92 protein-coding genes and 1 tRNA gene (2 of these 93 running past the window's edge) are annotated in these 115,343 nt (G+C 65.0%); 72 read left to right on the forward strand and 21 right to left on the reverse strand.

The features are described 5' to 3' along the window. The 8 genes from lpxK to ggt all read left to right on the forward strand — a co-directional run. Positions 1-225, forward strand: partial view of a tetraacyldisaccharide 4'-kinase gene (lpxK, locus tag OU994_RS09245; protein WP_281610517.1) — the 3' portion only. 801 nt of this gene lie to the left of the window's left edge; only the last 225 of its 1,026 coding nucleotides appear in the window; the start codon falls outside the window, past its left edge; its stop codon occupies positions 223-225. Further along, positions 206-382: a Trm112 family protein gene (locus tag OU994_RS09250; RefSeq protein WP_131147150.1), complete on the forward strand. Its 177-nt coding sequence runs from the start codon at positions 206-208 to the stop codon at positions 380-382. Before lpxK ends, OU994_RS09250 begins: the two co-directional genes overlap by 20 nt. Before the next feature lie 85 nt (positions 383-467). Then, positions 468-1,220: a 3-deoxy-manno-octulosonate cytidylyltransferase gene (gene kdsB / locus OU994_RS09255; RefSeq protein WP_281610518.1), complete on the forward strand. Its 753-nt coding sequence runs from the start codon at positions 468-470 to the stop codon at positions 1,218-1,220. A gap of 123 nt (positions 1,221-1,343) precedes the next feature. Next, a complete protein-coding gene (gene adk, locus OU994_RS09260; protein WP_281610519.1) occupies positions 1,344-2,000 on the forward strand; it encodes an adenylate kinase in 657 nt (218 codons plus the stop codon). Positions 2,001-2,229: 229 nt separating this feature from the next. Further along, positions 2,230-4,383 (forward strand): sodium-translocating pyrophosphatase, encoded by a 2,154-nt coding sequence (locus tag OU994_RS09265; RefSeq protein ID WP_281610520.1) that lies wholly within the window; start codon positions 2,230-2,232, stop codon positions 4,381-4,383. A gap of 82 nt (positions 4,384-4,465) precedes the next feature. Then, positions 4,466-5,026 carry a hypothetical protein gene (locus OU994_RS09270; RefSeq protein WP_281610521.1) on the forward strand — a complete coding sequence of 187 codons (561 nt, stop codon included), beginning with the start codon at positions 4,466-4,468 and terminating at the stop codon, positions 5,024-5,026. A gap of 108 nt (positions 5,027-5,134) precedes the next feature. After that, positions 5,135-5,893 carry a 3-hydroxyacyl-CoA dehydrogenase gene (locus OU994_RS09275; protein WP_131147145.1) on the forward strand — a complete coding sequence of 253 codons (759 nt, stop codon included), beginning with the start codon at positions 5,135-5,137 and terminating at the stop codon, positions 5,891-5,893. A gap of 69 nt (positions 5,894-5,962) precedes the next feature. Then, entirely contained in the window at positions 5,963-7,804 is a 1,842-nt protein-coding gene (gene ggt, locus OU994_RS09280; RefSeq protein ID WP_281610522.1) for a gamma-glutamyltransferase, read from the forward strand. An 85-nt stretch (positions 7,805-7,889) separates the two neighbouring features. On the opposite strand, the gene OU994_RS09285 is transcribed toward ggt, so the two are convergent. Together OU994_RS09285 and OU994_RS09290 are read right to left on the reverse strand one after the other, a co-directional pair. Continuing rightward, positions 7,890-9,170 (reverse strand): acyltransferase, encoded by a 1,281-nt coding sequence (locus tag OU994_RS09285; protein WP_281610523.1) that lies wholly within the window; start codon positions 9,168-9,170, stop codon positions 7,890-7,892. Between the two features lie 844 nt (positions 9,171-10,014). After that, positions 10,015-12,219 carry an ATP-binding protein gene (locus tag OU994_RS09290; protein WP_281610524.1) on the reverse strand — a complete coding sequence of 735 codons (2,205 nt, stop codon included), beginning with the start codon at positions 12,217-12,219 and terminating at the stop codon, positions 10,015-10,017. Between the two features lie 374 nt (positions 12,220-12,593). Here OU994_RS09290 and OU994_RS09295 point away from each other — a divergent pair, with 374 nt between their 5' ends. The 9 genes from OU994_RS09295 to OU994_RS09335 all read left to right on the forward strand — a co-directional run bounded on the left by OU994_RS09295 (position 12,594) and on the right by OU994_RS09335 (position 25,833). Continuing rightward, complete coding sequence (locus tag OU994_RS09295; RefSeq protein ID WP_281610525.1) at positions 12,594-13,763, forward strand: patatin-like phospholipase family protein; 1,170 nt, start codon at positions 12,594-12,596, stop codon at positions 13,761-13,763. A gap of 9 nt (positions 13,764-13,772) precedes the next feature. Continuing rightward, positions 13,773-17,993: a two-component regulator propeller domain-containing protein gene (locus OU994_RS09300; protein WP_281610526.1), complete on the forward strand. Its 4,221-nt coding sequence runs from the start codon at positions 13,773-13,775 to the stop codon at positions 17,991-17,993. Between the two features lie 98 nt (positions 17,994-18,091). Beyond that, on the forward strand, positions 18,092-18,781 hold the full coding sequence (locus OU994_RS09305) for a response regulator (RefSeq protein WP_281610527.1): 690 nt from the start codon (positions 18,092-18,094) through the stop codon (positions 18,779-18,781). A gap of 146 nt (positions 18,782-18,927) precedes the next feature. After that, positions 18,928-20,541 carry a benzoate-CoA ligase family protein gene (locus OU994_RS09310; protein WP_281610528.1) on the forward strand — a complete coding sequence of 538 codons (1,614 nt, stop codon included), beginning with the start codon at positions 18,928-18,930 and terminating at the stop codon, positions 20,539-20,541. Continuing rightward, positions 20,538-22,850: a bifunctional salicylyl-CoA 5-hydroxylase/oxidoreductase gene (locus OU994_RS09315; RefSeq protein WP_281610529.1), complete on the forward strand. Its 2,313-nt coding sequence runs from the start codon at positions 20,538-20,540 to the stop codon at positions 22,848-22,850. Before OU994_RS09310 ends, OU994_RS09315 begins: the two co-directional genes overlap by 4 nt. 56 nt (positions 22,851-22,906) lie before the next feature. Continuing rightward, on the forward strand, positions 22,907-23,386 hold the full coding sequence (locus OU994_RS09320) for a MarR family winged helix-turn-helix transcriptional regulator (protein ID WP_229420940.1): 480 nt from the start codon (positions 22,907-22,909) through the stop codon (positions 23,384-23,386). After that, positions 23,383-24,237 (forward strand): enoyl-CoA hydratase family protein, encoded by an 855-nt coding sequence (locus tag OU994_RS09325; RefSeq protein ID WP_281610530.1) that lies wholly within the window; start codon positions 23,383-23,385, stop codon positions 24,235-24,237. The genes OU994_RS09320 and OU994_RS09325 overlap by 4 nt, the downstream gene beginning before the upstream one ends. 1 nt (position 24,238) lies before the next feature. Further along, complete coding sequence (locus OU994_RS09330; protein WP_281610531.1) at positions 24,239-25,423, forward strand: acyl-CoA dehydrogenase family protein; 1,185 nt, start codon at positions 24,239-24,241, stop codon at positions 25,421-25,423. 2 nt (positions 25,424-25,425) lie between these two features. Further along, positions 25,426-25,833, forward strand: a complete 408-nt coding sequence (locus OU994_RS09335; protein WP_281610532.1) for a RidA family protein — start codon at positions 25,426-25,428, stop codon at positions 25,831-25,833. An 89-nt stretch (positions 25,834-25,922) separates the two neighbouring features. Here the strand turns inward: OU994_RS09335 and OU994_RS09340 are convergent, their stop codons facing one another. From OU994_RS09340 to OU994_RS09355, 4 genes are all read right to left on the reverse strand, one after another. Further along, positions 25,923-27,935, reverse strand: coding sequence for a GtrA family protein (locus OU994_RS09340; RefSeq protein ID WP_281610533.1), 2,013 nt, complete (start codon positions 27,933-27,935; stop codon positions 25,923-25,925). Positions 27,936-28,132: 197 nt separating this feature from the next. After that, positions 28,133-29,155, reverse strand: coding sequence for a glycosyltransferase family 2 protein (locus tag OU994_RS09345; RefSeq protein WP_281610534.1), 1,023 nt, complete (start codon positions 29,153-29,155; stop codon positions 28,133-28,135). Between the two features lie 505 nt (positions 29,156-29,660). Next, positions 29,661-30,863 carry a glycosyltransferase gene (locus tag OU994_RS09350; protein ID WP_281610535.1) on the reverse strand — a complete coding sequence of 401 codons (1,203 nt, stop codon included), beginning with the start codon at positions 30,861-30,863 and terminating at the stop codon, positions 29,661-29,663. A 258-nt stretch (positions 30,864-31,121) separates the two neighbouring features. Further along, positions 31,122-31,196, reverse strand: a tRNA-Arg gene (locus OU994_RS09355). 102 nt (positions 31,197-31,298) lie between these two features. On the opposite strand from OU994_RS09355, the gene OU994_RS09360 reads away from it, so the two are divergent. From OU994_RS09360 to OU994_RS09420, 13 genes are all read left to right on the forward strand, one after another. Then, the gene (locus OU994_RS09360) at positions 31,299-33,209 is read left to right on the forward strand and encodes an ATP-binding cassette domain-containing protein (protein ID WP_281610536.1); all 1,911 of its coding nucleotides are present in this window, start codon (positions 31,299-31,301) and stop codon (positions 33,207-33,209) included. A 123-nt stretch (positions 33,210-33,332) separates the two neighbouring features. Further along, on the forward strand, positions 33,333-34,064 hold the full coding sequence (locus tag OU994_RS09365) for a CAAX prenyl protease-related protein (protein ID WP_131147129.1): 732 nt from the start codon (positions 33,333-33,335) through the stop codon (positions 34,062-34,064). Between the two features lie 31 nt (positions 34,065-34,095). Further along, a complete protein-coding gene (gene epsL, locus OU994_RS09370) occupies positions 34,096-35,295 on the forward strand; it encodes an XrtB/PEP-CTERM-associated polysaccharide biosynthesis outer membrane protein EpsL (RefSeq protein ID WP_281610537.1) in 1,200 nt (399 codons plus the stop codon). 15 nt (positions 35,296-35,310) lie between these two features. Continuing rightward, positions 35,311-36,693 carry an undecaprenyl-phosphate glucose phosphotransferase gene (locus tag OU994_RS09375; protein ID WP_131147127.1) on the forward strand — a complete coding sequence of 461 codons (1,383 nt, stop codon included), beginning with the start codon at positions 35,311-35,313 and terminating at the stop codon, positions 36,691-36,693. 138 nt (positions 36,694-36,831) lie between these two features. Next, positions 36,832-37,899, forward strand: coding sequence for an EpsD family peptidyl-prolyl cis-trans isomerase (locus OU994_RS09380; RefSeq protein WP_307731853.1), 1,068 nt, complete (start codon positions 36,832-36,834; stop codon positions 37,897-37,899). A gap of 53 nt (positions 37,900-37,952) precedes the next feature. Further along, on the forward strand, positions 37,953-38,741 hold the full coding sequence (epsE, locus tag OU994_RS09385; RefSeq protein ID WP_131147126.1) for a polysaccharide export protein EpsE: 789 nt from the start codon (positions 37,953-37,955) through the stop codon (positions 38,739-38,741). A 58-nt stretch (positions 38,742-38,799) separates the two neighbouring features. Further along, positions 38,800-40,206, forward strand: a complete 1,407-nt coding sequence (gene epsF, locus OU994_RS09390; protein WP_131147125.1) for a chain length determinant protein EpsF — start codon at positions 38,800-38,802, stop codon at positions 40,204-40,206. A 25-nt stretch (positions 40,207-40,231) separates the two neighbouring features. Beyond that, positions 40,232-41,107 (forward strand): chain length determinant protein tyrosine kinase EpsG, encoded by an 876-nt coding sequence (epsG, locus tag OU994_RS09395; RefSeq protein WP_229420485.1) that lies wholly within the window; start codon positions 40,232-40,234, stop codon positions 41,105-41,107. Further along, positions 41,107-42,009 (forward strand): exosortase B, encoded by a 903-nt coding sequence (xrtB, locus tag OU994_RS09400; RefSeq protein WP_281610538.1) that lies wholly within the window; start codon positions 41,107-41,109, stop codon positions 42,007-42,009. Before epsG ends, xrtB begins: the two co-directional genes overlap by 1 nt. Next, on the forward strand, positions 42,006-42,683 hold the full coding sequence (gene epsI, locus OU994_RS09405; RefSeq protein WP_281610539.1) for an exosortase-associated protein EpsI, B-type: 678 nt from the start codon (positions 42,006-42,008) through the stop codon (positions 42,681-42,683). The genes xrtB and epsI overlap by 4 nt, the downstream gene beginning before the upstream one ends. A 20-nt stretch (positions 42,684-42,703) precedes the next feature. After that, positions 42,704-44,287, forward strand: a complete 1,584-nt coding sequence (locus tag OU994_RS09410) for a hypothetical protein (protein WP_281610540.1) — start codon at positions 42,704-42,706, stop codon at positions 44,285-44,287. Positions 44,288-44,571: 284 nt separating this feature from the next. Beyond that, complete coding sequence (locus OU994_RS09415) at positions 44,572-46,809, forward strand: heparinase II/III family protein (RefSeq protein ID WP_281610541.1); 2,238 nt, start codon at positions 44,572-44,574, stop codon at positions 46,807-46,809. A 218-nt stretch (positions 46,810-47,027) separates the two neighbouring features. Continuing rightward, complete coding sequence (locus tag OU994_RS09420; protein ID WP_131147121.1) at positions 47,028-48,545, forward strand: hypothetical protein; 1,518 nt, start codon at positions 47,028-47,030, stop codon at positions 48,543-48,545. A 204-nt stretch (positions 48,546-48,749) separates the two neighbouring features. Here OU994_RS09420 and OU994_RS09425 read toward each other — a convergent pair whose 3' ends face one another. Then, positions 48,750-50,048: a phenylacetate--CoA ligase family protein gene (locus OU994_RS09425; protein WP_281610542.1), complete on the reverse strand. Its 1,299-nt coding sequence runs from the start codon at positions 50,046-50,048 to the stop codon at positions 48,750-48,752. A 248-nt stretch (positions 50,049-50,296) separates the two neighbouring features. On the opposite strand from OU994_RS09425, the gene OU994_RS09430 reads away from it, so the two are divergent. The 14 genes from OU994_RS09430 (at position 50,297) to OU994_RS09495 (ending at position 66,853) form a co-directional block, all read left to right on the forward strand. After that, a complete protein-coding gene (locus OU994_RS09430; protein ID WP_281610543.1) occupies positions 50,297-51,361 on the forward strand; it encodes a glycosyltransferase family 4 protein in 1,065 nt (354 codons plus the stop codon). Between the two features lie 37 nt (positions 51,362-51,398). Further along, positions 51,399-52,679: a nucleotide sugar dehydrogenase gene (locus OU994_RS09435; protein WP_131149235.1), complete on the forward strand. Its 1,281-nt coding sequence runs from the start codon at positions 51,399-51,401 to the stop codon at positions 52,677-52,679. Positions 52,680-52,687: 8 nt separating this feature from the next. Continuing rightward, entirely contained in the window at positions 52,688-53,710 is a 1,023-nt protein-coding gene (locus OU994_RS09440; RefSeq protein ID WP_281610544.1) for a DUF354 domain-containing protein, read from the forward strand. Between the two features lie 21 nt (positions 53,711-53,731). Then, positions 53,732-54,832, forward strand: coding sequence for a Gfo/Idh/MocA family protein (locus tag OU994_RS09445; protein WP_131147118.1), 1,101 nt, complete (start codon positions 53,732-53,734; stop codon positions 54,830-54,832). Positions 54,833-54,907: 75 nt separating this feature from the next. After that, positions 54,908-55,744 carry a hypothetical protein gene (locus tag OU994_RS09450; RefSeq protein WP_281610545.1) on the forward strand — a complete coding sequence of 279 codons (837 nt, stop codon included), beginning with the start codon at positions 54,908-54,910 and terminating at the stop codon, positions 55,742-55,744. Beyond that, complete coding sequence (gene wecB / locus OU994_RS09455) at positions 55,741-56,835, forward strand: non-hydrolyzing UDP-N-acetylglucosamine 2-epimerase (RefSeq protein ID WP_131147116.1); 1,095 nt, start codon at positions 55,741-55,743, stop codon at positions 56,833-56,835. Before OU994_RS09450 ends, wecB begins: the two co-directional genes overlap by 4 nt. A 45-nt stretch (positions 56,836-56,880) precedes the next feature. Beyond that, positions 56,881-57,879 carry a UDP-glucose 4-epimerase GalE gene (galE, locus tag OU994_RS09460; RefSeq protein WP_281610546.1) on the forward strand — a complete coding sequence of 333 codons (999 nt, stop codon included), beginning with the start codon at positions 56,881-56,883 and terminating at the stop codon, positions 57,877-57,879. A gap of 20 nt (positions 57,880-57,899) precedes the next feature. Beyond that, positions 57,900-59,066 carry an NDP-sugar synthase gene (locus OU994_RS09465; protein WP_281610547.1) on the forward strand — a complete coding sequence of 389 codons (1,167 nt, stop codon included), beginning with the start codon at positions 57,900-57,902 and terminating at the stop codon, positions 59,064-59,066. Beyond that, positions 59,063-60,481: a mannose-1-phosphate guanylyltransferase/mannose-6-phosphate isomerase gene (locus tag OU994_RS09470; protein WP_131147113.1), complete on the forward strand. Its 1,419-nt coding sequence runs from the start codon at positions 59,063-59,065 to the stop codon at positions 60,479-60,481. The genes OU994_RS09465 and OU994_RS09470 overlap by 4 nt, the downstream gene beginning before the upstream one ends. A gap of 165 nt (positions 60,482-60,646) precedes the next feature. Beyond that, positions 60,647-61,183: an FxDxF family PEP-CTERM protein gene (locus OU994_RS09475; protein ID WP_131147112.1), complete on the forward strand. Its 537-nt coding sequence runs from the start codon at positions 60,647-60,649 to the stop codon at positions 61,181-61,183. Between the two features lie 18 nt (positions 61,184-61,201). After that, positions 61,202-61,747 carry an FxDxF family PEP-CTERM protein gene (locus OU994_RS09480; RefSeq protein ID WP_281610548.1) on the forward strand — a complete coding sequence of 182 codons (546 nt, stop codon included), beginning with the start codon at positions 61,202-61,204 and terminating at the stop codon, positions 61,745-61,747. A 166-nt stretch (positions 61,748-61,913) separates the two neighbouring features. Next, positions 61,914-62,882, forward strand: coding sequence for a TIGR03790 family protein (locus OU994_RS09485; RefSeq protein WP_281610549.1), 969 nt, complete (start codon positions 61,914-61,916; stop codon positions 62,880-62,882). A gap of 317 nt (positions 62,883-63,199) precedes the next feature. Further along, positions 63,200-66,202 (forward strand): ExeM/NucH family extracellular endonuclease, encoded by a 3,003-nt coding sequence (locus OU994_RS09490; protein WP_281610550.1) that lies wholly within the window; start codon positions 63,200-63,202, stop codon positions 66,200-66,202. A gap of 15 nt (positions 66,203-66,217) precedes the next feature. Further along, positions 66,218-66,853 carry an NF038129 family PEP-CTERM protein gene (locus tag OU994_RS09495; RefSeq protein WP_281610551.1) on the forward strand — a complete coding sequence of 212 codons (636 nt, stop codon included), beginning with the start codon at positions 66,218-66,220 and terminating at the stop codon, positions 66,851-66,853. 280 nt (positions 66,854-67,133) lie between these two features. Here OU994_RS09495 and OU994_RS09500 read toward each other — a convergent pair whose 3' ends face one another. Together OU994_RS09500 and OU994_RS09505 are read right to left on the reverse strand one after the other, a co-directional pair. Next, positions 67,134-68,426 (reverse strand): acyltransferase, encoded by a 1,293-nt coding sequence (locus tag OU994_RS09500; RefSeq protein ID WP_281610552.1) that lies wholly within the window; start codon positions 68,424-68,426, stop codon positions 67,134-67,136. 130 nt (positions 68,427-68,556) lie between these two features. After that, positions 68,557-68,733, reverse strand: a complete 177-nt coding sequence (locus OU994_RS09505) for a hypothetical protein (RefSeq protein ID WP_281610553.1) — start codon at positions 68,731-68,733, stop codon at positions 68,557-68,559. 547 nt (positions 68,734-69,280) lie between these two features. On the opposite strand from OU994_RS09505, the gene OU994_RS09510 reads away from it, so the two are divergent. The 13 genes from OU994_RS09510 (at position 69,281) to OU994_RS09570 (ending at position 80,875) form a co-directional block, all read left to right on the forward strand. Continuing rightward, positions 69,281-70,243, forward strand: a complete 963-nt coding sequence (locus OU994_RS09510; protein ID WP_281610554.1) for an acyltransferase family protein — start codon at positions 69,281-69,283, stop codon at positions 70,241-70,243. 197 nt (positions 70,244-70,440) lie between these two features. Then, positions 70,441-70,896 carry a type II secretion system major pseudopilin GspG gene (gene gspG, locus OU994_RS09515; protein WP_281610555.1) on the forward strand — a complete coding sequence of 152 codons (456 nt, stop codon included), beginning with the start codon at positions 70,441-70,443 and terminating at the stop codon, positions 70,894-70,896. A 21-nt stretch (positions 70,897-70,917) separates the two neighbouring features. After that, on the forward strand, positions 70,918-72,102 hold the full coding sequence (locus tag OU994_RS09520; protein ID WP_281610556.1) for a type II secretion system F family protein: 1,185 nt from the start codon (positions 70,918-70,920) through the stop codon (positions 72,100-72,102). Continuing rightward, positions 72,099-73,805, forward strand: coding sequence for a GspE/PulE family protein (locus OU994_RS09525; RefSeq protein WP_281610557.1), 1,707 nt, complete (start codon positions 72,099-72,101; stop codon positions 73,803-73,805). The genes OU994_RS09520 and OU994_RS09525 overlap by 4 nt, the downstream gene beginning before the upstream one ends. Then, on the forward strand, positions 73,798-74,607 hold the full coding sequence (locus OU994_RS09530; protein ID WP_281610558.1) for a hypothetical protein: 810 nt from the start codon (positions 73,798-73,800) through the stop codon (positions 74,605-74,607). Before OU994_RS09525 ends, OU994_RS09530 begins: the two co-directional genes overlap by 8 nt. Then, positions 74,604-75,149, forward strand: a complete 546-nt coding sequence (locus tag OU994_RS09535) for a hypothetical protein (RefSeq protein WP_281610559.1) — start codon at positions 74,604-74,606, stop codon at positions 75,147-75,149. The genes OU994_RS09530 and OU994_RS09535 overlap by 4 nt, the downstream gene beginning before the upstream one ends. Continuing rightward, positions 75,146-75,703: a hypothetical protein gene (locus OU994_RS09540; RefSeq protein WP_281610560.1), complete on the forward strand. Its 558-nt coding sequence runs from the start codon at positions 75,146-75,148 to the stop codon at positions 75,701-75,703. Before OU994_RS09535 ends, OU994_RS09540 begins: the two co-directional genes overlap by 4 nt. Beyond that, positions 75,700-76,257 (forward strand): hypothetical protein, encoded by a 558-nt coding sequence (locus tag OU994_RS09545; RefSeq protein ID WP_281610561.1) that lies wholly within the window; start codon positions 75,700-75,702, stop codon positions 76,255-76,257. Before OU994_RS09540 ends, OU994_RS09545 begins: the two co-directional genes overlap by 4 nt. Beyond that, positions 76,254-78,296 (forward strand): secretin N-terminal domain-containing protein, encoded by a 2,043-nt coding sequence (locus OU994_RS09550; RefSeq protein WP_307731855.1) that lies wholly within the window; start codon positions 76,254-76,256, stop codon positions 78,294-78,296. Before OU994_RS09545 ends, OU994_RS09550 begins: the two co-directional genes overlap by 4 nt. Next, complete coding sequence (locus OU994_RS09555; RefSeq protein WP_373922574.1) at positions 78,296-78,781, forward strand: type II secretion system protein; 486 nt, start codon at positions 78,296-78,298, stop codon at positions 78,779-78,781. Before OU994_RS09550 ends, OU994_RS09555 begins: the two co-directional genes overlap by 1 nt. Before the next feature lie 14 nt (positions 78,782-78,795). After that, positions 78,796-79,185 carry a type II secretion system protein gene (locus OU994_RS09560; protein WP_281610562.1) on the forward strand — a complete coding sequence of 130 codons (390 nt, stop codon included), beginning with the start codon at positions 78,796-78,798 and terminating at the stop codon, positions 79,183-79,185. Beyond that, positions 79,172-80,026, forward strand: coding sequence for a type II secretion system protein (locus OU994_RS09565; protein ID WP_281610563.1), 855 nt, complete (start codon positions 79,172-79,174; stop codon positions 80,024-80,026). The genes OU994_RS09560 and OU994_RS09565 overlap by 14 nt, the downstream gene beginning before the upstream one ends. A gap of 357 nt (positions 80,027-80,383) precedes the next feature. Beyond that, complete coding sequence (locus OU994_RS09570) at positions 80,384-80,875, forward strand: FxDxF family PEP-CTERM protein (RefSeq protein WP_281610564.1); 492 nt, start codon at positions 80,384-80,386, stop codon at positions 80,873-80,875. A 123-nt stretch (positions 80,876-80,998) separates the two neighbouring features. Here OU994_RS09570 and murJ read toward each other — a convergent pair whose 3' ends face one another. Further along, positions 80,999-82,549 (reverse strand): murein biosynthesis integral membrane protein MurJ, encoded by a 1,551-nt coding sequence (gene murJ, locus OU994_RS09575; RefSeq protein WP_281610565.1) that lies wholly within the window; start codon positions 82,547-82,549, stop codon positions 80,999-81,001. A 269-nt stretch (positions 82,550-82,818) separates the two neighbouring features. Here murJ and rpsT point away from each other — a divergent pair, with 269 nt between their 5' ends. Further along, on the forward strand, positions 82,819-83,085 hold the full coding sequence (gene rpsT / locus OU994_RS09580) for a 30S ribosomal protein S20 (protein WP_131147094.1): 267 nt from the start codon (positions 82,819-82,821) through the stop codon (positions 83,083-83,085). 181 nt (positions 83,086-83,266) lie between these two features. Here rpsT and OU994_RS09585 read toward each other — a convergent pair whose 3' ends face one another. Further along, positions 83,267-83,725, reverse strand: coding sequence for a DUF192 domain-containing protein (locus OU994_RS09585; protein ID WP_131147093.1), 459 nt, complete (start codon positions 83,723-83,725; stop codon positions 83,267-83,269). 100 nt (positions 83,726-83,825) lie between these two features. Next, positions 83,826-84,383 (reverse strand): pseudouridine synthase, encoded by a 558-nt coding sequence (locus tag OU994_RS09590; RefSeq protein WP_131147092.1) that lies wholly within the window; start codon positions 84,381-84,383, stop codon positions 83,826-83,828. Positions 84,384-84,678: 295 nt separating this feature from the next. On the opposite strand from OU994_RS09590, the gene icd reads away from it, so the two are divergent. Next, positions 84,679-85,932: an NADP-dependent isocitrate dehydrogenase gene (gene icd, locus OU994_RS09595; RefSeq protein WP_281610566.1), complete on the forward strand. Its 1,254-nt coding sequence runs from the start codon at positions 84,679-84,681 to the stop codon at positions 85,930-85,932. A 150-nt stretch (positions 85,933-86,082) separates the two neighbouring features. Here icd and OU994_RS09600 read toward each other — a convergent pair whose 3' ends face one another. Then, positions 86,083-86,286: a cold-shock protein gene (locus tag OU994_RS09600; protein WP_107141363.1), complete on the reverse strand. Its 204-nt coding sequence runs from the start codon at positions 86,284-86,286 to the stop codon at positions 86,083-86,085. Positions 86,287-86,614: 328 nt separating this feature from the next. On the opposite strand from OU994_RS09600, the gene clpS reads away from it, so the two are divergent. Together clpS and clpA are read left to right on the forward strand one after the other, a co-directional pair. Next, on the forward strand, positions 86,615-86,917 hold the full coding sequence (gene clpS / locus OU994_RS09605) for an ATP-dependent Clp protease adapter ClpS (RefSeq protein ID WP_130185626.1): 303 nt from the start codon (positions 86,615-86,617) through the stop codon (positions 86,915-86,917). Further along, positions 86,914-89,214: an ATP-dependent Clp protease ATP-binding subunit ClpA gene (gene clpA, locus OU994_RS09610; RefSeq protein WP_131147090.1), complete on the forward strand. Its 2,301-nt coding sequence runs from the start codon at positions 86,914-86,916 to the stop codon at positions 89,212-89,214. Before clpS ends, clpA begins: the two co-directional genes overlap by 4 nt. A gap of 82 nt (positions 89,215-89,296) precedes the next feature. On the opposite strand, the gene OU994_RS09615 is transcribed toward clpA, so the two are convergent. The 6 genes from OU994_RS09615 to prpR form a co-directional block, all read right to left on the reverse strand. Next, a complete protein-coding gene (locus OU994_RS09615) occupies positions 89,297-90,022 on the reverse strand; it encodes a PEP-CTERM sorting domain-containing protein (protein WP_281610567.1) in 726 nt (241 codons plus the stop codon). Between the two features lie 142 nt (positions 90,023-90,164). Beyond that, a complete protein-coding gene (locus OU994_RS09620) occupies positions 90,165-90,971 on the reverse strand; it encodes an NF038132 family protein (protein WP_281610568.1) in 807 nt (268 codons plus the stop codon). A 149-nt stretch (positions 90,972-91,120) separates the two neighbouring features. After that, positions 91,121-91,870: a LytTR family DNA-binding domain-containing protein gene (locus OU994_RS09625; RefSeq protein WP_281610569.1), complete on the reverse strand. Its 750-nt coding sequence runs from the start codon at positions 91,868-91,870 to the stop codon at positions 91,121-91,123. Then, positions 91,867-92,895 carry a sensor histidine kinase gene (locus OU994_RS09630; RefSeq protein WP_281610570.1) on the reverse strand — a complete coding sequence of 343 codons (1,029 nt, stop codon included), beginning with the start codon at positions 92,893-92,895 and terminating at the stop codon, positions 91,867-91,869. Before OU994_RS09630 ends, OU994_RS09625 begins: the two co-directional genes overlap by 4 nt. A gap of 13 nt (positions 92,896-92,908) precedes the next feature. Next, positions 92,909-93,766 (reverse strand): alpha/beta fold hydrolase, encoded by an 858-nt coding sequence (locus tag OU994_RS09635; protein ID WP_281610571.1) that lies wholly within the window; start codon positions 93,764-93,766, stop codon positions 92,909-92,911. Between the two features lie 117 nt (positions 93,767-93,883). Then, positions 93,884-95,497, reverse strand: a complete 1,614-nt coding sequence (prpR, locus tag OU994_RS09640) for a propionate catabolism operon regulatory protein PrpR (RefSeq protein WP_281610572.1) — start codon at positions 95,495-95,497, stop codon at positions 93,884-93,886. A 165-nt stretch (positions 95,498-95,662) separates the two neighbouring features. On the opposite strand from prpR, the gene prpB reads away from it, so the two are divergent. The 5 genes from prpB (at position 95,663) to OU994_RS09665 (ending at position 104,727) form a co-directional block, all read left to right on the forward strand. Continuing rightward, a complete protein-coding gene (prpB, locus tag OU994_RS09645) occupies positions 95,663-96,550 on the forward strand; it encodes a methylisocitrate lyase (RefSeq protein WP_281610573.1) in 888 nt (295 codons plus the stop codon). Between the two features lie 11 nt (positions 96,551-96,561). Next, on the forward strand, positions 96,562-97,707 hold the full coding sequence (gene prpC, locus OU994_RS09650) for a 2-methylcitrate synthase (RefSeq protein WP_131147085.1): 1,146 nt from the start codon (positions 96,562-96,564) through the stop codon (positions 97,705-97,707). 105 nt (positions 97,708-97,812) lie between these two features. Next, positions 97,813-100,425: a Fe/S-dependent 2-methylisocitrate dehydratase AcnD gene (gene acnD / locus OU994_RS09655; protein WP_281611608.1), complete on the forward strand. Its 2,613-nt coding sequence runs from the start codon at positions 97,813-97,815 to the stop codon at positions 100,423-100,425. Next, entirely contained in the window at positions 100,425-101,612 is a 1,188-nt protein-coding gene (prpF, locus tag OU994_RS09660; RefSeq protein WP_281611609.1) for a 2-methylaconitate cis-trans isomerase PrpF, read from the forward strand. The genes acnD and prpF overlap by 1 nt, the downstream gene beginning before the upstream one ends. A 169-nt stretch (positions 101,613-101,781) precedes the next feature. Beyond that, positions 101,782-104,727: an EAL domain-containing protein gene (locus tag OU994_RS09665; protein ID WP_281610574.1), complete on the forward strand. Its 2,946-nt coding sequence runs from the start codon at positions 101,782-101,784 to the stop codon at positions 104,725-104,727. Here the strand turns inward: OU994_RS09665 and OU994_RS09670 are convergent. Then, complete coding sequence (locus OU994_RS09670) at positions 104,724-105,488, reverse strand: exodeoxyribonuclease III (protein ID WP_281610575.1); 765 nt, start codon at positions 105,486-105,488, stop codon at positions 104,724-104,726. The two genes, OU994_RS09665 and OU994_RS09670, sit on opposite strands and share 4 nt — an antisense overlap. A 403-nt stretch (positions 105,489-105,891) precedes the next feature. On the opposite strand from OU994_RS09670, the gene OU994_RS09675 reads away from it, so the two are divergent. The 4 genes from OU994_RS09675 (at position 105,892) to OU994_RS09690 (ending at position 111,603) form a co-directional block, all read left to right on the forward strand. Next, a complete protein-coding gene (locus OU994_RS09675) occupies positions 105,892-106,281 on the forward strand; it encodes a hypothetical protein (protein WP_131147082.1) in 390 nt (129 codons plus the stop codon). A 7-nt stretch (positions 106,282-106,288) separates the two neighbouring features. Then, on the forward strand, positions 106,289-106,843 hold the full coding sequence (locus OU994_RS09680) for a hypothetical protein (RefSeq protein ID WP_281610576.1): 555 nt from the start codon (positions 106,289-106,291) through the stop codon (positions 106,841-106,843). Between the two features lie 96 nt (positions 106,844-106,939). Continuing rightward, positions 106,940-110,194 carry a DUF2339 domain-containing protein gene (locus tag OU994_RS09685; RefSeq protein ID WP_281610577.1) on the forward strand — a complete coding sequence of 1,085 codons (3,255 nt, stop codon included), beginning with the start codon at positions 106,940-106,942 and terminating at the stop codon, positions 110,192-110,194. Then, entirely contained in the window at positions 110,191-111,603 is a 1,413-nt protein-coding gene (locus OU994_RS09690; RefSeq protein WP_281610578.1) for a DUF3999 family protein, read from the forward strand. Before OU994_RS09685 ends, OU994_RS09690 begins: the two co-directional genes overlap by 4 nt. 117 nt (positions 111,604-111,720) lie before the next feature. On the opposite strand, the gene OU994_RS09695 is transcribed toward OU994_RS09690, so the two are convergent. Next, positions 111,721-113,214, reverse strand: a complete 1,494-nt coding sequence (locus OU994_RS09695) for a leucyl aminopeptidase (protein ID WP_281610579.1) — start codon at positions 113,212-113,214, stop codon at positions 111,721-111,723. A gap of 209 nt (positions 113,215-113,423) precedes the next feature. Here OU994_RS09695 and lptF point away from each other — a divergent pair, with 209 nt between their 5' ends. Continuing rightward, positions 113,424-114,542 (forward strand): LPS export ABC transporter permease LptF, encoded by a 1,119-nt coding sequence (gene lptF / locus OU994_RS09700; protein WP_281610580.1) that lies wholly within the window; start codon positions 113,424-113,426, stop codon positions 114,540-114,542. Continuing rightward, positions 114,539-115,343, forward strand: partial view of an LPS export ABC transporter permease LptG gene (gene lptG, locus OU994_RS09705; RefSeq protein WP_281610581.1) — the 5' portion only. It continues 359 nt past the right edge of the window; 805 of the gene's 1,164 nt are visible here — the first part of the coding sequence; it begins with the start codon at positions 114,539-114,541; its stop codon lies off the right edge, out of view. The genes lptF and lptG overlap by 4 nt, the downstream gene beginning before the upstream one ends.

A 115,343-nucleotide genomic window follows, 5' to 3' on the forward strand; every position in this document is an offset into this window, starting at 1 on the left:
TTCGAGGAATTGCCGCTGCCCGACCACCACGATTTCCTCGACCGGCCCTTTGCGCGCGTGGCGGCGGACGCGATCTTGATGACCGAGAAGGATGCAGTAAAATGCGCGCATATCGAAGAACTGAGGGACGATCCGCGGCTGTGGGTCGTCCCCGTCGGCGCGCAGCTCGATGCCGCGCTGATCGCACACATTGTGGAGAAATGCCGTGGAAGCACGTTTGCTTGACATCCTGGTCTGCCCCGTTTGCAAGGGCCCGCTGGAATACGACAAGAAGGCCCAGGAAATGATCTGCCGCGGCGACCGCCTGGCCTATCCGGTCCGCGACGGCATTCCGATCATGTGGGCCGACGAAGCCCGCACGCTGCAGGACACGGCGGAGTGAATGACTGCGAAATCGCCGCAGATGACATCCGTGCCGCCTGGATCGGCATCCCTCGCATGCGCGCCGACCTGAACATCGAGACACCGTGACCTTTACCGTCATCATTCCCGCGCGGCTGGCGTCGACCCGGCTGCCGAACAAGCCGCTGGCCGACCTGGCCGGCAAGCCGATGGTGGTGCGCGTGGCCGAGCGCGCCGCGCTGTCCGGCGCCGAACGCATCATCGTCGCCACCGACCACCCGTCCATCCTCGACGCCTGCGCCGCGCACGGCATCGCCGCGCTGATGACGCGCGACGATCATCCTTCCGGCACCGACCGCATCGCCGAGGTGGCGCGCGCGCTCGGCCTGCCGCCCGAGGCGGTGGTGGTCAACCTGCAGGGCGACGAACCGCTGATCGATCCGGCGCTGCTGGCCGCGTGCGCCGCGCGCATCGGTGCCGGCGTGCCGATGGCCACCTGCGCGCATCCGCTCCACGATGCCGCCGACGCGTTCAATCCGAACGTGGTGAAGGTGGTGCTGGACAAGGCCGGCCGCGCGCTGTACTTCAGCCGCGCCACGATTCCCTGGGCCCGCGACGCGTTCGCGCAGTCCCGTCCCGCCGTGCTTCCCGCCGGCTATGTGCCATTGCGCCACATCGGCCTGTACGCCTACCGCAACGATTTCCTGCAAGCCTATCCGCTGCTGGAAGTGTCGCCGCTCGAGACCATCGAAGCGCTCGAACAGTTGCGCGTGCTGTGGCATGGCCATCCTATCGCCGTGCACGTCACCGACGCGGCACCGGCACCCGGTGTCGATACCCCCGAAGACCTGGAACGGGTGCGCGCTCACTTCGGCTGAGCGTTTGACGTTTTTGCATCCCAAACGGCCTCCCGAAGTGGCGTTGGGCCGGCGTTTTGTGGTAAGTTTCGTCACTAATGACACACTTACCATCAAACTATTAAAATTGTTTTAGGAATTTTCATGCGTCTCATTCTGTTAGGACCACCCGGCGCCGGCAAGGGCACCCAGGCCAACTTCATCAAGGAAAAATACAACATTCCCCAGATTTCGACCGGTGACATGCTGCGGGCCGCCATCAAGGCCGGTACGGAGATGGGATTGGCAGCCAAGAAGGTGATGGACGCTGGGCAGCTGGTTTCCGACGACATCATCATCGGTCTCGTCAAGGACCGCCTGAAGGAAGCGGACTGCGCCAATGGCTACCTGTTCGACGGCTTCCCGCGCACGATCGCGCAAGCCGACGCCATGAAGGATGCCGGCGTGAAGATCGACTACGTGCTGGAAATCGACGTGCCGGACGAACAGATCATCGAACGCATGGATGGCCGCCGCTGCCATCCCGGCTCGGGCCGCGTGTACCACGTCAAGTTCAATCCGCCCAAGGCCGAAGGCGTGGACGACGTGACCGGCGAGCCGCTGGTGCAGCGCGACGATGACAAGGCCGAGACCGTGAAAAAGCGCCTCGACGTCTACCACAACCAGACCGAAGTGCTGCTCGGCTATTACAACGAATGGGCCAAATCGGGCGCCACGGAAGCGCCGAAGTACCGCAAGATCGAGGGTGTCGGAGCCGTCGATCAAATCCGCGACCGCGCGTTCGCCGCGCTGGCGGAATAAGAACCCAAAAAAAACGGACCGGCACGGTCCGTTTTTTTTTGCCGGCCCCCTTTAGGCCGCAGCGACTCCTGGCCGGCCCCGATGGCTGCCCGTTCGTTCGCACAGTTTCGTTCGCATCGTTTCGTTTGCATCGTTTCGTTAGGGACCTGCACAGGCCCCAGCCGCGCCGCGCGGCGTGATGAAGTCCGATTTGCACCATTCGACAACGTTGGTTCACAAAGGGGGACATATGGCAGCAGGTCTGTGGTTTGCGGTGGCATGTGGCGTCATCGCGGTGATATACGGGTTGTATTCGCGCAGCTGGATCCTGGGGCAGGATGCCGGCAACGCCCGCATGCAGGAAATCGCGGCGGCGATCCAGCAGGGCGCCAGTGCCTATCTCGCGCGGCAATACCGCACCATCGCCATCGTCGGCATCATCCTTCTCGTTGTCATCTTCCTGCTGCTCGGCGTGCAGACCGCGCTGGGCTTCCTGATCGGCGCGGTGCTGTCCGGCGCCTGCGGCTTCATCGGCATGAACGTGTCGGTGCGGGCCAACGTGCGCACGGCACAGGCGGCCACGGTGGGCCTGAACGAAGCGCTCAACGTGGCCTTCAAGGGCGGCGCCATCACCGGCCTGCTGGTGGTGGGGCTCGGCCTGCTGGGCGTGGCGCTGTTCTACGGCATGCTCACCGCATTCGCCAGCAGCGCGTATCCATCGCCCCAGCTGTCGCATCACGACGTGATCAAGCCGCTGATCGGGCTGGCCTTCGGCGCTTCGCTGATCTCGATCTTCGCGCGCCTTGGCGGCGGCATCTTCACCAAGGGCGCCGACGTGGGCGCGGACCTGGTCGGCAAGGTGGAAGCGGGCATCCCCGAGGATGATCCGCGCAATCCCGCCGTCATTGCCGACAACGTGGGCGACAACGTGGGCGATTGCGCCGGCATGGCGGCCGACCTGTTCGAGACCTACGTGGTGACCCTGATCGCCACCATGCTGCTGGGTGCGCTGATGATCGCCGACAGCCCGCGCGAGGCGATCCTCTACCCGCTGCTGCTGGGCGGCGTATCGATCCTGGCCTCGATCGTCGGCTGCCTGTTCGTCAAGGCCAAACCCGGCAAGAAGATCATGTCGGCCCTGTACACGGGGCTCTGGTGGTCGGCGATCCTGTCGCTGATCGGCTTCGCCGTCGTCACCTGGCTGGTGTGGGACGACTACGACATGCGCTGGCAGATGATGGGCGCGACCGTGGTGGGCATCGTGCTGACCGGGCTGATGGTCTACATCACCGAGTTCTACACGGGCACCGACTTCAAGCCGGTGCGCCACATCGCCGAAGCGTCGACGACCGGGCACGGCACCAATATCATCGCCGGACTGGGCGTGTCGATGAAATCCACCGCCTACCCGGTACTGGCGGTTTGCGTGGCGATCCTGGTGTCTTTCGAGCTGGCCGGGCTGTACGGCATCGCCATCGCCGCCACGTCGATGCTGTCGATGGCCGGCATCATCGTGGCGCTCGATGCCTACGGGCCGGTGACCGACAATGCCGGCGGCATCGCCGAGATGGCCGGCATGCCGGAATCGGTGCGGGCGATCACCGACCCGCTGGACGCGGTGGGCAATACCACCAAGGCCGTCACCAAGGGCTATGCGATCGGTTCGGCCGGCCTGGCCGCGCTGGTCCTGTTCGCCGACTACACCCATGCGCTGGACTCGCGCGGCATCGACATCCGCTTCGACCTGTCGAACCCGATGGTGATCGTGGGCCTGTTCATCGGCGGCCTGATTCCCTACCTGTTCGGCGCGATGGCGATGGAAGCAGTGGGCCGCTCTGCCGGTGCGGTGGTGATCGAGGTGCGGCGCCAGTTCCGCGAGATCAAGGGCATCATGGACGGCACCGGCAAGCCCGAGTACGACAAGGCAGTCGACATGCTGACGGCCTCGGCGATCCGTGAAATGATCCTGCCCTCGCTGCTGCCGGTGATCGTGCCGATCCTGGTCGGCATGCTGCTGGGCCCGGCCGCGCTGGGCGGCATGCTGATGGGTACCATCATCACCGGCCTGTTCGTGGCGATCTCGATGACGACCGGCGGCGGCGCCTGGGACAATGCCAAGAAATACATCGAGGACGGCAACCATGGCGGCAAGGGCTCGGATGCGCACAAGGCCGCCGTGACGGGCGATACCGTCGGCGACCCGTACAAGGACACCGCCGGCCCCGCCGTCAATCCGCTCATCAAGATCATCAACATCGTTGCGCTGCTGCTGGTGCCGCTGCTGCCGACGACCGGCTGGCTGGCCGTCACGCCCGAGCCGGTAACGGCCCGCGCCAGGGTACCGGACCGTGTGGCCACCGGCGTGCCGCAGGCATTGCCGGCGGCGCCGGCTGCCCAGCGCTGAAGGCCGCGGCGGTACCAGCAGTGCGGCAGGGCCCGGACGGCGCGGCGTATCATGGATGCGCCGCTTCCGCCCGGGGTTTTCCATGTCGCCACGCCGTCGTTCCCTCGCTGATTTCTTCCTCCCTGGTTCCTTCTTCCTGGCTGCCGTGCTGCTGCCCGCGCTGGCGTACGCGCGGCAGGATGCCGCCGCCGAGCGCGAAGCGTATGCCCGGCTGCCCGTATGCAAGCTCGGCGCCGACGGCAAGAGCCTGGAGATCGAGCCCTGCCGCACGGCGCCGGCGCAGCGGCCGATGCCGCGCCGGCCGGTGCCGCGGCAGGACGACAGCGCCAGCCGCATTGGTCTACCCGATACCACGCCGGAACCGGCGGCGGTGCTGCCGTCCGCCACGCTGGAACCGCGCTCGCCGTACCCTTCAGCGCCTGTGCCGCCGCGACCGCCCGCCGTCAATCCTTCTCCCTATGCCAGCCCGGCGCCGGGCGCGTTCGCCACGCCGCCGCCGAACCGGCCGTCGCCCACCACCTGCGTGGGCCCGGTGTGCCGCGATGCCGCCGGCACCACGTTCCAGAACGGTGGCACCGGCGTGACCCGCAGCCCGGCCGGCCGGCATTGCACCAACGTGGGAGGCTATGTCCGCTGCATGTGATTGACGCTACAATGGCGTCAATTGACGCTTACGTAAACGTAAGTTAATGCGCGCAAACATGGCGTAGTCCACCGCGCGTCAAGCCATTCACATCACCAGGGAGACGGCATGCAGATCAGGGACAATGTATTCATCATCACGGGCGGCGCTTCCGGCCTGGGCGCCGCCACCGCGCGCACACTGGCGCAAGCGGGCGGCAAGGTCGTGCTCGCGGACTTGCAGGCGCAAGCTGGCGAGGCGCTCGCCGCGGAGCTGGGCGGCAGGTTCGTGCGCTGCGACGTCACGCAGGAAGCCGACGGCGTGGCGGTGGTGGCCGCGGCGCAGGCGCTGGGCAGCCTGCGCGGCATCGTCAACTGCGCGGGCGTGGCGCCGGCCGCGAAGACGGTCGGCAAGGAGGGCCCGCACCCGCTGGACGCCTTCGCGCGCACGATCGGCATCAACCTGGTCGGTACCTTCAACATGTGCCGGCTGGCGGCCGATGCGATGAGCCGCGAGGAGCCGCTGGAGCATGGCGAGCGGGGCGTGATCGTCAACACGGCATCGGTTGCCGCGTTCGACGGCCAGATGGGCCAGGCCGCCTATGCCGCGTCCAAGGCGGGCGTGGCCGGCATGACACTGCCGATGGCGCGCGACCTGTCGCGCAGCGGCATCCGGGTGATGACGATCGCGCCGGGGATTTTCGAAACGCCGATGTTGCTGGGCATGCCGGACGAGGTGCAGCAGGCGCTGGGCAAGATGGTGCCGTTCCCGCCGCGCCTCGGCAAGCCGGCCGAGTATGCGCACCTGGCGAAGGCGATCATCGAGAACGTGATGCTGAACGGCGAGACGATCCGCCTCGACGGTGCGATACGGATGCAGCCGAAATGAGGTAGCATCTGGCTACTGTCAATGAAACGCGCGGCCGCGGTCGCGCGTTTTGCTTTTCTGGGAGAACCGATGACCCGACTTTATTCCACCACCGCTTCCATCAGGATTTCCACCGTTTTTTCCGCCGCTTTGCCTGCCTCGCTGGCTGCCGCACTGCTGTGCGCGGGCGTGCCGGCGCTGGCGCAGCAGGCGGCCACGCTGCAGCGCGCACCGGAGATCGCCACCGGCTATGCCGAGAAGCAGGGCGTCCAGGCGCAGCGCTACATGGTCGCCGCGGCGAACCCGCTGGCCACCGAAGCGGGCTACCGGATGCTGAAGGCGGGCGGCAGCGCGATCGATGCGGCGATCGCCACGCAGATGGTGCTGACCCTGGTGGAGCCGCAATCGTCCGGCATCGGCGGCGGCGCGTTCCTGATGCTGTACGACGGCAGCAGGGTGCATGCCTACGATGGCCGCGAGACGGCGCCGATGGCGGCGAGCGAGCGGCTGTTCCTGGACAAGGATGGCAAGCCGGTGTCGCGCGAGGAAGGCATCGTCGGCGGCCGCTCGACCGGCGCGCCGGGCGTGGTGCGGATGCTGGGCATGGTGCATGCGAAGCACGGCAAGCTGGCCTGGGAAAAACTGTTCGAACCGGCGATCGAACTGGCCGAGCACGGTTTCCAGGTCAGCCCGCGCCTGCATGCGCTGTTGAAGTATGACCGCAAGCGCCTGCCGCGCGATCCGGTGGCGGCCGCCTATTTCTACGACAAGGACGGCGAACCGCGCCCGGTCGGCTACCTGTTGAAGAACCCCGAGCTGGCGCGGACGCTGCGCGAGATCGCCCGCGGCGGCGCCGATGCGTTCTATACCGGCCGCATTGCGCGCGACATTGCCGCCAAGGTGGCGAACCACCCGACCAATCCGGGCCTGCTGACGGCGCGCGATATCGCCGACTACCGGCCAAAGGAACGCGATCCGGTGTGCGCCGACTACCGCAAATGGAAGGTGTGCGGCGCGCCGCCGCCATCGTCGGGCGGCATCGCGATCGCGCAGATGCTGGGCATCCTGGAACGCACCAGCATCGCCGCGCACCCGCCGGTCGCCGGCAAGCTCGATGCCGAAGCGATCCACCTGTTTTCCGAGGCGGGCCGGCTGGCCTACGCGGACCGCAACCGCTACGTGGCCGACACCGACTTCGTGCCACTGCCGGGCAGGGGCATCGCTTCGATGCTCGACAAGCAGTACCTGGCGCGGCGCGCCGCCCTGATCGGCGACAAGTCGATGGGCAGCGCGCCGGCCGGCACGCCGCAAGGCATGCAGGTGGCCTGGGGCGCCGACACGGCGCTGGACCGGCCATCGACATCGCACCTGGTGGCGGTGGACCAGTACGGCAACGGGCTGTCGATGACGACCTCGGTGGAAGACGCCTTTGGTTCGCGGCAGATGGTCGATGGCTTCCTGCTGAACAACCAGCTGACCGATTTCTCGTTCGATGCCGCCGACGCCGACGGCCCGGTCGCCAACCGCGTGCAGCCCGGCAAGCGGCCGCGCAGCGCCATGTCGCCCACGCTGGTGTTCGAGCGCAAGGCCAACGGCGAAGCGGGCAAGCTGGTGCTGGCCACCGGCTCGCCGGGCGGCTCGTCGATCATCAACTACGTGATGAAGGTGCTGGTGGGCACGCTGGACTGGAATCTCGATGTGCAGCAGGCGATCAGCCTGCCCAACTTCGGCAGCCGCAATGGCCCGACCGAGCTGGAAGCGGGGCGTGTCGGTACCGACGTGATCGCGCAGCTGAAGGCACGCGGCCACGAGGTGCGCGAGTTCGAGCAGAACTCGGGCTTGCAGGGCATCGGGCGCTTGCGGCAGGGTGGCAAGGAACTCTGGTTCGGCGGCGCCGATCCACGACGCGAAGGCATCGTGCGCGGCGATTGAATCAGTGCTGCTTCATGCATGGAGCGCCTGGCGAGCGCCGTGGAAATGCGCTCGCCAGGCAGCGGCAGGCAAACCTGATCGTGGATCAGATCGTGCCGGTCTTGCTTGTTTCGCGCACGGGCTCCGGCCTGTCCCGCTTGCTCATGGCGTTGCGTATCTTCGCCTGCAGTGGCACCACGAAACGTTCTTGCACGAGCACGCACAAAATCGTCAGCAAGATGAGGTACAAGGGATAGCAGGCAACGCTCTGGTCAATCGTGCGGCCGGTCGCCACGATGCTTGAAATGCTCCAGTCAGGCGTGTAGAACAGTGACTTGATAAACTTCTCGGCCGCGCGGAAGACCGGGAAAAACGGCATGTGCAGCAGGAACACGGGCAGCGACGCCGCGCCCAGGCGGGTGCCCCAGTATTGAATCGTTTCGCTTGGCTTGTATTTGATCGAGACGCAGAGCCATATGATTGCCAGGCAGGCGGGATAGTACAGCCCATTCTTGATCACGTGCAGCCGGCTGTCCATGAACTGCAGGGTGACGGCTATCGCCACCGTTGCCAGCACCACGATCACCCCTGCCGCGTTCTGGGCCGGCGAGCCTACCACGTTGGCACGCGAATGCAGCACGCACAGGACCATGCCAGCCAGGAACAAGGGCAGGCGGATGATTGGATTCCTGTGCAGCACACCGTCCGTGATGATGTCGGTCAGGTGAAGCAGATCCGCGATCGCACCTGGAACAAGGAAGATCACGCCCAGCACGACGAGCATGCGGGCGGGCTTGTCGATGCGGTAGATTCCCGGCGCAACGAATGGGAAGACCAGGTAGAAGCAGGCCAGCGCCGACAGCGACCAGGACGGGCCATTGAACAGGATGTACAGGGGATTCCACGCATTCATCAACGTGGCCGTCGCCAGGAAGCCGAAGATCAGTTCACCATGCCCAAGCATGCGTGTCGCCGTGCCATCCAGGTCCAGGGGGACCACGATGCCACCGCGGCCGATCATGGTCTGGGCAAACGGCAGCAGCGAAAGCAGCAGGCCTGTCAGGTGCAGCGGATATAGCGTGGAAAAGCGCGCAACCCAGAAATTACGCCGGTTGACCTCGCGCCCGCCTTTGACGATGACGTAGGCGTAGGTGAGCAAGAAGCCCGACAGTACAAAAAATACGCTGGTCGCCAGGTTCCCGATTTCCAGCGATGCCTGGAACCAGGTGCCCTTGATCTGGGCGTAGCCCATCAAGGTGTGATAGAGAACGATATAGATCGCAAGGAGATATCGAAGCCAGTTGAGTGCCCAGAATCCCTTTTCCTTATCGCGCGCCCTGGTAGCTGGCATATCGCTCGGTAAAGTCTGAGGTATGTCGATTTTCATTTGGAGAGTTTATTCTTGATTCTTCAGGTAATCAGATTGCCGGCAGCAGGAATGCGCCATGATTTGGCGGACAAGTCAGGATGTTCGCTGTCGCAAACGATCCCTGGGTACGGAAGAGACGCCACGCGACGTGCTATACGGTACTGCCAAGGCACATGATTCAATTTCCGTTACAGTATTTGCACACGGCGCGCCAAGCATCGAGTTAACAGCATCCGGCTTGCATGATCGCTTTGCACTATTGCGCCAAGGTTCGCCTGAACGCATCTACTTGAACGCATCTACTTGAACGCATCTACTTGAACGCATCTACTTGAACGCTTCGCCCTGAAAGCATCCCCCTGCAAGCATCGCCCTGAAAGCATCGCCCTGAAAGCGTTCAAGCCGCAGGCAAATCGTGCCGGTGACAGACGATGCTGCCCTATGGACCACTTGGTTAACTATCTAGCCTATTAGAATAATACCAATATTGCAAGTTATTTCTGCCGGTGTCGTCGCGGATGGGCGCGAGAATGCGCCGCCCATGGCCGTAGAATATAGGCTGGTGCCAACATTAATATTTGAACTGCAATTTGAGTGACTACGCGGAATCTTGACGGGCACCGGCGGAGCTGTCGGAATATATGCTCCCGCAACGGGCGGTCGATTCGTCACCGGGGATATTCCATTCAAGCCGTCTGCAATGCTGAATACCGATCGCCACCGGCGCGCAAGCCTTGCATCGGAGATTCATGCTGGGCTATGCATCGCGGAACCCGGCGAGCATCGCCATCGCGCGTGGGCAACGGGTGCACTCCCCGGGCGCAAAAGCGCCGTGCGGATGATCGCCGTGCCCGTTCGCGCGTCAGAGCCGTGCCAGCAGGTCGAACAGTTCGCCGGTGTCGACCGGTTTCACGAGGTGATGATGGAAACCGGCCGCCCGGGTCGATTCCCGGTCGCGCTCCTGGCCGTAGCCCGTGACGGCGACCAGCACCGCGGCGCCGGCCTCCGGCATGGCGCGCAGGCGGCCCGCCAGCGCGATGCCGTCGATGTCGGGCAAGCCGATGTCGAGCAGGAATACCTGCGGGCAGGCGACGGCGGCCGCCTCCAGCGCGGCGGCGCTGGAATAGACGGCGCTGGCGGCGTGACCCCTTGCCGCCAGCAGCCCGGCCAGCGAATCGGCCGCGTCGCGGTTGTCGTCGACCACCACGATGTGCAATGCCCGCCCAGGCTGCGCATGGCCCGGCGGTTCCAGTCCGGGCATGGCGGGCGGCGGCTCGCCGGCCGCGCCACCGTCCACGCGCGGCAGGCACACCGTGAAGGTACTGCCCTTGCCCGTGCCATCGCTGCGCACCGCGAGCGACCCGCCATGCGATTGCAACAGGCTCCTGGCCAGTGCCAGGCCGATGCCCAGGCCGCCCTGGGTGCGGTCGGGCCCGCGCCGGCCCTGCACGAAAAGGTCGAAGATGCGCGTCGCCAGCTCCGGCTCCATGCCGATGCCGCTGTCGGCGACGGCCAGTGTCACGTGCTCGGCGGTTACCGACAGGCGGAGCGCGATGTCGCCGCCATCCGGCGTGAACTTGGCCGCGTTGGCGACCAGATTGGCGACCGCCTGGATGATGCGCTTGCGGTCGCCGCTGATCATGGCCGGCATGCTTCCCATGTCCAGCACCAGCCGGTGGCGGCGGGCCTGGATCTGCGGCGCGGCCTGCTCGACCGCATCGGCCACCGCGTCGCGCAGGTCGAGCGGGTGCCGTGCCAGCGTGACCAGGCCGCGCGTGACGCGGGCCACGTCGAGCAGGTCGTCGATGAGGCCTTTCATGTGGCCGACCTGGCGCCCGATGACGGCGGAAGCCTGGCGGACGCGTTCCGGATCGCCGCCCGCGACCGCCAGCAACTGTGCCGCCGCGCTGATCGGCGCCAGCGGGTTGCGCAATTCGTGCGCAAGCATGGCCAGGAATTCATCCTTGGCCTGGTTGGAACGGGACAGTTCGGCCACCAGCGCCTCGCGCTCCCGGTGCGCCTGTTCCAGCAGGTGGCGTTCGGTCGCATCGCGGGTAAAGCAGCGGGTATAGCGCAGGCGGCCGTCGTCGAAGCAGGCGTTGGTACTGATGACCACGTGCCTGATCGAACCATCCTTGCAGCGCAGGCGGGCCGGCTGGTCGTGCAGCGTTCCGCCGGCCTGGAGGCGCTGCAGGATGTCCTCGATGACGGCCCGGTCGGCATGGAAGCGGGCAATGTGGTGGCCGACATATTCTTCCCACCGGTAGCCCAGCAGCGCCAGCTCGGCCTTGTTGGCCCACAGGATGATGCCGTCCGGCCCGACGCGGTGCAGCCCTTCCGCGGCATTCTCGATGAAGTCGGCAAGTTCGCGCTCGCGCTGCCGGAGCGTCCGCTCCGCTTCCCGGGCGCGGGCCACTTCGCCTTCCAGCACGTGGTTCCTGTGTTCGAGCAGGGCCAGCCGCACTGACACGTCCTGCTCCGCGGCCGCCCCGTCGCCGCCGTGCGGATACACATGGTCGTGCTCGCAGCAGATGCGGTGGAAGTCCGCGGCTTGCTGATCGGTTGGAAACAGCTGCCAGGGATAGGCGCAGAACAGTGCGAAGCGGCATTCCCGGCGCAGTGCGTTCCATAGCTGTTCCAGGCGCACGGCGGCGTCGTACAGGCCCTGCTCGCACAGCAGCGCGACCATTTCGCCGAACGCATGCACGGGCTTTCCCGCGGCGGCGACCTGGCGCACCAGTTTGCCGATGACCTGGTCGAAGCGCTGCTCGTCCGGCCAGTCCTCGACCATGAAGCCCGCCAGTGCATCGGCCGCATCCAGCATCACGAGTTCGCCCGGGAACCAGCCGCGCTGGCCCTTCAGGGAGCCCAGGCCCATCAGCTGCTGCCGCAGCGCGCCCCGGTGCTCCGCCGTCGCGATGACGATCGCCGTACCGCCGCCGCGCAGGCCCCGGTCGAGGAATTCGGCGGCTTCGGCCAGCAGTACCACCTCGTCCCGGTAGAAGCGCACGACATGGCGTGCTTCGGATGGCTCTTCCCGTAGTGCCGGCTGCGTTTCCGTATTCAATGTGAACTCTCCTGCGGGCCGCGGGCCCTGCTGCGACTTGTTGGATCAGCTCGAAAAACATCGGCTCGAAAGACGCCCATGGCGGTACTGTTGCGGCACTGCGGTTGCGGCACTGCGGTTGCGGCGGTGCGGTTGCGGCGGTGCGGTCGATGCGATGTGGTCGACGCGGCGTTGCCGCGCTGCCGGACGCGCTGGCGGCACGGCGGCGACGCCTTGCCACGCCCGTCGCCACCGGGTGCAAGGTGGTGCCATGAACATCCCGGCATCATAGCATTGCGTACCGCCGGGCGAGGGCACGCGGGTGCCTTGCAAACATGCAGGCTTGCCGGGGCCGTGTGTTGCCGTGTTACCCTTCATGGATGGGAACTTAATCAATGGGCATGAAAAAGAAGACCGGCCTGATCCTGACCGGCGGGGGGGCGCGGGCCGCTTACCAGGTCGGGGTGCTGCAGGCGATCGCGGAAATCCTGTGGGACGAAGGCTGGGCTCCGGCGCGCAGCCCGTTCCAGATCATTTGCGGCACCTCGGCCGGCGCCATCAATGCCACCGCGCTGGCCTGCCGTGCCGACAATTTCGGCGAAAGCGTGGCCAAGCTGATGGATGTATGGTCCCACATCACCGTCGAACAGGTGTACCGCGCCGACTCGCTGGGCGTGCTGCGCTCCGGCGCGCGCTGGCTGTCGCTGCTGTCGTTCGGCTGGCTGCTGCGCAAGTGGCGCGCGGCGCCGCCGGCCTCCTTGCTGAACAATACCCCGCTGGTCAACCTGCTGCACCGGATGCTGGACCTGCCGCGGCTCGACGGCGTGCTGCAGGAAGGGCTGCTGCATGCCCTGGCCGTCACCGCCTCGTCGTACACCGGCGGCCAGCACATCACGTTCTACCAGACCGCCGCCGAGATCGCACCGTGGACGCGCATGCAGCGGGTCGCGCTGCAAGACCAGATCGGCGTCGAACACCTGCTGGCGTCGTCGGCGATTCCCTTCATCTTTCCGGCCACGCCGCTGTACGTCGGCGGCCAGCGCGAATATTGCGGCGACGGATCGATGCGCCAGCTCGCCCCGATCTCGCCGGCCATCCACCTGGGCGCGGCGAAGGTGCTGGTGGTGGGGGCCGGCCGGCTGACCGAGCAGGCGCGCAGCGGCGGCGACAATGCGCGCTATCCGAGCCTGGCGCAGATCGCCGGCCATGCGATGTCGTCGATCTTCCTCGATGGCCTGGCGATGGATATCGAACGCCCGAACCGCATCAACAACACGCTGTCGATGCTGCCCGCCGAACTGCTGGAACGCACGCCGCTGCGGCCCGTCGAACTGCTGGTGATCGCGCCTTCCGAGCGGCTCGACGATATCGCGGCGCGCCACGTCGGCAGCCTGCCGGCGCCGATCCGCGCGATGCTCTCCGGGATCGGCGCGACCGAGACGCGCGGCGCCGCGCTGGCGTCGTACCTGCTGTTCGAGTCCAGCTACACGAATGAGCTGATCCGCCTGGGCCAGCGCGACACCCACGCCCGGCGCGCCGACGTGCTGGCGTTCTTCGGTCACTGAGGCGGCACAATGACGGCGCGCTTCCTGGTGCTTTGCCTGCTCCTGCTGTGTGGCCTGGCCAGCGCCGCGCCGCCGCGCTCGCTGCGTTTCGAGCAGTTGAGCGTGCAGGAGGGCTTGCCGCAGGAATCGGTGCTGGCGATCGCGCAGGACCGCCAGGGCTTCATCTGGTTCGGCACGCAGGGTGGCCTGGCGCGCTACGACGGCTACCGCACCGTGATCTACCAGCATGCGCTGAACGATCCGCACAGCCTGTCGCAGAACTGGGTGCGCGTGCTGCATGTCGATCCCGCCGGGCGGCTGTGGGTCGGCACCGACAATGGCCTGGACCTGTTCGATCCGCTGACGCAGCGCTTCCGGCACTTCCGCCCGCAAGAGCCGGCGCAGCGCGGCAACGGCAACCGGCATGTGCGCGCCATCGTCGACGATGGCGCCGGCGGGCTGTGGCTCGGCACCGCCGATGGCCTGCAGCGCTTCGATCCGGCGACGGGCCGCTTCACGATCTTCCACCACGCGCCGGACGATCCGCGCAGCCTGGCGCATGACCAGGTCAATGCGCTGGCGCGCGACGCCGCCGGGCGCCTGTGGATCGGCACGCCGGCCGGCGTCGACCTGCTGGCGCCCGGCGCCGCCGGCATGGCGCGCTTTACCGTGACCGGGCCCAATGGCGCACGCGCCGTGGCGGTGCAGTCGCTGCTGGCCGACCGCGACGGCACGCTGTGGGTCGGCACGCATGCGGGCCTGGAACACTGGCGGCTGGCGGTGCCGGCGGCGGCGCCACGGCGCGAGCGGCTGCCGGACAATGCCGGGCTGCCGGCCGGCGCCGTGATGAACCTGTACCAGGATGCCGAGGGCACCGTGTGGGCCGGCATGCGCAACGACGGGCTGTTCCGCTGGCATCCGCAGACGCGCCGCTTCATCGGTTACCGCCATGAGCTGGGCGACCCGCACAGCCTGGCGGACAACTACGTGTCGGCCCTGTTCCACGACCGCGTGGGCACCTTCTGGGTGGGCACCTGGTTCAATGGCGTCAGCCGGGTCGACCTTTCCAGCGGCGGCTTCGCCCGGCTGGTCAAGAACCCCGACCAGCCGGGATCGCTGAGCGACAACCGGGTGCGCGCCATCGTCGATGCCGGCGAGGGCAGGCTGTGGGTCGGCAACGACCATGGCCTGAGCCTGTACGACCCCAGCACTGGCCAGGCCCGGCTGTACCGCCTGCCGCAGGCCGGTAACGGCAGCAGCGATGCCAACGTGACCGGATTGTGGCGCACGCCCGGCGGCACGCTGTGGGTGGGCAGCCGCGCGGGCGTGCGCACGTTCGACCCGGCCGCCGGCCGCTTCGGGCCGCTGCTGCTCTCGCGCGGCAATCCCGAGCTGGACACCGTGCGCTACCTGTTCGGCGACCGCGCCGGCATGATCTGGGTGTCCAGCAAGGCGGGCCTGTACCGCATCGACCCGGCCGGCGGCGCCATGCGCGTGTTCCGGCACGACCCCGGCAATCCCGCCAGCCTGGCCGACGACATCGTCCGGCCCGTGCTGGAGGACCGCCGCGGCAACCTGTGGGTCGGCACGTTCAACGGCCTGGGCCTGCTGGACCGCCGCACCGGCCGGTTCCGCCATTTCCAGCACGACCCGCGCGATCCCGGCAGCCTGTCGCACAACGAGGTGCACTACCTGCACGAGGATGCGCAGGGCACGCTGTGGGTCGGTACCGCGTCGGGCCTGAACCGCATGCAGCACACCGCCAGGGGCATCGCATTTCGCCGCTATACCCGGCAGGAAGGGCTGGCCGACGATGCGATCGCGGCGATCCTGCCGGATCGCCAGGGCAAGCTGTGGCTGTCGACCAACAGCGGGCTGGCCAGCCTGGACCCGGCCACGGACCAGGTGCGCAACTATTCCGGTGCCGACGGCACCATCGAAGGCGCCTACTTCGACGGTTCCGCGTTCGCCGCGCCGGACGGCACGCTGTACTTCGGCGGTTTCAACGGCATCACCGCGTTCGATCCGGCCCGCGTGCGCCCGAACGGCATCGCGCCGGTGGTGGCGATCACCGATTTCCAGATCTTCAACCAGCCGGTGCGCCCCGGCGCCGCGCGGCCCGATGGCGACGTGATCCTGCAGCGCGCCATCGAGGCGACCCGTGCGCTGACGCTGGATCACCGCGACTCGGTCTTCTCGCTGGAATTCGCCGCGCTGCACTTCGCCTGGCCGGAGAACAACCGCTTTGCCTACCAGCTCGAAGGCTTCGACGGCGACTGGGTCAGCACCGGGGCGGGCAAGCGCTTCGCCACGTATACCAACCTCGATCCGGGCCACTACGTGTTCCGCGTGAAGGCCGCCAACAAGGATGGCGTATGGGGCGAGCCGACCGAGCTGGCGATCACGATCCTGCCGCCGGTGTGGAAGACCTGGTGGTTCCGCTCGCTGGCGCTGGTGCTGCTGCTGGGCGGTGCGTTCGGCATGTATCGGGCGCGCATGCGCGTCCTGCGTGACCGGCACCTGCGCCTGGAACAGCAGGTCAGCCTGCGCACGGCCGAGGTGGAAATGAAGAACCGGCTGCTGATGGAACAAAAGCGCGAACTCGAGCAGCGCGACGAACGCCTGCGCCACGCCGCCCGGCGGGCCGAGGACGCCACGCGGCAAAAATCGGAATTCCTCGCCAACATGAGCCACGAGATGCGCACGCCGCTGGCCGGGGTGATCGGCATGCTGGGCTTCGCGCTGCGCGACCGTTCGCTGCAGCCGGTGACCCGCGAGCAAATCGAGCGCGGCCAGGCCAATGCCCAGTCGCTGCTGTCGATCATCAACGACCTGCTGGACTTTTCCAAGATCGAAGCGGGCAAGCTGACCGTCGAGAAGATCGATTTCGCGCTGGCCGCCACAGTGGAGAACGTGGCCAGCCTGTTCGAGGAGCAGGCGGCCGCGCAGGGCGTGGACTTCCGGATCGACTATGCGCGCGACTTGCCGCATTTCGTCATCGGCGACCCGACCCGGCTGCGCCAGGTGCTCGTCAACCTGGTCGGCAACGCATTCAAGTTCACGCAGCGCGGCCATGTCACGCTGCGGGTGGCGCGTGCCGGGGGCGAGGAGGCCGGGTGCACGGAGGCCGGGTGCACGCGGATCCGCTTTACCGTGGAGGATACCGGCATCGGCATCCCGCCCACCGAGCTGCCGCGGCTGTTCGAGAAATTCGAGCAGGCCGATGCCACCACCACGCGCCGCTACGGCGGCACGGGCCTGGGCCTGGCGATCAGTCGCCAGCTGGTGGACCTGATGGATGGCGAGATCGTCGCGCACAGCACGCCGGGCGCCGGCAGCGTGTTTTCATTCACGGTGCCGCTGTGCGACGGCATCGCGCCGGCGCTGTTGCCGCAGGCCGCGCGCGCGCCGCACACGCATCGCCTGAAGGTATTGTGCGCGGAAGATTTCCCGACCAACCAGATCATCATCCGCATGATGCTGGAGGACATGGGCCATGGCGTGGACATCGTCGGCACTGGCGCACTGGCGGTGGCCGCCTGCGCGCAGACCCGCTACGACCTGATCCTGATGGATGGCCGCATGCCGGAAATGGACGGGCCCACCGCCACGCGGGCGATCCGGGCCGGCGGCCCGGCCGGCGCGCCCGTCTGCGACCGCCACCTGATGATCGTGGCACTGACGGCCAACGCCAGCGAGGAAGACCGCAGCCGCTACCTGGCCGCCGGCATGGACGACTTCCTGACCAAGCCGATCGACGAGGATGCGCTGCACCTGCAGCTGGCCCGCGCCATCGAGCGCCAGTTGGCGCGCGGCGTGGTGCTCGATCCGCTGCCGGCGTTGCTGCCGCAGCGCCCGGCGGCGGCACAGCCGAGCGTGGCGGAGCTGGACGCGATGTTCGGCATCGCCGCCGGCCAGCCGATGGCCGGGCCGCCCGGCGGCTCGGCGGACGATCCGGCCAATGCGCTGCGCCTGCGCCTGCGCGATGCCTTCGTGGCCGACCTGCCGGCCAGGCTGGACGAACTGGACGCGGCGCTGGCCGCCGCCGATGCGGACGCGGCGGGCCGGCTGTTCCACGGCATGAAGGGCAGCGCCGCCTACCTGCGGGAGATGGACCTGCACGCGCTGTGCGCGGAGCTGGAACGTGCCGCCGACCGCGCGCTGTGGCCGGCGATCCGGCTCAAGCTGCCGCGGCTGCACGCGCTGCTGGAACGGCTGCTGGCGCCGGCCGATGGCAGCCGCTCCGCCTGAGGCGCTTCGCGTACGCATTTCGCGTGCGCATTTCGCGCGCGCTTTGCAGTGGTTATAATCGCAACGCGCCGATGTGGGGGCGGATACTAGGGAGACTCATGAAAGTACTGGTAGTCGACGACGACGTCGTGTCGCGAATGATGCTGATGCACCTGATCGACAGCAGCGGCCACTACGAGATCGTTGAAGCCGAGGACGGCGCCGATGCGTGGCAGCAGCTTTCCGGCGGGCTGCGGCCGGCCGCCTGTTTCTGCGACCTGCGCATGCCGCGCGTGTCCGGACTGGAGCTGCTGCAGAAGGTGCGCGACGATGCCGCGCTGGCGGCCTTGCCGTTCGTGCTGGTGTCCTCCGCCAACGACCGGGAAACGGTCGAACGGGCCACCCGCGCCGGTGCCACCGGCTACATCGTCAAGCCGTTCGAACCGGCCGATGTGCGCGCCCAGCTCGATGCGCTGGCCGTGCTGCAGGCCGCGCCGTTGCCGGCCGAAGACCCGGCGGCCACTCAGGCGCGGCTCGGCATCGATGCGCAGCGCCTAGGCGCCTACCTGGCCGGTTTCGAAACCCAGCTGCTGGCCGCGGGGCCGGAGCTGGAAACGCTGCTGCGGGAGGGCCAGCGCGGCGAGGCCGCGGTGCGGCTGGAACGCCTGCGTGGCGGCTGCGCCACGCTTGGCCTGACCGGCGCGGCCGGCACGCTGGCCGCGCTGCCGGCCAGCGCGGCCGCGCTGGCGCCGATGCTGGGCGCGGCATGCGACGCCGTGCGCCGGCAGGCCCGGCGACTGAGCGTGTGACAAGCAGGCGTGTGACAAGCAGGCGTGGGACGATCAAGCGTGGGACGGCCAGGCGCGTGGAGGCGCGGCCTTGCGCGGCGGCTTGTGCGACGGATCGTTTAAGCTTAAAGTAAGTGGCCAGTCCAACCATCAACCACAAGGCGATCATGGACCACTCCACGCAAGGCACCGCCAGCGCGCACGCCGATCCGTTCGCGCGGGCCCACCTTCCCCCGGCCGGGCTGTGGCCCGAACTTGTGTTCGACCTGCCCGAGCTGCATTACCCACCCCGCCTCAACTGCGTTGCCGAGCTGCTCGACCGCCATGTGGCCGCCGGCGGCGGCGCCCGCGTCGCGCTGTACGGCGAGCATGAGCAGTGGACCTACGCGCAGCTGCAGGAGCGCGTCGACCGCATCGCCCAGGTGCTGCGCGGCCCGATGGGCCTCGTGCCGGGCAACCGCGTGCTGCTGCGCGGTACCAATACGCCGCTGATGGCCGCCGCCATCCTGGCCGTGCTGAAGGCCGGCCTGGTCGCCGTGCCGACCATGCCCTTGCTGCGCACCCGCGAGCTGGCAACCATCGCGGCAAAGGCGCGGGTGGATGCGGTGCTGTGCGCCGCCGCGCTGCGCGCCGATCTTGACGCGGTGCCGGACCTGCCGCGCGTGGTGCATTTCGGTACCCCGGATGGCGCCCTGGAAGCGCTGATGGCGGGGATGCCGGCCACGTTCGAGGCCTGCGACACCGCGGCGGACGATGTCTGCCTGATCAGCTTCACGTCCGGCACCACGGGCGTGCCGAAGGGGACCATGCATTTCCACCGCGACGTGCTGGCGATCTGCGACTGCTTCCCGCGCCACACGCTGCGCACCCGGCCGGCGGATGTCTTCATCGGCACGCCGCCCCTGGCATTCACGTTCGGCCTGGGCGGCCTGCTGCTGTTCCCGCTGCGCGTGGGCGCCTGCGCGGTACTGCTGGAAAAGCCGACACCGGACACGCTGCTGCAGGCGATCGGGCGGTACCGCGCCACGGTGTGCTTTACCGCGCCCACGTCGTACCGGCAGATGGCGGCGCTGGCAGCCGGCCACGATCTGTCGAGCCTGCGCGAAACCGTGTCGGCGGGCGAGGCCCTGCCGGCCGCCACCCGCGAAGCCTGGCAACGGGCGACGGGGCTGGCCATGATCGACGGCATCGGCTCGACCGAGATGCTGCACATCTTCATCTCCGCGGCGGGCGCCGAGGTGCGGCCGGGTGCCACCGGCAAGCCGGTTCCGGGCTACCGCGCATGCGTGCTCAATGCGCAGGGCCGGCCGGTGGGGCCGGGCGTGGTGGGACGGCTGGCCGTGAAGGGGCCGACAGGTTGCCGCTACCTGGACGACGCGCGGCAACGCGATTACGTGTGCAACGGCTGGAACCTGACCGGCGACGCCTACGAGATGGATGCCGACGGCTACTTCTACTACCGTTCGCGGACCGACGACATGATCGTCTCGGCCGGCTACAACATCGCCGGGCCGGAAGTGGAAGACGCGCTGCTGCGCCATCCGGCCGTGGCCGAATGCGGCGTGGTCGGCAGGGCGGACGACGAACGCGGCCAGGTCGTCGAAGCGCACGTGGTGCTGCGGCAGGGCTTTGCCGCCACGCCCGAGCTGGCGGCCGCGTTGCAGGAATTCGTCAAGGGCGAGATCGCGCCGTACAAGTACCCGCGCCGCGTGGTGTTCGCGGCGACACTGCCGCGCACCGAAACCGGCAAGCTGCAGCGCTTCCGGCTGCGCCAGCCATGAACGTGCTGTGCATCGGCGGCGGCCCGGCCGGCCTGTACAGCGCGCTGTTGCTGAAGAAGGCGGCACCGCGGCACCGCGTCGTGGTGGTGGAGCGCAACCGGCCTTACGATACCTTCGGCTGGGGTGTGGTGTTTTCCGACCAGACGCTGGACAACCTGGTGGCCGCCGATGAACCGACCGCGCGCGAGATCCTGGCCTCGTTCAACCACTGGGACGACATCGAGATCTTCTTCAAGGGCGCGCGGGTGCGCTCGGGCGGCCACGGCTTCGCCGGCATCGGCCGCAAGCACCTGCTGAACATCCTGCAGCGGCGCTGCGAGGCGCTGGGCGTGGAACTGGTCTTTGAAACGGACGTGGCGGACGACGGCGAACTGGCCGCGCATTACGCCGCCGACCTGGTCATCGCCGCCGATGGCTTGAACAGCCGCATCCGCGCGCGCCATGCCGGAACCTTCACCCCGCAGGTGGAAGCGCGGCAGTGCCGCTTCGTGTGGCTGGGCACGACGAAGCGCTTCGATGCGTTCACGTTCGATTTCCGGGAAACGGAACACGGCTGGTTCCAGGCCCACGTCTACCAGTTCGAGCCCGGCACGTCGACCTTCATCGTGGAGACGCCGGAAACGGTGTGGCGTGCCGCCGGGCTCGAAGACATGACGCAGCAGGAGGCGATCGCGTTCTGCGAGCGCCTGTTCGCCGACCGGCTGGACGGTCACCCGCTGATGTCGAACGCGGCGCACCTGCGCGGTTCGGCCATGTGGCTGCGCTTTCCCCGCATCGTCTGCGAACGCTGGGTGCACTGGGCAGGCGCGGTACCGGTCGTGCTGGCCGGGGACGCGGCCCACTCGGCGCATTTCTCGATCGGTTCGGGCACCAAGCTGGCGCTGGAGGATGCGATCGCGCTGGCGCGCTGCGTGGGCGCGCATGGCGACTTGCGGCAGGCACTGGAAGCCTACCAGGCGGAGCGCTCGGTCGAGGTGCTGAAGCTGCAGAGCGCGGCGCGCAATTCGATGGAGTGGTTCGAGAACGTGGCGCGCTACGCGGCGCTGGACGCGCCGCAGTTCGCCTATGCGATGCTGGCACGCAGCCAGCGGCTGTCCCATGAAAACCTGCGCTTGCGCGACCCTGGCTATGTGGCGGACTACGAGCGCTGGTTCGCGCGGCGCGCCTTCGCGCAGGCCGGCCTGGCGCCGCCGGACGAGTGCGCGATACCGCCGATGTTCACGCCGTTCAGGGTGCGCGGCCTGGTGCTGAAGAACCGCATCGTGGTGTCGCCGATGGCGCAGTACAGCGCCACCGATGGCGTGGTCGGCGACTGGCACCTGCTGCACCTGGGCGCGCGCGCGGTGGGCGGGGCGGCGCTGGTGATGGCGGAAATGACGTGCGTTTCCGCCGATGCGCGGATCACGCCCTGGTGCCCCGGCCTGTATGCGCCGGAACATACGGTGGCGTGGCGGCGCATCGTCGCCGCGGTGCATGCGACGAGCGACGCCAGCATCGGCATCCAGCTCGGCCATGCCGGCGCGAAGGGCTCGACGCGCGCCATGTGGGACGGCATCGACCAGCCGCTGGCCGATGGCAACTGGCCGCTGCTGTCGGCATCGCCGCAGCAATACCTGGAAGGCGTTTCGCAGGTGGCGCGCGAAGCCGGCGCGGCCGACATGGCGCGCATCGAAGCCGATTTCGTGCGCGCCACCCTGGCGGCCGACGAGGCAGGCTTCGACTGGCTCGAACTGCATTGCGCGCACGGCTACCTGCTGTCGTCGTTCATCTCGCCGCTGACGAACCGGCGCACCGACGAACATGGCGGCACCCTGGAAAACCGCTGCCGTTTCCCGCTGCGCGTGTTTGCCGCCATGCGTGCCGCCTGGCCGGCGCACAAGCCGATGAGCGTGCGCATTTCGGCGCACGACTGGGTGGAAGGCGGCGTCACACCGGACGACGCGGTGCAGGTGGCACGCCTGTTCAAGGCGGCCGGCGCGGATGTGATCGATTGCTCGTCCGGCCAGGTCAGCAAGCGCGAACGGCCCGTGTTCGGCCGCATGTACCAGGCACCGTTTGCCGACCGGGTGCGCAACGAAGCGGGCATTGCCACGATGGCCGTGGGCGCGATCCACGAGGCCGACCATGCCAACGGCATCATCGCGGCCGGCCGCGCCGACCTGTGCGCGGTGGGCCGGCCGCACCTGGCCAACCCGGCCTGGACGCTGGCCGAGGCGGCGCGCATCGGCTACCGCGCGCAGCCCTGGCCCAGGCAGTACCTGGCCGGCAAGGCGCAACTGGAACGCAACCTGGAGCGGGAACGATCTTGAACAAGAAGGAAGTAGTGCGGGCTGTCCCGGATGCACCGCCGGCGGCACCGCGCCCGATTGCGCTCGACCTGGCCAGCCGCCTGACCGACGACCATCACCAGTCGCTGAAACTGTGGCTGCGCATGCTCTCGTGCACGGTGCGCATCGAGAACGACATTCGTGCGCGGCTGCGCGCGCGTTTCGACGTGACGCTGCCCCGCTTCGACCTGATGGCGCAGCTGGAACGGCACCCCGATGGCATGCGCATGGGCGAACTGTCGAAGCGGATGATGGTCACCGGCGGCAACGTCACCGGCATCGCCAGCCAGCTCGAGCGGGAGGGACTGGTGGCACGCGTCCCCGACCCGCGTGATGGGCGCGCCTACAGCGTGAAACTGACGCCGGCGGGGCGCCGCGCCTTCGCCACCATGGCGCGCGAGCACGAGGGATGGGTGATCGAGCTGCTGGGGGACATGCCGGGCGACGACAAGGCCCGATTGCTGGAGTTGCTGGCGCAGATGAAAGGGCACCTGGATGCCCGCGAGGAGAACGCATGAAATACCTGCACGGGCAGCCGCATGCGCTGCCGGGCCACCGCGCGGCGCTGGCCGGCTACGCGGCGCGCCACTTCCTGTGCGCGGTGGAGGAGGGCGTGGCCACGGTCACGCTGAACCGCCGCGAACGCAAGAACCCGCTGACCTTCGAGTCGTACGCCGAATTGCGCGACCTGTTCCGCGCGCTCGCCCATGCCGACGACGTGAAGGCCGTGGTGGTCGCCGGCGCGGGCGACGACTTCTGTTCGGGCGGCGACGTGCACGAGATCATCGGCCCGCTGACCCGGCTCGACATGCCCGGCCTGCTCGCGTTCACGCGGCTGACGGGCGATGTGGTGAAGGCGATGCGCGCCTGCCCGCAGCCGGTCATCGCGGCGGTCGACGGGATCTGTGCCGGCGCGGGGGCGATGCTGGCCCTGGCGTCCGATATCCGCCATGGCACGGAACGCAGCAAGACGGCGTTCCTGTTCACCCGCGTCGGCCTGGCCGGTTGCGACATGGGCGCCTGCGCGCTGCTGCCGCGCGTGATCGGCCAGGGGCGCGCCGCCGAGCTGCTGTACACGGGGCGTTCGATGTCGGGGCTGGAAGGCGAACGGTGGGGCTTCTTCAACGCGCTGCATGCGCCCGAGGCGCTGCCGGGGGCCGCGCAGGAGCTGGCGCGCGCCCTTGCGCGCGGGCCCACGTTCGCGCACGGCATGACGAAGAAGATGCTGCAGCAGGAATGGAACATGGGCATCGACGAAGCGATCGAGGCGGAGGCGCAGGCCCAGGCGATCTGCATGGCCACCAACGATTTCCACCGGGCTTACCACGCGTTCGTGGCGAAGCAGAAACCGGCATTCGAGGGAGACTGACGTGGCGGACAAGGCATACCTGGACTGGCCATTCCTGGAACCGCGCCACCGTGCGCTGGAAAGCGAACTCGATGCCTGGGCGGCGGCGCACCTGGGCGACACGCATGGTGCTGGTGGGGCGGCCGATGTCGATGCGGCCTGCCGCGCGCTGGTGCGGCGGCTGGGCGAGGCGGGCTGGCTGCGCCATGCGGTGGGCGGCGTGCGATATGGCGGCGCCGGCGAGGCGCTCGACACGCGCGCGCTGTGCCTGATCCGCGAGACGCTGGCGCGGCACGATGGCCTGGCCGATTTCGCGTTCGCGATGCAGGGCCTGGGCTCCGGCGCGATCAGCCTGTTCGGCAGCCCGGCGCAACAGGCACACTACCTGCCGCGCGTGGCGCGGGGCGAGGCGATCGCGGCGTTCGCGCTGTCCGAACCGCAAGCCGGCTCGGACGTGGCCGCGATGGCGTGCGCGGCGGTGCGCGATGGCGAACATTACGTGCTCGATGGCGAAAAGACGTGGATCTCGAATGGCGGCATCGCCGATTTCTACGTGGTGTTCGCGCGCACCGGCGAGGCGCCCGGCGCGCGCGGCATCAGTGCCTTCATCGTCGATGCCGACGCGCCGGGGCTGTCCATCGCCGAACGCATCGACGTCATCGCGCCGCATCCGCTGGCGCGGCTGCGGTTCGACGCCTGCCGCGTGCCGGCCGGCGCCCTGGTCGGCGCGGCGGGGCAGGGCTTCAAGGTGGCGATGGCCACGCTGGACGTGTTCCGCACCTCGGTGGCCGCCGCGGCACTGGGTTTCGCCCGGCGCGCGCTGGACGAAGCGCTGGCGCGTGCCACCTCGCGCACCATGTTCGGCCAGACCCTGGCCGGCTTCCAGCTGACGCAGGCGAAGCTGGCGCAGATGGCCACCGGGATCGACGCCGCCGCGCTGTTGACCTATCGCGCCGCGTGGCTGCGCGATTCCGGCAACAAGGTGACCAAGGAGGCGGCCATGGCGAAGATGACGGCGACCGAAACGGCGCAGCAGGTGATCGACGCGGCCGTGCAGATGTTCGGCGGGCAGGGCGTGGTCAGCGGCGCGCCGGTGGAGTGCCTGTACCGCGAGATCCGCGCGCTGCGCATCTACGAAGGCGCCACGGAAGTGCAGCAACTGATCATCGCGCGCGAACTGCTGCGCGCCTTGCCGAACGGGGAGTGACGATGGAGATCCTGCAACCGCCGGGCTGGCCCCGGCCAAGGGGTTATTCGAACGGCATCGCCGCCAGCGGGCGCGTGGTGTTCGTCAGCGGCATGGTGGGGTGGAACGCCGAAGGCGAGTTCGAGACCGACGATTTCGTCCTCCAGGTCGCGCAGGCGCTGCGCAACGTGCTCGCGGTACTGGCCGAGGCAGGCGCGGGGCCGGCCGATATCGCGCGGATGACGTGGTATGTGGTCGATCGCGATGAATACCTGCAGGCGGCGAAAAGGCTCGGCCAGGCCTATCGCGAGGTGATGGGCGATCATTTTCCCGCCATGACAGCGGTGGCGGTCGCCGCGCTGATGCCAGCGCGGGCGCGGGTCGAGATCGAAGTCACCGCCGTCGTGGAAAACCCTCCGCTGGCCGGCTGATTCCAGGCAGGGCCCGTTACGCGGGGGCCGCCTGGCCCGAACGTGGCGTCGATGCCCGGCAGTTCGCGGGCATCGCGCCGGTTGTCGATCTACCGGCCGGTATCACTCGCCACGACCGGGCTGGAACCCGGCTGGCCGCTGTCAGGCGCCGGTACATGCAAGGCGCAGTTGGTCCCGGCAGCCAGCGGCTTGCTGATGGTCCATCCTGGAACCGGCGCGGCATTCCCGCAGACGAGCAGCCTGGCATCCCTGCCGGCCTGCGTGGCATGCTGGACAATAGTGGTGGGCGTGCCCGCCAGCGTCAGCGCATTGGCGTAGAAGAGCGTTGGCGCCGCATAGAACGGGAAGATGTCACCCACCGGATAGCCGGGATGCAGCACGGCGATCGGCCCGGGCTCGCTGCTGCCGGCAAGCGAGCGCAAGGCAAAGCTGTGCTGGTCATACGGCCTGGACTGTTTCAGGGCGATCGTCTTGTGGACCAGCAGGGCATTGAGGCCGATGGCCAGCGCCGCCAGGGCAACGCCGAGCGGGATGGCGAGCGCCGGTTTGGCCGCTTCGGGATCCATGCGGAGCCTGGCGGCGATATCGCTGAATCCCAGCGCGCAAAGGATGGCCGACAGCGGCGCCAGCGGCATCGCGTACCACACCAGCTTGGTACCGGCGGATGAAATCACGACGAGGTAGACGATCAGGCACATGGCCAGGAACGCCGTCAGCCGTTTCACCGCAGCCGAGCCGCACACGAGCAGGTAGGCGGCCATGAGCAGGCTCGGCACCAGCCACGGGAAGAACTTGACCCGGAACAGGTACCAGAGCGGGCTGCCATGATGGCCTTCGAGCGCATTGGCATAACGGCCGCCGAGGTCGTTGGCCTGGACCGCCGCGAAATAGCCCGGATCGATCTCGTTCCGGATCCAGTAATAGGAAACACACGCGGCGGCCGCCAGGATGCATCCGATATAAAAATATGGCTTGCGCAATATCGCGCCAATCTGACGGGTGAACAGTGCGTAAAGGAAAATACCAGGAAGGAAAATCATCCCCTGGATGGTTTTCGTATAGAAGGCGAGGACGACGGCGATGGTCGTCAAGGCGAAGTACATCCGCTTGTTGCGGGTCTGTTCCTGCAGGAAGATGAAAGCGCACAGGATGTAGACGGTCGTCAGCAGCGTGAGCAGCGAATCGTAGTTGCCCGAACGCGCGCCATGGATCTGGATATACCCCGGCGTGGCAAGAATGATGAGGACGGCCAGGAATGCCTGGACGGGGCGGCGCAGATAATGGCCGACAAACCAGTACACCAGCATGGCGGTGCCCAGCGCTGCCAGCACCGAAGGCAGGCGTACCCCCAGTTCATTGACACCGACCAGGTTGATGGCAATGGCCATCAGCCAGATCAGCAATGGCGGCTTGGTATTCCAGTGATCGGGCTGCCATTCGAATGTGGTGATGAGCGACAGGCCGGTCTTCGACATTTCCAGCGCATTGTTTGCCAGGCGCGATTCATCCCACAGTTCGATCGGAATGTCGGTGAGGCGATAGAACAGCACCACCGCGGACGCGGCAAATGCCAGCAGCAACAGGAACAGATTGCGCCGCTGGTTGTCCTGGCTGCCGGCATCCGTGGCATGGCTGCCGCCGCCGCTGTCCGACAGCGGGGTGCGCCAATCGGCCCCTTGCTTTCCCGCCTTGCCACTGCTGTAATCCACGAACACCATGGCCTTCGAGCCGATGTAGAACACCAGTGTATAGAACGGCATGGCCAGCACGTGGCACAGGTACGAATTCAGCTCCAGGGCCAGGAAGGCTTGCAGGGCGGCGAGATTGGCCAGGTAGGCGACGGCGCAGACGAGGATGAAGCGCGCTGCCGCCTGCAGGGTATTGCCCTTGTGCGAGAAGGTCCAGAATTTGTTGAGGAAAAAACTGCACAGCATGCCGATTGCATACCCGCTCACATTGGCGGCAACGTCATCGACGCCCAGCCATGCCTTGGCAATGAAGATGACGGCCATGGTCACGGCGGTATTGAAGACGCCAACGGTCAGGAACTTGCCGAGCGTTACGGAGAACAACTTGTTGAGTGAGGGGGCGGCTATCATCATCGGCTTTAGGTAACTGATCGGGTGATGCGTGAAGAGTATGACTCTTCACGGGCAGCGAGCGCTGCGTCGCGGCATTGGCCGTAAGCCGATGCATCCGGTTGAAGAGGCCGGCCCCTGGACAGGTGCCGCCGACCTACTTCAACCGCATTTGCTCGAAGCGGTCGCGTGACCGGCTTCGGTTAGTGTGCTTGGTTCGCTTACTCAGGCACCAGTTCACGATCCTGGACGGGCAGTCCAGTCACCGTGCGCTCGACGAAATAGCGCGGCCGTGATTTGGTTTCACCATAGATCTTGCCGAGATACGCCCCGATGACACCGAGGCACAGCAGCTGAATGCCGCCAAGCAGCGTCAGCGGGAATACCGTGGAGGCCCAGCCCGGCACGGCATTCTTGGTGAACAGTGCTGTCCAGATCACCCAGCCTCCCACCAGCAGCGAGCAGCCGAAGACGATGAATCCCAGCATCGTGATCATCTGCAGCGGCACCGTGGAGAATGACGTGATGGCCTCGCCCGCCAGCTTGAGCATCTTTTTCAGCGGGTACTTGGTCTCGCCGGCGAACCGTTCCTTCCTGACGTACTCGACGGTCGTTGCCTTGAAGCCGATCAGTGGAATGATGCCCCGAAGATAAAGGTTCACTTCGTTGTACTCGCGCAGTGCATCGATGATCTTGCGGCTCATCAGGCGGAAGTCCGCGTGGTTATGGATCAGGTCGACTCCGAACCAGGCCAGCAGCTTGTAGAACGCCACGGCGCTGTTGCGCTTGAAAAGCGAGTCGCTGGAGCGATCGTTCCTGACACCGTAGACGATCTCGCTGCCCTGGGCGTGGTGATCGATCATGGTCTCGATCACGTTGATGTCGTCCTGCAGATCGGCGTCGATGGTGATGACGACATCGGCGTTCGATGCCATCAATCCGGCCAGCACGGCGTTCTGGTGCCCGCGGTTGCGCGACAGCTTGATGCCGGTGACATGCGACCTGCGGCTGGCTTCCTTCTCGATCAGGAGCCAGGTTTTATCCCGGCTGCCGTCGTCGACGAATACGACCTGGCTGGAAGCGTTGATTTTGCCCTTGCCGATGAGTTTCTCGAGCAATTCCACGAACTGGCGGCACGACTCCGCCAGTACAGCCTCTTCGTTATAGCAGGGAACGACGAGGTGCAGCGTCGGCAAGGAATCCCGCTTCCGGACAAATTTTTCGCTAACATTCAAGTCTTGCATATCTACCTTTGAACTATTTAAGATCGGCGAGTCGCTCGTGCGCTGGCGAGCCTTGGGATCTCTCGGATAATGTGATGCGGGCAGCAATTCGTTGCGGTGTGCACTATCCCAGGAATGACGCTATCGCCGTGTGCGTTACTGGACCGGAGCAAATTGTGGAAACTGGACGCTTGCCGCGCGTTGCGATCTCGGTCCCTTCCGCTCGCCACGACTTTCAAAGCCTCCATCGGGGAGCACATGTTGACAGACGTATTTCCACAAAACCAGATTCGGGCTGTTCAACGATCGGTGTTTATCGTAACTAAAGCACAATCTTCCTTGCGGTCGCAACTTTACCATGTTTTTCCATCTTTGCAAGTTTTCCATCTGTGAAAGCACACCGCTTTACGGTGCTTTCATGGCAGCCGGCGGGCAGGCCGCGAGAGGGGAAAATGCCCGATCCACGCGCCGGACAGGCCTTCGCGCGCGAACGGCTGCCGCGCTGCTGCCGTGACCTCGCAGTGCCTCATCCCTGGGCACCGAGCTGGCCGTGATAGCGGGCTGCCAGTTGTTGCGCGAGCACGCGATAGCTGCGCGTGTTCTCGATGAACGCCGGCCCCTTGGCTGCGCGTGCCCGGGCGTATTCCGGATCGTCGAGGACTTCGCATAACGCTTCGGCCAGCGCTTCGACAGTGGTGCGCGTGAGCCAGCCCGCGTCGCTGTTGCGCAGCACCCAGGCCTGGTCCGGAATGTCGTTGCCCACGTTGGGCATCCCCAGCGCCAGGTATTCGAGGATCTTGGTTGGCGAACTGACGTCGTACACCAGTCCACGCGGGATATAGGAAACCGCGACATCGGCGCCGCGCAGCAGCTGCCATGCGTCGCCGGAAGGCAGCCAGCCCGTGATCTTGACCGCATCCTGCAGGCCCAGTTTCGTGGCGTGGGCGACCAGCGATGCGGCATCGGCCGGTTCCCCGCCGCCGATCAGCAGCAATGTGGCGGTGGGGTGGCGCCGCCGTACCAGCTGCAAGGCATCGATCAATTCATCGAGCCGGCGCAGACGGTCCAGCGTACCCAGGTAGGCGATCTGCGGCGCGTTGCCCCGGACCGGTGGCGCCGTATCGGGTGCTGCCAGCAATTCCGTATCCACGCCCATCGGCACCGCCGTGATCTTGCTTGCCGGGACACCTTTGCCCTGGACCATCTCGGCCATCGTGTCGCTCTGCACAAAGACGTGGCGCGCAGCGGGCAGTACCAGGCGGTACAGCAGCCAGTGTTCGATCATGCCCTTGGCCAGGACAATGCGTGCGCGCAGGCCGGCTTGCTCGCGTGCGCGAACGATGCGTGCTTCGCACATGGGGAACGACATCCAGTAGACGAAGGGCAGGCCGCGCAACTTGGCCGCCAGCATCGTCAGCAGGCCGACGGTGACCATGTCGCGCACCTGCAGTGCGGCGTATTCTCCGCGGCGCGCACCGAGTACCTTGCGCACGCACGTGCCGACGAAGCGCAATTCGCTGCGCAGCCTGCCGCCGGCGCCGGAAACGCGGTGCATCGATGCATAACCCTGCGGCGCCGGTGCGGGCTTGCCGTCCGACCGCCCGATCAGGTCGCAGGTGATGCCATGGCGGGGCAGGTATTTGCCGAACAGGGTCGCCACGTCGGCGCGGTGGGTCGGGAGCAACTCAGGAGCAAGGACGAGAAGTTTGAGCGAGGAGGGCTTCGACACGGCACAATTGTTGGAGGAAATAATTGCGATTATAGCAAATGATTGCTGGCTTGCCGGGTAGCGGCTGGAGTGTGGAACCCCTGGCAAACGACCGCCTGCGATGAAATCATCGTGACTTCGCAGCCATGCTGATGGGGCGACCTATGGGACGACTGATGGGACAACAGATGGGGCGACTGATGGGGGGAGGACAGGCTGGGAGGGAGGCAGGGCGACACGGAGAGGATGGCTTCACATGCGCATCCACGCCATGCAGGCTGGTCCCCCCGACTGGAATCGAACCAGTATCCCACGCTTAGGAGGCATGTGCACTATCCATTGTGCTACGGGGAGGACGCGAAGCGAACGCAATTATAGCCGAGGCGAAGGAAATGTTTCGTGATGAATGCGCTCTCTCGGTACAATGCCGGGTTCCCGCATTGAAGAAGCAATCCCATGACTGTCCTTTCCCTTACTTCCGCGCAGCTGGCGTTCGGCCACCATGCGCTCCTCGATCATGCCGAGTTCTCGCTGCAAGCCGGCGAACGCGTCGGCCTCATCGGCCGCAACGGTACGGGCAAGTCGTCGCTGCTGAAGATCATCTCGGGCCGGCAAAAGCTCGATGACGGCTCGCTCGTCATGCAGCAGGGCCTGCGCATCGCCTATGTCGAGCAGGAGCCGGTATTCGATCCGGAAATGTCGGTGTTCGATGCGGTGGCGTCCGGTCTCGGCGACCTGCCGGCGCTGGTCAAGGAATACGATGCGTTGACGGGGCAGTTCGGCCAGGGCAACGACGATGCGCTGATGGAGCGCATGCATGAAATCCAGACGCGCCTGGATGCGGCCGGGGCATGGAGCATCAATAACAAGGTCGAACAGACGCTGGAGCGGCTGAGCCTCAAGCCGGATGCATTGATGAAGACGCTCTCGGGCGGCATGCAGAAGCGCGTGGCGCTGGCGCGCGCCCTGGTCGCCGAACCCGATGTGCTGCTGCTGGACGAGCCGACCAACCATCTCGACTTCACGTCGATCCAGTGGCTCGAGGGCTTGCTGCGCGATTTCCGCGGTAGCGTGCTGTTCATTACCCACGACCGTTCCTTCCTCGACAACGTGTCGACCCGCACGGTCGAGCTCGACCGCGGCAGGCTGATGTCGTATCCGGGCAATTTCAGCGCCTATCAAGTACGCAAGGCGGAACAACTGGCGATCGAGGAAATCGAGAACGCCAAGTTCGACAAGTTCCTCGCCCAGGAAGAAGTGTGGATCCGCAAGGGCGTGCAGGCCCGCCGGACACGCGACGAAGGCCGCGTGCGCAGGCTGGAGCGGCTGCGCGAGCAGCGCGTGGCACGGCGCGAACAGCAGGGGCAGGTCAGGCTGGAAGTGACGTCCGGCGAGCGCTCCGGAAAGATCGTCGCGGAACTGGAGAACGTGCAGAAAGGCTTCGGCGAGAAGGTCATCGTGCGCGACTTCAGCGCCACCATCCTGCGTGGCGACAAGGTCGGCCTGATCGGCGCGAACGGTGCCGGCAAGACCACGCTGCTCAAGCTGATCCTCGGCGAAACGGCGCCCGACAGCGGCACCGTGAAGCAGGGTACCAAGCTGCAGGTGGCGTACTTCGACCAGATGCGGGCGCAGCTGAACGAGGAAGCCAGCCTGGCGGACACGATCTCGCCAGGCAGCGACTGGGTCGAGGTCAACGGCCAGAAAAAGCACGTGATGAGCTACCTGGGCGACTTCCTGTTTGCGCCGGAACGGGCCCGTTCCCCGGTGCGGACCTTGTCCGGCGGCGAGCGCAACCGCCTGTTGCTGGCACGCCTGTTCGCCAAGCCTGCCAACGTGCTGGTGCTGGACGAACCCACCAACGACCTCGATATCGATACGCTGGAACTTCTCGAGGAATTGCTCGAGGATTACAGCGGTACCGTGTTCCTGGTCAGCCACGACCGCACCTTCCTCGATAACGTGGTGACCCAGGTCATCGTGGCGGAAGGCAATGGCCTGTGGCGCGAATACATCGGTGGCTACAGCGACTGGGAGCGCGTGCGCGCCACCGCGCCGGCGGCAACGGTGAAGCCGGCGGCGGAGCCAAAGCAGGCCCCGGCGGCACCCGCGGAACCGGCCGCCGCGGCAGCCAAGCCTCGCAAGCTCAGCTTCAAGGAACAGCGCGCGCTCGACGAATTGCCGCCGTTGATCGAGCGTCTCGAGCAAGAGCAGGTGGCGCTGTCGGCAACCTTGTCGGACCCCGAGTTCTACAAGAAAACGCCGGCCGAGGCGAAGCAGGTGCATGACCGTATCGCGCAAATCGAAACCGAGCTGATGACTGCACTCGAGCGCTGGGAAGAGATCGAATCGCGTAACGGGCGGTAACGGCGGGAGGTGTTGGTCAGCGAATTTCTCTTGCGCATGTTTTGCGCTACATTTGGCGTTAGTGTTGTAAAATCTGCAAACTCTGCAGCCCTCTCGCCGAGAAAGACGATCACGCAAATGACCATGCACCAACGCAAAACTGACGGCCCGGGCATCCCGGCCGTACCGCCGGACAACGGCCCCGACGGGTGGTTTGGCCGGCCATCGACCGCACGCATTCTTCCGTTCGCTATTTATATGGCGTTCGTGGCCGTGGCTGACGTGCTGCAGCGTTTTGGCTGGAGCGCCGACGACTTGCGCTGGCTGTATGCGGTGAAGATCGTTGCCGTGCTGGCCGCCCTGTTCGCCTATCGCCGGAGCTACACCGAACTGGCCTGGCGCCCGATGGGGGCCGTCGCGCTGTGCTCGTCGATCGTGGTCGGCATCGTCGTGCTGGTATTGTGGGTCAACCTGGACGCGGCGTGGATGCTGGCTGGCGAGTCGGCGGGATTCAATCCGACCGATGCCGCGGGCCGCATCGACTGGGTGCTGGTGGCGGTGCGCATCGCGGGCGCCGCGCTGGTGGTCCCGGTGATGGAAGAGCTGTTCTGGCGCTCGTTCCTGCAACGCTGGGTGCATGACCGCCAATTCCTGCAAGTACCGCCGGGCCAGGTGGGCTTCACCGCGCTGATCGTTACCTCGCTCCTGTTTGGTGTCGAACACAACCAGTGGTTCGCCGGCGTTGTCGCGGGCCTGGCCTACGGCGTGCTGTATATGCGGACTGGCACCCTGTGGGCGCCGATCCTGGCGCATGCCGTCACGAACGGGCTGCTTGGCGCCTGGGTGGTTGGTACCGGGGCCTGGACTTACTGGTAATATTGCAATATCGTCAAAAGAGATCATCACAATGTCGAGCATTCCACCATCGCGCCTGCGATTGCTGTCCGCAGCCGTCGCTCTGCTTGCCTGCGCGTGCGCGCGCGCCGAGATCAGCGACACGATCCACCCCTATGTCGCTATCGGCTACACCTACGATGACAACCTGTTGCGCCTGCCGGACAATATCACCGGTATCACGCAGCGCTCGGATACCATCACGCAAGCCCAGGCTGGCCTGATCGTCGATCGGCCGATCGGCCGCCAGCGGCTGACCGGCAGCGCGAAAGTGTCCCGCGTAACGTTCGATCATTACGACGAGCTTGACTACAACGGCAAGGATTTCCGGGGCGACCTCGCTTGGCAGCTGGGCAATCGCTTCTCGGGCAACCTGGGTGGCAACTACCAGCAAACGCTGACACCTTTCACCGACTTCCATACCAGTGATCGCAACCTGCGCGTGCAGCGCCAGGCCTACTTCAACGGTGCGTGGCGGTTCCATCCCAGCTGGCAGCTGCGCGGCGGCCAGACCCGCACGCGGTTCGAATACGAACTGCTGGCCCAGAGCGTCAACAACCGCGAGGAGACGCTGAGCGAGTTCGGCTTCGATTACCTGGCGCCGAGCGGCAGCAGGATCGGCCTGGTGGCGCGACGGTTCGAAGGGGAATACGTCAATCCCTTGCTCTCCAGCGGCATCCGCCGGGATGGCTATACGCAGGACGAATTGAAGGCCAACGTGAACTGGCAGTTCAGCGCGGTAACGCAGGTGCAGGTGCTGGCCGGGTACGTACGGCGCAACTATGAAGTGTTCTCGAATCGCGATTCGAGCGGGCCGAACGGCCGCGTGACCGTGCGCTGGGCGCCATTGAACAAGGTGAAGTTCACGGTCGACGGCTGGCGTAACTTCGCCGCTGTCGAAAGTGCCATCGTCAGCAACAGCCTGAATACGGGTGGCAGCGTGGCCGCTACCTGGTCGATCTCGTCGAAGCTGCAGGCGAATGCGTCGCTGCGCCGGGAGCGCCGGGAATTCGAAGAGTTGCGGACCGAGGTTAACGACCGCGACCTTACCGACCGCACTCGCGGCGCCACCCTTGGCCTGACCTATGCTCCAACGCTGAGTTCGCAGCTCTCGTTGAGCGGCTTCCGCGACAACCGCGATGGCAATTCGGTATTGCGAACCAGTTCCTACCGTGCCAAGGGCCTTTCTTTCAACGCCAGCGTGCAGTTCTGATGGGCAGCAGTTTCAATGACGATCAATGACATTCCCCTAATTTCGTTCTTCCAGCGCATTCTCGATCCAGTGATCATCATGGGCACCCTGTATGGTGTCTCGATGGCGTTTGGCGAGCCCTTCACGGGCTATTCGCTGATCCTGATGATCCTGGCGTTCTTCATTTCGTCGGCCGTTTACCAGCATATCGACCCATACCGCACGTGGCGCAGCGGCCGCATGCTGGCCTATTCGCGCGATATCTTCGGGGGCTGGCTTGTCACGGCGCTGATCCTGGTATTGCTCGGCGCCGTCAGCGGCCTGTCGTATCACTACGACGAGCGTGTCGTGCTGGCCTGGTTCTGTGCCACGCCGTTCATCTTGCTGGCCAGCCACCTGGCGGCGCGCAAGGTGGGCTCCGACCCATCCCAGGCCAGCGAACTGCGCTCGGTGCTGGTGGTCGGCGCCAACGATGTCGGCATCAAGTTCGCCCGCACGATCGAGCGTTATCCGAACCTGTTCATGCAGGTGCGCGGGTTTTTCGATGATCGCGGCGGTGACCGCCAGCCCGAGGACCTGGACTATCCGATCCTGGGCAAGATGTGCGACGTGGCTGCTTTCGTGCGCGAAAACAATATCAAGATGATCTTCATCAGCCAGCCGATCTCCGCGCAGCCGCGCATCCGCAAGCTGCTCGACGACCTGCAGGATACGACCGCGTCGGTGTACTTCCTGCCCGATATCTATGTCTTCGACCTGATGCAGGCACGCTTCGATAACGTTGGCGGCATGCCCGTGATCGCGATCTGCGAAACGCCCTTCACCGGCTTCAACAGCCTGGTCAAGCGCGCCAGCGATATCGTGCTGGCACTGGCCATCCAGCTGATGTTGCTGCCAGTGATGCTGGCGATCGCTGTCGCCGTCAAGCTCAGCTCGCCTGGTCCGGTCATCTTCCGCCAGCGCCGTTACGGCCTGTACGGCGAACAGATCTATGTTTACAAGTTCCGTTCGATGACGGTCACGGAAGATGGCACCAATGTGGTACAGGCCAAGAAGAACGACCAGCGCATTACCCGTGTCGGCGCGTTCCTGCGCAAGACCTCGCTCGATGAGTTGCCGCAATTCCTGAACGTGCTGCAAGGCCGGATGAGCATTGTCGGACCGCGGCCGCACGCGGTGGCGCATAACGAGCAGTACCGGAAGCTGATCAAGGGCTACATGTTGCGTCACAAGGCCAAGCCCGGCATTACCGGCTGGGCGCAAGTGAATGGCTTCCGTGGTGAAACGGAGACACTGGACAAAATGGAGGCGCGCATACGGTACGATCTCGACTATTTGCGCAACTGGTCCCTTTGGCTGGACTTGTGGATCATCGTTCGCACGGTGGCCGTGGTGCTGAAACGCGAGAACGCGCATTGATCCAAGGATATTGAATCTTAAGTAAATTTTCAGCCGCACTGCGCGCGGGCCACGTTACAATAGCTTCTGTTGCAACTTTGTCTAGTATCTGATGAAGTTGCTTTCGCAACAATTAGCTGTATAATTTAATAATTAGTCTTGCCGCAGAGTCATGGCCGGCATCAAGCCGCGGCGCTCATCCATGGAACCGGAGGAATTACCTTGAAAAACAACAAAATTGCAGCCCCCTCGCTTCGCCCGACACGCGTCATGCTGTGCACGGGCCTCATCGCGATGGCTGCCGCGCTGACTGCATGTGGGGACAAGGCCGAGAAAAAACCAGGCCAGGCACTTGCCAGCGTGAACGGGGAAGAAATTACGGTGATGCAGCTGAACGAGGAGCTGGGGCGCGTCAACGTGCCGGCGGCGCAGCAGGAAGCGGCCCGCAAGCAGTTGCTGGAATCGCTGATCGATCGCCAGCTGCTGCAGGGCGAGGCTGCAAAAGAAAAGCTGGACCGCGATCCGAAAGTGGTGCAGGCTGTCGAGCGGGCGAAGTCGCTGATCATTGCCCAGGCCTACCTGCAGAAGCGCATCGGCACGCCAACCCGGCCAACCAAGGAAGAGGTGGCAGCTTACTACAGCCAGAATCCGCAGTTTTTCGCGAACCGCAAGCAGTTCGACATGCGCCAGCTGGTGCTGGCGACGCGCGATGTGAGCGATCCCCTGAAGGAAGTGATCAACTCCGCCAAGTCGATCGACGATGTGGCCGCATGGCTCGACGGACAGAAGGTTCGCTATGCCCGCGCCCAGCTGAGCCGCAGCAGTGCCGAGATGCCGCAGCAATTGAGCTCGCGCCTGCAAACGATGCCGAAAGGGCAGCTGTTCGTCGTGCGTGAAGGCGAACGCAGCATGCTGATTTCGATCGCCGACATGCGCGACGCGCCGGTAACGCTGGAGCAGGCCACGCCACAGATCGAACAGTTCCTCACGAACAAGAAGAACAAGGAAGCTGCCGATGCTGAGCTGAAACGCCTGCGGACGGCGGCCAAGATCGAATACCTGAACAAACCCGCGGATCAGCCTGCCGCTGCCGCAGCGCCTGGCACTGCGGCGCCCGCGGCAGCGCCTGCTGCCGCAACGCCTGCCGCGGCGCCGGCCGATGCGGCAGGTGCCCCACAGGGTCTGAGCAACGAGTCGCACGAGCGCGGCGTGGCCGGAATGCGTTGAGCCCTGGCGCTCGGCTATGTTTAACCGCTGTAGGAATTAAGGAAGAGCTACTTATGAAATCACTGCACAAATGGATGATGGGAGCGTTGCTGAGCTTGGCAATGGGCTGGGCGGGCGCTGCGGACTTCACGCTGGGACCGGGCGATATCGTGAAGATATCGGTGTATGGCAATCCGGATCTCGGCATCGAAACACGGGTCAGTGAATCCGGTTCCATCACGTTCCCCCTGGTGGGGCAGGTGGATGTCAACGGCCTGAATACTCCAGCGGCCGAGCGCAAGATCGCCGGCCTGCTCGAGAGCGGCGGCTTCCTGAAAAAGCCGCAGGTGAACCTGGTCGTCTCGCAGATCCAGAGCCGGCAAGTGTCGGTCCTGGGCCAGGTGAATCGTCCGGGCCGTTTCCCGCTCGAAGGCAAGCGCAGCGTGATGGACCTGCTGGCGCTGGCGGGTGGTTTCAACCCCGATGGCGGCGACACCATCAGCCTGATCCGCAAACGCGATGGCAAGGTCAGCAAGACCGTCATCGACGTGGTGGAGATGGTGCGTACGGGTGAACTGGCCAAGGACCTCGATCTGGAGCCGAACGACATCCTGTACGCCGAGCGTTCGCCGCGGTTCTATATCTACGGCGAGGTGCAGCGTCCAGGCGCCTTCCGCCTCGAGCGCCAGATGACGGTGATCCAGGCATTGGCAGTGGGTGGGGGCCTGTCCCCACGCGGTACCGAGCGTGGCATCCGTGTCAAGCGCCGGGGTGCCGATGGCAAGGAACAGATCGTGCAGGTCAAGCATGACGATTTGCTCCAGGTAGATGACGTTGTATACGTCAAGGAAAGTTGGTTCTGATCGAATGCCGTGTCCGCCGCTGTAGCGGCGGACTGGACCCCGGAGTGAGAGCACTATTATGAATTTCGCGCAATTTTTATTGATCCTTAACGCACGCAAGAAAATTGCGCTGCTGACCCTGGCCGTAACGGTGCTCGCGACCGTCGTCGTCAGCCTGATGTTGCCCAAGAACTATAAGGCAACCAGCACCATCGTCATGAACTACAAGGGCATCGATCCGCTGACGGGCCTTGCCATGCCCGGCGCACTGATGCCAGGCTACATGGCGACGCAGATGGACATCATCGGCAGCAAGAACGTGGCACAGCGCGTGGTGGAGCGCTTGCGCCTGGCCGAGAGCCCGGCGGTACAGCAACAGTTCCAGGAAGCCACCGAAGGCCGTGGCACCGTGCGCGACTGGCTGGCCAATCTGCTGCTGCGCAAGCTCGAGGTCGAGCCATCGCGCGAAAGCAGCGTCGTGGGCATCAGCTTCCAGGGGTCCGACCCGCAGTTCGCGGCGGCCGTGGCGAACGCGTTCGCCGAGGAATACCAGAACATCAGCATCCAGCTGAAGTCGGAACCCATGAAAAAGGCGTCCGGCTACTTCGTGGAGCAGTCCAAGCTGTTGCGCGATAACCTGGAAGTGGCCCAGAGCCGCCTGTCGAAGTACCAGCAGGAGCATGGCATCGTCAGCGTCGACAATCGCCTGGATGTGGAATCGGGGCGCCTGAATGATCTGTCGAGCCAGCTTGTGGCTGCGCAGACGATGGCGATGGAAGCGCGTTCGCGCCAGTCGGTGGCCCAGGGCCGCGGTGGCGAATCGCCGGACGTGAACAACAATCCGCTGATCCAGAGCTCGCGCGCCAACCTGGCGGCGGCCGAGTCGAAGCTGGCCGACCTGGGTCAACGGCTCAGCACCAATCACCCGCAGTACCTGAGTACCCGTGCCGAAGTCGAGAAGCTGCGCGCTTCGCTGAACGAGAACGTGCGCCTGACGCAGAGCACCGTTGGCAACAATGCCTCCGTGCTGTCGCAGCGCGAGGCGGAAATCCGCGCTGCGCTCGACGCGCAGAAGACGAAGGTGCTGGAACTGAACCGGACCCGCGATGAAATGAATGTGCTGGCGAAGGATGTCGAGAATGCGCAGCGCGCCTTCGACATGGCTGCCCAGCGCCTGTCGCAAACCCGGATCGAAGGCCAGTCCGACCAGACCGACGTGTCGATCCTGAATCCGGCCGTGGCACCGCTCGAGCCGTCCGGCCCGAAGGTCACGCTGAACGTGATCCTGTCCGTGTTCCTGGGCACGCTGCTGGGCGTTGGCCTGTGCATGCTGGCTGAAATGTTCGACCGCCGGGTGCGTTCGGAAACCGATCTGTCCGACATGGCCGAACTGCCCGTGCTCGGCGCGATCAACTGGAACCCGCCGAAGCGCAAGCGTTTCAGCTTTGGCAAACCGACGGGCCCGCGCCAGCTGCGCCTGAATTGACAATCCACAAAAAATGGATAACGCCATGAATCATCCACTCCCGATCAATTCTGCTCCCGCCAAACCCAACACCGGCGACTCGAGCATGGGTGCGTTGCTGCTCGAATCGGGCAAGATCACGCCGGAAAGCGCCGAGCGCGTGCTGCGCATGCAGAAGGAACTGGGCATCCGCTTCGGCGAAGCGGCGCAACGCCTGGGCCTGATCACGGAAGCCGATATCCAGCAAGTGCTGGCGCGCCAGTTCGACTATCCGTACCTGACCCCGGGTGAAAGCAAGCTGTCGCAGCATCTGGTGGCGGCGTTCCAGCCATTCAGCGCCCAGGTCGAGATGCTGCGCGCGGTGCGCAGCCAGCTGATGCTGCGCTGGTTCGCCCGCGGCCACAAGTCGCTGACCGTGATGGGCGTCGAGCCGGGGGACGGCGCCAGCCTGTTCGCCGCCAACCTGGCGGTCGTGTTTTCCCAGCTGGGCGAGAACACGCTGCTGGTCGATGCCAACCTGCGCCACCCGTCCCAGCACGAGCACTTCGACATCAAGGGCCGGCAAGGCCTGTCCGACATCCTCGCCGGCCGTGGCGACTATGGCCTGGCCACGCGGATCGAATCGCTGCTGTCGCTGACGGTGCTGCCGGCCGGCACGCTGCCGCCGAATCCGCTCGAGCTGCTCAGCCGCAGTGGCTTCTCCGCACTGAACCTGCAACTGGAAGCGGCGCACGACATCGTGCTGTATGACGCCCCGGCGTTCGCCACTGCGTCCGATGCGCTGCCACTGGCGGCGCGCACGGGCGGTGTGCTGCTGGTCGTGCGCAAGAACCGCACCTCGCTCGACAACGTAGCGCTCGTTACCGAGCAGATGACCCAGGCCGGTGCCAAGGTCGTCGGTTCCGTCCTGGTCGAATTCTGATGAATACCGTAGCCACTCCCTCCATGCGTAACGCCGCCGCGCCGCGCGCAGCACTGTCCGATATGTGGCCAGTGCTGCTCGGGCTGGGGGTACTCTTCGTACCTTCGCTGTATTCGTTGATGACCGGTTTGTGGGCTACTGAAGAACAGGCGCACGGTCCGATCATCCTGGGACTCTCGCTCTGGCTGCTCTATCGCCAGTGGCCCGACATGGAACGCGCCAGCGCCGGCGAAGCCGGTTCGAAGATGGGCTGGCCCTTGTTCGTGCTCGGCCTGCTGCTGTATATCTTTGGCCGCTCGCAAGCCGTGTTCGCGTTCGAGATCGGCTCGATCATCGTCCTGCTGGCGTCGATCATCCTGCTCAAGTTCGGCGTGCGCGCGTTGCGCTACCAATGGTTCCCATTCTTCTTCATGCTGTTCATGATCCCGCTGCCGGGAGGCATCGTCAGCCTGCTGACCATGCCGATGAAGATGGCCGTATCGTGGGCAACCGAGCATATCCTGTATGCGCTGGGCTATCCGATCGCCCGTGCCGGCGTCATCCTGCAGATCGGCCAGTACCAGCTGCTGGTGGCCGATGCGTGCGCGGGTCTGCAAACGCTGTTGACACTCGAAGCGCTCGGGCTCTTCTACCTGAATGTCGTGCGCCACTCGTCCGCATTCCGCAATGTCGTGCTGGCCATCCTGATCATCCCGATCTCCTTCACCGCCAATGTGACCCGCGTGATCACGCTGTCGCTGGTGACGTATTACCTGGGCGACGCCGCAGGGCAGGGGTTCCTGCACGGGTTTGCAGGCATGGTTCTGTTCGTGACGGCGCTCGTGCTCATCCTGGGTGTCGACTCCTTACTTCATTTGTTCGTACGCCGCCGCGAGCGGACGGTTGCGGGAGAAAAAGCATGAAGAAGCCTTTGATGATGAGCCTGGTCATGTGCGCCATGATGGTGTCCTCCGCCGCCGTGACGAAAGTGATTACGCCTACCGCCAAGCTGGCGGACCGCCAGGCGCGCTTCGACCTGACGCGCATGGTGCCGGCGCAGTTCGGTGACTGGCACGTGGATGACAGCATCGTGCCGCTGCAGGTCGATCCCGAGACCCAGTCCAAGCTGGACAAGATCTACAACCAGACCCTGTCGCGTACTTATATCAATAGCCAGGGCGAACGCATCATGCTGTCGATCGCCTATGGCGGCGACCAGAGCGATACCCTGGGCGTGCACCGGCCGGAAACTTGCTACACGGCGCAAGGCTTCAATGTCAAAGAGCAAGTCGACGGCATGCTGCCGACGGCTTACGGCGATATCGCGGTGCGCCGCCTGTTTGCCAGCGCGGGCTCGCGCTACGAACCGGTCACTTACTGGATCACGATCGGCGACAAGGTGACCCGGCCGGGTCTCGAACAAAAGATGCAGCAGTTGAAGTATGGCCTGAGCGGATCGGTTCCCGACGGGATGCTGGTGCGCGTGTCCAATATCGCCACCGATACCTCTGCTGCCTATGCTGTGCAGCAGAAATTTGTCGGTGACATGCTTTCCGCGCTCGACACGGCCGGTCGCAAGCGAATGATCGGCGGTTGAGAGGTATTTTCGGAATGCAAATGAAACTGGCGACATATCTCGGCAGGCTGCGGCGCAAGCCGAAGGCGCAAGCGCAGCAGCGCCTCATCGCGCACAAGGGCGTGCCGGTAGCGCTAATCGCCGTGTTCCTCATCATTGCCGTCCTGATCGGCATGGTCGGCGGCCTTGGATCGCTGCCGCTGCTCATGATCATCGGCGGCGGCACGATTGCCACGCTGCTGTTCTTCCTGGTGGACGCCTACGGGCTCTTGCTGAGCTTGTTCCTGATGACCTTCGTGATCCAGGGGAGCCTGCTGTACTTCTTCCGGCTGCGCTCGGCGACCTGGGTCGCCGTCGGCATGGCCATGCTGTTCTTCCTCAGTATCTTGATGAGGCGCACCTTGAGCAACAAACAGGGGATGCCGCGGCCAAGTTCATCCGGCCAGGGCGTTGCGCTGGCCACCGTGATGTTCCTGCTGTGCTTTGTCGTCTCCATCGTGCTGAACAGGCCGGCCGCGCTGCAGATCGTGTCCGGTATCAAGAGCCACCTGCCGATGTTCAGCGTGCTGCTGGCTTTCTACTGGTTTTCCTGGGGCGAGCAAAAAGTCGAGCGTATCTGGAACATGCTGCTGATCGTCGCGGTGCTGCAACTGCCCGTCGTCCTGTACCAGCACTTGTTCATCGCAACGGCTCGCACCTACGATGCGATCGTCGGTACCTTCGGCGGCTCCCAGCTGGGCGGCGGGAACAGCTCGATCATGGTGCTGTTCGCGATCACGATGATGACGTATGCGATTGCACGGTGGAACGTGGGATTGATGACCGCGAAGCGGATGGTCCTGATCGCCTTCGTCAGCGTTGCCGTCATTCTGCTGGGGGAAGTGAAGGCAACCTTCCTCTGGGTGCCGTTCGCACTGTTCTGGGTATTGCGTAAACGTATTATGCGCAACATCTTTGCAATGGTCGGATATATTGTCATCATTGGTGCCTTCATGGCGGCCACGTACTCCGTCTATGCGATGCTGTACTGGGGCAAGGCCGCAGAGAAGGGCACCACGATTTCGGAGAAATTCGAGGCGCGCGGCGGCTATTTCTTTGACCCCGACAATATCGACTATCGGACCGGGGAGGTTGGCCGCGGTGCCTCGCTGGCGATCTGGGCGCAGGATCCCCAGGCTTCGGTGGCGCGTCGCCTGCTGGGCTACGGCCCGGCGGCCAGCAAGAACGGCGCATTCGGCCCTGGCACGATCGCGAAGCGGTATGCGCCGCTCAACGTCGATGCGACGACCGTCTCGGTATTGTTGTGGGAGGTGGGCATCATCGGTGCCGCGGCTTTCGGGTTCATGATCGTGGGAGGTGCATGGTTGAGTCACCGCGCCACCAAGGCCACCAACCTGACGCCGCAGCAATCGGCCATTCTTGAAACCTGTACGCCGATGCTGATCATTCTGACGTCAACATTGCTCTATAACCGATCTGTCGTCGAAGAACCTACTGCTCAGTTGTTACTAATGTTCACATTGGCTTCGGTAGTACAGATTGCACGATTCGGTAGTCTGGAATGGAAACGCCGACCGTTGTTAAAAACCAGTCGTTCACGCTCTGTAAATATGGTAAGTGTTTGATTGGTAAGGAATAATATTAAATTTCCAATCTCATGGACTTATTATCAGCATCATTGAAAATAAGTCCATGACTTCTAATTGTTTAGGCTGGTCTTTGTCTGAAATACGTCACGAATCCTTGGGAAATTGCTGTCTGGAATGCGCGTTGCCGTACGGAATGATGTACACTGGATTCTCTCGCTGCTTTGCCTGCTTTAATTCCCACGCCATCTCTGCCCTCGTCCATCGAAGATGAACAGGAGGCGGCACGAAAGCAGGCTCGCCTCATCTGTCTGGAGATCCCAATGTCTTTTCGTTCCCTCGGTACCCTTCGTTTCGTAGCTTTCGCGCTTGCCGCCGCGTTCGCGATGCCCAGCCATGCCGACTGGGTTCAATCTACTGCAGTGGATGCTGTGCAGCCCGCACCGACGGCTTACGCATTGCAGCCCCAGAATCCGCCCAGCTTCACCTGGTCGCGCCATCCCAAGGCAACCGACAGCACGGTATACACCATCGAGATCCGCAGGGGCTCGGAGGCACCGGCGCGTTATACGACGACGCGCAACTGGTTCCTGCCCACGACCAAGCTGGAACATGGCACCTATGCCTGGCGCGTCGTGGCCAGCAACGCACCGACCGAGTGGTCGACCGAGCGCGGCTTTGTGATCAATCCGACGTCTTCCGTGTTCGAAGTACCCGATAGCGCTACGATGCGTGCGCGCGCCTCGCGCAGCCGTCCGCGCATGCAGGCGGCGGGTTTCCTGCCCTACAGCCAGTGGGATGCCGCGCGTATCGCCGAGCGCGGTGTTGCCTACAAGAACCTGGGTAACGACGTCATCCGCCGTATCCCTAATCCGGCGCCGAAGGATTCGCTCTGGACGCTGACCGCCGCGGGCGGCAATACCGCGGCCTTCGTTGCGCAGCAGGCGTCGATCCACGAGCTGATCAACAAGACCTCCGAGCAGCTCGAGGCAGCGACCTTGATGTACCGGTTGTCCGGCACCCAGACTTATCTCGACGAGGCACTCAAGCGCGGCGATGAATTGGCGGCGCTCAGCCCGTCCGGCCCCACCAGCTTCGTCAACCAGGACCAGGGCACGCGTGCCATCGCCCTGGCGTTGTCGAAAGCCACCGACTTGCTTGACGGTAAGATTGACGGTGCCCGCCGGGCACGCTGGATCGAAGTGGTGCGCCTGCGTGGTATCGACATGTACAACGACCTGTCGGGCAATAACGGCCGCCTGGACCAGTTCCCGTTCGATTCGCACGGCGCCAACAACCTGGGGTTCCTGGCCCTGGTCGCGTCGCTGATGCTGAACGAGTTCCCCGAGGCTGCCGTGTGGTTCGATTTCTCGACCCGTGCCTACATCCATTCGGTCTATGCATGGAGCGGTCCGGAAGGCGGCTACTCGCAGGGTACCTATTACGGCGGCGCAGCGATCGATGGCGCGGTCAGGATCTGGGATCCGTTGACCCAGCTGACGGGTGTCAACCTGTTCGAGAAGCCATGGGCCAAGGGCTTTACCAAGTTCTTCGTGCACTTCGTGCCGCCAGGCCAGCAAACCCACCTCTTTGGCGATGGCCATGAGGCGAAGCCGTACGCGCCGATGTTGAAGGCGCTTGCATCGCGGGTCGCATCGTCGGAGGCGCGCTGGTATTACAACAACCTGACGGCGGCCGAGGCGCAGCTGACGTTGCTGAACGCGCCGTATCCGCTGCCGGTCATGCGTTACACCGGCCCGGTGAATGCGCCGCCGAACGGCGCGGTCTATCCGAGCATCGGCTTTGCCGCGATGCACAGCGACCTGTGGAATCCGGTGCGGACGTCGCTGTACTTCAAGTCCAGCCCGTACGGTGCCTATACGCACTCGCACGCCGACCAGAACGGCATTGTCCTGATGCGCAACAACAAGGTGCTGTTGGCGGAAACCGGCTGGTATGACTACTACGGCTCGCCGCTGTGGAACAACTGGTACCGCACGACCAAGGCGCATAACGCCATCACGTTCGATGGCGGCGTGGGCCAGCCGACCAGCGGCAATACCCTGAACCTGCGGCGCAAGGGCAAGATCACGGCATTCTCGAATACCGCGACGCTGGATTACGTGGAAGGCGACGCAACCGCAGCGTACGACGGCTTGCTGACGGGAGCGACGCGCAAGGTCTGGTACATGCGTGGCAAGGACCAGGTGGTGGTGCTCGACAAGCTGTCGTCCCTGACCGCACGCTCGTTCGAGTGGAACTTCCACGCACCGGTGGCAATCACGAAGAACGCGGATGGCACGTCGACCATCGTCAACGGTACCGAGAGCCTGTGCATCCGTCCGCTGACGTCGGGTACCACGTTCGAGACCCGTGTTGGTGCGACGCCGAAAGCCGGTACCTACGAGGCGCATGCAGCGTACACCCGTCCGTCGGCCACCAGCGCGGAATTCCTGATGCTGCTCGATATCGGTTGCAAGAAGCCGGCGGTATCGCTGACGACGACCAGCACCGGCCGCACCCTGAGCGTCGGCGGCCAGACGATCGTGCTGCCGCGCTAAGCGCAGTCCCCGCGTCTCCCGAGAGCGATTGCTTTTGACGAAGCAATCGCTTTTGTTATAATTAGCTCAATAAAATTTACTGATGAGCTGGTATCAATGACGCGTTCTACCGCACCCGGGTCGCATCAGGCGCGTGGCAGTGTGCCTGCGACGTCCCTGTCGCGCACCGATGCATCCTTCCTCCCGCCCCCTTCTTGCCCCTCCGCCGGCGCCGCAGCATGAGCGATCACCCGTATTCGGGTGCCAACACCAGGCGCAACATCTTTGCATTCCTGGTCGGTAAAGTTCCGACGGCAATCCTGACCGCAACCATTCTTGCAATGCTGGCGCGTAACCTCAGCGCCACCGAATTCGGCCGTTATGTGGTGTGCATGGCGATGCTGGATGTCACGCTTGGTTTTTCCACGATCGGCCTCGATTGGGTCATCCTGCGCTACGCGCCGGTGTACCGGCTGCATTCCACGCGCGCCCGGCTGCTCGGCCTGATCCTGCGGGTGGCGCTGGTACGCGTGTTCGTGCTTGCGGCGGTTGGCGCGCTCATCTTTGCCTTGGCCACGTTCTTCCCGGCGGCGGCAGGCAAGCTGCCGGTGGACCTGGTCTGGTATTTCTGCGTGCTGATGGTGGCGGAGGGGGCCACGCGCATGCTGCGCGACAATGCGCTCGAAGCGCTGTCGCTGCAATCCCGGCTGCAGATCATCATGATCGGCAAGTCGCTGATCCTGATCGCCACGCTCGGCTACATGGGCACGCAGGGCGGCGGGACCGCGCAGTGGATGCTGATCGCTGAAACCGCCGCCTCCTGCATTTGCCTGGTCCTGGCACTGGCCTTCATGCTGACCGGCCTGAAATCGATGGAGCAACCCGATCCCGCCTGGGTGCCGCCCACCTTCAGCCAGATGCGCCAGGTAGCGCTGTTCAATTACAGCAGCGGCATCGTCGAGTATTTATTCTCGACCTCCTTCCTGATGCTCGTGCTCGGCCGTTTCCTGGCGCCGGCGACCGTGGCAGGGGCCGGGTTCGTGGTGCGCCTGATCGAGATGATCCGCAATTACCTGCCGGGCATGCTCGTATTTTCGCTGGTCCGCTCCCGAATGATCGGCAACTACGTGCGCGACCGGAATTTCGACGACTTGCGTACATGGGCGCGCTTCCTGTTCAAGATCAGCCTGCTGACCTTGCTGCCCGTGTGCGGCATCGCCGCCGTCTATGGCCGGGAGATCCTGGAAGTGGCCAGTGCGCACCGCTACGGCGGCTACGGCGTGCTGTTCGCGGCCCTCACGTTCTGGCTGGCCTTGCGCCTGCACCGGCTGATCCTGGGCGTCGTCTTCAACGCCGCCGACATGATGCGCCTGTGGGCCAAGGCTTCCGCGCTTTCCCTGCTGGTCCTGCCACCCCTGTTGCTGATCGGTCCCGCGCGGCTGGACATCTGGTTCCTCCCCGCGGTGCTGATCAGTGGCGAAGTGGTGGCAAACGTGCTGGCCCTGCGGATCATGCGCGGTACCGGACGCGAGTGGGAAACCGGCTGGGACTGGATCATCCGCTCATTCCTGGCGCTTGGGGCAGGCGTTGCCGCGGCCGCATTCCTGCCCCGCCAGGGCCTGGCCTGGCTGGTGGCGGGCATGGCCGTGCTGACGGTGGTCTATTGCATCGGTGCGCTGCTCTTGCGTGTCATCGACCGGACCGACCAGCAACTCATCAATCGCAGCAGCGGACGGACCCTGTTCAAGGGCGTGTGACGGCCGTCCAGGCCGGTCATCGGTGAACGTGTCGAACCTGCCTGGAGCACCGGGCACCCGAGGCCCGCCAGCCAATCGTGCCGGCGGCCTCGGGCCATGCGCCGGCGGCGGGCCGGGCCCGGCGTGCCATTGCGCGCCGGGGAATGCAGGTGCGGGAAGGGGAGTGCGCCCCCAGGCTCGCGCCTCAGGGGCCTGGCAACACCGTCAGGCGGCTGGACGGCGGATGATGAAGCGGTGCTTGCTGTTGGCCTGGGTGACAAACGGCTCGTTGCAGACGAAGCGCAGTTCATCGAATGCCAGCGAGGCAAGGATGCGCTGCCGGTAGGCTTCGCACTGCGCTTCCAGCTGTGCAGCGTGCAGGCTCGCGCCGTGCAGGTTCACGGTCAGCGTGCGGTCGTCGAACACGACCTGGAAGCGTTCGATGCGGGCATCCTCGCGGAACAGGTGCGTGAAGAATTCCGAATGCACCGCATTGCCACGCGGATCCACCACGACGTCGTTCTGGCGGCCCAGGACTTCGGCGATGAGCGGCAGGCCGCGGCCGCACGAGCATGGCTGCTCCGCCATGCGTACCAGATCTCCGGTATCGTGGCGCGGCATGTACATGGCCCTGTTGACCAGGTCGGTGGCGACCAGGCGATTGTCCTCGAGAACTTCGGTATGGCAGCGCATCGACAGCAGGTGGAAGCCTTGCTGGTTCTCGCATTCGAATGCCGATACCCCGGCATCGTTGCAGCCATACTGGCTGTAGCAGGGCACGCCGAACGCGCGCTCGATGTCATTGCGCATGGCCGGCGTCAGCATCTCGGCGGTGCAGACGATGCCGCGCAGGCGGTGCTGGAGCCGGGTCTTCGTGGCGTTCAGGTGGCAGGCGAGGCGGTGCACGGCGGAAGCGTAGCCATAGATCAGGCGGTAGCCGCCGCTCTGGATGGACTCGGCGTACTGCGTCATGGCGGCGGTGGACATGTCGAATGCCGAGAAAATGCGCACATTCAGCAGCGCGTAGTAGGCCTGCTGTTTCATGCCGGTGCCGGACAGTGACGAGCCGCTGATGAAGGCGACCGGATCGCCCAGGCGATAACCCGCCACTTCCCAGGAGAGCAGGAGGCCGGCCCACAGGTATGACTGGGTATCCGATGACGTATAGTAAACTAGCGGCTCGCCTGTCGAGCCGCCGGTCTTCTTGCGTACGACCTTTCCCTTGTAGTGCGGGTTGCGCAGTTCTTCCCGGTGGGCATTGATGAACTTCTTGTTCGTGACCGGGAGTTCGTCGAACGAGCGCACCGCGGAAAACATCGGCAGGGTGCGCAATTCCTCCAGATAACGTGTGCGGGCCAGTCCGGCCTGGGCTTCCAGCTTTTCGGGGCTTTCATATTGCTGGCGCCGGAGCGTGTCGAGAAGTTCGAGTGTATTGGTGCCGCGCACCAGGTCGATCAGCCGGAACCGCAGCGTTGCAAGCAGCGATGGAGCAGGTGCGGGGGATATCGCGTTGGGGGCGTTCATGGCGGGAGAGACGTTAGCGAAGTGACAAAATAGTTTCAATCATACCTGAAATGCCTTTCAGCATGGGAAGCTGTACGGTTCCTTCCCCGTACGCCATTTAATGCGTTGTATAGCTGGAAAGTATTGTATAATAGTCACTATATGCATCGTGAGGAGCAAGCCGGCAGGGGGAAGAGCGAACTTGAGCGGCTGGGTTCCAGGCGCCGCGATGTGATCTGGTCGGTATGACGATTTTTGTGAAAGAGGTTATGAAGGCGCCAAAGTTCCTGATGATGGGTACCAGTGCGACCGGCAAGGGCGGTATCGCCACCGTGGTAGCAGTGTTGCAGCGAGAAGGCTTTTTCGAGCGGAATGGCGGCCGGTATGTGGTGACACATCTGCAAGGCTCGCCGGTGCAGAAAATCGGCGCGGCGATGAACGCCGTGTTCCAGTTGCTCGGTGTTCGCCTGCGTGGTGCCCGCCCCTGCGTGCACGTGCACTCGGCGTCGCGGGCCAGCTTTTTCCGCAAATCGGCCTTGCTGTGGGTGGCCCGGGTGCTTGGATGCAAGACCGTTTTCCACTTGCACGGCGCGGAATTCCGCCAGTTCGCCACCGTGGAGTCGGGCCCGCTCGTCAGCCGCTGGATCCGCCACACGCTGCGCCGCAGTTCCGCCGTGGTCACCCTGTCGGAAAGCTGGGCGCGCTTCCTGCGCGAATTCGCGCCGGGTGCCAACGTGGTCGTGATTCCGAACTCGGTGCAGTTGCCTGCCGTGACGGTCCGTCCCGATGTGGCGCCGAACATCCTGTTCCTGGGGCGTGCCGAACAGCGCAAGGGCATCTTCGACCTGCTGCGGGCGGTCCGCGACCTGGCGGCCGTCATCCCGGAGGTCAAGCTTGTGATCGGCGGCGACGGCGATCTGGATGCGGTAGTTCGCGCAGCCGAGGAGCTCGGCATCCGGCAGCATGTTGACATCGCCGGCTGGATGGGCGGCGAGGAAAAGGCGCGCCGGCTGGAGGAGGCGATGGTGTTTTGCCTGCCGTCCCACGATGAAGGCTTGCCGATGGCGATGCTGGAGGCCATGGCGGCCGGCCTGCCGGTCGTCGTTACGCCGGTCGGCGGCATTCCGGAAGCGATCGTCCATGGCGACAACGGCATGCTCGTGCCGCCGGGGCAGCCCGCCGAGCTGGCGGCCGTATTGGGCGAAGTGCTCCGCAACAAGGAGCTGCGCAACCGGCTCGGCGCACGCGCGCGCCAGACTATCGAGACCAGGTTCGGTACGGCCGTGGTGCTCGATCAGCTGAGTCATCTCTATGATGAGCTGGCGCGGAAATGAAACCAGAATTTATCTGAAACTTATTGAAGGTGATCCAATCATGACAATAGCGGTTATCGGCTTGGGATACGTTGGCCTGCCCCTGGTTGTGGAATTTGGCAAACTCGGCCGTACTATCGGTTTTGATATCGCTGCTGCCAAGGTAGCATCCTGCCAGCGCAATGTGGATCCGTCGCGCGAGCTGTCGGATGCGCAGATGGCGGAAGCCATCCATGCGGAGTACAGCTCCGACCCGGCAGTACTGGCCGAGGCCGACATCATCATCGTCGCCGTGCCGACCCCGGTCGACGAAGCCCACACGCCCGATTTCGGTCCGCTGATCGGCGCCAGCCGCACGATCGGACCGCACCTGAAGCAGGGTGCCATCGTCGTGTACGAATCCACGGTGTATCCGGGCGCTACCGAGGAAGTCTGCATTCCGGTGCTGGAGCAGACCTCGGGCAAGCAATGGAAAGTCGATTTCAACGTCGGCTACTCGCCGGAACGCATCAATCCGGGCGACAAGGAACATACCCTGACCACGATCCTGAAAGTGGTGTCCGGCGATACCCCGGAGACCCTGGAAAAAGTCGCCAGGATGTATGAATCGATCGTCAAGCCCGGCGTGCACCGCTGCTCGAGCATCAAGGCGGCGGAAGCCTGCAAGGTGATCGAAAACACCCAGCGCGACCTGAACATCGCGCTGATGAACGAACTGGCGATCATCTTCGAGAAGATCGGCATCGACACGACCGAGGTGCTGCGCGCCGCCGGCACCAAGTGGAACTTCCTGAATTTCCGCCCTGGCCTGGTGGGCGGCCACTGCATCGGCGTGGATCCTTACTACCTGACCTACAAGGCCGAGATGCTGGGTTATCACCCGCAAGTGATCCTGGCCGGCCGGCGCATCAACGATGGCATGGCCAAGTATATTGCCGAGCAGACCATCAAGCAGATGATCGCCAGCGGCAGCTACATCAAGGGCGCGCGCGTCAACGTGCTGGGCCTGACCTTCAAGGAAGATTGCGCCGACCTGCGCAATTCGAAGGTGGGCGACGTGGTCAATGAACTGAAGAGCTTCGGCGTCGAAGTCTTCGTGCATGACCCGTATGCCGATCCGGAAGAAGCACTGCATGAATACGGCGTGCGCCTGCTGGGCTGGAACGAACTGCCGCGCGCCGATGCCATCGTCGCCGCCGTCGCACACCGCGAACTGAAGGCGCTGACCGCCGAAGACCTGTGCAAGAAGCTGGTCAAGGGCGGCTGCTTCATCGACGTCAAGTCGTGCTACGACCAGGCGGAACTCGAGCAGGCCGGGCTGCAGGTCTGGCGCCTGTAGGAGACCGCATGCGCATCTGGTTCGAACTGACGAACTCCCCGCACATCAACATGTTCGCGGCAATGATCCGCGAACTGCAGCGCGAGGGGCATGAAGTCATCATCACTTGCCGCCCGCTGGCCAACACGATCGATCTGCTGGACCTGCACGGGTTCAAGTACGAAGTGGTGGGCCAGCATTACGGCGGCAAGTTTTCCGCCAAGGTCTTCGGCTTTCCCGTGCGTGTCGCGCAGCTTTGCAAGTACATCGGCAGCCGGAAGGTCGACATGGCGATCTCGCAAAGCTCGTTCCACTCGCCGGTGGTGGCGCGCCTGCTCGGCATCCGCTCGATCTACATGAACGACAACGAACATGCCATGGGCAATATTCCATCGTTCATCTGCGCCAGCACCATCATGGTGCCGGAATTCCTCAGCATCGAAAAACTGAAGAAGCAGTGGGCCAACCCGAAGAAGGTGAAGCACTACCCCGGCGTGAAGGAAGGCCTGTACCTGTGGGAACTCGATCAGCGCCTGGCGCAGCGGCAGGGCGGCACGGTGTCGAAACCGCGGCGGAAGATCTATATCCGCCCGGAGCCCTGGACGGCGCAGTATTACAAGGGCAGCCGCAACTTCCTGGACGACCTGGTGCTTGGCCTGAAGGATCACGTCGACGTGATCCTGCTGCCGCGCGGAAAAGACCAGGGCGTGCACTACCAGGATCCGAAATTCGCCGGCGTGCGCGTGGTGACGACCGCGCTGGACATCGCCGACATCGCTCCCGATTGCGACCTGTTCATCGGTGCCGGCGGCACGATGACGCGCGAGATGGCGGTGCTGGGCATCCCCACGATCTCGGTATACCAGGATGAGTTGCTGGACGTCGACCAGCATTTGCTGGAAACGGGCGCATTCCGCCATGAGCCGCAGCTGACCGCGCAACATGCGCTGGATTACCTCGCCATTGCCACGGCGCGCCCACCCGATCGGCGCCTGCTGGAAAAAGGCAAGGCGGCATACAACATGGTCAAGCAACATATTTTGAATGGCTAATAGCATAAAGGACACAACACGATGATTCGGCTGGCAGTAGTAGGTTTGGGGAAGATGGGTCTGTCCCACCATGCGATGATCAATGCGCACCCCCGTGTCAAGGTAGCTGCCGTGTGCGACGCGGCGGGCTATGTGCTCGACATTCTGAACAAATACACCGGTGTGCAGACGTACACCGATTTCGACACGATGCTGCGCGAGGTCGAACTCGACGCCATCATCATCGCCACGCCATCGAGCATGCACGGCAAGATGGTCAAGGCGGCGCTGGAAAAGAAGCTGCACGTCTTCTGCGAAAAGCCGTTCGTGCTCGATACGGCCGAAGGCGAGGAAGTCACCCGCCTGGCCAAGGAATACAAGCTGGTGAACCAGGTGGGCTATCACTGCCGCTTCGTGGGCGCGTTCCAGGAAGTCAAGCGCCTGCTGGAAGCGGACGTGATCGGCGAGATGACGCACCTGATGGCCGAGACCTATGGCCCCGTGGTGCTGAAACCAAAGGGTTCCACGTGGCGTACCCAGCGCTCGGAAGGCGGCGGCTGCCTGTACGATTACGCGGCTCACCCGCTGAACCTGCTGACCTGGTACTTCGGCATGCCGCGCGGCGTTGGCGGCTCGGTGCTGAACAACGTGTTCTCTTCCGATACGGATGACGAAGTGTTCTCCACGCTGTACTTCGACAACGGCCGCAGCGGCCAGCTGTCGGTGAACTGGAGCGACGAGTCGTACCGCAAGATGAGCACCAAGATCACCATCTGGGGCAAGAACGGCCGCATCTATGCCGACCGCCAGGAAGTGCAGGTCTACCTGCGCGACGCATCGAATGCGCCGGAAGGCTACCAGAACGGCTGGAACGTGCGCTATACCACCGACCTGACCGAGCCGGTCGACTTCTACCTGCGCGGGGAAGAGTACTCGGCGCAGCTGGATTACTTCGTGCGCTGCATCGAGGAAGGCCGCGCGGACGACAACGTCAACTCGTTCTCGGAAGCGCTGGCGACGGACCAGGTGATTTCGATGCTGATCGCCGACGCTGCCAAGGGCCCGTCCGTGATGAACGGCGACGCACTTCCCGAACAGCCGAAGAGCCGCAAGAAAGGCTTCTTCTTTGGCAGCCGCGTTTAACAAGAATTGAACACTGGAGCAGGTTAAATGGATCGTTTGTTATTTGGTGATAACCAGTTTTTCGGCGTCAATCACATGTCCGAAGAAAAGGCGCGTGCGCAGGCCATGCGTTTTCAGGATATCAACGCCATCATCGAAGTGCTGGACAATGCCTACGACGAAGGCATTCAGAGCTTCATGTGCACCACGCACGACCGCATCGCGCAAGTGTGCGACCACATGCGTGCCGACCCGCAGCGCTACAAGGACTTCAAGTTCATGCCCTGCATGCCGTACGCGCACAAGTACGCGAACGCGGTAACCGAGGATGGCATGCTGGGCGCGCTGAAGCGCTTCATGCCCGATGAAGGCTTCCTGAACGCCGCCATGCGCGGCGGCATGTCGCTGGCCCGCAAGGACATCGAAGGCATCACCACGCTGCTGATCGACGCCGAGATGAAGATGTTCCAGGGCCTGAACACGCCCGTCATCTTCCTGCAGAACGTGGTGGTCGACCTGCTGCTGGGACTGGGCTTCAAGGAAGCGTTCCGCATCTTCGCCGACCACGTGAAGAAGCGTTATAACGCCGAACCGGGCTTCATCACGATGAACCTGCCGCGCCTGCTGGACGTGCTGGACGAGCTGGGCATCGAAAACCCGATCGTCTGCTCGAACATCAACAAGATCGGCTTCCGCATGAGCGGCGGTTTCGAAGCCTACGAAAAGGCGCTGCGCGACCGCAAGTTCCGCGCGATCGCGATGTCCGTGTTCGCTTCCGGCGCGATCCCTCCCGCGGAGGCGATCGAATGGGTGTGCGAGCAGCCCAACATCGAGTCCATCGTGTTCGGTGCATCGAGCCGCGGCAACATCCGCAACACGCGCGACCTGGTGCGGCGCCATTGGCCGGAAGCGAAACAGGAGAACGCTGCGTGAAAACCGTCTATCTCGTGGCCGGTGCACGGCCCAACTTCATGAAGATCGCGCCGATCGTGCGCGCGATGACCAATCACCCGCGGCTGGCCTACCGGATCATCCACACGGGGCAGCACTACGACCGCGAGATGAATGACGTGTTCTTCGAGGAACTCGGCATCCCGGCGCCGGACGTGTTCATGGGCGCCGGCGGCGGCAGCCATGCGGACCAGACAGCCAAGATCATGCTGGGTTTCGAGAAGCTGTGCCTGGAGCAGCGCCCCGACGCGGTACTGGTCGTCGGCGACGTGAACTCCACGCTGGCGTGCTCGATCGTCGCCAAGAAGCTCAACATTCCCGTCGCGCACGTGGAAGCGGGCCTGCGCAGCGGCGACATGACGATGCCGGAGGAAATCAACCGCCTGGTCACCGACAGCATCAGCGACTGGTTCTTCGCCACCGAGCCGAGCGCTGTCGAACACCTGCGGCGCGAAGGCAAGGCCGAGTCAAGCGTGCACTATGTTGGCCACGTGATGGTGGATAATGTGCTGTACCAGGCCGGCAAGCTGGCCGAGGGCGGTTTTGAAAGCCAGCCATTGAAGCGCGAGCTGGCCGGCCGGCGTTACGGCGTGGTCACGCTGCACCGTCCAAGCAATGTCGACGACGCGGCGATGATGGCGCAGATCGGCTCGGCCCTGACCGAGATCGCACGCGAACTGCCGCTGGTGTTCCCGGTCCACCCGCGCACCCGCGGAAACCTGGAACGCTTCGGCATCGACCTGGGCCCGAACGTGACCCTGGTCGGGCCGCAGGCTTACATGGCGTTCCTCGACCTGTGGAAGGATGCGGCTGTCGTGCTGACCGACAGCGGCGGCCTGCAGGAAGAAACCACGGCGCTGGGCGTGCCCTGCATCACGATCCGTGAAAACACCGAGCGACCCGTCACCGTCGAGGAAGGCACCAATGTCCTGGTTGGCACCGATCCGGTGCGTATCGTCGACGAGGCGCGCAAGGTATTGCGTGGCGACGGCAAGCAGGGCAGGCGGCCCCATCTGTGGGATGGGCAGGCTGCGCAGCGCATTGTGGCCGTGCTCGATCAGGCCCTGATTTGACCAAGGGGCAGCCATCAGGCTGCCTTTTTTTGCAAAGGATGAAGTGTGAAAATACTCGTTACTGGTGGCATGGGGTACATTGGTTCGCATACGGTCGTCGAGCTGGCGCATGCCGGCCACGAAGTCGTGGTGCTGGACAACCTGGCCAACGCCAGCCGCGCCGTACAGGAGCGCGTGCAGCGCATCACCGGCAAGCCTTTCGAATTCATCGAAGCTGACATCCGCGACCGCGCCGCGCTCGAGCGCGTCTTTGCTACCCGGCAGTTCGATTCCGTGATCCATTTCGCCGGCCTGAAGGCTGTCGGCGAATCGGTGGCGCAGCCGCTGCGCTACTACGACAACAACGTGTCCGGCAGCGTGGCGTTGCTGGAAACGATGGCGAAGTTCAACGTCAAGTCGATCGTCTTCAGCTCCTCGGCCACCGTCTATGGCGATCCGGCAACCGTGCCGATCACCGAGGATTTCCCGCTGTCGGCGACCAATCCTTACGGTCGCAGCAAGCTGATGATCGAAGAGATCCTGCGCGACCTGCACAAATCCGACAACAGCTGGCGCATCGCCTTGCTGCGCTACTTCAACCCGGTGGGCGCGCATGAAAGTGGCCTGATCGGTGAAGAACCGAGCGGCATCCCGAACAACCTGATGCCCTATGTGGCGCAGGTAGCGGAAGGCAAGCGCGAGTTCCTGTCCGTCTTCGGCGGCGATTACCCGACGCCGGACGGCACCGGCGTGCGCGATTACATCCACGTGGTCGATCTGGCGATCGGTCACGTCAAGACGCTGGACAAACTGGCGACAGGTCCAGGCGTATATACCTACAATCTAGGGACCGGCCGCGGCAATAGCGTGCTCGAGATGGTACGCGCGTTCGAAGCCGCCAGCGGCCGGCAAGTTCCGTACAAGATCGTCGACCGACGACCCGGAGATATCGCCGCCTGCTATGCGGATACGGCGACGGCCGAGCGAGAGCTCGGCTGGAAAGCACAGTTCGACATTGCCCGCATGTGTATCGACACGTGGCGCTGGCAATCCTCATCGCGATAAATTTCCCAGGGAGTCTTCACATGAAAGCAATGATCCTCGCGGCCGGCAAAGGCACGCGCGTGCGGCCATTGACGTACGAACTACCGAAGCCGATGATCCCGATCCTCGGCAAGCCCGTCATGGCCTACCTGGTGGAACACCTGGCCCGGTACGGCGTGACCGAAATCATGGTCAACGTCAGCTATCTGCATGAAAAGATCGAGGAGTACTTCGGCGAAGGACACCAGTTCGGCGTGCAGATCGGCTACTCGTTCGAGGGCTATACCAACGACAATGGCGAAGTGGTGCCGGAGCCGCTCGGTTCGGCAGGCGGCATCAAGAAGATCCAGGAATTCGGCGGCTTCTTCGATGAAACCACGATCGTGCTGTGCGGCGACGCGCTGATCGACCTGGACCTGAAATCCGCCCTGTTCGAACACCGTCGCAAAGGCGCGCTGGCAACCGTCATCACGCGCGAAGTGCCGTGGGACAAGGTGTCCAGCTATGGCGTCGTGGTCAGCGACGAAGATGGCCGAATCCGGGAATTCCAGGAAAAACCGGATCCGTCGCAGGCGAAATCGAACTGCGCCAGTACCGGTATCTACATCTTCGAACCCGAAGTGATCGACCTGATTCCTTCGGACCGTCCGTTCGACATCGGCTCGGAACTGTTCCCGCTGCTGGCCGAAAAGGGCCTGCCGTTCTATAACCAGACCCGCAAGTTCAACTGGATCGACATCGGCAGCGTCAAGGATTACTGGGAAGTGCTGCAAGGCGTGTTGCTGGGCGAAGTGGCCAACATGGCCGTGCCGGGCATCCAGGTCGATGAAGGCCTGTGGGTGGGCCTGAACACCAGCATCGACTGGAGCAACGGCACCAAGATCGAAGGCCCGGTCTACATCGGTTCCGGCGTCAAGGTCGATGCCGGTGCGCGCATCGTCGGCCCGACGTGGATCGGCCATGGCAGCCACATTTGCTCAGGTGCGACGGTGCTGCGCAGCGTGCTGTTCGAATATACGCGTGTGTTACCGGATGTTACGCTGGACGAATTGATTGTCTTTAAAGACTATAGTGTCGACCGTGCTGGCGAGATGAAACACGTTTCGCAGTATGAATCCGACGAATGGGCCAACGCACGCGACCGCCGCGCGGCCCGCCGCCGGGAAGGCGAACCAGAAGTCCCCCATTTGGAACAGAAGAAAGCATGAAGATATATCCCGTCATCCTGTCCGGCGGCGCCGGCACCCGCCTGTGGCCACTGTCCCGGGCGGCACTGCCGAAGCAGTTGTTGCCCGTGGTTGCCGACAAGACGATGTTGCAAGACACGGCATTGCGCCTGAATGGTCGGCCTGGACTGATGCAGCCGTTGATCGTTTGCGGCAACGAGCACCGTTTCCTCGTCGCCGAACAGCTGCGCGAGATCAACGTCAAGCCACTCGGCATCCTGCTCGAGCCGGAAGGTCGCAATACGGCACCGGCAATCGCCGCCGCCGCGCATTACCTGAAGGCGATCGATGCCGAAGCAGTGATGCTGGTCTTGCCGGCCGATCACGTGATCAGCGACACCGAAGCGTTCTATGGCGCGATCCTGCGCGCGGCCGCACTGGTCGAGCATGGCGCCCTGGCCACGTTCGGCATCGTGCCGACGGCACCGGAGACGGGATATGGTTACATCAAGGGCGGCGAACCGCTGCCGGTCGGCGATAATTGCCTGAAGGTGGATCGCTTTGTCGAGAAGCCCGATCGCGCTACCGCCGAAGAATTCGTCAATGCCGGCACATATTTCTGGAACAGCGGCATGTTCCTGTTCCGGGCCGGCGACTACTTGAAAGAGTTGCAGCAGTTCCAGCCGGCGATCGCCAGCGCTACCGCCGAAGCGGTGGAAAAGGGCTATCGCGACCTGGACTTCTGCCGTCTCGACGAGGCAGCCTTTGCCGCCAGCCCGTCCGATTCCATCGACTATGCGGTCATGGAACATACGCGCCATGCCGTCGTCGTGCCCGCCGCGATCGGCTGGAACGATGTCGGTTCGTGGTCGGCGTTGTGGGAAGTGCAGCAGCACGACAGCAACGGCAATGTCTCCCGTGGCGACGTCTACCTGGATGGCGTGAAGAATTCGCTGGTGCGCGCGGAAAACCGCTGCGTGGCCGTCATTGGCCTTGAAGATGTCGTGGTCGTCGAGACCAACGACGCGGTACTGGTCGCACGCAAGGACCAGGTGCAGCGAGTCAAGCAGGTGGTCGACCACCTGAAGTGCCAGGATCGTACCGAACACCTGCATCATACAAAGGTCTACCGTCCTTGGGGCTGCTACGAGGGCATCGACGTGGGCGACCGCTTCCAGGTCAAGCGCATCACCGTCAACCCGGGTGGCAAGCTGTCGCTGCAGATGCACCACCATCGCGCCGAGCATTGGATCGTGGTGTCGGGAACCGCCCGGGTCACGTGCGGCGACAAGGTCGAACTGCTGACCGAAAACGAATCCACCTACATCCCCATCGGCATGAGCCATCGCCTGGAAAATCCCGGCAAGCTGCCGCTGCACCTGATCGAAGTGCAGTCGGGCAGCTACCTGGGCGAAGACGATATCGTGCGCTTCGAGGACGTCTACCAGCGCACCTGACGCCCGATATCCCTGGCATGGCGCGGATCTCGTTGCCACACAACACGCAAGTGTTGTGTGGCAATTTTTTTATTATGATTGTGAAACTTACGTTGCAGTTCTGATATACTGCCGATAAGAATTAGTTTTTTACTGACAGATACTTATCTCCGGCAGGAATTTCGCATGAAACGCACTCTTTTCGTTACCGCGGCGCTCGTATTGATGGCCGGCGCGCACGCGGCAAATGTCAGCTCGCCCGTTGAAACGCTGACGGTCCAGACCGGCAAGAATTCTCTGGCATTCGACAACAACTTCAGCAATACGCTGGCAGGCGATACGTTCGCCGACCGCTTCGACTTCACGCTGGGCGGCAAGGCCAGCGTGCGCTTCGTGGCGACGTCGACGGCCGCCGGCCGGAACGAAAGCCTGGACTTGACCGGCTTCGGTATCTACGACGCATTGACGAACCTGGCCGTGGCGCCGGGCAAGCTGTCGTTCCTGAACGCCGATGGCGTGTTCGACAAGTGGACCCTGAGCGCCAGCAACCTGGCCGCCGGCGCTTACTACTTCCAGGTATCGGGCACGATGCTGGCGCCAGGCGGCTCGTATGCCGCCAATGGCACGCTCACCGTCTCTCCGGTGCCGGAACCGGCCATGCCCGCCATGCTGCTGGGCGGCCTCGCCGTGCTGGCGTTTGCCGCGCGCCGCAACGCCAAGTAAACCGAACAGGAAACCTTCATGAAAAAGCTGCATCCACTGTGCCTGGCCGTCTTGCTGGCATTCGGCACCCACGCCCACGCTGCCTATATCGACCAGAGCCGGATCGTCGACATGTCGACCACGCTGACCGCCAGCGGCTCGTTTGCATTCTCCCGCACCGTTGAAACGGCCGCCGCCGCGCTGGGCGAGGAGTTCAACGGCTTCAGCGATCGCTACACCTTCAAGCTGAACACCGCATCGGCCGTCACCGGCCTGATGACCTCGGTACCATACGATGACGAGACCGGCCTGGGCATCACCGGCTTCAACCTGTACCAGGAAGGCGTCACCGAAGCCGTGTATTACGGCACGCTGCACGATCCCTTCGACCAGACCTGGCTCTTCAAAGGTACCGATATGCTCAAGGCCGGCAACTACTTCCTGGAAGTGAACGGCTTCGCCACAGCCACGAATGCCAGCTACAGCGGCACGCTCTCGGTATCTCCGGTGCCGGAGCCCGGTACGCTGGCCCTGATGCTGGGCGGCCTGGGCGTGCTGGGCGTTGCGCTGCGCCGCCGCGGCTGAGACCACGCGTTATAATGAAAACGGAAGCTTTGGCTTCCGTTTTTTTTCGTCCTCGTGGCAACCGTCGCTGTCTTGTCATCACTTGCAGCGTTGTCTCATGCGCAGTCCTGTCCCTACCACATGGAGCCCGGCCATTTTGCGATCCGCTTTTCTCCTGCCAGTCCTGATGGCCGCCGCCATCGTCCATGCGGCGCCGGCGCTGCAGCCGGCCCAGCTGGCGGTCGTCATCAATGACGACGAGCCGAACAGCGTAGAGCTCGGTGAGTATTACCGCACCGCCCGCGGCATCCCGGACGCGAACATCGTCCATGTCCGCATCCCGGGCAAGCCCCGCAAGCTGACGGCGGAGCAGTTCGCCGCCCTCAAGGCGGAGATCGATGGCAAGCTGAAACCGGATGTGCAGGCCGTGCTGATGGTGTGGACGGCGCCGTATGCCGTCGAATGCAACGGCATCACCGCGGCCTACGCGCTGGGCTACGACGCCGCGCAATGCATCCGCACATGCGCACCCGGAAAAGCCAGCCCGTATTTCAATGCGTCCACATTGCCGGGCCGGGTCCAGCCAGGCATGCGGCTGGCGATGCTGCTGCCCACCGAGTCCGTCGAGGAAGGCAAGGCCCTCATCGACCGCGGCAAGGCCAGCGGATTCCGTGTTTCGGAGGCGGGCGCCTACTATCTTGTCACCAGCGAGCAGGCACGCAACAGCCGTGCGCGGTTCTTCCCGAAGCCCGGCGCCATCCCGCAACGCAAGCTGACGATCCACACGCTGGGCGCGGATGCACTGGAAGGCAAGCGCGACATCATGATCTACCAGACCGGCAAGGCGCGGGTACCGAAACTGGAGACCCTCCAGTTCATGCCCGGCGCACTAGCCGACCATTTGACGTCGACTGGTGGCGACCTGCTGGGAGGAGGGCAGATGAGCAGCCTGCAGTGGTTGCAGGCCGGGGCGACGGCGAGCTACGGTACCGTGAGCGAGCCGTGCAATTTCTGGCAAAAATTCCCCAATCCCGCCGTACTGCTGCGCCACTACGCCAACGGCAGCACGGCGATCGAAGCCTACTGGCGCAGCGTTGCCTGGCCGGCACAGGGCGTCTTCATCGGCGAACCGCTCGCCGCGCCTTATCGCAGGTAGCCCACAAGCCGGCCCCCCCCGCGCCGGCAACTCCCGCTCCGGCCAGCATCGCCCAACCCGCGCGGTGCGCCGACACAACCCAACTCTCCCACCTTCATCGTTGCTGGCGTGCTGCAAGGCACCGCCACCCAGGCCATTCCCCGCGCTGTTCGATGGCCAGGCGATCATTTAAAGGCCATGTCTTTTAGTTATTAGTTTATTCTTGTCCCTGCCATTCCCGTTTCCAACGACACCGCACTGTCATTAAGAGGTCATATCGTTTAGCTAATATGCATTAGGCAATATTCGATTCACTTATTCAAGATTGCAGGGATACCATGACACCACACGCTCCGACTCCGGGCCGCAAGACCGCGCTGGCCACGGCCCTGGCCGCTGCCCTGGCCACCTCGCTGGCCGGCCTGGCCACGCCGGCCTTCGCCGCTTCCGATATCGTCATCAGCCAGGTCTATGGCGGCGGCGGCAATAGCGGCGCCACGCTGAAGTCCGATTTCATCGAACTGTTCAACCGGAGCGATGCGGCCGTCACGCTGACGAACTGGAGCGTGCAATATGCCAGCACGGCGGGCAGCAGCTGGCAAGTGACGCGCTTGCCCACCGTCACGCTGGAGCCCGGCAAGTATTACCTGGTACAGCAGGCTTCCGGCAATGGCGGCAGCGTGGCGCTGGACCCGGACACGACCGGTACGATCCCGATGAGCGGCAGTGGCGGCAAAGTGGCGCTGGTCAGTTCCACTGCCGCCCTGGCTGGCGCGGCGCCGACCGGCGGGGCACTGGTCGACCTGGTCGGCTGGGGCAGCGCCGGGCACTTCGAGGGCACCGCGCCGGCCGGTGGCACGGGCAACGCCACCGCAGTGCTGCGCAATGAAGCCGGCTGCATCGACACCGACGACAACCGCGCCGACTTCGCCGTGGCCGAACCGGTGCCGCGCAACGCCGCCGCGCCGGCCCATTCATGCGATGTCCCGGCAGTCAAGCCGATCGTGCTGCGCTGCCCGTCCAGCCTCGGTATCGCGCAAGGCTATGCCGGCGGCACCCTGCTGGCGGCCAGCGATGCCGACAGCATCGTCAACGCGGCGTCGATCACGTCCGCCGCGGTGCCGGGCATCGGCCTGGCGTTCACGTCCGCCAGCGCCGAAGGTGGCAGCGCGTCCGGGCGCATCGAAGTGGCGGCGGATGCCCCGCTGGGCGATTTCCCCGTCACGGTACGCTTCGCCAACGACGAAGGGCAGGAAGCCAGTTGCACGGTCAGCGTTTCGGTACGCCCGCTGGCACCGGTCACGCACACCATCCCGCAGATCCAGGGCAGCGGTGCCACCAGCCAGTTCGCGAACACCGAGCAGACCACGGAAGGCATCGTCACCGCCAAGGTGGCGGGCGGCTTCTTCCTGCAGGATGGTAACGGCGACGGCGATCCGGCCACGTCCGACGGGCTGTTCGTCTACAACGCGGCCGCCGCCGACGGCGTGGCGGTCGGCCAGCGCGTGCGCGTCACCGGCAAGATCACCGAATACACGCCGGGCGGCGCCAACCGCTCGTACACGGAAATGACGGATGTGACGTTCGCTCCCGTGCTGTCGTCCGGCCACAGCGTGGCGCCGACCAATATCGCACTGCCGAACGCGCGCCTCGACCAGGTCGAGGGCATGCTGGTGCGCTTCACGGACCCGCTGACGATCTCGCAGACCGACTACCTGGGCACGCGTGGCGAACTGTCGCTGTCGTCCGGCCGCCTGGAAATCCCGACCAATCGCCACGCGCCGCGCAGCGCCGAGGCCGCGGCGCTGGCCGCAGCCAATGCCGCCAACCTGATCGTGCTGGACGACGGCATCTTCACGACGCCGGCAACCGTGCCGTACATCGGCGAAGGCCGCACCGTGCGCGCCGGCGACCTGGTGCATGACCTGACCGGCGTCGTCGATTACGGCGCGCTGGGCGCGGGCGGTGCCGGCTTCAAGCTGCAGCCGACCGTGCCGCCGGCCATCACGCGGGACAATCCGCGCGAGGCCGCACCGGCGCTGCCGGCCGGGAACGTCAAGGTGGCCAGCGCGAACGTGCTGAATTTCTTCACGACGTTCACCGACGGCACCACCGCCACGGGCCAGACGAACCAGGGCTGCACGGTGGGCTCGACCACCAGCCAGGGCAATTGCCGTGGCGCCGACAACCTGGCCGAGTACGTGCGCCAGCGCGACAAGATCGTCAACCAGCTGAAGAGCGTCGATGCCGACGTGGTCGGCCTGATGGAAATCCAGAACAATGGCGACACCGCCGTCGGCCTGCTGGTGGACAGCCTGAACGCGGCCTACGGTTCGCCGGTCTACGCGGTGGTGCCGAAACCGGCCGCCACGGGCACGGATGCGATCCGCGTGGCGATGATCTACAAGCCGGCCGCCGTCACGCTGGTGGGTAGTTCGCTGTCCGACGCGAACAGCGTCAACAACCGCCCGCCGATGGCGCAGGCGTTCCGCGCCGCCAATGGCGAGAAGTTCTCGGTGGTCGTCAACCACCTGAAGTCGAAGGGCAGCTGCCCGTCCGGCTCGGGGGCGGAAGCCGACAACGGCGATGGCCAGAGCTGCTGGAACGCCACCCGCGTCGCGCAGGCGCAGCGCCTGGTCGATGCGTTCGTGCCGCAAGTGCAGGCCGCCGCCGGCGACCCCGACGTGCTGCTGATCGGCGACATGAATTCGTACGGCATGGAAGACCCGATCGCCGCGATCATCGCGCGGGGTTACGTCAACCAGCTGGAACGCTTCGTGCGCCCCGTCGGCCTGCCGTACTCGTACGTGTTCGGCCACCAGGCCGGCTATCTCGACCATGCGCTGGCCAGTGCTTCGCTCAGCCCGCAGGTGGTCGGCGCGGCCGAGTGGCACGCCAACGCGGACGAGCCGGAAGTCATCGACTACAACACCAATGGCAAGCCGCAGGATCTGTACGATGCCCAGCCTTACCGCGCTTCCGACCACGATCCGGTCGTCATCAGCCTGGCGCTGGCACCGGCATACAGCGATGTCACGGCCAGCGTGCAAGTCAACGCCACGGGCCTGGGCTTCAACCGCGTCACGCAACTGTTCACCGGTTCGGTTACGCTGGTGAACCGGTCCGATGCGGCGCTGGCCGGTCCGCTGTCACTGCGGTTCGACGGCTTGCCCGCCGGTGTCACGGTCGTCAACGGGACCGGCACGCATGATGGCGCGCCCTACATCCGTATCGCCGGCGGCCTGGCACCGGGCGCCTCCGTCACGGTGCCGCTGACGCTGCGCAACCCGGCCAAGGTCAACGCCACGTACACGGCACGAATCTTCAGCGGTAACTTCTAAGTCAAGGAAAAGCACATGCACGCGAACAAACTCACACTGCGTACCGCCATTGCCGCGCTGGCGCTGGCCTTCGGCAGCAGCGCCGCGCTGGCCGACACCACGCTGGCCGTCAGCATCGATACCTCGATGTTCGGCAATACCGGCTGGCTCGACTTCCAGTACAACCCGGCCAACCCGGGCATATCGCCGGCCACTACCGTCACGCTGAGCGGCTTCCAGGGCTTCGACGAAGGCGCGGTGGTGGAAACCATCGGCCAGGTGACGGGTTCGCAGGCCACCGGCTACGTGATCGGCAATGGCGACAGCCTCAACAGCCTGTTCCGTGCCGTCGACTACGGTCAAGTGCTGAGCTTCAACGTCACGTTCAGCGGCGATAACGTCGACCTGTCGGGTGGTGCCTACGGTTCCACCTTCGCGATCTGGGCCTACGATGCCGGCGTCACCACGGCGCTGGGCAGTTCGTCCGCCGCCGATGGCAGGCTGGCCGACATCACGTGGGCTCCCGCCACCACGGTAGGCGGCAGCGGGTCGTTCGCCTCGGCCAGCTACTCGGACGCCGCCGCGATTTCGCCGGTACCGGAACCGTCGTCATGGCTGATGCTGGGCATCGGCGCGATGCTGGTCGCCGGCGCCGCCCGCCGCCGCGCCTGACCTGCGCGCATCGAATCGCCAGCCGCGCTCCCCGGAGCGCGGCTGTTTTTTTTGGGCGCTGGACAGGCAGGGTTGGGAGCGCCGCCGGGCAGGCGATTGTGTCGGACTGAACGGTATCCGCCACATGGGAAAGGCGCCAGCGTCGTCACCGGCTGGCGGGAGAGGAAGCGGCGAATGTTTGCGGGCACGTAGCGGCAATGCCGGAAGCGGCGATACGCCGGGTTGCCGGGCGCAGGGCACCAGCGCCGGGTAACAGCGCCGGCGCTGCGCTGGCGAGAGGTCAGTAAGTGCCGGTAGTCGGTTCGCGCGTTGCGGTTGCTGCCTGCGCCTTCGCGTCGCTCCGGTCGGAGAAGCGGTTGCGGATCGCCTTCTGCACGCGCGTCACGAAGTGTTCCTGGACCAGGACGCAAGCCGTCACCAGCAGGATCAGATAGACCGGATAGAAGAACAGGGACTGCTTGACATGGCTTGCCGTGGCAAGCGCCGTGCTCAGGCTGCCGTTCGACGATGGCCATACCAGGATGACCTGCTCGATCTTGCGGAAGACGGAGAACAGCGGCAGGTGCAGCAGGAATACCGGCAGCGACACGGCACCCAGGCGGTCACCCCAGTAGCGCACCTTGTCGTGCAGGGTGGGCTTCATGTCCGCGCACAGCCAGATGATCGCAACGCTGGCCGGCAAGTACAGCCCGTTCTCGATGATGTGCAGGCGGCTGTCGTGGTAGCGCAAGACCGTGGCGAGCACGGTGGTCGCCACGACGAGCGAACCCAGCATGAACGTTTGCGCGGGGGAAGATCCCGGCGTCTTGCGCGTGAACATCACGCACAGGACGATGCCGGCAATGAACAATGGCAGCCGGACGATGGGATTCCTGTGCAGCAAGCCGGTTGTCAGCGCGTCCGAGCGATGCATCAGGTCGGCAACCAGGCCAGGCAGCAGGAACAGTACCGCCAGCACCACGAGCGCCGTCTTGAGCGACTTCATCCGATAAATGCGCAGCGCGACGGCCGGGAACAGCAGGTAATAGAAGCCCAGGGCCGACAGCGACCACGATGGCCCGTTGAACACCAGGTAAAGGGGATTCCAGGCATTCGTCAGGGTGATGCTCATGAGCAGTGCCACGCCCACTTCCCACTGTTCCAGGAACCTCGTCGCCGTGGCGGAGTTGTCGACATAGACCGGAATGCCGCCATATGCAAAGAGCTTGCCCCCCACGGCAACGATGGCAAGCACCAGGCAGGCGAGATGCAAGGGATAAAGCGTGGAAAACCGCGCAATGAGGAAGTTGCGCTTGTTGATGTCACGGCCGTTTTTCTTGACCACGTAGGCATGCGTCAGCAGGAAGCCGGACAGGACGAAGAATACGCTGGTGGCCATATTGCCCAGGCCCAGGCTGGCCGCCAGCCAGTTGTCGGCCACCGGCGCATAGTTGAACCGCAAGGTATGGAACAGGACCAGGTACATCGCCAGCAGGAAGCGAAGCCAGTTCAGCGCCCAGAAGCCCTTGTCCCTTGCCGGCGGAGCCACATGTCCAGCGCCATCCGCACCAGGTTCCGGTTTTGCCATATTCATTACTCACTCTTGCTTGGGATTACGCGCGGCCGCCGGTCCGTGCGAGCCGCTGGCCCATGGTTTTTGAAAAATCACGCCTGGAACGCTCGAACACCAGTATTGGAGAGGCTGACGACAGCCAGCACGGCTTTCAGCCGTTCGCTTTCTTCAGCCGTTCGCTTTCGCATTCCGGTGCGCTGGCGGCTGCGCCAACGAGCAGGATTGCGAGCAGATTCACGACAGATTCACGAGCAGATTCACCAGCAGATTCACGAGCAAATTCACGAGCAAAATCGCGCTGGAACCCTGCTGGAATCGCCATTGTCACCGGGCCGCTTCCGCGGAGCGACAATCGGCGTGCCGTGGTGTCGGCGGGAAACGCCGCTACGGCTATTGTCGTTATTATAATCTTATAGTCAACAGTCTGTATAGCGCGATCAGCCGGCATACGGGTGCTCGCGCGCAGCGAGGGTGCCGATTGTCGGCATGCGACAACGATTCCGCAAGCTTCCAGGCGGCCGGCGGGTGTTGCCGATCGCCGTGCCTGCGATCGATGAGCTAATCGAATTGTATAGCCGGGTTGCCGAAACCGTGCATGTATTCTCCTGCGGCAACAGGGCATGTGGCGCGCCAGGTACACCGGCGACACATCATGGATGACGCCGGGGCAGGTACCAGCGGTTGCTCCCGTGGGCGGCGAGCCTGGCCAGGCAGGACACCGCTCGGCAAGCCGGCGTCGCGCAGGGGGCAATCCTTGCAATCCCTCGGCGTAGCACGGCCAAAAAATACTTTACAAGGTATGGCATAGAAAATATCATAATAGAATGATAACTTCTTCTCCATCGCGCGTCAGTGGCGCAGCAGTCGATGAGCCCGTGACGCTGCAGCGAAACGTGTCGATCGACGTCCTGAAACTGGCACTAGCGTTCATGGTGGTCGGTCTGCACGTGGGATTGCTGCAGGACTTCAGCCCCACGCTGGGGTACCTGACGAGCAATGGCTTGTTCCGTATCGCCGTGCCGATCTTCCTGATCATCAACGGCTTTTATTTTTATCCGGTCTTGCAGCGTAACGAAGCGCGCCGCTGGTTCGGCCGTGCACTTGGCCTTTACCTGTTCTGGACGGCGGTCTACGGCCTGCTGTGGATTCCCGCGCTCAGCCCGGGCCTGTCGGGCCTGGCCAAGGCTGTGCACACCCTCGTCTTCGGCTATTTCCATCTCTGGTACCTGTGCGGCATGATCGGTGCCGCCCTGCTGATGCTCATCTTGCAGCACCGGCCGCCACGAACCGTCCTGATCGTCGCGGCGCTGCTGTATTGCGGCGGCGTGGCGATCCAGTATGCGGGGAACTACCATCTCTTTGCCCACCCCTTGCTTGACCGGGTCAGCAATACCAACTGGACGCACCGCAATTTCCTCTTCCTTGCCTTCCCGTTTTTCTACGTCGGCTTCGCCATCCATCGATACCAGCTGCACAAGCGGATCGCCATGCCGTATCTGTGCTGGGGCGCCGCTGCGGGCCTGGTACTGCTGCTGCTCGAGTCTTACTGGAACTACACCAATCCCCGCAATGATGGCGGATACGACAATTTCGCTTCAGCGATCCTGATCTGCCCGCTCGTCTTCCTGATTGCGTGCAACGTGAAGCTGTATAGCAGCAACAAGCGCATCGCGCTGTATTCCAGCGGCATTTTCCTGGTCCACATCTTCGTGCTGCGCACATTGCAGCCGTACATCGACGTGGGCATGTCGGCGATGACCTTCGTGGTCATGGCGATTTCACTCGCGATCACGGCCGCACTGATTCCCCTCAGCCGGAAGGTCCGCTTCATCCTTTAAGACGGCGTGCCGAGGCGTGGCGGTAGCGGTCTTTTCCGGCCATCTCATGCTCCCGCAGGGCGGGGCAGGCCATGCCGGAGCGGCTCCCGCCGCTCCGGCTTTGCATGTCGCGAATAAAAAATTGTCTAACCCGCAAATGACGTGGTAGCCTTCACCGTCAACTCGGCAATCGGAGGTTGTTTCGGATGTGCGCAGCAATGTCGAAAACGCAGTGCAAGAAGCAGTGCAAAAAGCAGTCTGGTCAGCGGCATGCTCGCGGTTTCACGCTGCTCGAGCTGCTGGTGGTGATCGTCATCATCGGCCTGCTGGCGGCCTATGTCGGTCCCAAGTATTTCTCGCAACTGGGCAAGTCGGAAGTCACGGTGGCAAAGGCGCAGATCGAGGCATTTGAAAAGTCCCTCGACACATACCGGCTCGATGTCGGCCGTTACCCGACCACGGAAGAAGGCCTGGCGGCGCTGCTCGCGGCGCCGGCCACAGCGGGCGCGAAATGGAACGGCCCGTACCTGAAGAAAGGCGTGCCGCCCGATCCGTGGGGGCAGCCTTACCAGTACAAGGCACCCGGCACGCGCGGCGACTACGAAATCACTTCCCTGGGCAAGGACGGCCAACCGGGCGGCACTGCCGACAACGCCGACATCACCTCGCAATAACCCGTTCCCGGCAGCGATCCCATGCAGTTCGACGTCCGCACCCTGTCGCCGGAAATGGTGATCGGCCACCTCGTGGTCGATGGCCGCGACGAGGCCGACGCGCGGCGCCAGGTCGAGGCGCGCGGCCTGTTCGTCAGCGCGATCCATCCGGTGCGCGGCGCGCTGCGGCGCGGTCAGGCAAAAGCGCTCTCGCTGGTGCTGTTCAGCCAGGAGCTGCTGGCGCTGTTGAGAGCGGGCCTGGGGATCGTCGAGGCACTCGAGGCCTTGCTGGAAAAGGAAGCCAGCCCCGCCACGCGGGGCGTGCTGGAACGCCTGCTGGGCGGCCTGCGCGAAGGCCAGCGTTTTTCTACGGTGCTGGCCGAACAGCCCCAGTTGTTCCCGCCGCTGTATGTCGGCATCGTGCGCGCCGCCGAAGGCACCAGCGACCTGCCGCGCTCCCTGGAGCGCTACATCGACTATCAGCAGCGCATCGATATCGTCCGGGCGAAGATCGTCAGCGCCGCCATCTACCCGTGTATCCTGCTGCTGGTGGGCGGCGGCGTGTCGATGTTCCTGATCGGCTACGTGGTGCCGCGCTTCGCCGAGGTCTACCAGGGCGCCGGCCGCAACCTGCCGTGGCTTTCCCAAGTGATGCTGTCGTGGGGCCAGTTCGCCGGAGCGCATACTGGCGCGCTGGTGGCGGGCCTGGTGCTCCTGGTGGTCGCGCTCGTCGCGATAGCGCGCCGGCTGATGGCGAATGGCGGCCTGGTGCGCCTGCTGGGCAAGCTGCCCGGCATCGGCGAGCGGGTCAAGATCTATGAGCTGTCGCGGCTGTACCTGACGCTCGGCATGCTGAACGAAGGAGGCATCACGATCGTGCAGGCCATTGAAACAGTGCAGGGCATGGTGTCGGCCAATGTGAAGAGCGGCCTGCAACTGGCGAAGAGCGCGGTGGAGTCGGGCTTGCCGCTCTCGACCGCGTTCGAGGCCAACGGATTGACCACGCCTATTTCGCTGCGCATGTTGCGGGTGGGCGAGCGCACCGGCGACCTGGGCCCCATGCTGACCCAGTCGGCCGCTTTCTACGACGGCGAAATCACCCGCTGGATCGACCGTTTCACGCGCACTTTCGAGCCGTTGCTGATGGCCGGCATCGGCCTGATCGTGGGCGCCATCGTGGTACTGCTGTACATGCCCATCTTTGACCTTGCCGGAGAAATGTCGTGAACGATCCGGCCCTGCAAACCGCCATCGCTTCCCTCGACCATGCGCTGCTGGCGCGCGCGCGCGCCGCCCAGGCCGCGTCGAAACGCACGCTGGTGGAGGAACTGGAAACCCTGAGCGGCATGGAGCCGCGCCTGGTGGTGCGCGCACTGGCGCTGCCGTTCGGGCTGGCCGTGCTGGAAACCGTCGAGATGCTGGCGTTCACGCCGGCGTTCGACCTGCTGCCGCTGTCGCAGGCGATGGCGAAGAAATGCGTGCTGCTGCGTACCCATGAGGGTGTGGTGGTCGGCGTGATCGCCGATCCGTTCGACCTCGACCTGCAGACATGGCTGTCGGCGCAGGCACGTGCCACGCCCCATGCGCCGCTGCAGATGCGCCTCGCGCTGCAAGCCGATATCGCCGCCTACCTGTCGAAGCAGGAGGAGGGCGCGCGGGCCACCGATTCGCTGTTGCCGGGCACCGAGAACGGCCGCCGTGATGGCAGGACGGCCGCCGTGCTGTCGTTTGCCTCGGTGTCCGAGGCGGCCAGTCCGGCCGTGCGGCTGGTCAATTCCACGCTGTACGATGCGCTGAAGGTCGGTGCGTCCGACATCCACCTGGAAAGCACGGCGGGCGGTTTGGCCGTCAAGTACCGGGTCGACGGCGTGCTCGATCACGCCACCGCGGTCGGCGGCATCGAGGTCGCCGAACAGATCATCTCGCGGCTCAAGGTGCTCGCCGAGCTCGACATCGCCGAGCGCCGCGTGCCGCAGGATGGCAGCTTCCGCGTCGAGTCGAACGGGCGCGAGATCGACCTGCGCGTGTCGATCATGCCCAGCATTCATGGCGAGGATGCCGTCATTCGCGTGCTGGACAAGCGCGCCATGATCGAATCGTATGGTTCGCTGTCGCTGGAATCGCTGGGCTTCGACGCGCCATCGCTTGCCACGCTGCGCACCCTGGCGCAGGAAGCCTACGGCATGCTGCTCGTTACCGGGCCGACCGGTTCCGGCAAGACCACCACGCTGTATGCGGCACTGACCGAGATCCACAACGGCCGCGAGAAGATCATCACGATCGAAGACCCGGTCGAATACCAGCTGCCCGGCATCCTGCAGATTCCCGTCAACGAGAAGAAGGGCCTGACCTTCGCCAAGGGCCTGCGCTCGATCCTGCGGCACGACCCGGACAAGATCATGGTCGGCGAGATCCGCGATCGCGAAACGGCGGAAATCGCCGTGCAGTCGGCACTGACCGGCCACCTGGTGTTGACGACGGTGCACGCGAACAATGTGTTCGACGTGTTCGGCCGCTTCACCCACATGGGCATCGACCCGTATGCGTTCGTGTCCGCGCTGAACGGCATCTGGGCGCAGCGGCTGGTCCGCATCAACTGCCCGCATTGCGCGGCCGACTACACGCCGGACGACGCCGAACTGGCCAGCGTGGGCCTGGCCCGCGCCGACGTGTTCGACTACCGGTTCATGGCCGGCAAGGGCTGCGGCGACTGCCGCGGCACCGGCTACAAGGGGCGCCGCTCGATCGCCGAGATCCTCACCCTGAACGACGAGATCCGCGAGCTGATCGTCGAGAAGCGGCCGATCCGCCAGGTCAAGCAGGCCGCCTACGCGAACGGCACGCGCAGCCTGCGCCATGCGGCGCTGGAAGTCGTCAAGCGGGGCGGCACCACGCTGGCCGAGATCAAGCGGGTGACCCTGCATGCGTAGGGCTTTCGGACAGGTCGTGCGCCTCGGCGTCGCCACGGGAGCGGTCAGCCTGCTGGCGGCGTCGCGCTGGCGCGCCGGCAAGGTGCGGGTGCTGGCTGAACAGCCCGTGGCCGGCCCCGGCGGCGAGGCACTGGGTGCCGCACTGCGGGCGCTGCTTGGCGGGCAGGACGTCGCTGGCTGGCCGCTCACGGTGGTGCTGGCGGACGAGCTGTGCCGCCTGTGGCAGGTCGCGCCGCCGCCGGGCGCCGCGCGCTTGCCGGACATCGAAGCCGCCGCCGCGCTGCGCTTCCACGCCCTGTATGGCGAGGGGCCCGCGGCATGGCAGGTCACGGCCGACTGGCATTCCACCGAACCGTTCTTTGCGGCCGCGGTGCCGCGCGCGCTGCTGGCGCTGATCGATGCGGTGGCGCTCGAGCACCGGCTGCACGTGGTGCAGGTGGTGCCGCATTTCGTCACCGCGTGGAACCGCTGGTGCCGCGCGATCCGTCCCGGCGCGTGGTTCGGCCAGCTGCACGACAATCTGCTGACCGTGGCCGCGATCGAGGGAAGGCAATTGCGCGCGGTGCGCGCACTGCAGGTGCCGCCGGCCGCCGACCATTACTGGCTCACGCAGATGATGGGGCGCGAAGCGCTGCTGCTGGGGCTCGACACGCCCGTCCAGGTACAACTGTGCGGCGCCCTGCCGGCCGGGCTGGCCAGGCCGGCAGGCGCGGGGCAGGTGGGCGTGGTACGGCTCGGCACGGGGCAGGGCGACGAGCTGTCCACCGCCGGCCGCCTGGCGTACCCGGGGAGCGCACCATGAAGCCGATGCAGATCGACTTCGCGCCGCCGACCTGGCGGCGCGCCCTGTACCGGCTGCATCCGGCCCTGCTGGCGGCCGGTATCGCCGGCATCGTGCTGTGCGCCGGCGGCATCTGGTTCGCCATGCAGATGGCCGACCAGCGCGCCGCGCGCGAGCAGCAGATCGAGCGCCTGCGCGCCAGCCAGGCGGCGCTGTCGAAGCGTCCGGCACGCGTGGCCGAGGTGGCGATCCCGGAAGCGCAGGCCGCCGCCGTGAATGCCGCCATCCTGCGCCTGAACGTGCCGTGGCGCCAGCTCGAGGATGCGGTCGGCAATGCCACGCCGGCCAATATCGCTTTGCTGGCGCTCGATCCGGACCCCAGGAAACAGCTGCTGAAGATCACCGCCGAGGCGCGCAACAGCGACGACATGGTGGGCTATGTGCAAGTGCTCAAGCAGCAGGATTTCTTCACCGGGGCGGCGCTGGTGCGCCATGAGATCGGCGAGCAGGATCCGAACCATCCGATCCGCTTCCAGGTCGAAGTGCAATGGAGGGCGCAATGAAGGCGCAGTCGGACATCCAGCTGGCACCGTTGATGCTGGCGCTGCGCCTGTTCGCAATGCGGGCCGGCGGCGCGGCGTGCCTGGCGGTGGCACTGCTGGCGGCCGGCCTGGCCACGTGGGCCTGGCTGCTGCCGCAACGGGCCGCGCTGCAGCAGGAGCTGGCACGGCCGCTGCCGAGCGCATCGGCACTGGTGGAGGCACCGCCGCCGCCGACCGCCAACGAAAACCTGTCGCTGTTCTATGCCACGCTGGGCGAGAAGCGTCACGCCGAGCAGCAGGTCAAGACCCTGTTCGACCTGGCCGGCAAGGCCGGCCTGGCGCTGAACCAGGGCGAATACAAGTTCGGCTACGACAAGGCCAGCACGGTGGCCACCTACCAGATCGTGCTGCCGGTGAAGGGCAGCTACCGCAACATCTGGCAGTTCGCGCTGGAAGCGCTGGCCGCGGTGCCGTTCGCCGCGCTCGATGAAGTGAGCTTCCGGGGCGACACGATCGCCGACCCGGGGGTCGAGGCAAGGCTGCGCATCACGCTGTACCTGAAGGAGGCGCCGTGAAACCCCGGCACCTGCTGATGGGCGCCGCGCTGGCGATCGCGGCCGGGCTCGTGCTGTTCGGCGACAACGCGCCTGACGATGGCGTGGCCGAACCGGTCGAACGGGCGCAGGTGGCCGTGGCAGAGCCGCGCGCCACCACGCGTGCGCCGGCCGAAGCCGCGGCCGCATCCGCGGGGAACGGCACCATCCTCCGGCTGATTCCGCGCGCCGAGCTGATCGGTGCCACGGGGGAGGATGCGTTCAAGGGCAGTGCCGGGGTGTTCGCCGGCCAGGACCTGAATCCGCCGCCCCCGCCTGCCGCGGCGCCCAGCGGTCCGCCGCCGGAGCCGCCCGCGCCGACCGCACCGCCGCTGCCGTTCACGGTGCTGGGCAAGGGCGTGGCCGATGGCGCCTGGGAAGTCTACCTGGCCCGTCCCGACCGCACTTACGTGGCCCGCGCGGGCACCGTGATCGACGGCATGTACCGTATCGATACCATCGCGCCGCCGACGCTGACGGTCACTTACCTGCCCCTGAACCAGGTGCAAAAGCTAAATATTGGAGTCATGGATTGAACACGCACGCTCATGGAGGCTGGATACGTGGTGGCCGGGTGCGCCGGATGGTGGCGCTGTCCGCAATGGCGCTGGCGCTGGCCGGCTGCGCCGGCCAGATGGCGTATCGCGACGGCACCACGCTGATCGAAAAAGACCAGGTGGAAGCCGGCCTGCTGAAGCTGCAGGAAGCGATCGCGCAGGATCCGGGCAATGCGCAGTACCGCGCCTCCTACCTGCAGGCGCGCGACCGCGCGGTCATGCGCTACCTCGACCAGGCCGAGCGGCAGACCATCGAAGGCCAGCGCGAACTGGCCTTGCAGAACATCCAGCGGGTGCTGGCGCTCAATCCGCAGAACGAACGCGCGCGCATGGCGCTGCGCGCACTGGACATGGCCGAGCGCCATGACCGGCTGCTGGCCGATGCCGCCGCACTGGTCGAGAAAAAGGAGTTCGAGGGCGCCACGGCCAAGCTCGACGCGGTGCTGGCCGAAAAGCCCGACCAGCCGCGCGCCCGGCAGCTGCAGCGCGAGATCGCCGAGCGGAATCCACCGAGCGGCGGCGAGACCGCGCTGGCCAAGAGCTACAAGCAGCCGATCACGATCGAGTTCCGCGAAGCGCCCCTGAAGCAGGTGTTCGACGTGATTTCACGCCGCTCGGGCTTGAACTTCGTGTTCGACAAGGATGTGAAGACCGATACCCGCACCACCATCATGCTGAGGAACAGCACCGTCGAGTCGGCGGTCTACTATCTGCTGATGACGAACCAGCTGGAACAGCAGGTGATGGATGCGAACACGATCCTGATCTACCCGAATATCGCGGCCAAGCTGAAGGAATACCAGGAAACCGTCGTCAAGACCTTCTACCTGGCCAACGCGGAAGCCAAGCTGGTCGCCAATACGCTGAAGACCATCCTGAAATCGCGCGACGTGGTGGCCGATGAAAAGCTCAACCTCGTGATCATGCGCGACAACGCCGATGCGATCCGCCTGGCCGAGAAGATCGTGGCGGTGCAGGACATGGCCGAACCGGAAGTGATGCTCGAAGTGGAGATCCTCGAAGTCAAGCGCAGCAGCCTGCTGCAGCTGGGCGTCGCCTGGCCCACCAGCGTGACGCTGGCCCCGCTGGTGACGGGCGAGGGCGCCAAGGTCACCCTCCACGACCTGGACAACCTGAACCGCCGCAACCTCAGCATCACCGGCATCAGCGCCACGGCCACGGCGAACCGCAACGCCTCGGATTCGAACCTGCTGGCCAATCCCCGCATCCGCGTGCGCAACAAGGAAAAGGCCAAGATCCTGATCGGCGACAAGGTGCCCGTCATCACCACCACGGTTTCGCCGGGTACCGCCGGCTTCGCGCAGGAAAGCGTCAGCTACATCGACGTGGGCCTGACACTGAACGCGGAGCCGACGATCTACCTGAACAACGAAGTGGCGATCCGCATCTCGCTCGAGGTGTCGAACCTGGTCAACACCATCGAAACCAAGTCCGGCACGACGGCTTACCAGATCGGCACGCGCCAGGCCTCGACGATGCTGCAGTTGAAGGATGGCGAGAACCAGGTGCTGGCCGGCTTGATCAACAACGAGGAGCGCACGGGCGGCAACCGCGTGCCGGGGCTGGGCGACCTGCCGATCGTGGGGCGCCTGTTCGGCTCGCAGCGCGACGACACGCAAAAGACCGAGATCGTGCTGTCGATCACGCCGCACCTGGTGCGCAACCTGCAGCGGCCGCCGGCGGAGGCCACCGAATTCTCGGCCGGCACCGAGGCGAACTTCCGCCGCAAGCCGGAATTGTCGGTGCGTGCGCCGGTGCTGTTGCCGCAGCGCGGCGCACCCGCCAGCGGAACCCAGGGAACACAGGGCGTACCCGCGGCGCAGCCGACACCGCAGGAAACCGGCACGCCGGCCGGCGTGCCGCTGTCGACATCGCAGCCGGGCCCGGCGTCGAGCGTGACCCAGTCGCCGGTGCAGGTGCTGCCGGTCGCACCGCCGCCGCCGACCACCGTGCCGCCGCCCGCCACCACGGCCCAGCCACCCGCGCAAGAGCAGTGATGAAGGCCATGCCCCGCCAGCGGCACGGCTTCACGCTGATCGAGCTGCTCGTGACCGTGGCCATCCTCGGCCTGCTGGCGGCGCTGGCGGTGCCGACGGTGCAGGTCACCGTGCAGCGCCGCAATGAAGCGGAACTGCGCACGGCCCTGTACCAGATCCGCAAGGCCATCGACGAGTACAAGCAGGCCTATGACGATGGGCGCATCACCAAGACGCTCGGCAGCACCGGCTATCCGAAGAACCTGGAGACGCTGGCCGAGGGCGTGGCCGACCTGCGCGATCCGAAACGTGGCAAGATCTTTTTCCTGCGCCGCGTGCCGCGCGATCCGTTCGCCTTCGACAGCGAGCTGTCGGCCGCGCAGACCTGGGGCAAGCGCAGTTACGCCAGCGAGGCCGACGAGCCGCGCGAGGGCGAGGACGTCTACGACGTGTATTCGAATTCCGACAGGGTGGGCCTGAACGGCATCCCCTATCGCAAATGGTAGGCAATGGCAGGCACATGGTGAACGAGGCTGGAAAACATGCCAGGGGTTTTACGCTGATCGAGCTGCTGGTGGTGCTGGGCATCGTCGCGCTGCTGCTGACGCTGGCCGTGCCCCGCTATTTCCCCAGTGTCGACAAGACCAAGGAAACCATCCTCGCCGACAACCTGCGCACGACGCGCATGGTCATCGACCAGTTCTATGGCGACACCGGCCGCTATCCGGAATCGCTGGACCAGCTGGTCGAGAAGAAATACCTGCGCGCGCTGCCGGTCGACCCGATCACGGAGACCACCGACAGCTGGCAACTGCTGCCGCCGGAAGATCCGGCGCAGGGCGGCATCGCCGACATCAAGAGCGGCGCTCCAGGCAATGACCGCAGCGGCAAGCCGTATGCGGAATGGTGAGCGGCGGCACCGCGGCGGCGGCTTTACCTATGTCGGCCTGGTCATCCTGGTGGCCATCATCGGGCTGGTGGCGGCGACCACCGTGCGGGTCGGCGTCACGCTGCAGCGCGCGCAGGCCGAGCGCGACCTGCTGCACATCGGCGAACAGTTCAGCGACGCGCTGAAAAGCTATGCGGCCGCCACGCCGGCCGGGCAGCCGCGGCTGCCGCCCACGCTGAAGGAACTGTTGAAGGACCCGCGCTTTCCCGGCACGCGCCGGCACCTGCGCAAGGTGTTCGTCGACCCGATGACCGGCAAGGCCGAGTGGGGCATCCTCTACCTGGCCGACAACAGGGGCATCCTGGGTATCCACAGCCTGTCGGCGGCCCCGGCGATCAAGATCGCCAATTTCCCGGCGCGCTTCCAGGGGTTCAGCGGCAAGCAAAAGATTTCCGAATGGGTGTTCACGTTCGATGGACAGGAGCCGCTGCCGCCGGGCCAGGTCAAGCCCGGACAGCCGGGCCAGCCCACGCCCGGGCAGCAAGGCCAGCCCGCGTCCGGGCAGCCAGGCCAGCCCGCGTTCGGGCAGCCAGGCCAGCCCGCGTTCGGGCAGCCGGGCCAGCCCACGCCGCGCCCGGGCAGCGTAGCGCCGGCCGGCCCTGGTGTGCCTACTCCGCCGAAAGCACTGGAACCCGGCACTGCGCCGGAACCCGTGGCCGAACCGCCCGCCGAACCGGCGGCGCCGCCCGAATCGCCCAGCGAGCCGGCCGAACCGGCGGAGCCGGAACCTGTCGAACCGGCCGAACCTTCGGAGCCGGCCGAACCCGGCGAACCGGCCGAGTCGGCGGGTTCTTCCGCATAGCCCGGGCGGCAAGCCGCCGGAGCCGGAACTCCTGGCTGTCGCGCCGGGGGGCGTGCCGGCACGCCGGGCGACTCAGCGGCGCCACGTCCATCTGCCTGTTGCCTGGCGATTCGCCGGCACCCGTCCGCTTGCCTGACACGTACCGCTTTCATCGGCACCGTTGCAGAGCGATCCGGCGATGCGCTCAAATGTTTCTTCTAAGACAATATCTGTTGTAAGAACAATAGTTGTAGTGAGAAATTTACAATTTTCTCTTGTAATTTTCTGATGCCAATATGTTATGATCTATCTCAGCAGTTCTGCAATGTACGGATCTGACCAGCGATGTACTACTACTACTCTCACAAGGATAACTTCATGAAACTGAAATTCGCCGTAGCTTCCCTGCTCGCCGCCGTATCGATGAGCTCGTTCGCAGCTGACCAGACGATCGTCCTGGACGCCGATGGCACCGCGTCGTTCTTCGGCACCCCGACCCTGCTGGAAGGCGGCTCCGACGTCCTGACCTTCACCGGCCTGGCAGCCGGCACGTACGAAGTCCTGATCACCCTGAGCGGCCAGTACCTGTCGTTCAACCAGGATGCAACCACCCTGAACGGCGTCAACGCTGGCGTGTGGACCGCGACCTCCGGTTCGATCAAGAAGACTGTGTCCTTCGGTTCCGTCGATGCAACCACCACGTCGCCGTTCGTGCTGAACCTGGCAGGCGCCCTGACCGATGCCAAGCTGGCCAACTACTCGGGCGAAATCTCGGTGTCGCCAGTACCGGAACCAGCAACCTACGGCATGCTGCTGGGCGGCCTGGGCATCATGGGCTTCCTGGCCCGTCGCAAGTCCAAGCAAGCGTAATTCCAGCTTCCTGTAAAAAACCCGCTGCCACGGCAGCGGGTTTTTTTTCGCCGGTACAGCGGATTATTTTCGCCGGTATGCGATGCGCCCGGCGTCAGGGGCACGGCGTCGCCGCCTCCGCGGCTACTTGCCGGTACGCCGGAAGTCGTTCACGCGGAAGCCAAGTCCCAGCAGTGCCGCGAAATACACCGCGCCGCAAACGCCGATAACGAGGAACAGGGCGCCGGCCCGCAGGAACGGCGTGGCACGCATGGCCAGCCAGTCGAACTGCTGGCTGCCGAACCACGCCACGGCGCCCATCACCGCTACCGCGATCACCAGCTTCGCAAGGAACTTGCCCCATCCGGGCAGTGGCCGGTAGATGTCGCGCTTGCGCAGCCCCGTGTACAGGAAGGTGGCGTTGACGCAGGCCGCCAGGCCGATCGACAGTGCCAGTCCGGCCACTTCGAGGTAGGGCACGAACGCCAGGTTCATCAGCTGGGTCACGAACAGCACGCCCACGGCGATCTTCACCGGCGTGCGGGTATCCTGCTTGGCATAGAATGCCGGCGCCAGTGTCTTGACGAGGATGATGCCGGTCAGGCCGACCGCGTAGGCCATCAATGGCCGCGCCGACATGCGCGCCGCTTCGTCGCTGAAATGGCCGTAATGGAACAGTGTGGCAATCAGCGGCAAGGCCAGCACGGCCATCCCGACGGCGGCGGGAATCGCCAGGAGACAGGTCAGGCGCAGGCCCCAGTCGAGCAGCGCGGAATACTCTTGCGGGTCGCTGTCCAGGCTGGCTTTCGACAGGCTCGGCAGCAGGATCGTGCCCAGTGCCACGCCCAGCAGGGCAGTAGGGAACTCCATCAGCCGGTCGGCGTAGGTGAGCCACGAGATACTGCCTTCGCGCAGGTGCGAGGCGATCCCCGTATTGATCATCAGGCTGATCTGGGCAGCGCCCACGGCGAAAATGGCCGGGCCCATTTTCCTCAGCACGCGGCGCACGCCGGCATCGCCCAGGCCCGCGAGCGGATTGATCGACAGCCGGGGCAGCATGCCGATCTTGACCAGCGCCGGGATCTGGATTGCGACCTGCAGCAGGCCGCCGACCATCACGCCGATGGCCTGCGCATACACCGGCTGCTCCAGGTAGGGGGCCAGGAACAGCGAGCCGGAAATCATCGACAGGTTCAGCAGCACCGGCGTGACGGCCGGGATCTTGAACTGGCGCCAGGTATTCAGGATGCCGCCGGCCATGGCCACGAACGACATGCACGCTATATAAGGGAACATCAGCCGGGTCATCCAGATGGCGGCATCGAAGGCGCCGGGGTCCTGCCGCAGGCCGCCGGCGATCCCCGCCAGCAGCAACGGTGCGCCGACGATGCCGGCGGCGCTGACGAGCAGCGTGGCCCATACCAGGCAGTTGGCCACGTGATCGGACAGCGTCCTGCTGGCCTCGGCGCCCTCGCGGCTCTTGTACTCGGCGAGGATCGGCACGAACGCCTGCGAAAACGCGCCTTCGGCGAACAGCCGGCGCAGCAGGTTGGGAATGCGGAAGGCGACGTTGAAGGCATCGGTATAGGCGCCGGCACCGAAAGCCCGGGCAAACAGGCTTTCGCGCAGCAGCCCAGTAACGCGCGACAGCATGGTCATGCTGGAGACGGCGGCGAGGGTTCTGAGCAGGTTCATGGGGCGTGATTATAGCGGTGCTGCCTGGATGCAAGTCTTACAATTTTATGAAGGGCAACGTGTGTGGTTTTGGCAAGTTTTCGCCATGAACCCGCTTTTTGAATTGCTCCGGCATCAAAAGCTCGTTATAATTTAAGGCTGTACAGAATTCAGTGACGCAGACATCGATGTTGACCAGCTCTGCGTTGGCCTGCTTGGTCGACTGAACGCACCGGTTTGGCAAACGCTGTTGTTTGCAAACGAACTTTGACAACGATTTAGGAAATTCCATGGCAAATACCGCACAAGCGCGCAAACGCGCTCGTCAAGCAGTCAAGCAAAACGCACACAACTCGGCTCAGCGTTCGACCCTGCGCACCGCGATCAAGGCCGTTCGCAAGGCAATCCAGGCCGGCGACAAGGCTGCTGCAACGCAGATCTTCCAGTCGTCCGTGTCGACCATCGACTCGATCGCCGACAAGAAAATCATCCACAAGAACAAGGCCGCTCGCCACAAGAGCCGCCTGGCAGCTGCCCTGAAGGCACTGTCCGCCTAAGTTCGCGTGCGGCGGCAATGGCCGCCAGACAGGTGTGCACACAAGACCCGCATGGCGCAGCCATCGCGGGTTTTTCGCTTTGTGCGTGAAGCGCGGTGTGAAGCTTGATATGAGGCCTGGCATGGCGCGCGCGTAACCGTTCCAAGCCCGGTCGCGGCCGCACCGGGCAGCATGTCCCCGGTTACGGTTGTGCCGGCAGGTTGCCGATCTTCATCCCCGGCTTGATGTGCTTTTGCTGGAACCAGCCAAGGTTCATCTCCAGCGCGTACTTGACCGGCACGCCTTTCGTCGAGCAGTGGCTGTCGAGCGTATGCGGCTGCATGTCGCGGATGTTGACGATCTTGCCGCCGGCATCGATGAATGCCACGGACAGCGGCAGCGGCGTATTCTTCATCCACATGCATTGCGTGGCCGGCGCATCGAACACGAACACCATGCCGGCGTTGGCCGGCATGGTCTCGCGGAACATCAGGCCCTGCGCGCGCTGGGCATCGGTGGCCGCGACTTCGGCCTTGATCAGGTGCATACCGGCGGTCAGCGTGGTGGTGGCGAAGCGCCCGTTCTGGGCGGCAGCGCCGCTGGCGGCGCACAGGGCAGTAGAGGAAACGAGGGCAACGAGGGCAACGAGGGCGGTCTTCATCGTATCGAAGGCAGGTGAAAGAGTGGCAAGGAAGGCGCGATGCGCATGGCGCGCGGTGGCATCCGCGCGGCTACGGTGATGTGTTCTTTTCGAGGCATGTTCAAGGCTTCAGTTCCGCAGGATCGATTTCCATCCATTCGCCAGGCATCAGCGGATGGGTCGCCAGCGATACCGCGCCGATGGCGCTGCGCACCAGCCGCAGCGTGGGCAGCCCCACCGCGGCCGTCATGCGCCGCACCTGGCGGTTCTTGCCTTCCTGGAGCGTGATCGCCAGCCACGACGTGGGCTTGTCGGCACGCACGCGGATCGGCGGATTGCGCGGCCAAAGCCATTCCGGCTCGGCGATGCGCACGGCCTGGCAAGGCCTGGTCACGAAGTCGCCCAGGTCCAGCGGCGCCTGCAGGCGCGCCAGCGCGGCGCCATCGGCAAGACCATCGACCTGCACCAGGTAGGTTTTCGGTTCCTTGCGGTCCGGGTGGGCGATATCGTGCTGCAGCTTGCCATCATCGGTCAGCAACAGCAGGCCTTCGCTGTCGGCGTCGAGGCGCCCGGCCGGATAGACGTTCGGCACGGGCACGCAATCGGCCAGCGTCAGGCGCTCGGGTTGCGGGGAAAACTGGCACAATACTCCGAATGGCTTATTAAGTAAGATCAGCATTGCGGGATTGTACCGACTAAACCGTGGCAGGTATCGGCATACTGATGCATAATCGGCAGTGGTGATAGTTGTCTTATATCTTATAGAAGACGCCTGTACCTGCCTGTACCTGGCTTGTACCTTGCTGGCTTGTACCTTGTTTTGCGGCTGTGGCCGTCGAGTTATTGCAATGCATATTGCGGCTTGGCGTTGCAGCCGGTCTTCATGGCTGGTCGTTATAGCTGGTCGGTAGAGCCGGATTTGCAGCCGGCACGTCCAAGGCGCCCGCCAGCGTCGCTTCATTTCGGAGAATTCGATGTACCAACATATCAAAGTGCCGGTCGATGGCGAGAAGATCACCGTCAACGCCGATTTTTCGCTGACCGTGCCGAACCAGCCGATCATCCCGTTCATCGAGGGCGACGGTACCGGCGTCGACGTCACGCCCGTCATGCTGAAGGTGGTCGACGCGGCCGTGGCGAAGGCCTATGGCGGCGCGCGGCGCATCAGCTGGATGGAAATCTATGCCGGGGAGAAATCCACCAAGGTGTACGGCCCCGACGTCTGGCTGCCCGAGGAAACGCTGGCGGCGGTCAAGGATTACGTGGTGTCGATCAAGGGCCCGCTGACGACGCCGGTCGGCGGCGGCATCCGTTCGCTGAACGTGGCGCTGCGCCAGGAGCTGGACCTGTATGTCTGCCTGCGCCCGGTGCGCTGGTTCAAGGGCGTGCCGTCGCCCGTCAAGGAGCCGCACAAGACCGACATGGTGATCTTCCGTGAAAACTCGGAAGACATCTATGCCGGCATCGAATATGCCGAGGGGTCGGAAGGCGCGAAAAAGCTGATCCGCTTCCTGCAGGAAGAACTGGGCGTGCGCAAGATCCGCTTCCCCGAGACCTCGGGCCTCGGCATCAAGCCGGTGTCGCGCGAAGGCACCGAGCGCCTGATGCGCAAGGCGGTCCAGTATGCGATCGACAATGACAAGCCGTCCGTCACGATCGTCCACAAGGGCAACATCATGAAGTACACCGAAGGCGGCTTCCGCGACTGGGCCTATGCGCTGGCGCAGAAGGAATTCGGCGGCGAACTGATCGACGGCGGCCCGTGGTGCAAGGTGAAGAACCCGAAGACGGGCAAGGACATCGTCGTCAAGGATTCGATCGCCGACGCCTTCCTGCAGCAGATCCTGCTGCGCCCGGCCGAGTACAGCGTGATCGCCACGCTGAACCTGAACGGCGATTACATCTCCGACGCGCTGGCGGCGCAGGTGGGCGGCATCGGCATCGCGCCGGGCGCCAACATGTCCGACTCGGTGGCGATGTTCGAGGCCACCCACGGCACCGCGCCCAAGTATGCCGGCAAGGATTACGTGAATCCGGGCTCGCTGATCCTGTCGGCCGAAATGATGCTGCGCCATATGGGCTGGACCGAGGCGGCCGACCTGATCATCGCGTCGATGGAGAAGGCCATCACGTCGAAGCGCGTCACCTACGACTTTGCCCGCCTGATGGAAGGGGCGACCCAGGTGTCGTGTTCCGGTTTCGGCGAAGTGATGATTGAAAACATGTAATTGTCTTGCAATGTTTTAAAGAAAAACCCGCATGCATGGCGGGTTTTTTCTTGTTTCCTTGCAGAGGACGCAAGGACGAGTTGCAAGAGAGGTAAGCGAGGACGAAAAAAAACCCCGCTTCAGCAGGGCTTTTTTAGTCGAGGAAGCTGATCAGCTAGCCTGGATGTTGGAAGCTTGCTTGCCTTTCGGGCCCTGCGTGACTTCGAACTGCACCTTTTGACCTTCTTTCAGGGTCTTGAAGCCGTTCATGTTGATTGCGGAGAAGTGCGCGAACAAATCTTCGCCACCATCATCAGGGGTGATGAAGCCGAAACCTTTGGAGTCATTGAACCACTTAACGGTACCAGTTGCCATAATAAAAAGAACTTTCAAATAATAACGAATCACACGAGCCATAAAAGCAAGAAGCTTCCTGCCCCCTCCTCGACAACTCACTTCTTACCAACATGTACATTTCTGCACCAGTCGATATGGCATTGTTGGCGGAACAATTTTCTATGTCAAGCGCTTTGTCGTGGCAATAGTAAGTTTTTTGCAACAGGAGAAATGATGAAAGGACTTGATTTTGCGCCGGGGGGCGCCATCTGCGCGCAGTTGGGAAAGCGCGTAAGATTGAGGACAAATGGAAACGTCCAGTTAAACGGGCGTTGCATCGACCACGAAAGCATTAGAATATAAGCGTATGGCAACCAAGCATGACACCGAGACCGTCCTGGAGCGGCAGACGCTGAAGCCGCCCCCCATGTACCAGGTGGCGTTGTTGAACGACGACTACACTCCGATGGAATTTGTGGTCGCGATCATTCAGGAATATTTCAACAAGGATCGCGAAACGGCTACGCAAATTATGCTGAGTGTGCATCGCTACGGCAAAGGCGTGTGCGGTGTGTTCTCAAAAGATATTGCATCAACCAAGGTGGAGTTCGTTTTAACGCATGCGCGCAAGGCGGGGCACCCCCTGCAGTGCGTGATGGAGGAAGTATGATTGCGCAGGAATTGGAAGTAAGTTTGCACATGGCGTTTGTCGAGGCTCGGCAGGCACGGCATGAATTCATCACGGTTGAGCATCTGTTGCTGGCGCTGCTGGACAATCCTTCGGCAGCCGAAGTGTTGCGTGCCTGCGCGGTCAATATCGAAGACCTGCGCAAGACACTCACCAACTTCATCGGCGACAACACCCCCACCGTGCCTGGAACCGGCGAAGTGGACACGCAGCCAACGCTGGGCTTCCAGCGCGTGATCCAGCGCGCCATCATGCATGTGCAGTCGGCCTCGAACGGCAAGAAGGAAGTCACGGGCGCGAACGTGCTGGTGGCCATCTTCGGCGAAAAGGATTCCCATGCCGTGTACTACCTGCACCAGCAGGGCGTAACGCGCCTGGACGTCGTCAACTTCATTTCGCATGGCGTTCGCAAGGACCAGTCCGGCGAAGCGGCCAAGGCATCGGAAGGCGTCGAGGAAGGCGCGCAGGCCGAAGGCCAGGCGAAGGAAAGCCCGCTGGACCAGTTCACGCAAAACCTCAACAAGTCGGCCGCGGAAGGCAAGATCGATCCGCTGATCGGCCGCGAAGAGGAAGTCGACCGCGTGATCCAGATCCTGTGCCGCCGCCGCAAGAACAACCCGCTGCTGGTGGGCGAGGCCGGCGTGGGCAAGACCGCCATCGCCGAAGGCCTGGCATACCGCATCACGCAGGGCGACGTGCCGGAAATCCTGTCGAATGCCGTGGTGTATTCGCTGGACATGGGCGCGCTGCTGGCCGGCACCAAGTACCGCGGCGACTTCGAGCAGCGCCTGAAGGCGGTGCTCAAGCAGCTGAAGGATAATCCGAACGGCATCCTGTTCATCGACGAGATCCACACGATCATCGGCGCCGGTTCCGCATCGGGCGGCACGCTGGACGCGTCGAACCTGCTGAAGCCGGCACTGGCCAACGGCCAGCTGAAGTGCGTCGGCGCGACCACGTTCACGGAATTCCGCGGCGTGTTCGAGAAAGACCATGCGCTGTCGCGCCGCTTCCAGAAAGTGGACGTCAACGAGCCGACCGTCGAGCAGACCGTGCAGATCCTGCGTGGCCTGAAGTCGCGCTTCGAAGAGCACCACGGCGTGAAGTATTCGTCGTCGGCGCTGTCGACGGCGGCCGAGCTGGCGGCCCGCTTCATCAACGACCGCCACCTGCCGGACAAGGCCATCGACGTGATCGACGAAGCCGGTGCCGCCCAGCGCATCCTGCCGAAATCGAAGCAGAAGAAGACCATCGGCAAGACGGAGATCGAAGAGATCATCTCGAAGATCGCGCGCATTCCACCGCAAACCGTCAACCAGGACGACCGCAGCAAGCTGCAGACCATCGACCGCGACCTGCGCAACGTCGTGTTCGGCCAGGATCCGGCGATCGAAGCGCTGGCCTCGGCGATCAAGATGTCACGTGCCGGCCTCGGCAAGCAGGACAAGCCGATCGGCTCGTTCCTGTTCTCCGGCCCGACCGGCGTGGGCAAGACGGAAGTGGCGAAGCAGCTGGCCTTCATCCTCGGCATCGAACTGATCCGGTTCGACATGTCCGAGTACATGGAGCGCCACGCGGTATCGCGGCTGATCGGCGCACCGCCGGGCTATGTCGGGTTCGACCAGGGCGGCCTGCTGACCGAAGCGATCACGAAGAAGCCGCACGCCGTGCTGCTGCTCGACGAGATCGAGAAGGCGCATCCGGACATCTTCAACATCCTGCTGCAGGTGATGGACCATGGCACGCTGACGGACAACAACGGCCGCAAGGCGGACTTCCGCAACGTGATCATCGTCATGACCACCAACGCGGGTGCGGAAGCGCTCCAGAAGGCGCCGATCGGTTTCACGAACACCAAGGAAACCGGCGACGAAATGGCCGACCTGAAGCGCATGTTCACGCCGGAATTCCGCAACCGGATCGATGCGATCATCAGCTTCCGCGCGCTGGACGAGGAAATCATCCTGCGCGTCGTGGACAAGTTCCTGATGCAGCTGGAAGAACAGCTGCACGAGAAGAAGGTGGAAGCGATCTTCACGGAAAACCTGCGCAAGTTCCTGTCGAAGAAAGGCTTCGATCCGCTGATGGGCGCGCGGCCGATGTCCCGCCTGATCCAGGACATGATCCGCAAGGCGCTGGCCGACGAACTGCTGTTCGGCCGCCTCGTCACCGGCGGTCGGGTGACGGTGGACCTGGACGAGAAGGACCAGATCAAGCTGGACTTCCCGGAACCGGATGCGGCACCGCTGCCGCCGCCGGAAACGGTCGAAGTGGAGTAATCCACGCCAGTCAAGAACCCGCTCGCGAGAGCGGGTTTTTTTTCGCCCTGAACCGTCGGGCGGGTTCTCCGGTCCGAGATCGTCAGCGGCGGCGCCGTGCCGCCACGCCCGCGATGGCCAGCCCGGCCAGCAGCATCGCATAGGTGCCCGGCTCGGGCACGGCAGGCACGGTCGACAGCGTCAATGCCAGGTACGGCTCGTTGCGGATGCCACCCAGGTAAACGCCCTGGTCGCCGGCCTCGACCGGCACGGCGTTCAATGTCTGGTTGGTGAAGCCGATCACGAAGTACGCGCCGGCCAGCGCATTGATGTCGGCCAGTGCCGCACCGTTCAGCGAGATGTCGACAGGGCTGTCGTGCAGGGTGGCCGCGGCGTACCGGGTTCCGCTGCCCAGGTCGGCAAAAACACCGGTGCCCGGTTCGAAGGTGTTCAGCAGCGGCTGCAGGCCGCCTTCGACGTCGAACAGCCCGATCACGCTCGGCGGCGCGTTCCCATACACGGAAGGCGACAGCGACAGCGTGGCCGATGCCCACGTGGTGCCGGCCGGGATGAAGAATGCCGCCCAGCTGTTGAAGCGCATGCCGGTCTCGTTGCCGGTGAAGGTATTGCCGAGCGGCGTGGCTTCGTTACTGCCGCCGTTGCTGTTGACCCAGCCCTGCACCTGCGCGATGGCGGAAATGGACTCGGCGTGGGCAGGCAGGGCTGCGGCGAGGGTGAAGAGGCAGGCGGCGAAGATGCCAGCGGTAAACTTGCCGACAGTGCGGCGGGCAACCGGGCGGGCAAACGTGACAGGGGGCGTGCGCTTCATGGGCGATTCTCCTTGCGGTGGTGGGGATGGGAACCATCGTAGAAGTCGGCCGGACAGCCCAACAATGCTCGTTACATTTGTTGCAATTCCCCGTCGTCGTCTGCCAACGCCGCACGGATGTGGTAACCGCCCGCGCGCGCGGTCAGTCGCCGCGCCGCCGACCGGCACGCCGGATCAATGCCAGCAGCAGCGCGCCGGTCATCAGCATGCCGAGCCGCCCCGGCTCCGGCACAGGCGCCAGCGGCACGCCGTCGAGCGTGATGGCATCGAACGCCAGCCCGGTATCGGCGCCACGGTCGACCCAGTTGACCACGCCGAATTCCAGCGTGTACTCGCCCGCTGCCGCGATCGTGTACGCGGCACCGATCCAGCCGGTCTGGCCGCAATTGTCAGGGATATAGCAAGTGCCGGAATCGTCTCCCAGCGGGCTCCAGGTCGGAGCCAGGCCTTCGACACCCGAGAAGGGCGGGTCCAGCGTGGCCGCGCCCGCCGGCATGCCGAAGCCGGGCACCGCTCCCCCGCCCGGCGAAGTACGCGCCGTCGCCAGCAGCGCCGCCTGGCTGCCGTCTCCGTTCAGCAGGCGCACCCAGGCATAGTCGCTGAAGTCGCCGCCGTCGGTTGTCACGTAGTTGAACGCGAACCGCAGCGCATCGCCGGCCTGCGCCGTGAACAGGTGCGAACGCAAGGTACTGCCGGCAAACGAATCAGCCGGCGCGCTGACACCGGGCAGCAGCACGCCCGCCGCGCCATTCGCCGTCGATACCCAGCCGTATCGCTGGCCACCGCCGGACGCCAATGTGATATTGCCGTCTTCCGGGGCGGTACCGCAGTCGCCGGTACATTGCCACCCCGACGGAAGACCGCCATCGAACACCTGCGCGTGGCTGCTGCCCGCCATACCGAGAAGGATTGCCACCGCGGCGGCAAGGGGACGCATCGGGATTTTCATGACCGGTCTCCATCGGGTTGAGATAACTCAAACCACCTGCATTTCCCATGCCTGCGTCATCCACCGGATGAAGGGGACAGCAAGGCGCCCGCGCATGTAAAGGATTCCGACATCCTTGCCGCGTTCCAGGAACAGCGTATCGGGGAGCATCACAGCCCGAGGCTGCGCACCTGTGCCGCCCGCCGCCGCGATACTTCCACGGTCATGTCCCCTGGAAGCAGCAGGTCGAAGCCACCCGCGTCGTTGGCGCTCATCCGTTCGACGAACGCCAGGTTGACGATATGGCGCCGGCTGGCGCGCAGGAAGCGCTGCGGATCGAGGCGCTCCTCCAGCTGCGTGAGCGAGCGCAATACCAGTGGCCGGACATCGTCGAAGTACACGCGCGTGTAGTTGCCTTCGGATTCGAACAGGCGAACGCTGTCCAGCGCCACGAACCAGCAGCGCTCGCCATCGCGGACGAACAGCTTGCGTGGCGTGGCCGGCGTGCCCGCCACCGGCAGGTTGAGCCGCAGCGCGGCGCGTTGCAGGGCGGCCGCCAGCCGGGTCGCCTGGATCGGCTTTTGCAGGTAGTCGAGCGCATTCACCTCGAACGCCTGCAAGGCGTACTGGTCGAACGCGGTCGTGAAGATCACTTCAGGCGTCGTGTCGAGCGCCTGCAGCAGGTCGAACCCGCTGGCGCCGGGCATCTGCACGTCGAGCAGCAAGAGATCAGGCTGCAAGGCCGCCACCTGGGCGATCGCCTGTTCGGCATGCGCCGCCTCGCCCACGATCTCGATGCCCGGGTGGGCGGCCAGCAGGCGCCGCAACTCGGCACGGGCCAGGCGTTCGTCATCGACGATCAGGACGCGCAGCGGCACCTGCGCCGCGCTGCCGTTGCCAGGCGCCGCTACCTGGCTCATGCGGCCACCGGCAACTGCAGCGTGGCGCGCACCCAGCCGTCGCATTCCGCCAGGTCAAGGCTGGCGCCGCCACCCACCGCCAGCGCGAGGCGCTTGCGGGCATTCGTCAGGCCCACCTGCGTGGAATCGCCAGGGAGACGGAGCGCGCCGGCGTTGGCGATCTCGATCAGCGTGCCGCCAGCGCCGCGCCAGGCGCGGATGCGGATGTCGCTGCCCGTCGTGCTCAGTTCGACGCCGTACTTCACGGCGTTTTCCACCAGGGTCTGCAGCGACATGGGCGGCACCATCACATGTTCCAGTCCGGGCTCGATGTCCACCCGCACGCGCAAGCGCTCCTCGAAACGGATTTTCTCGATCGCCAGGTAGGCTTCCACCGCCTCCAGCTCGGCCGCCAGCGGCACCGTCTCCACGTGGCCCGATTGCAGCGCATAGCGCATCAGGCCGGCGAGCTGGTCGATCATCCGCGCCGCGCTCTCCGGGTCCTCGTAGATCAGCGCGCGCACGCTGTTCAGGCTGTTGAAGAAGAAGTGCGGGTTGACCTGCGCCTGCAGCGCGCGCAGCTCGATGTCCTTGGCGTGCAGTTCGAGCCGCAGCGCCTCGGCTTCGGCATGCCGGGCACGGCGCATCGACAGCGCGGCGAGGTACATCACGGTCCACACCGTGTGGACGCCGCACCAGAACAGCACCGCATACGGCAGCCACGCATAGCCGCGCACCTCGCCGAACGGCTTGAAGACAAGGAAGGCGAGGTAGACCAGGAAGGTGCTCGCGCAGCCCAGCACGAATACCGCGGCTGCCATGCGGCCCATGCGGTGCCAGGCCGGGCGCCCCTTCAGCAGCCGGTGCCAGCCGTCGGACAGCAGCAGCCCCGCTGCGACGGCGGCAATGGAGACGGCGATCACGCCAGGGTCGCCGGCGCGGTCCATCGCCTGCGCCAGGTCGAACAGCCCCAGCACGCTCCAGCCGCCCAGCTGCAGCGGCCAGTACCAGTTCAGGCGCGCCAGCAGCGGCGGTGTGGAGGTCATCGGGCTGTCACTTTCACTTCAGGAAACGGTCGATGCGATCATACATCCAGGCCGGATCGTCGTACATGATGAAGTGGCGCGCCGTTTCCGCCATCTCGATGCGCACGCCCGGCAGCTTGCCATACTGGCTCGTGTACACCGCCTCGATCGCGGGGCGCGGCGCGAAGTCCTTGTAGGCGGCCCATGCGCCCAGCACCAGCGTCGGCGCCTTGATCTTCGCCACGTCGTCGCGCAGGTCCGTTTCGATCAGCTCGGCCATCGCGCCGGCCACCGTGTTGCGGTCCGAACCCCGGCCCATCTGCATGATGCGGTCCACGTCCTCGGCGCGCGTCACCATCATTGCCACGTTGCGGCGCTGGGCCTGGGCGTAGCTCGCTTCGTCGGCGGCGAGCATCCCCTGGCGGACGCCTGCCGCCATCTGCCGGAGCTGCTCGGGCGTGGCCTGGGGCGCCTGCATCGCACCTAGCGCCGGGAGCGAATCGACGATCACCAGGCGATCCACCTGGCCGGGATGGTCGATCGCGAAGCGCAGTGCCACGAAACCGCCCAGGCTGTGGCCGATGATGACGGGCTTGCCCAGCTTGTTCGCGGCGATGTATGCGGACAGTTGCTGTGCCACCTGGGGCAGCAGCGGGCCCTCGATTGCAGGTTGACCGGCAAAACCGGCCAGGGTCAGCACGTGGCACTGGCGCGGTCCGCACAGGTGCTGCGTGGTGCCTTGCCATACTTCGCTGGACGAGGCGAGGCCTGGAATCAGGATCACGGCGGGCCCGGTACCGGTGACTTCGGCCTTGAAGGCGGGAGCAGCGCAGGCGGGCAGGGCGGCAAACAGGGCTGCGGCTGCGGCGGCGATGAGTCGATGACGTTTCATGGTGTTCCTCCTTGAAACGCATCCTCGCACCCTTGCCGTGCGCTGCCAGCCGCTGTATGACGAGCGGCGCAAAACAAGGACGAACGGCGAACGCCGAACGGCGCGATGAGCGACGATTCAGCCGCCCGCTTCCTCGCGCAGCCGGCGCCACAGCGTGGTGCGGCTGATGCCGAGGTAGGCCGCGGCGGCATCGCGCCGGCCATCGAAACGGCGCAGCACGTCGGTGACGCGTTCCGCGGCGGTCGGCGCGGCGGCGCCTGCTCCGGCCGCCAGCTCGGGCCCCACGGCGAGCACGAACGCGGGCGTCAGCGCCTGCAGCGGTTCGGCGGCCACGAACAGCGCGAGCCGTTCGCACAGGTTGCGCAGCTCGCGCACATTGCCGGGCCAGGCATGTCCGGCCAGCAGCGGCGCGCAGGCCTGCAGCTCGGCTTGCAGGTTGGGCTGGGCGCGCGCACCCAGCGAGGCCAGCGCATTGCGCAGCAGCCATTCGGCCAGCGGCACGATATCGGCGGTGCGCTCGCGCAGCGGCGGCAACGCCAGCCGCAATACCGCGAGCCGGTAGAACAGGTCGGCACGGAAGCGCCCGTCGCGCACCCGCTGCGCCAGGTCGCAGTGCGTGGCGCTGATGATCCGCACGTCCACCGGCACCGGGCGCGTGCCGCCCACCCGCACCACCTCCCGCTCTTCCAGCACGCGCAGCAACCGCGTTTGCAGCGCCAGCGGCATCTCGCCGATCTCGTCGAGGAACAGCGTGCCGCCATTGGCCGCCTCGAACAGGCCGGCGCGGCCGCCGCGCCGCGCGCCGGTAAACGCGCCTTCCTCATGGCCGAACAGTTCCGCTTCCAGCAGCGATTCGGCGATGGCACCGCAATTCACCGCCAGGAACGGGCGGCGCGCCTCGTCGACCCTGCCGTGCGGCGCGGCGCGGTGGATCGCCTGCGCCGCCAGTTCCTTGCCGCTGCCGGTCTCGCCCTGGATCAGCACCGTGGCGTTCGACCGCGCATACAGCACCACCATCTGCCGCACCTGTTCCATCGCCGGCGATTCGCCGCGCAGGTCGGCCAGGCCGTGCCGGGCACGCGGCGGGTCCTGCACGGCGCCACCGCGGCCGCGGCGCCGGCCCATCCATCCCGTTTCCAGCTGCGCCAGCCGGGCCATTTCCAGCGCATCGTCGAAGGCTTGCCGGATCGAGGCCGCCGAGTAGAGGAACACGCCGGTCATGCCGGCATCCTCGGCCAGGTCGGTGATCAGGCCGGCGCCGACGATGGCGCGGATCCCGGCCGCCTTCAGTTCATGCACCTGGGCCAGCGCATCTTCCCGCGTGACATAGGTGCGCTGCGCCACGTCGAAGCCGAAGGTGGCCGCGAACTCGGCCAGTTCCGGCATCGGCTGCTGGTAGGTGACCACGGCGATCCGCTCCGAGACCCGGCGCGCCCGCGCCAGCGCGCGCATCATGTCCGTGCCGCTGGCCTTGGCGACCACCAGCGGGACCGGCAGGCGTCCCTTCAGGTAAGCCGCGTTCGAGCCGGCGGAGATGACGGCATCGCAACGCTCCGTGGCCAGCCGCTCGCGGATATGGCGCACCGCCTCGTCGAAGCCGAGGTGGATCGGTTCGATGGTGGCCAGCGCATCGTATTCGGGCGTGATGTCGCGGAACAGGTCGGACAGGCGCGACATGGACACCGTCCAGATAACGGGCTTGTCCGGGTCGGCGTGGAGGAGATCGGTCATGTTTCAATTATAGTTCAACGACGTTTCATATGTTTCATCTGAAACGCCGTAGAGAGTGCCGCACTACTTGCAAGCCGTTGATTTCACGCACTTCCCACCCTTCCGGAGATGCTGGCATGCTCCTTGCGAAACTGCTGCCATCCATCGTCATTCCGAAAGGCCATCATGAGTATCCGTTCCGCCGGAGCCGCGTTCCGCCAGGCCGTGCGCGAAGAGTCGCCGCTGCAAGTCGTGGGCGCCATCAATGCCAACCATGCGCTGCTGGCGCAACGCGCCGGGTTCCGCGCCATCTACCTGTCCGGCGGCGGCGTCGCGGCCGGTTCGCTGGGCTTGCCCGACCTGGGCATCTCGAACCTGGACGACGTGCTGACCGACGTGCGCCGCATTACCGACGTGTGCGACCTGCCGCTGCTGGTCGACATCGATACCGGTTTCGGCGCTTCGGCCTTCAACGTGGCCCGCACCGTGAAGTCGATGATCAAGTTCGGAGCCGCCGCCGTCCATATCGAGGACCAGGTGGGCGCCAAGCGCTGCGGCCACCGGCCCGGCAAGGAAATCGTCAGCCAGGGTGAGATGGTCGACCGCGTCAAGGCCGCCGTGGATGCCCGCACCGACGAGGACTTCGTCATCATGGCGCGCACCGATGCGCTGGCCGTGGAAGGCTTCGATGCCGCCATCGAGCGCGCCGTGGCCTGCGTCGAGGCGGGCGCCGACATGATCTTTGCCGAGGCATTGACGGAACTGTCGATGTACAAGCGCTTCGCCGAGGCGGTGAAGGTGCCGGTGCTGGCCAACATTACCGAATACGGTTCCACGCCTCTGTTCACGCTGGAAGAGCTGCGGTCGGTCGACGTGGACATCGTGCTGTATCCGCTGTCGGCGTTCCGCGCCATGAACCGCGCGGCCGAGAACGTGTATGGCGCGATCCGGCGCGACGGCACGCAGCAGAACGTGCTCGGCACGATGCAGACCCGCGAGGAACTTTACGAGAGCATCGGCTACCATGTCTTCGAACAGAAGCTCGATGCATTGTTCGCGGCACAGAAAAAATAAAGGAGACAGGCATGACCGAGACCACGTTCAAACCGAAGAAATCCGTTGCGCTGTCCGGCGTCACCGCCGGCAATACGGCGCTGTGCTCCGTCGGCAAGACCGGCAACGACCTGCACTACCGCGGCTACGATATCCTGGACGTCGCCGATACCTGCGAATTCGAGGAGATCGCCTACCTGCTGGTGCACGGCAAGCTGCCGACCGCCGGTGAACTGAAGGGCTACAAGGCCAAGCTGAAATCGCTGCGCGGCCTGCCGCAGGCCGTGAAGCTGGCGCTGGAAGCGCTGCCGGCCGGTGCGCACCCGATGGACGTGATGCGCACCGGCGCTTCCGTGCTGGGCTGCGTGCTGCCGGAAAAGGATGACCACAACCTGGCCGGCGCGCGCGACATCGCCGACCGCCTGATGGCGTCGTTCGGTTCGATCCTGCTGTACTGGTACCACTACAGCCATGCCGGCCGCCGCATCGACGTGGAGACCGACGATGATTCGATCGGCGGCCACTTCCTGCACCTGCTGCACGGCGCGCCGCCGCCGGAAAGCTGGGTGAAGGCGATGCACACGTCGCTGATCCTGTATGCCGAGCACGAGTTCAATGCCTCCACCTTCACGGCACGCGTGGTCGCCGGCACCGGGTCCGACATCTACTCGGCCATCACCGGCGCGATCGGCGCGCTGCGCGGCCCCAAGCATGGCGGTGCCAACGAGGTGGCGCTGGATATCCAGAAGCGCTACGAGAATGCCGACGAAGCGGAAAGCGACATCCGCGCGCGCGTGGCCAACAAGGAAGTGGTGATCGGCTTCGGCCACCCGGTCTACACGGTATCGGACCCGCGCAACAAGGTGATCAAGGAAGTAGCACGCCAGCTGTCGAAGGAAGCGGGTTCGATGAAGATGTTCGACATCGCCGAACGCCTCGAATCGGTGATGTGGGAAGTGAAGAACATGTTCCCGAACCTGGACTGGTTCTCGGCCGTGTCGTACCACATGATGGGCGTGCCCACCGCGATGTTCACGCCGCTGTTCGTCATCTCCCGCACCTCGGGCTGGGCGGCGCACATCATCGAGCAGCGCATCGACAACAAGATCATCCGCCCGAGCGCCAATTACGTGGGCCCGGAAGACCTGCGCTTCGTGCCGATCGCCGAGCGCAAGTAAGTCGGCAAATAAGCCCGCAAACAAGCCGGCAAACAAGCCGGCAAACAAGCCGGCAAACAAGCAGCAAGCCAGAACGAACGTGAAGGAAGCAAATTGAACACGCCCATGAACACCGCGTACCGGAAGAACCTGCCCGGTACCACGCTGGATTACTTCGACGCGCGCGCCGCCGTCGAAGCGATCGAAGCGGGTGCCTACGACAGGCTGCCGTACACCTCCCGCGTGCTGGCGGAAAACCTGTGCCGCCGCTGCGACGCCACCCAGCTCACGGCATCGCTGCAGCAGCTGGTCTACCGCAAGCGCGACCTGGACTTCCCGTGGTTCCCGGCCCGCGTCGTGTGCCACGACATCCTGGGCCAGACCGCGCTGGTCGACCTGGCCGGCCTGCGCGATGCGATCGCCGAACAGGGCGGCGACCCGGCGCTCGTCAACCCGGTGGTGCCCACGCAGCTGGTGGTCGACCACTCGCTGGCGGTCGAATGTGGCGGCTTCGATCCCGATGCGTTCGCGAAAAACCGCGCCATCGAGGATCGCCGCAACGAAGACCGCTTTCACTTCATCGAATGGACCAGGCGGGCGTTCCATAACGTCGACGTGATCCCGCCGGGGAACGGCATCCTGCACCAGATCAACCTGGAGCGCATGTCGCCGGTGATCCAGGTGAGCGGCGGCGTCGCCTATCCGGACACGCTGGTGGGCACCGATTCGCACACGCCGATGGTCGATGCGCTGGGCGTCATCGCGGTCGGCGTCGGCGGGCTGGAAGCGGAAACCGTGATGCTGGGCCGCGCCTCGTGGATGCGGCTGCCGGACATCGTCGGCGTCGAACTGCTGGGCCGGCCGCAGGCGGGCATCACGGCCACCGACATCGTGCTGGCGCTGACCGAATTCCTGCGCAAGGAAAAAGTGGTGTCGGCCTACCTCGAGTTCCACGGCGCAGGCGCCGCCGCGCTGACGCTGGGCGACCGCGCCACCATCTCCAACATGGCGCCGGAATTCGGCGCCACCGCGGCCATGTTCGCCATCGACGAGCAGACCATCCAGTACCTGCGGCTGACCGGCCGCGAGGACGAGCAGGTGGCGCTGGTGGAGCTGTATGCGAAGCAGGCCGGCCTGTGGGCGGCCAGCCTGGCCGGCGCCGAGTACGAGCGCGTGCTGCGCTTCGACCTGTCGACGGTGGTGCGCAATATCGCCGGCCCGTCGAATCCGCACAAGCGCGTTCCCACGTCGGAACTGGCCGCACGCGGCATCGCGGGTATCGTCGAGAACGAGCCGGGCCGCATGCCGGACGGCGCCGTCATCATCGCGGCGATCACCAGCTGCACCAACACGAACAACCCGCGCAACATGATCGCCGCCGGCCTGCTGGCGCGGAATGCCAACCGGTTCGGCCTGTTGCGCAAGCCCTGGGTGAAAAGCTCGCTGGCGCCGGGTTCGAAGGCCGTCACCCTGTACCTGGAGGAAGCCGGCCTGCTGCCCGAGCTGGAACAGCTGGGCTTCGGCGTCGTCGCCTATGCCTGCACCTCGTGCAATGGCATGTCCGGCGCGCTCGATCCGGCGATCCAGCAGGAGATCGTCGAGCGAAACCTGTATGCGACGGCGGTCCTCTCCGGCAACCGCAATTTCGACGGGCGCATCCACCCGTATGCGCAGCAGGCCTTCCTGGCCTCGCCCCCGCTGGTGGTGGCGTATGCGATCGCCGGCACGATCCGCTTCGACATCGAGAAGGATGTGCTGGGCCACGATGCGCAGGGCAATCCGGTCCGGTTGCAGGACCTGTGGCCGGACGACGCGGAGATCGATGCGATCGTGGCGGCCAGCGTGAAGCCGGAACACTTCCGCAAGGTGTATATCCCCATGTTCGCGCGCCAGGAAGAGGCTGGCGGCAGCGTCAGCCCGCTGTATGACTGGCGGCCGCAGAGTACCTACATCCGCCGCCCGCCGTACTGGGAAGGCGCGCTGGCCGGCGAGCGCACGCTGGCGGGCATGCGGCCGCTGGCGGTCCTGGGCGACAACATCACCACCGACCACCTGTCGCCGTCGAATGCGATCATGCTCGACAGTGCGGCCGGCGAGTACCTGGCGAAGATGGGCTTGCCCGAAGAAGACTTCAATTCCTACGCCACGCACCGGGGCGACCACCTGACCGCGCAGCGGGCGACCTTCGCCAACCCCACGCTGAAGAACGAGATGGTGGTGGTCGACGGCCAGGTCAGGGCGGGCTCGCTGGCACGGGTCGAGCCGGAAGGCACGATCACGCGCATGTGGGAAGCGATCGAAACCTACATGGCGCGCCGGCAGCCGCTGATCGTGATCGCCGGCGCCGACTATGGCCAGGGCTCGTCGCGCGACTGGGCCGCGAAAGGCGTGCGCCTGGCGGGCGTGGAAGCCATCGTGGCCGAAGGTTTCGAGCGCATCCACCGCACCAACCTGGTCGGCATGGGCGTGCTGCCGCTGGAATTCATCGGTGGCGTCAACCGGCTCACGCTGGGGATCGACGGCACCGAGACGTTCGACGTGGTGGGCGAACGCCAGCCGCGCGCCATGCTGACGCTGGTGATTCATCGGAACAATGGCGAAAACGTCACGGTGCCGGTGCAGTGCCGGCTCGACACGGCCGAGGAGGTGGCGATCTACGAGGCGGGCGGGGTGCTGCAGCGCTTCGCGCAGGACTTCCTGGCATCCACCGGCCGGACCGCCGCCAGCGAGGCCGCATGATGGCGCATCCTCCCCAAGTGAAAATCCCGGCCACCTACATGCGTGGCGGTACCAGCAAAGGCGTGTTCTTCCGTCTCGACGACCTGCCCGAGGCGGCCAGGGTACCGGGACCGGCGCGCGATGCGCTGCTGCTGCGGGTGATCGGCAGCCCCGATCCCTATGGCAAGCAGATCGATGGCATGGGCGGCGCCACGTCGAGCACCAGCAAGGCGGTAATCCTGTCGCCCAGCACGCGGCCCGGCCACGATGTCGATTACCTGTTCGGCCAGGTGTCGATCGACAGGCCGTTCGTCGACTGGAGCGGCAACTGCGGCAACCTGTCGGCCGCTGTGGGCCCGTTCGCGATCGCCAACGGCATGGTCGAGCCGGGCCGCGTGCCGCATAACGGCCTGGCCGTGGTGCGCATCTGGCAAGCCAACATCGGCAAGACCATCATCGCCCACGTGCCAGTGTCCGATGGCGCGGTCCAGGAAACCGGCGATTTCGAGCTCGACGGCGTCACCTTCCCGGCGGCCGAGGTGCAGCTGGAATTCATGGACCCGGCGGCCGACGAGGAGGGCGCCGGCGGCGCGATGTTCCCGACCGGCAGCGTGGTCGACGAGCTCGAGGTCCCTGGCGTGGGCACGCTGCGCGCGACGATGATCAATGCCGGCATTCCGACCATCTTCGTCGATGCCGCCAGCATCGGCTACACGGGCAGCGAGCTGCAGGACGCCATCAATGGCGATGCGAAGGCGCTGGCGATGTTCGAGACGATCCGCGCCCACGGTGCCGTGCGCATGGGCCTGGTCGCCCACGTCGACGAGGCGGCGCGGCGCCAGCACACGCCCAAGGTGGCGTTCGTGGCGCCACCCGCCACGTATACCGCCTCCTCCGGCAAGCCGGTGCATGCCGGAGAGATCGACCTGCTGGTGCGCGCCCTGTCGATGGGCAAGCTGCATCACGCCATGATGGGCACCGCCGCCGTGGCGATCGGCACCGCCGCGGCGGTCCCCGGCACGCTGGTCAACCTTGCCGCCGGCGGCGGCGTGCGCACCGCGGTGCGGTTCGGCCATCCGTCCGGCACGCTGCGCGTGGGCGCCGAAGCGCTGGAAGTGGACGGGCAATGGCAGGTCAGCAAGGCGGTCATGAGCCGCAGTGCCCGCGTGTTGATGGAAGGTTACGTGCGCGTTCCACCGCAGCAATAGGGTGAAAGCCGGCGCGCGGGTGGTTTTAAAACCATTCCTGTAACCATCTGTTGTATCGAAGCCCGGCGCCGCCGGGCTTCGTGCATTGTGCATGGCTATTGCGGGACGGCTGGTTTATGATTTGCCGTTGAGTTGCCTCGATGCAGCTATTATTGCGTGTAATAATGCCATGAACGATGCCCTCACCATTGTCGCCCCGATAGCCGACCCCATCGCCGATGCCTTGCAGCTGATCGGCATGCCTGCCTGCGCATGCGATGGCGACGGCGTGGTGGTCGCATCGAACACGGAATTCGATGTGCTGCTGGCGCACGATCCGCGCGGGCTGCCAATGGCGGACCTGTTCGCGCGGCATGTGCGCGCGGAGAGTGGCGCGGCGCTGGCAGCGGCGCTGGCCGGTGGCGACACCGCGGCGTGGGACAGCTGCCTGGCAGCCGCCGGCGGCCGGTACGCGGCCGTGCAAGTCACCGTCAAGCCTTTCCCTGCCGCGTCGGCGCGGCGCGGCGGCACGATCCTGTTCCATGACATCGGCGCGGTCCAGCGCGACCAGCGCGCGCTGCGCAAGGCCCTGCTGGAACAGCGCGCGATCCTCGAGAACGCCGCCGTCGGCATCATCTTCAGCAAGCTCGATCACGTCCATGAATGCAATATGCGCGCGGCCGAGATGTTCGGCTATGCGCGCCACGACATGGAAGGCCTGGCGAGCCGCCAGCTGTACCCGGACATGGAGCACTTCGACCGCTTGCGCCGGCAGTGGATGCCGGTGCTGCACCAGGGAAGCTCGGTCACGCTGGAAACGCCGATGAAGCGGGGCGACGGCACGCTGTTCTGGTGCCGCGCCCACGGCCGCGCGGTCGATCCGTCCGACGAGCAGGCCGGCATGGTGTGGATCGTCGAGGACATCAGCGAGCAGCGCGCCGCCAGCGAAGCCACCCGCAAGATCCTGCTGGAGCAGAAGGCGATCCTCGACAACGCATCGGTCGGCATCCTGTTCACGAAGAACCAGCGCATGTTGAGCTGCAACCCGCGCATTGCCGCCATGTTCGGCTATGCGCCGGACGAGATGATCGGCATGCATTCGGGCGACGTGTTTCCTTCGGAACAGGTGTACCGCGAGTTCGGCGGCGAGGCGGGACCGGTGCTGGCCAGTGGCCTGCCGTTCGAGAAAAAAGAATTCCAGTTCCAGCGCAAGGATGGCTCGCTGTTCTGGTGCCGCGTGCGTGCCAAGGCCGTGGACGAGGAACACAACGATGGCGGCACGATCTGGATCCTGGAGGACGTGACGCAGTCGCGGCAGAACCAGATGGAAACCGAGGCGCTGATGAACAACGCCTCGATCAGCATCCTCTTCACGCGCCAGCGCACCATCACTCGCCACAACCGGGGTTTTGCCGAGATGTTCCGCTATGGCGCCGACGAGGCGATCGGCATGGCATGCGAAGCGCTGTACCCGTCGCTGGCGGCGTACGAGGCGCTCAGTGCGCAAGCCGGCCCGCTGCTGGCGGCAGCCCGGCCGTTCCAGACCGAGATCGAGTTGCGGCGCAAGGACGGCACCACGTTCTGGGCCCAGCTGATCGCCTATGTGGTGAACGCCGAGTCGCCGGCGCAGGGAACCATCTGGATCGCCGAGGACCGCACCGAACACAAGGCCGCCGAGGAATCGCTGCGCCAGGCGGCGGACTCGGTACGCCGCGCGCGCGACGACCTGGAAATCCGCGTGCTGGAGCGTACCGCCGAGCTGGCGGGCGCCAACGCGATGCTGCAGGGCGAGATCGTCGAGCGCCGCCAGGCCGAAGCGCGGGTCCACCACATGGCTTACCATGACAGCCTGACCGGCTTGCCGAACCGGGCACTGCTGACCGACCGCATCGAGCGTGCCGTGCTCAATGCCCAGCGCACCGAACGGCTGCTGGCGGTGATGTTCCTCGACCTGGACCGCTTCAAGACGATCAACGATTCGCTGGGCCACGTGACCGGCGACGCGCTGCTCAAGGAAGTGGCGGGGCGCCTGTGCCGGGCGGTGCGGGCCAGCGACACGGTGGCGCGGCTGGGCGGCGACGAATTCGTCGTGCTGGCGCCGCACATCCGCGACAGCGAGGAAGCGGCCCACGTGGCCGAGAAGATCATCGACGCGCTGGCGGAGCCGTTCCCCATCGACGGACACACGCTGCACGTCACGCCGTCGATCGGCATCTGCGTCTGCCCGGACGACGGGCAGGACGTGGAAACGCTGATGCGCCACGCCGATGCGGCGATGTACCACGCCAAGGCGGCCGGCCGCAACACGTACCAGTTCTTCACGCAGAAGATGAATGCCTCCGCCGCGCATTTCGAGCTGGAGAGCAGCCTGCGCGTGGCGCTGGCGCAGAGCCAGTTCGAGCTGCACTTCCAGCCGATCATCGACACCGGCACGCGGCGCCTGCATTCGCTCGAAGTGCTGCTGCGCTGGCAGCGGCCGGGCACCGGCCTGGTGGGACCGGACAAGTTCATTCCGATCCTGGAAGAGAACGGCCTGATCGTCCCGGTCGGCGAATGGGTGATCCGCCGCGCCTGCGAGCAAAGCATGGAGTGGAAGCGGCAGGGCCTGCAGCCGGTACCGCTGGCCGTGAATCTGTCGCCACGCCAGTTCATGCACCGCGGGCTGGTGCCGGCGATCCGGCGCATCCTCGACGACACCGGCATCGACCCGGCATTGCTGGAATTCGAGATCACCGAAACCGCGCTGATGCAGCACGGCGAGCAGACGCTGGATATTCTTGGCCAGATCAACGCGATGGGCATCCGCCTGTCGATCGACGATTTCGGCACGGGCTACTCGAGCCTGGCCTACCTGAAGCGCTTCCCCGTCAAGAAGATCAAGATCGACCGGGCCTTCATCAAGGACCTGGAAAAGAGCGCGGAAGACCGGGCCATCGTGGCCGCGATCGTCGCGCTGTCGGACAGCCTGCAGCTGTCGGTGGTGGCCGAAGGCGTCGAGACGGAAGGGCATTATTCCCTGCTGCAGGAGCAGGGCTGCCAGTTCGCCCAGGGTTACCTGTTCTCGCCGCCGGTACCGCGTGCCAATGCCGCGAACATGCTGGAGCGGCTCGGCCCGGACGCCTGGGTCCGAACCTAAGCCAGCGTGGCGATCACCGGCGTGTGATCGGAGGGCTGCTTCCACTTGCGCGGCGTGCGGTCGATCGTGCAGCCGGTACAGCGCGCCGCCAGCGGGGCGGACAGCAGGATATGGTCGATCCGCAAGCCCTGGTTCTTCTGGAAACGCAGCATCCGGTAATCCCACCAGCTGTACGTCTTTTCCGGTTGCGCGAAGAGGCGGTACGAATCCACGAGGCCGACGTCGAGCAAGGCCTGGAAGGCGGCGCGTTCCCGCGGCGATACATGCACTTCGCCTTCCCATACGGCCGGATCGTGCACGTCGCGGTCTTCCGGCGCCACGTTGTAGTCGCCCAGCACCGCCAGGTTCGGGTGGCGCGACAGTTCATCGGCCAGCCAGTCGCGCATGGCCGCCATCCAGCCCAGCTTGTAGACATACTTGTCCGAATCCACCGCCTGGCCGTTCGGCACATAGGCACAGACGACGCGGATGCCATCGATCGTCGCCGCGAGGATGCGCTGCTGTTCGTCGGGGTACAGGGGATTGTTGCGGACGATATCGGTCATCGGCAGGCGCGACAGGATCGCCACGCCGTTATACGTCTTTTGCCCCGAAAACTGCACCTGGTAGCCGGCCGCTTCGATGGCCGCCACTGGAAATTTGTCATCCGTAAGTTTCGTTTCCTGAATGCAGAGGATGTCGACGGGATTTGTTTCCAGCCACTGCAAAAGGTGTGGCAGGCGGACATTCAGGGAATTGACGTTCCAGGTGACCAGTTGCATAGTATTCCTCGTGGGTGTTTCATTTCGGGCCGCATATTACCGCAATGAGTACTCCACGAGTTGCAAAAACCTAATACAATGTACGGAAGTTCAATTGCGCTGCGTCAGCAATTGGAAATAATAAGACTACTCTCAGACGCAACTTCGTTGCAAAATGCGACCATTTTGAAAATTTATTGCATTTTTTGCCTCACAGTTATCAAAATAGTACTAGAATTCGTTCGCGTCGCCTGAAAAGGGCAATATACTGAGTTTGTTCACCATGAACTGCTTGCGCCCCGGCTACCGGACCATCGTCAGCGGCAACACAAAATTGCTTCATCTCTAGTGTTGTCGTGCGTCAATAGATGGTACTATTGAGAACTATTTGGTTTAACGTGCAAAGCATTTGTAAAGGAAGAAAATGCGATCTGCATTCGAAGCATGGGCTCAGAAGGACGGTCACATCGTCCGTCGCCGCGAAGACAAGCCAGAAGAATATCTGGTGTATGAAACGCAGCGCCGCTGGCTGATCTGGCAGGCAGCGCTGGAACACGGCAAGACCCCTGGCGGCCGCAAGACCGCGAAGGACGCCGTGGACAAGGGTAGTGCCCGTAGCGCAACCGCGACCGCCACCGCAACACGTCCGCAAGTGATTGCTTCGGACGAGGCCGCCGTGCGCAACCAGGTGCTGAACGAAGTGCTGGATGCTTTCTCGGCACTGAAGAGCAGGGACAACACGGCGATGGATGACATCATGCATGTCATCCAGGGCTTGAAGCAGAAGCAGCAGGCCGCCAAGAACGGCGACTGACCGCTCGATGCCAACCCGGCAGATGATTACGGCCGGCATGACGCTTGCGCGCCATGCCGGATCGGTCCCGGCCGGGCTGCTCGGATTGTCGGGAGCCACGCTGGCGATCGTGCTGGCGGGTTGCGCCACGCTGACCGAATCGACCGAACAGTATGTGATGGTACAAACCGTGCTCGACCACCAACAGGTGGCCGGGATCGGTTGCGTCCTCACCAACGATGCCGGTCGCTGGTTCGTCACCTCGCCCGGCCGTGTGCGCATCCGCAAAAGCACCAAGCCCCTGGCGGTCGATTGCCGGCTCAATGACGTGTATGCGGTCGACCAGATCGGTCCGAAGCAGAACAGTTCACGCTGGGGCAATATCCTGCTCACGGCGGGCACCGGCCAGTTCGTCGATCGCCAGACCGGCGCCGGGTTCGATTATCCGGCCACCCTGACCGTCTTGCTGAAACGGGTTGCGCCGCCCCCGGCGCCGGCCCCGGCCGCGCCTGCCCCGGCTCCAGCTCCGCCACCCCCGCCTCCGCCAACCCCGCAACCGCCGGGCGGCTCCGCCATTTACTGAGGATTTCTTCCACAACGCGTCTGCGCCAGCGCATGATGCGGCAGTCTCATCTGCCTAACATAACCGTTTCTTCTGAGAATCGGAAATGGAGGCACGATGGAGCTTTTGGTAATCATCGGAGCGGGAATCCTCATTCCTCCCGTTATCCTGTTGTTCTCGGTAATCGGCGCCTATTCCAGGATTCGCAGCCTGGAAGATATAACGGCGCAGCTGCGCCGGAATATCGATACGCTGGTACAGCAGCATCGGAATGGGTCGCAGGAAGCTCCCGTAGCGCCGCAGTCCGAAGCGGCATCGCATGCCCCGCCTGCCGGCTCCGCGTCGGACACCGACCACCACGCCGCCAGCGTTGCCGCGCCAGCCATGGCATCGCCGCCCAGTTCACCGGCGGTCGTCCCGCAGGTCACCGTTCCACCAGTCGGCACATCACCTGCAACCAGCCCGCCTGAGGCAACGCCACCCGCTGCCAACCCACTTGCGGCAGGTCATTCACCACACTTGCAGCCGCCAGTAACGGTCCCGCCACCGGTATCGCCAGGCCCGCTCCAGCGCACGTTCGCGGCGGCGATCCGCTGGCTCGTCACCGGCAACCTGGTCGCCAAGCTGGGACTGGTCATCCTGTTCCTCGGCATCAGCTTCCTGTTGAAGTATGTCGCCGTGCGGCTCGTCATTCCGGTCGAGTTGCGCATTGCCGCGATTGCCGCCGCCGATATTGCGCTGCTGGCATGGGGATGGCGCATCAGGGCAGGGCGCCGCAGCATCGGCTTGCCGGTTCAGGGAGCCGCCATCGCCATCCTGATGCTGCTGGTATTCGCCTCCTACCGCATGTATGCGCTGATTCCCGGTGGAGCGGCATTCGCGCTGCTGTTCCTGCTGACGGTGTTCACTTGCCTGCTGGCGGTGATGCAGAATGCCGCGTGGCTGGCGCTGTTCGGCATTGCCGGTGGTTTCCTGGCACCGATCCTGACCTCCTCCGGTACCGGCAATCACATCGCGCTGTTCTCTTACTATGCGGTACTCAATGCCGGCATCCTGGCCATCGCGCTGCAACGTTCCTGGCGCGCGCTGAACCTGATCGGACTGGGGTTCACTTCGGTGATCGGCATCGCCTGGGCAATGCAACGCTACACGCCCGACGACTATCTGTCGGCGCAATGCTTCCTGCTGCTGTTCTTCCTGTTCTTCACGGCCATCTCCCTGGTCTACGCTTTCCGACAATCCACCAGCATGAAGAACCCGGTCGACGGCATGCTGGTGTTCGGCGTGCCGCTGGTCGGTGCTGCGCTGCAATGGGCGCTCGTGCGTGACATCCCGTACGCGGTCGCGTTTTCCGCGCTGGGTGGCGGGATGCTCTACACGGGGCTGGCACTGGCCTTGTGGCGCCGGCATGGCGAAAACATGCGTCTCCTGGTGGAGTCGTTCCTTGCCATGGGTGTGGTGCTCGGCACCGTTGTCATACCGCTTGCGCTGGACGCGCGCTGGACTTCGGCCGCCTGGGCCGTGGAAGGCGCGGTACTCGCATGGATCGGCTTGCGTCACGGTAGCGCGCGAACCTGGGGCTTTGGCGTGCTGGTGCAATTGGCCGGCTGGTGCGCATTCCTGCTGGCGGTCAGCAACCTGACGCCAGGAACGGTGGCCGAAGCGCGGCTGTGGCTCGGTTTCCTGATCCTGGCCGCCAGCAGTGGCGTGATGTCCCGCTTGTTCAGCCGCGCCGACCGGACCGCGCCGGGCACGGCGTTCGATACGCTGGGGGTGATCCTGCTGTGTTTTGCCACGGCCTGGCTACTGGCTGGCACCTGGACCGAGACCGCGCTGCGCACGGAAGGGGCGATGCGCAGCGATGTGCAGGCCGCCACGGGACTGCTGCTGAGCGCAGCGCTGTCGGTCATGGCGGTGCGCGCGGGCTGGCACGGCGCACGCGGCCTGGGGCTGGCGGTTCAGCTGCTCGCGGGCGTGACCCTGCTCATACAGATTGCCGGCCACTGGCAATGGTCCTGGCAAGCCGCGCAGGGCGGGCGTCCTGTCATTGGCGTGTTGCTGGTCACGGCAGCCGCATTCTTCACCGCCTGGCGGCTGGCCCGTGCACGGCAACTCGTGGCACGGCGTGGCGCACCCAGCATGTTCGCCTGGGCGGCACTGTGGTGGTTCGGTCCCTTGCTGGACACTTGCGCTGGCTATGCGGCGGACTGGACCGGCATCGTGCCTTTGCCACGCTTCCTGCCATTCATGGACCTTTGGCCCGCGCATGCGCTTTGCCTCGCTGCCTCGTCCGTGCTGCTGGCATGGCTTGGCCCGCGCCTGCGCTGGCGTTCGCTGCGCTGGCTGACGGCCGCTGGCTGGGTCGGGCTGGCAATGGCAATCCTCGAATTGCTGCTGGAACTGTATGCCGGCCATTTGCCGCCGGCCCAGGACTGGATCGCGCTGGGCGCACTGCTCGTGGCGGGCGAGTACCTGCTTCATCGCTGGCCCAGCAATGGCTGGCGGCTTGGCCGCGAGCTCCTGCTGATATTGCACACACTCCGTAGCGCGGGGCCGTGGCTCATGATCTGGCCGCTGGGTTTCCTGCTGATCGGCGACTGGCTGGCGATACAGCCTGGCCAACGCGACGTGCTCGCCGAGGCGGGATGGGAAACCACCGGCTCGTGGGCACGTTTCATGCCATTGTGGGCGCAGATGGGAGTAGCCGGCTGGCTGCTGCACCGGGCGCGCATGGGTGGCTGGCCGGCGCGGCCGGTACCGGAATGGTATGGCGGGGTGTTGCTGCCGCTGGCTGCGGCATGGACCGTGTTCAACGTACTGGCATGGAACCTGACGCAGGATGGTGCGATGGCGCCGCTGCCCTACCTGCCGCTGGCCAATCCGCTCGATCTTTCGACCGGGTTCGCGACCGTGCTGGTACTGATACTGTGCCGCGGCGAGCCGGGCATCAGGTTGCCGCGTGCATGGCAATCCGGGCTGCCCTGGTTTGCCGTGGCAGCGGCATTTGCCTGGCTTAACCTGATCGTGTTGCGCAGCGCATCGCACTGGCTGGACCTGCCTTACCGGGCCGATGCGCTGTTCGCGTCGCGGACGGTGCAGGCGGCCTTGTCGCTGCTCTGGAGCATGGCTGCGCTGGTGCTGATGCGCCGCGCCGTCAGCCGCCTGCAGCGTCAGCCTTGGCTGGCCGGCGCCGCAATGCTCGGCCTGGTGGTCGCCAAGCTTTTCCTCGTCGACCTGGCTGCCAGTGGCAGCATGGCCCGTATCGTTTCGTTCGTGGGCGTCGGGCTGCTCATGCTGGCGATCGGCTACCTGGCGCCTTACCCGGCGTCGCCCCGACAAGAGCTGGAGAAACGCAAAGGGGACCCGGCATGATGCAGGCATTCGCTCACCTGGCCACCGCCGTGGCGGCGCTGGCCCTGGCGTTGGCCAGCCTGCCCGCCGCCGCGGCTGACACCCCGGCGCACTATGCGTACCAGCAGCAGTTGACAGTCAGCGGGCGCGAGGCGGTCGTGCAATACCGTCTGCCCCGCGGCGTCTACCTGCACGCGCTCTCGGCCGAGCTGCACGACCTGCGCGTGTTCGATGCGGACGGCACACGCCTGCCATTCGCCTTGCGTGCGCCAGCCGGTGCGGCGCAGGCCAGCCGGCAAGGTGTCGCGGTACGCATATTCCCGGTGTTCGCCCAGCCTGACCAGCATGGCATCGATGCCGGCGTCGAGATCCGCCGGGCCGGCGACGGTACGGTGATCTCCGTGGAAGCACGTACCGTCGGCACGCAGGCGACCGCGCCGGCCCTGTCGGCGCTCGTTCTCGACATGGGGGCGGAGAGCGGCGGTGGCGCATTCGATGCGCTGCAGTTCACGCTGCCCGCGGGAACCGGGCGGTATGAAGCGCGCCTGGGCATCGAGACCAGCGACGACCTGCAGCAATGGCATGGCATCGCCGACAGCAGCGTGAGCTGGATGGTGAGTGGTGATGGCCAGGCGCTGGCCAGCGACCGCATCGCCTTCGAGCCGCGGCAGTTCCGCTATGCGCGCATCCACTGGCTGGCCGGCAAGCCCTTGCAATTTGCCGGGATCCGCGCCGAAGCGGTGCGCTACAAGGAGATACCGGCTCCGCTGGACACCTTGCTGGTACAGCCGGTGCCCGGCAAGGCCGGTACCGACCTGATGTACCCCTCCGCCATCGCGATTCCCGTGCAGCGGGTCGGCCTGCAGTTTTCCGAGCGCAACGTCAGCCTTCCAGCCGAGCTGGGGCGCTACCGGGAACTGCCATCGCTGCGCGAGGCGAGGCGTACCACGTGGCAGTTCGAACCATTGGTGAGCGCCACGTTCTACCGTTTCGGACAGGGCGGCCGCGAGCGCCTCTCCGGCGATGTGCCGATCACGCCGCTGCACAGCGACCATTGGGTGCTGCGGCCGCTCGCGACAAGCGGCAGCCAGCCGGCATTGCGACTGGGCTGGTCGCCGGCGACGCTGGTATTCCTGGCGAATGGCCGTGCGCCCTACACGCTGGCCTACGGCCGCCGCGACGCCAAGCCGGCCGCATGGGCCATCGGGCAAGTAGCGCCGGGCCTGTCCGAAACGGAGCTGGGCAACCTGGAACGTGCCACCGCCGCAGCCGAGCGGTTCATGGCCCGGCCGGCGGCACCGGCGCCGGGCGTTGCCGCGCAGGCATCGGCGTCGGCTGCCTCCCGCAAGGGTATCCTGTGGGGCACGCTGGCGCTGGGTTTATGCGTGCTCGCGGCAATGGCATGGCAGCTGGTCCGGCAAATGAAATGACAACGCCGCCCGGCTTGCGCCGGGCGGCGTTCATGTGCAGTGCGCTGCGCCCCGTGGGTAGCGTCTCGCGCCCTGCCGTTATGCCCCGTTTCTATGCCCTGCTATTACGCCCTGCGGTCATACCCTGTTGATCAGGAAATTCGTCAGCAGCGGCACCGGCCGGCCGGTGGCACCCTTGGCGGCGCCCGATTTCCAGGCGGTGCCGGCGATGTCCACGTGGGCCCATGGATACTTGCGGGTGAAGTTTTCCAGGAACGCGGCGGCCGTGCACGACGCGCCGCCCGGCGTGCCGATATTGGCCAGGTCGGCGAAGTTCGATTTCAGCTGGTCGTTGTACTGTTCGCCGATCGGCAGGCGCCACACGGTATCGCCGGTGGCGCGGCCGGCGGCGGCGATTTCCTCGGCCAGCGCATTGTGCTGGTCGTCGTCGCGCGTGAACAGGCCGCTGTGGTGATGGCCCAGCGCCACGATGCAGGCACCGGTCAGCGTGGCCACGTCGATCACGGCGGCCGGGTTGAAGCGCTCGGCGTAGGTCAGCGCGTCGCACAGGATCAGGCGGCCTTCGGCGTCCGTGTTCAGTACCTCGATGGTCAGGCCGTTCATCGACGTGACGATGTCGCCCGGCTTGGTGGCGCGGCCCGACGGCATGTTCTCGCAGGCCGGCACGATGCCGATCACGTTCAGCTTCAGGCCCATTTCGCCGATCGCGCGGAAGGTGCCCAGTACGGACGCGGCGCCGCCCATGTCGTATTTCATCTCATCCATGCCAGGGCCCGGCTTGATCGAAATGCCGCCCGTATCGAACGTGATGCCCTTGCCGACCAGCACCACCGGCGCATCCTTCGGCTTGCCGCCCATGTGCTTCATGACGATGAACTTCGGCGGCTGCTCGCTGCCGTTGGTCACCGACAGGAAGCTGCCCATCTTCAGCGCCTCGAGCTGCTTGCGCTCCAGTACTTCGACGTTGAACTTGTATTCCTTGCCCAGGCTCTTGGCGGTCTCGGCGAGGTAGGTCGGCGTGCACACGTTGGCCGACAGGTTGGCCAGGTCCTTGGTGAGCTGCATGCCGTTGGCTACGGCGATCGCCTGCGCCAGCGCCAGCTTGGTGGCGGCGCTGTTCGGCACGGCCAGCGCCAGCTTCTTCACGCCCGCCGGCGCCGGATCCTTCTTGGATTTCTGCGCGTCGGTGCGGTAGATGCTGTCGCGCGCGGCCACCACCACGGTGCGGATCGCCCAGTTCACGTCGCGGTCCTTCAGTTCGGCCAGCGGCAGTGCGAGAATGGCGTCCGGCGCGCCCAGCGTGGCAAACGCCTTCAGGGTGGCCTGCACGCCGCCCGTGAAGGCTTTCTCGGTCACGCCGTCGGCATTGCCCAGTCCCACCAGCAGCACGCGCTCGGCCGCCACGCCATCCACGCCGCGCAGCAGCAGGGTGGTGCCGGGCTTGCCGGTGATGTCGCCGGACTTCAGCGCCGCCGTGATCTGGCCGGCGCCATCGAGCGCCTGGGCAGCCTGCGACAGCTTCCTGTTTTCGAATACGCCCACTGCGACACAGCCGGTCTTGGCCGACGCGATGGTGTTCTTGGTGTCGAATGCTTTTATGCTAAAGTCCATTTTTGTTCTCCGTTGGTGCGCGTTTGTTCGTCTGTCCGTCTGTTCGTCAGTCCGTCTATTCGGCTATTCGCCATTCGGCTATTCGTCTCGTGGACAAACACCAAAGCGCGGTAGCTTAACCCAGTTACGCGAATCGGCCGAATCGGCCGGCAAGAACGCCGGCTTCATGCGCCGCCCGCATGACTCACTTATCGAATTATAAGCTTCGAATGATTTTTCAACGCGCCCTCCGGCGTGAGCTGCTCGGCTCCGCCGGGGCTACCTTCACGGTGCTGTTCACCATCATCCTCACGTGGACCCTGATCAGGATCCTTGGCCAGGCCGCCGGCGGCAAGGTCGCATCGGGCGATGTCATCGCGCTGATCGCCTTCACGTCGCTGAATTACCTGCCCCTGATCCTCGCGCTGACCAGCTTCATCGCCGTGCTGCTGGTGGTCACCCGCACCTACCGGGAATCCGAAATGGTGGTCTGGTTCGCTTCCGGCCAGAGCCTGACAGCGTGGATCCGGCCCGTGCTCACGTTCGGCTTTCCCATCATCGTGGTCACCGCGGTGCTGTCGTTCTACGCCGGGCCATGGGCCAAGCTGCAGTATGCCGAGTACGTCGAGCGCTTCGCCAAGCGCGAGGACCTGCAGAAGGTGTCGCCCGGCCAGTTCAAGGAATCGGGTTCCAGGAACGCGATCTTCTTCGCCGAAGGCGCGTCGGGCCAGACAGCTTCGGTGCAGAACGTGTTCGTCAACCAGGTCGATGCGCGCGGCACTACCGTCATCGTGGCAAAGGACGCCGTGGTCGAAACGGCCGATAACGGCCAGCGCTACCTGGTGATGAAGAACGGCCGCCGCTACCAGGGCCAGCCGGGCCAGGCCGATTTCCAGACGATGGAATTCGACACCTACAGGTTGCAGGTGGCGCAGCAGGCCACCCGGCTCGATCCGATCCAGGACGTGAAGGCGATCCCGACGGCGACCCTGGTCAAGATTCCCACCAACCAGGCGCGCTCCGAACTGCTGTGGCGCATTTCCGCGCCGATCACCTGCTTCGTGCTGCTGTTGCTGGCGATTCCGCTCGGCTTCGTCAATCCCCGCGCCGGCAGTTCCACCAACCTGATCATCGCGATCCTCATCTTCTTCACGTACTACAACATGAACGAACTGTTCAGGAAGGGTGTCGAGCAGGGCCGTTTCAGCTTCACGCTGGGCTGGTGGCCGCTGCACCTGGTGGCGCTGCTGACGGTGCTGGCCCTGTTCCTGTGGCGCCTGAACGTGAACAGCCGCTGGCATCCGCGCGCACTGTTCGCGTCGCGCAAGCGCGGGCAGGGGGCGGCATGACGGTCCTGCAGCGCTACTTCACAGTTTCCATCACCAAGGCCGTGGGCCTGGTATTGCTGGCATTCCTGGGCCTGACGGCTTTCATGGACCTCACCAACGAGCTGTCCTCCGTGGGCCGCAACGGCTACCGCTTCCAGGATGCGCTGCTGTATGTGCTGGTGATGGTGCCGCAGCACGTCTACGAGGTGATGCCCGTCGCCGCGCTGATCGGCACCATCTACACGATGGCGCAGTTCGCGTCGTCGTCCGAGTTCACCATCATGCGCGCCGCCGGGATGTCGACGCGCATGGCGGGCTGGATGCTGTTCAAGACCGGCATCGCCTTCGTCGTCGTCACCTTTATCTTCGGCGAGCTGATCGCGCCGCGCACGGCGCTGATGGCCGAGCGCCTGCACCTGACCGGACGCGGCGCCACGGTCTCTTCCGATTTCCGTTCCGGCCTGTGGACCAAGGACATCGTCAAGAGCGGGGGGCTGTCCGGCACCGTGCAGGGCTCGCGCTTCTTCAACGTGCGCCAGGTGCGCCCGGACGGCACGCTGGTGGACGTGAAGCTCTACGAATTCGACAACAGCTACCGGCTGCGCACGCTCACGGTCGCCAAGAGCGGCACCTACCAGGGCAACAACGTCTGGCGCCTGCAGGAGGTGACGGAAAACCACTTCACCAACCCGGCGCTGCTGACGGGCGAGGCCACGCCGCAAAACAATTTCGCCCAGGAGACCAGCGCGATCGAGACCCGGCAGCACGCCACCAAGGATCTGGTGTCGGAAATCACGCCGAAGATCCTGTCGGTCGCCTCGT

Source organism: Pseudoduganella sp. SL102 (assembly GCF_027856995.1).
Classification (GTDB): Bacteria; Pseudomonadota; Gammaproteobacteria; order Burkholderiales; family Burkholderiaceae_D; genus Rugamonas; species Rugamonas albidiflava.

Excerpts from the sequence above, each read along its gene's own strand:
- OU994_RS09630 (WP_281610570.1), bottom strand. The coding sequence starts at position 92,895 with ATGACCTCCACACCGCCGCTGCTGGCGCGCCTGAACTGGTACTGGCCG.
- OU994_RS09415 (WP_281610541.1), top strand. The coding sequence starts at position 44,572 with ATGTCTTTTCGTTCCCTCGGTACCCTTCGTTTCGTAGCTTTCGCGCTT.
- OU994_RS09285 (WP_281610523.1), bottom strand. The coding sequence starts at position 9,170 with ATGAAAATCGACATACCTCAGACTTTACCGAGCGATATGCCAGCTACC.
- OU994_RS09555 (WP_373922574.1), top strand. The coding sequence starts at position 78,296 with ATGAAGGCCATGCCCCGCCAGCGGCACGGCTTCACGCTGATCGAGCTG.
- OU994_RS09440 (WP_281610544.1), top strand. The coding sequence starts at position 52,688 with ATGCGCATCTGGTTCGAACTGACGAACTCCCCGCACATCAACATGTTC.
- OU994_RS09570 (WP_281610564.1), top strand. The coding sequence starts at position 80,384 with ATGAAACTGAAATTCGCCGTAGCTTCCCTGCTCGCCGCCGTATCGATG.
- OU994_RS09300 (WP_281610526.1), top strand. The coding sequence starts at position 13,773 with ATGACGGCGCGCTTCCTGGTGCTTTGCCTGCTCCTGCTGTGTGGCCTG.
- OU994_RS09480 (WP_281610548.1), top strand. The coding sequence starts at position 61,202 with ATGAAAAAGCTGCATCCACTGTGCCTGGCCGTCTTGCTGGCATTCGGC.
- OU994_RS09335 (WP_281610532.1), top strand. The coding sequence starts at position 25,426 with ATGGAGATCCTGCAACCGCCGGGCTGGCCCCGGCCAAGGGGTTATTCG.
- OU994_RS09450 (WP_281610545.1), top strand. The coding sequence starts at position 54,908 with ATGTCCGAAGAAAAGGCGCGTGCGCAGGCCATGCGTTTTCAGGATATC.
- epsG (WP_229420485.1), top strand. The coding sequence starts at position 40,232 with ATGAATCATCCACTCCCGATCAATTCTGCTCCCGCCAAACCCAACACC.
- OU994_RS09695 (WP_281610579.1), bottom strand. The coding sequence starts at position 113,214 with ATGGACTTTAGCATAAAAGCATTCGACACCAAGAACACCATCGCGTCG.
- prpR (WP_281610572.1), bottom strand. The coding sequence starts at position 95,497 with ATGACCGATCTCCTCCACGCCGACCCGGACAAGCCCGTTATCTGGACG.
- OU994_RS09590 (WP_131147092.1), bottom strand. The coding sequence starts at position 84,383 with ATGCTGATCTTACTTAATAAGCCATTCGGAGTATTGTGCCAGTTTTCC.
- prpB (WP_281610573.1), top strand. The coding sequence starts at position 95,663 with ATGAGTATCCGTTCCGCCGGAGCCGCGTTCCGCCAGGCCGTGCGCGAA.
- prpF (WP_281611609.1), top strand. The coding sequence starts at position 100,425 with ATGGCGCATCCTCCCCAAGTGAAAATCCCGGCCACCTACATGCGTGGC.
- OU994_RS09375 (WP_131147127.1), top strand. The coding sequence starts at position 35,311 with ATGACGATCAATGACATTCCCCTAATTTCGTTCTTCCAGCGCATTCTC.
- OU994_RS09445 (WP_131147118.1), top strand. The coding sequence starts at position 53,732 with ATGATTCGGCTGGCAGTAGTAGGTTTGGGGAAGATGGGTCTGTCCCAC.
- epsF (WP_131147125.1), top strand. The coding sequence starts at position 38,800 with ATGAATTTCGCGCAATTTTTATTGATCCTTAACGCACGCAAGAAAATT.
- OU994_RS09565 (WP_281610563.1), top strand. The coding sequence starts at position 79,172 with ATGCGGAATGGTGAGCGGCGGCACCGCGGCGGCGGCTTTACCTATGTC.
- OU994_RS09410 (WP_281610540.1), top strand. The coding sequence starts at position 42,704 with ATGAAACTGGCGACATATCTCGGCAGGCTGCGGCGCAAGCCGAAGGCG.
- epsE (WP_131147126.1), top strand. The coding sequence starts at position 37,953 with ATGAAATCACTGCACAAATGGATGATGGGAGCGTTGCTGAGCTTGGCA.
- ggt (WP_281610522.1), top strand. The coding sequence starts at position 5,963 with ATGACCCGACTTTATTCCACCACCGCTTCCATCAGGATTTCCACCGTT.
- OU994_RS09470 (WP_131147113.1), top strand. The coding sequence starts at position 59,063 with ATGAAGATATATCCCGTCATCCTGTCCGGCGGCGCCGGCACCCGCCTG.
- OU994_RS09685 (WP_281610577.1), top strand. The coding sequence starts at position 106,940 with ATGGAGCTTTTGGTAATCATCGGAGCGGGAATCCTCATTCCTCCCGTT.
- OU994_RS09530 (WP_281610558.1), top strand. The coding sequence starts at position 73,798 with ATGCGTAGGGCTTTCGGACAGGTCGTGCGCCTCGGCGTCGCCACGGGA.
- murJ (WP_281610565.1), bottom strand. The coding sequence starts at position 82,549 with ATGAACCTGCTCAGAACCCTCGCCGCCGTCTCCAGCATGACCATGCTG.
- prpC (WP_131147085.1), top strand. The coding sequence starts at position 96,562 with ATGACCGAGACCACGTTCAAACCGAAGAAATCCGTTGCGCTGTCCGGC.
- OU994_RS09275 (WP_131147145.1), top strand. The coding sequence starts at position 5,135 with ATGCAGATCAGGGACAATGTATTCATCATCACGGGCGGCGCTTCCGGC.
- OU994_RS09680 (WP_281610576.1), top strand. The coding sequence starts at position 106,289 with ATGCCAACCCGGCAGATGATTACGGCCGGCATGACGCTTGCGCGCCAT.
- OU994_RS09690 (WP_281610578.1), top strand. The coding sequence starts at position 110,191 with ATGATGCAGGCATTCGCTCACCTGGCCACCGCCGTGGCGGCGCTGGCC.
- OU994_RS09635 (WP_281610571.1), bottom strand. The coding sequence starts at position 93,766 with ATGAAACGTCATCGACTCATCGCCGCCGCAGCCGCAGCCCTGTTTGCC.
- lptF (WP_281610580.1), top strand. The coding sequence starts at position 113,424 with ATGATTTTTCAACGCGCCCTCCGGCGTGAGCTGCTCGGCTCCGCCGGG.
- OU994_RS09465 (WP_281610547.1), top strand. The coding sequence starts at position 57,900 with ATGAAAGCAATGATCCTCGCGGCCGGCAAAGGCACGCGCGTGCGGCCA.
- OU994_RS09495 (WP_281610551.1), top strand. The coding sequence starts at position 66,218 with ATGCACGCGAACAAACTCACACTGCGTACCGCCATTGCCGCGCTGGCG.
- OU994_RS09420 (WP_131147121.1), top strand. The coding sequence starts at position 47,028 with ATGAGCGATCACCCGTATTCGGGTGCCAACACCAGGCGCAACATCTTT.
- acnD (WP_281611608.1), top strand. The coding sequence starts at position 97,813 with ATGAACACCGCGTACCGGAAGAACCTGCCCGGTACCACGCTGGATTAC.
- epsI (WP_281610539.1), top strand. The coding sequence starts at position 42,006 with ATGAAGAAGCCTTTGATGATGAGCCTGGTCATGTGCGCCATGATGGTG.
- OU994_RS09500 (WP_281610552.1), bottom strand. The coding sequence starts at position 68,426 with ATGAATATGGCAAAACCGGAACCTGGTGCGGATGGCGCTGGACATGTG.
- OU994_RS09560 (WP_281610562.1), top strand. The coding sequence starts at position 78,796 with ATGGTGAACGAGGCTGGAAAACATGCCAGGGGTTTTACGCTGATCGAG.
- OU994_RS09345 (WP_281610534.1), bottom strand. The coding sequence starts at position 29,155 with ATGCAAGACTTGAATGTTAGCGAAAAATTTGTCCGGAAGCGGGATTCC.
- gspG (WP_281610555.1), top strand. The coding sequence starts at position 70,441 with ATGTCGAAAACGCAGTGCAAGAAGCAGTGCAAAAAGCAGTCTGGTCAG.
- OU994_RS09305 (WP_281610527.1), top strand. The coding sequence starts at position 18,092 with ATGAAAGTACTGGTAGTCGACGACGACGTCGTGTCGCGAATGATGCTG.
- OU994_RS09315 (WP_281610529.1), top strand. The coding sequence starts at position 20,538 with ATGAACGTGCTGTGCATCGGCGGCGGCCCGGCCGGCCTGTACAGCGCG.
- OU994_RS09600 (WP_107141363.1), bottom strand. The coding sequence starts at position 86,286 with ATGGCAACTGGTACCGTTAAGTGGTTCAATGACTCCAAAGGTTTCGGC.
- xrtB (WP_281610538.1), top strand. The coding sequence starts at position 41,107 with ATGAATACCGTAGCCACTCCCTCCATGCGTAACGCCGCCGCGCCGCGC.
- OU994_RS09670 (WP_281610575.1), bottom strand. The coding sequence starts at position 105,488 with ATGCAACTGGTCACCTGGAACGTCAATTCCCTGAATGTCCGCCTGCCA.
- OU994_RS09365 (WP_131147129.1), top strand. The coding sequence starts at position 33,333 with ATGCACCAACGCAAAACTGACGGCCCGGGCATCCCGGCCGTACCGCCG.
- clpS (WP_130185626.1), top strand. The coding sequence starts at position 86,615 with ATGGCAACCAAGCATGACACCGAGACCGTCCTGGAGCGGCAGACGCTG.
- OU994_RS09270 (WP_281610521.1), top strand. The coding sequence starts at position 4,466 with ATGTCGCCACGCCGTCGTTCCCTCGCTGATTTCTTCCTCCCTGGTTCC.
- clpA (WP_131147090.1), top strand. The coding sequence starts at position 86,914 with ATGATTGCGCAGGAATTGGAAGTAAGTTTGCACATGGCGTTTGTCGAG.
- OU994_RS09425 (WP_281610542.1), bottom strand. The coding sequence starts at position 50,048 with ATGAACGCCCCCAACGCGATATCCCCCGCACCTGCTCCATCGCTGCTT.
- OU994_RS09430 (WP_281610543.1), top strand. The coding sequence starts at position 50,297 with ATGAAGGCGCCAAAGTTCCTGATGATGGGTACCAGTGCGACCGGCAAG.
- OU994_RS09540 (WP_281610560.1), top strand. The coding sequence starts at position 75,146 with ATGAAGGCGCAGTCGGACATCCAGCTGGCACCGTTGATGCTGGCGCTG.
- rpsT (WP_131147094.1), top strand. The coding sequence starts at position 82,819 with ATGGCAAATACCGCACAAGCGCGCAAACGCGCTCGTCAAGCAGTCAAG.
- OU994_RS09475 (WP_131147112.1), top strand. The coding sequence starts at position 60,647 with ATGAAACGCACTCTTTTCGTTACCGCGGCGCTCGTATTGATGGCCGGC.
- adk (WP_281610519.1), top strand. The coding sequence starts at position 1,344 with ATGCGTCTCATTCTGTTAGGACCACCCGGCGCCGGCAAGGGCACCCAG.
- OU994_RS09615 (WP_281610567.1), bottom strand. The coding sequence starts at position 90,022 with ATGAAGCGCACGCCCCCTGTCACGTTTGCCCGCCCGGTTGCCCGCCGC.
- OU994_RS09265 (WP_281610520.1), top strand. The coding sequence starts at position 2,230 with ATGGCAGCAGGTCTGTGGTTTGCGGTGGCATGTGGCGTCATCGCGGTG.
- OU994_RS09585 (WP_131147093.1), bottom strand. The coding sequence starts at position 83,725 with ATGAAGACCGCCCTCGTTGCCCTCGTTGCCCTCGTTTCCTCTACTGCC.
- OU994_RS09675 (WP_131147082.1), top strand. The coding sequence starts at position 105,892 with ATGCGATCTGCATTCGAAGCATGGGCTCAGAAGGACGGTCACATCGTC.
- OU994_RS09360 (WP_281610536.1), top strand. The coding sequence starts at position 31,299 with ATGACTGTCCTTTCCCTTACTTCCGCGCAGCTGGCGTTCGGCCACCAT.
- OU994_RS09490 (WP_281610550.1), top strand. The coding sequence starts at position 63,200 with ATGACACCACACGCTCCGACTCCGGGCCGCAAGACCGCGCTGGCCACG.
- OU994_RS09295 (WP_281610525.1), top strand. The coding sequence starts at position 12,594 with ATGGGCATGAAAAAGAAGACCGGCCTGATCCTGACCGGCGGGGGGGCG.
- OU994_RS09535 (WP_281610559.1), top strand. The coding sequence starts at position 74,604 with ATGAAGCCGATGCAGATCGACTTCGCGCCGCCGACCTGGCGGCGCGCC.
- OU994_RS09310 (WP_281610528.1), top strand. The coding sequence starts at position 18,928 with ATGGACCACTCCACGCAAGGCACCGCCAGCGCGCACGCCGATCCGTTC.
- OU994_RS09340 (WP_281610533.1), bottom strand. The coding sequence starts at position 27,935 with ATGATGATAGCCGCCCCCTCACTCAACAAGTTGTTCTCCGTAACGCTC.
- OU994_RS09325 (WP_281610530.1), top strand. The coding sequence starts at position 23,383 with ATGAAATACCTGCACGGGCAGCCGCATGCGCTGCCGGGCCACCGCGCG.
- OU994_RS09485 (WP_281610549.1), top strand. The coding sequence starts at position 61,914 with ATGGCCGCCGCCATCGTCCATGCGGCGCCGGCGCTGCAGCCGGCCCAG.
- icd (WP_281610566.1), top strand. The coding sequence starts at position 84,679 with ATGTACCAACATATCAAAGTGCCGGTCGATGGCGAGAAGATCACCGTC.
- OU994_RS09620 (WP_281610568.1), bottom strand. The coding sequence starts at position 90,971 with ATGAAAATCCCGATGCGTCCCCTTGCCGCCGCGGTGGCAATCCTTCTC.
- epsL (WP_281610537.1), top strand. The coding sequence starts at position 34,096 with ATGTCGAGCATTCCACCATCGCGCCTGCGATTGCTGTCCGCAGCCGTC.
- OU994_RS09625 (WP_281610569.1), bottom strand. The coding sequence starts at position 91,870 with ATGAGCCAGGTAGCGGCGCCTGGCAACGGCAGCGCGGCGCAGGTGCCG.
- OU994_RS09665 (WP_281610574.1), top strand. The coding sequence starts at position 101,782 with ATGAACGATGCCCTCACCATTGTCGCCCCGATAGCCGACCCCATCGCC.
- OU994_RS09520 (WP_281610556.1), top strand. The coding sequence starts at position 70,918 with ATGCAGTTCGACGTCCGCACCCTGTCGCCGGAAATGGTGATCGGCCAC.